This is a genomic window from Litorilinea aerophila (genome assembly GCF_006569185.2).
GTDB lineage: Bacteria > Chloroflexota > Anaerolineae > Caldilineales > Caldilineaceae > Litorilinea > Litorilinea aerophila.
Genome location: NZ_VIGC02000013.1, coordinates 1 through 115,343, shown reverse-complemented (window position 1 = coordinate 115,343; position 115,343 = coordinate 1). Strand labels below are relative to the sequence as shown.

At 65.9% G+C, this 115,343-nt stretch carries 82 protein-coding genes (1 of these 82 running past the window's edge); 9 read left to right on the top strand and 73 right to left on the bottom strand.

All coding sequences use genetic code 11. The features are described from left to right. A protein-coding gene (clpB, locus tag FKZ61_RS11945) for an ATP-dependent chaperone ClpB (protein WP_141610351.1) crosses the window boundary here: on the bottom strand, nucleotides 1-304 show its start. 2,291 nt of this gene lie to the left of the window's left edge; only the first 304 of its 2,595 coding nucleotides appear in the window; its start codon is at nucleotides 302-304; the stop codon falls past the left edge of the window. A 759-nt stretch (nucleotides 305-1,063) separates the two neighbouring features. Here clpB and FKZ61_RS11940 point away from each other — a divergent pair. Further along, entirely contained in the window at nucleotides 1,064-6,169 is a 5,106-nt protein-coding gene (locus FKZ61_RS11940; protein ID WP_141610350.1) for a S8 family serine peptidase, read from the top strand. Nucleotides 6,170-6,407: 238 nt separating this feature from the next. Here the strand turns inward: FKZ61_RS11940 and FKZ61_RS11935 are convergent, their stop codons facing one another. The 3 genes from FKZ61_RS11935 to dnaK form a co-directional block, all read right to left on the bottom strand. Continuing rightward, the gene (locus FKZ61_RS11935) at nucleotides 6,408-7,376 is read right to left on the bottom strand and encodes a DnaJ C-terminal domain-containing protein (protein WP_141610349.1); all 969 of its coding nucleotides are present in this window, start codon (nucleotides 7,374-7,376) and stop codon (nucleotides 6,408-6,410) included. 123 nt (nucleotides 7,377-7,499) lie between these two features. Further along, complete coding sequence (gene grpE, locus FKZ61_RS11930; RefSeq protein ID WP_170199621.1) at nucleotides 7,500-8,156, bottom strand: nucleotide exchange factor GrpE; 657 nt, start codon at nucleotides 8,154-8,156, stop codon at nucleotides 7,500-7,502. Nucleotides 8,157-8,364: 208 nt separating this feature from the next. After that, on the bottom strand, nucleotides 8,365-10,263 hold the full coding sequence (gene dnaK / locus FKZ61_RS11925; RefSeq protein ID WP_141610347.1) for a molecular chaperone DnaK: 1,899 nt from the start codon (nucleotides 10,261-10,263) through the stop codon (nucleotides 8,365-8,367). A gap of 685 nt (nucleotides 10,264-10,948) precedes the next feature. Here dnaK and FKZ61_RS11920 point away from each other — a divergent pair. Beyond that, nucleotides 10,949-12,961, top strand: a complete 2,013-nt coding sequence (locus FKZ61_RS11920; protein ID WP_170199619.1) for an NYN domain-containing protein — start codon at nucleotides 10,949-10,951, stop codon at nucleotides 12,959-12,961. A 25-nt stretch (nucleotides 12,962-12,986) separates the two neighbouring features. Here FKZ61_RS11920 and FKZ61_RS11915 read toward each other — a convergent pair whose 3' ends face one another. Continuing rightward, nucleotides 12,987-15,587 (bottom strand): ABC transporter permease, encoded by a 2,601-nt coding sequence (locus FKZ61_RS11915; protein ID WP_141610345.1) that lies wholly within the window; start codon nucleotides 15,585-15,587, stop codon nucleotides 12,987-12,989. Beyond that, nucleotides 15,584-16,384, bottom strand: a complete 801-nt coding sequence (locus FKZ61_RS11910; protein ID WP_141610344.1) for an ABC transporter ATP-binding protein — start codon at nucleotides 16,382-16,384, stop codon at nucleotides 15,584-15,586. The genes FKZ61_RS11915 and FKZ61_RS11910 overlap by 4 nt, the downstream gene beginning before the upstream one ends. A gap of 399 nt (nucleotides 16,385-16,783) precedes the next feature. Between FKZ61_RS11910 and FKZ61_RS11905 the strand changes: the two genes are divergently transcribed. Further along, on the top strand, nucleotides 16,784-17,857 hold the full coding sequence (locus FKZ61_RS11905) for a zinc-dependent alcohol dehydrogenase (RefSeq protein WP_229964224.1): 1,074 nt from the start codon (nucleotides 16,784-16,786) through the stop codon (nucleotides 17,855-17,857). A gap of 158 nt (nucleotides 17,858-18,015) precedes the next feature. Here the strand turns inward: FKZ61_RS11905 and FKZ61_RS11900 are convergent, their stop codons facing one another. The 26 genes from FKZ61_RS11900 to FKZ61_RS11775 form a co-directional block, all read right to left on the bottom strand. Continuing rightward, nucleotides 18,016-19,071 carry an NAD(P)H-dependent glycerol-3-phosphate dehydrogenase gene (locus tag FKZ61_RS11900; protein ID WP_141610343.1) on the bottom strand — a complete coding sequence of 352 codons (1,056 nt, stop codon included), beginning with the start codon at nucleotides 19,069-19,071 and terminating at the stop codon, nucleotides 18,016-18,018. A 32-nt stretch (nucleotides 19,072-19,103) separates the two neighbouring features. Next, nucleotides 19,104-20,063 (bottom strand): COX15/CtaA family protein, encoded by a 960-nt coding sequence (locus FKZ61_RS11895; protein ID WP_141610342.1) that lies wholly within the window; start codon nucleotides 20,061-20,063, stop codon nucleotides 19,104-19,106. Nucleotides 20,064-20,202: 139 nt separating this feature from the next. Further along, on the bottom strand, nucleotides 20,203-20,679 hold the full coding sequence (locus FKZ61_RS11890; protein WP_141610341.1) for a low molecular weight protein arginine phosphatase: 477 nt from the start codon (nucleotides 20,677-20,679) through the stop codon (nucleotides 20,203-20,205). Between the two features lie 61 nt (nucleotides 20,680-20,740). Then, nucleotides 20,741-23,929, bottom strand: a complete 3,189-nt coding sequence (locus FKZ61_RS11885; RefSeq protein WP_141610340.1) for an NHL repeat-containing protein — start codon at nucleotides 23,927-23,929, stop codon at nucleotides 20,741-20,743. A 414-nt stretch (nucleotides 23,930-24,343) separates the two neighbouring features. Then, a complete protein-coding gene (locus FKZ61_RS11880) occupies nucleotides 24,344-26,035 on the bottom strand; it encodes a tyrosine-protein kinase family protein (RefSeq protein WP_141610339.1) in 1,692 nt (563 codons plus the stop codon). Between the two features lie 8 nt (nucleotides 26,036-26,043). Continuing rightward, nucleotides 26,044-28,440 (bottom strand): DPP IV N-terminal domain-containing protein, encoded by a 2,397-nt coding sequence (locus tag FKZ61_RS11875; RefSeq protein WP_141610338.1) that lies wholly within the window; start codon nucleotides 28,438-28,440, stop codon nucleotides 26,044-26,046. Further along, nucleotides 28,433-28,996, bottom strand: coding sequence for a D-glycero-beta-D-manno-heptose 1,7-bisphosphate 7-phosphatase (gmhB, locus tag FKZ61_RS11870; protein ID WP_141610337.1), 564 nt, complete (start codon nucleotides 28,994-28,996; stop codon nucleotides 28,433-28,435). The genes FKZ61_RS11875 and gmhB overlap by 8 nt, the downstream gene beginning before the upstream one ends. Then, nucleotides 28,993-29,715, bottom strand: coding sequence for a D-sedoheptulose-7-phosphate isomerase (locus FKZ61_RS11865; protein WP_141610336.1), 723 nt, complete (start codon nucleotides 29,713-29,715; stop codon nucleotides 28,993-28,995). Before FKZ61_RS11865 ends, gmhB begins: the two co-directional genes overlap by 4 nt. Before the next feature lie 29 nt (nucleotides 29,716-29,744). Beyond that, a complete protein-coding gene (locus tag FKZ61_RS11860) occupies nucleotides 29,745-30,722 on the bottom strand; it encodes a GHMP family kinase ATP-binding protein (protein ID WP_141610335.1) in 978 nt (325 codons plus the stop codon). After that, entirely contained in the window at nucleotides 30,719-31,468 is a 750-nt protein-coding gene (locus FKZ61_RS11855; protein WP_141610334.1) for a nucleotidyltransferase family protein, read from the bottom strand. The genes FKZ61_RS11860 and FKZ61_RS11855 overlap by 4 nt, the downstream gene beginning before the upstream one ends. Before the next feature lie 94 nt (nucleotides 31,469-31,562). Then, nucleotides 31,563-33,068: a sugar transferase gene (locus FKZ61_RS11850; protein ID WP_229964223.1), complete on the bottom strand. Its 1,506-nt coding sequence runs from the start codon at nucleotides 33,066-33,068 to the stop codon at nucleotides 31,563-31,565. Between the two features lie 325 nt (nucleotides 33,069-33,393). Next, on the bottom strand, nucleotides 33,394-34,893 hold the full coding sequence (locus tag FKZ61_RS11845; RefSeq protein ID WP_141610333.1) for a glycosyltransferase family 39 protein: 1,500 nt from the start codon (nucleotides 34,891-34,893) through the stop codon (nucleotides 33,394-33,396). A 334-nt stretch (nucleotides 34,894-35,227) separates the two neighbouring features. Continuing rightward, nucleotides 35,228-36,529, bottom strand: coding sequence for a glycosyltransferase (locus FKZ61_RS11840; RefSeq protein ID WP_141610332.1), 1,302 nt, complete (start codon nucleotides 36,527-36,529; stop codon nucleotides 35,228-35,230). Between the two features lie 57 nt (nucleotides 36,530-36,586). Further along, on the bottom strand, nucleotides 36,587-37,093 hold the full coding sequence (locus FKZ61_RS11835; protein WP_141610331.1) for a CHRD domain-containing protein: 507 nt from the start codon (nucleotides 37,091-37,093) through the stop codon (nucleotides 36,587-36,589). A 528-nt stretch (nucleotides 37,094-37,621) separates the two neighbouring features. Then, on the bottom strand, nucleotides 37,622-38,923 hold the full coding sequence (locus FKZ61_RS11830; protein ID WP_141610330.1) for a glycosyltransferase family 4 protein: 1,302 nt from the start codon (nucleotides 38,921-38,923) through the stop codon (nucleotides 37,622-37,624). 381 nt (nucleotides 38,924-39,304) lie between these two features. Then, entirely contained in the window at nucleotides 39,305-40,312 is a 1,008-nt protein-coding gene (locus tag FKZ61_RS11825) for a DUF7507 domain-containing protein (protein ID WP_141610329.1), read from the bottom strand. Between the two features lie 115 nt (nucleotides 40,313-40,427). Then, nucleotides 40,428-41,222 (bottom strand): sulfotransferase, encoded by a 795-nt coding sequence (locus tag FKZ61_RS11820; protein ID WP_170199617.1) that lies wholly within the window; start codon nucleotides 41,220-41,222, stop codon nucleotides 40,428-40,430. A gap of 87 nt (nucleotides 41,223-41,309) precedes the next feature. Further along, nucleotides 41,310-42,359: an acyltransferase family protein gene (locus FKZ61_RS11815; RefSeq protein WP_141610327.1), complete on the bottom strand. Its 1,050-nt coding sequence runs from the start codon at nucleotides 42,357-42,359 to the stop codon at nucleotides 41,310-41,312. A 14-nt stretch (nucleotides 42,360-42,373) separates the two neighbouring features. Then, entirely contained in the window at nucleotides 42,374-44,620 is a 2,247-nt protein-coding gene (locus FKZ61_RS11810; protein WP_141610326.1) for a LamG-like jellyroll fold domain-containing protein, read from the bottom strand. A gap of 104 nt (nucleotides 44,621-44,724) precedes the next feature. After that, nucleotides 44,725-46,203, bottom strand: a complete 1,479-nt coding sequence (locus FKZ61_RS11805) for a hypothetical protein (protein ID WP_141610325.1) — start codon at nucleotides 46,201-46,203, stop codon at nucleotides 44,725-44,727. Between the two features lie 13 nt (nucleotides 46,204-46,216). After that, nucleotides 46,217-47,245, bottom strand: a complete 1,029-nt coding sequence (gene nadE / locus FKZ61_RS11800) for an NAD(+) synthase (RefSeq protein ID WP_141610324.1) — start codon at nucleotides 47,243-47,245, stop codon at nucleotides 46,217-46,219. Nucleotides 47,246-47,267: 22 nt separating this feature from the next. Then, nucleotides 47,268-49,295 (bottom strand): asparagine synthase (glutamine-hydrolyzing), encoded by a 2,028-nt coding sequence (asnB, locus tag FKZ61_RS11795; protein WP_141610323.1) that lies wholly within the window; start codon nucleotides 49,293-49,295, stop codon nucleotides 47,268-47,270. Further along, on the bottom strand, nucleotides 49,295-50,827 hold the full coding sequence (locus tag FKZ61_RS11790; RefSeq protein WP_141610322.1) for a class I adenylate-forming enzyme family protein: 1,533 nt from the start codon (nucleotides 50,825-50,827) through the stop codon (nucleotides 49,295-49,297). Before FKZ61_RS11790 ends, asnB begins: the two co-directional genes overlap by 1 nt. A 9-nt stretch (nucleotides 50,828-50,836) precedes the next feature. Next, nucleotides 50,837-51,100, bottom strand: a complete 264-nt coding sequence (locus tag FKZ61_RS11785) for an acyl carrier protein (RefSeq protein WP_141610321.1) — start codon at nucleotides 51,098-51,100, stop codon at nucleotides 50,837-50,839. Between the two features lie 64 nt (nucleotides 51,101-51,164). After that, a complete protein-coding gene (locus tag FKZ61_RS11780) occupies nucleotides 51,165-52,094 on the bottom strand; it encodes a glycosyltransferase family 2 protein (protein ID WP_170199615.1) in 930 nt (309 codons plus the stop codon). Nucleotides 52,095-52,112: 18 nt separating this feature from the next. Then, nucleotides 52,113-53,321 carry a glycosyltransferase gene (locus FKZ61_RS11775; RefSeq protein ID WP_141610319.1) on the bottom strand — a complete coding sequence of 403 codons (1,209 nt, stop codon included), beginning with the start codon at nucleotides 53,319-53,321 and terminating at the stop codon, nucleotides 52,113-52,115. A gap of 279 nt (nucleotides 53,322-53,600) precedes the next feature. Here FKZ61_RS11775 and FKZ61_RS11770 point away from each other — a divergent pair, with 279 nt between their 5' ends. Then, nucleotides 53,601-56,132, top strand: a complete 2,532-nt coding sequence (locus FKZ61_RS11770; protein WP_141610318.1) for a DUF7402 domain-containing protein — start codon at nucleotides 53,601-53,603, stop codon at nucleotides 56,130-56,132. 102 nt (nucleotides 56,133-56,234) lie between these two features. On the opposite strand, the gene FKZ61_RS11765 is transcribed toward FKZ61_RS11770, so the two are convergent. The 35 genes from FKZ61_RS11765 to FKZ61_RS11595 form a co-directional block, all read right to left on the bottom strand. Further along, complete coding sequence (locus FKZ61_RS11765) at nucleotides 56,235-57,701, bottom strand: O-antigen ligase family protein (protein ID WP_141610317.1); 1,467 nt, start codon at nucleotides 57,699-57,701, stop codon at nucleotides 56,235-56,237. A 10-nt stretch (nucleotides 57,702-57,711) separates the two neighbouring features. Further along, a complete protein-coding gene (locus FKZ61_RS11760) occupies nucleotides 57,712-58,635 on the bottom strand; it encodes a glycosyltransferase family 2 protein (protein WP_141610316.1) in 924 nt (307 codons plus the stop codon). A gap of 52 nt (nucleotides 58,636-58,687) precedes the next feature. Beyond that, nucleotides 58,688-59,710, bottom strand: a complete 1,023-nt coding sequence (locus tag FKZ61_RS11755) for an NAD-dependent epimerase/dehydratase family protein (RefSeq protein ID WP_141610315.1) — start codon at nucleotides 59,708-59,710, stop codon at nucleotides 58,688-58,690. 306 nt (nucleotides 59,711-60,016) lie between these two features. After that, nucleotides 60,017-61,129 (bottom strand): acyltransferase family protein, encoded by a 1,113-nt coding sequence (locus FKZ61_RS11750; RefSeq protein WP_141610314.1) that lies wholly within the window; start codon nucleotides 61,127-61,129, stop codon nucleotides 60,017-60,019. 49 nt (nucleotides 61,130-61,178) lie between these two features. Further along, nucleotides 61,179-62,456: an NAD(P)/FAD-dependent oxidoreductase gene (locus FKZ61_RS11745; protein ID WP_141610313.1), complete on the bottom strand. Its 1,278-nt coding sequence runs from the start codon at nucleotides 62,454-62,456 to the stop codon at nucleotides 61,179-61,181. A gap of 92 nt (nucleotides 62,457-62,548) precedes the next feature. After that, nucleotides 62,549-63,814: an NAD(P)/FAD-dependent oxidoreductase gene (locus tag FKZ61_RS11740; protein ID WP_141610312.1), complete on the bottom strand. Its 1,266-nt coding sequence runs from the start codon at nucleotides 63,812-63,814 to the stop codon at nucleotides 62,549-62,551. A gap of 66 nt (nucleotides 63,815-63,880) precedes the next feature. Continuing rightward, on the bottom strand, nucleotides 63,881-64,990 hold the full coding sequence (locus FKZ61_RS11735; RefSeq protein ID WP_141610311.1) for an acyltransferase family protein: 1,110 nt from the start codon (nucleotides 64,988-64,990) through the stop codon (nucleotides 63,881-63,883). 266 nt (nucleotides 64,991-65,256) lie between these two features. Then, the gene (locus FKZ61_RS11730; RefSeq protein ID WP_141610310.1) at nucleotides 65,257-65,508 is read right to left on the bottom strand and encodes an acyl carrier protein; all 252 of its coding nucleotides are present in this window, start codon (nucleotides 65,506-65,508) and stop codon (nucleotides 65,257-65,259) included. Between the two features lie 127 nt (nucleotides 65,509-65,635). Then, the gene (locus FKZ61_RS11725; RefSeq protein WP_141610309.1) at nucleotides 65,636-67,216 is read right to left on the bottom strand and encodes an amino acid adenylation domain-containing protein; all 1,581 of its coding nucleotides are present in this window, start codon (nucleotides 67,214-67,216) and stop codon (nucleotides 65,636-65,638) included. A gap of 67 nt (nucleotides 67,217-67,283) precedes the next feature. Continuing rightward, nucleotides 67,284-68,429 carry an acyl-CoA dehydrogenase family protein gene (locus FKZ61_RS11720; protein WP_141610308.1) on the bottom strand — a complete coding sequence of 382 codons (1,146 nt, stop codon included), beginning with the start codon at nucleotides 68,427-68,429 and terminating at the stop codon, nucleotides 67,284-67,286. A 105-nt stretch (nucleotides 68,430-68,534) separates the two neighbouring features. Continuing rightward, nucleotides 68,535-69,458 (bottom strand): sulfite exporter TauE/SafE family protein, encoded by a 924-nt coding sequence (locus FKZ61_RS11715; RefSeq protein ID WP_141610307.1) that lies wholly within the window; start codon nucleotides 69,456-69,458, stop codon nucleotides 68,535-68,537. Nucleotides 69,459-69,535: 77 nt separating this feature from the next. Beyond that, a complete protein-coding gene (locus tag FKZ61_RS11710; RefSeq protein WP_170199612.1) occupies nucleotides 69,536-70,786 on the bottom strand; it encodes a glycosyltransferase family 4 protein in 1,251 nt (416 codons plus the stop codon). Nucleotides 70,787-70,874: 88 nt separating this feature from the next. Then, complete coding sequence (locus FKZ61_RS11705) at nucleotides 70,875-72,437, bottom strand: NAD(P)-binding domain-containing protein (RefSeq protein WP_141610305.1); 1,563 nt, start codon at nucleotides 72,435-72,437, stop codon at nucleotides 70,875-70,877. A 69-nt stretch (nucleotides 72,438-72,506) separates the two neighbouring features. After that, on the bottom strand, nucleotides 72,507-73,592 hold the full coding sequence (locus FKZ61_RS11700; protein WP_141610304.1) for a glycosyltransferase family 2 protein: 1,086 nt from the start codon (nucleotides 73,590-73,592) through the stop codon (nucleotides 72,507-72,509). A gap of 5 nt (nucleotides 73,593-73,597) precedes the next feature. Then, nucleotides 73,598-74,845 (bottom strand): glycosyltransferase family 4 protein, encoded by a 1,248-nt coding sequence (locus tag FKZ61_RS11695; RefSeq protein ID WP_141610303.1) that lies wholly within the window; start codon nucleotides 74,843-74,845, stop codon nucleotides 73,598-73,600. Nucleotides 74,846-75,012: 167 nt separating this feature from the next. Continuing rightward, complete coding sequence (locus FKZ61_RS11690) at nucleotides 75,013-76,017, bottom strand: glycosyltransferase family 4 protein (RefSeq protein ID WP_141610302.1); 1,005 nt, start codon at nucleotides 76,015-76,017, stop codon at nucleotides 75,013-75,015. Then, a complete protein-coding gene (locus FKZ61_RS11685; protein ID WP_141610301.1) occupies nucleotides 76,014-76,754 on the bottom strand; it encodes a sulfotransferase domain-containing protein in 741 nt (246 codons plus the stop codon). The genes FKZ61_RS11690 and FKZ61_RS11685 overlap by 4 nt, the downstream gene beginning before the upstream one ends. A gap of 55 nt (nucleotides 76,755-76,809) precedes the next feature. After that, nucleotides 76,810-78,720: an asparagine synthetase B family protein gene (locus FKZ61_RS11680; RefSeq protein ID WP_141610300.1), complete on the bottom strand. Its 1,911-nt coding sequence runs from the start codon at nucleotides 78,718-78,720 to the stop codon at nucleotides 76,810-76,812. A gap of 4 nt (nucleotides 78,721-78,724) precedes the next feature. After that, nucleotides 78,725-79,876 (bottom strand): glycosyltransferase family 2 protein, encoded by a 1,152-nt coding sequence (locus FKZ61_RS11675; protein ID WP_141610299.1) that lies wholly within the window; start codon nucleotides 79,874-79,876, stop codon nucleotides 78,725-78,727. Nucleotides 79,877-79,975: 99 nt separating this feature from the next. Further along, nucleotides 79,976-81,580, bottom strand: coding sequence for a glycosyltransferase family 39 protein (locus FKZ61_RS11670; protein ID WP_141610298.1), 1,605 nt, complete (start codon nucleotides 81,578-81,580; stop codon nucleotides 79,976-79,978). 7 nt (nucleotides 81,581-81,587) lie between these two features. After that, on the bottom strand, nucleotides 81,588-82,805 hold the full coding sequence (locus FKZ61_RS11665) for a hypothetical protein (protein WP_141610297.1): 1,218 nt from the start codon (nucleotides 82,803-82,805) through the stop codon (nucleotides 81,588-81,590). Nucleotides 82,806-82,986: 181 nt separating this feature from the next. Beyond that, nucleotides 82,987-84,342 carry a hypothetical protein gene (locus FKZ61_RS11660; protein ID WP_211358528.1) on the bottom strand — a complete coding sequence of 452 codons (1,356 nt, stop codon included), beginning with the start codon at nucleotides 84,340-84,342 and terminating at the stop codon, nucleotides 82,987-82,989. A 464-nt stretch (nucleotides 84,343-84,806) separates the two neighbouring features. Then, nucleotides 84,807-85,967 carry a hypothetical protein gene (locus tag FKZ61_RS11655; RefSeq protein WP_141610296.1) on the bottom strand — a complete coding sequence of 387 codons (1,161 nt, stop codon included), beginning with the start codon at nucleotides 85,965-85,967 and terminating at the stop codon, nucleotides 84,807-84,809. Next, nucleotides 85,964-87,205: a sulfotransferase family protein gene (locus tag FKZ61_RS11650; protein ID WP_141610295.1), complete on the bottom strand. Its 1,242-nt coding sequence runs from the start codon at nucleotides 87,203-87,205 to the stop codon at nucleotides 85,964-85,966. Before FKZ61_RS11650 ends, FKZ61_RS11655 begins: the two co-directional genes overlap by 4 nt. Then, the gene (locus FKZ61_RS11645) at nucleotides 87,202-88,482 is read right to left on the bottom strand and encodes an ABC transporter ATP-binding protein (RefSeq protein WP_141610294.1); all 1,281 of its coding nucleotides are present in this window, start codon (nucleotides 88,480-88,482) and stop codon (nucleotides 87,202-87,204) included. Before FKZ61_RS11645 ends, FKZ61_RS11650 begins: the two co-directional genes overlap by 4 nt. Beyond that, nucleotides 88,482-89,387, bottom strand: coding sequence for an ABC transporter permease (locus FKZ61_RS11640; protein ID WP_211358527.1), 906 nt, complete (start codon nucleotides 89,385-89,387; stop codon nucleotides 88,482-88,484). Before FKZ61_RS11640 ends, FKZ61_RS11645 begins: the two co-directional genes overlap by 1 nt. 26 nt (nucleotides 89,388-89,413) lie before the next feature. Beyond that, nucleotides 89,414-91,009, bottom strand: a complete 1,596-nt coding sequence (locus tag FKZ61_RS11635) for a sialidase family protein (RefSeq protein ID WP_141610293.1) — start codon at nucleotides 91,007-91,009, stop codon at nucleotides 89,414-89,416. Continuing rightward, nucleotides 91,006-91,707: a glycosyltransferase family 2 protein gene (locus FKZ61_RS11630; RefSeq protein ID WP_141610292.1), complete on the bottom strand. Its 702-nt coding sequence runs from the start codon at nucleotides 91,705-91,707 to the stop codon at nucleotides 91,006-91,008. The genes FKZ61_RS11635 and FKZ61_RS11630 overlap by 4 nt, the downstream gene beginning before the upstream one ends. Nucleotides 91,708-91,716: 9 nt before the next feature. Further along, nucleotides 91,717-92,106: a DMT family transporter gene (locus FKZ61_RS11625; RefSeq protein WP_141610291.1), complete on the bottom strand. Its 390-nt coding sequence runs from the start codon at nucleotides 92,104-92,106 to the stop codon at nucleotides 91,717-91,719. 281 nt (nucleotides 92,107-92,387) lie between these two features. Then, nucleotides 92,388-94,019, bottom strand: coding sequence for an O-antigen ligase family protein (locus FKZ61_RS11620; RefSeq protein WP_170199610.1), 1,632 nt, complete (start codon nucleotides 94,017-94,019; stop codon nucleotides 92,388-92,390). A gap of 61 nt (nucleotides 94,020-94,080) precedes the next feature. Continuing rightward, nucleotides 94,081-95,766 carry a B12-binding domain-containing radical SAM protein gene (locus FKZ61_RS11615; protein WP_141610289.1) on the bottom strand — a complete coding sequence of 562 codons (1,686 nt, stop codon included), beginning with the start codon at nucleotides 95,764-95,766 and terminating at the stop codon, nucleotides 94,081-94,083. A gap of 85 nt (nucleotides 95,767-95,851) precedes the next feature. After that, nucleotides 95,852-97,120 (bottom strand): glycosyltransferase family 2 protein, encoded by a 1,269-nt coding sequence (locus tag FKZ61_RS11610; RefSeq protein ID WP_141610288.1) that lies wholly within the window; start codon nucleotides 97,118-97,120, stop codon nucleotides 95,852-95,854. A gap of 102 nt (nucleotides 97,121-97,222) precedes the next feature. Then, nucleotides 97,223-97,966 (bottom strand): acyltransferase, encoded by a 744-nt coding sequence (locus FKZ61_RS24285; protein WP_141610287.1) that lies wholly within the window; start codon nucleotides 97,964-97,966, stop codon nucleotides 97,223-97,225. A 419-nt stretch (nucleotides 97,967-98,385) separates the two neighbouring features. Beyond that, the gene (gene nusG, locus FKZ61_RS11600) at nucleotides 98,386-98,919 is read right to left on the bottom strand and encodes a transcription termination/antitermination protein NusG (RefSeq protein WP_170199608.1); all 534 of its coding nucleotides are present in this window, start codon (nucleotides 98,917-98,919) and stop codon (nucleotides 98,386-98,388) included. 239 nt (nucleotides 98,920-99,158) lie between these two features. Next, on the bottom strand, nucleotides 99,159-99,554 hold the full coding sequence (locus FKZ61_RS11595) for a response regulator (RefSeq protein WP_141610286.1): 396 nt from the start codon (nucleotides 99,552-99,554) through the stop codon (nucleotides 99,159-99,161). 297 nt (nucleotides 99,555-99,851) lie between these two features. Between FKZ61_RS11595 and FKZ61_RS11590 the strand changes: the two genes are divergently transcribed. Then, a complete protein-coding gene (locus FKZ61_RS11590; RefSeq protein WP_141610285.1) occupies nucleotides 99,852-100,856 on the top strand; it encodes a c-type cytochrome in 1,005 nt (334 codons plus the stop codon). A 174-nt stretch (nucleotides 100,857-101,030) separates the two neighbouring features. Here the strand turns inward: FKZ61_RS11590 and FKZ61_RS11585 are convergent, their stop codons facing one another. The 4 genes from FKZ61_RS11585 to FKZ61_RS11570 form a co-directional block, all read right to left on the bottom strand. Further along, a complete protein-coding gene (locus FKZ61_RS11585) occupies nucleotides 101,031-101,969 on the bottom strand; it encodes a CPBP family intramembrane glutamic endopeptidase (RefSeq protein ID WP_141610284.1) in 939 nt (312 codons plus the stop codon). 37 nt (nucleotides 101,970-102,006) lie between these two features. After that, nucleotides 102,007-103,104 carry an AmmeMemoRadiSam system radical SAM enzyme gene (amrS, locus tag FKZ61_RS11580; protein ID WP_407659902.1) on the bottom strand — a complete coding sequence of 366 codons (1,098 nt, stop codon included), beginning with the start codon at nucleotides 103,102-103,104 and terminating at the stop codon, nucleotides 102,007-102,009. Beyond that, on the bottom strand, nucleotides 103,104-103,964 hold the full coding sequence (gene amrB, locus FKZ61_RS11575) for an AmmeMemoRadiSam system protein B (RefSeq protein ID WP_141610283.1): 861 nt from the start codon (nucleotides 103,962-103,964) through the stop codon (nucleotides 103,104-103,106). Before amrB ends, amrS begins: the two co-directional genes overlap by 1 nt. 780 nt (nucleotides 103,965-104,744) lie before the next feature. After that, on the bottom strand, nucleotides 104,745-105,644 hold the full coding sequence (locus FKZ61_RS11570; protein WP_229964222.1) for a YitT family protein: 900 nt from the start codon (nucleotides 105,642-105,644) through the stop codon (nucleotides 104,745-104,747). 335 nt (nucleotides 105,645-105,979) lie between these two features. Between FKZ61_RS11570 and FKZ61_RS11565 the strand changes: the two genes are divergently transcribed. From FKZ61_RS11565 to FKZ61_RS11555, 3 genes are read left to right on the top strand one after another with little or no spacing between them, the layout of a single operon-like run. Then, entirely contained in the window at nucleotides 105,980-106,369 is a 390-nt protein-coding gene (locus FKZ61_RS11565; RefSeq protein ID WP_141610281.1) for an ArsR/SmtB family transcription factor, read from the top strand. Beyond that, nucleotides 106,366-108,462, top strand: coding sequence for a heavy metal translocating P-type ATPase (locus tag FKZ61_RS11560; protein ID WP_141610280.1), 2,097 nt, complete (start codon nucleotides 106,366-106,368; stop codon nucleotides 108,460-108,462). Before FKZ61_RS11565 ends, FKZ61_RS11560 begins: the two co-directional genes overlap by 4 nt. Further along, the gene (locus tag FKZ61_RS11555) at nucleotides 108,459-108,989 is read left to right on the top strand and encodes a hypothetical protein (protein ID WP_141610279.1); all 531 of its coding nucleotides are present in this window, start codon (nucleotides 108,459-108,461) and stop codon (nucleotides 108,987-108,989) included. The genes FKZ61_RS11560 and FKZ61_RS11555 overlap by 4 nt, the downstream gene beginning before the upstream one ends. 26 nt (nucleotides 108,990-109,015) lie before the next feature. On the opposite strand, the gene FKZ61_RS11550 is transcribed toward FKZ61_RS11555, so the two are convergent. Then, nucleotides 109,016-110,146, bottom strand: a complete 1,131-nt coding sequence (locus tag FKZ61_RS11550; RefSeq protein ID WP_141610278.1) for a TIGR04053 family radical SAM/SPASM domain-containing protein — start codon at nucleotides 110,144-110,146, stop codon at nucleotides 109,016-109,018. Nucleotides 110,147-110,622: 476 nt separating this feature from the next. Here FKZ61_RS11550 and FKZ61_RS11545 point away from each other — a divergent pair, with 476 nt between their 5' ends. Next, nucleotides 110,623-114,231 carry a proline dehydrogenase family protein gene (locus tag FKZ61_RS11545; protein ID WP_141610277.1) on the top strand — a complete coding sequence of 1,203 codons (3,609 nt, stop codon included), beginning with the start codon at nucleotides 110,623-110,625 and terminating at the stop codon, nucleotides 114,229-114,231. Between the two features lie 7 nt (nucleotides 114,232-114,238). Here FKZ61_RS11545 and cobJ read toward each other — a convergent pair whose 3' ends face one another. Continuing rightward, nucleotides 114,239-115,084, bottom strand: coding sequence for a precorrin-3B C(17)-methyltransferase (gene cobJ / locus FKZ61_RS11540; protein WP_141610276.1), 846 nt, complete (start codon nucleotides 115,082-115,084; stop codon nucleotides 114,239-114,241). Nucleotides 115,085-115,343 lie beyond the last annotated feature (259 nt).

Genomic DNA, 115,343 nt, shown 5'->3' with positions numbered 1-115,343 from the left:
TCATGTTGTCGGCGATCTGCTCGGCCTCCCGCAGGATGGCAGCCGTCTCCCGCCCCATGCCCACCTGGACGCTGGCGCCGGTGGCGCGGGGTTTGGCGTTGAGGGCCTGCTCTACGCTCTGCTGGAGCAGGGCCGGATCCACTCCGATGCGGTTGATCACCGCGGGGACGACGCCCCCTTCCTGGCGGAGCAATGCCAGCAGCAGATGCTCCGGATCGAGGGTGGGATGGTTGTATTGTTCGGCCAGGCTCTGGGCCTCTACGATGGCCGCCTGGGCCTTCTGGGTATATTTATCAATGCGCATGGGATTCCGCCTCCTTGGAATAATTCGAAATATAAGTTCTGCCGGCCATACAAATCATACCGCTCGCCTGATCAAGAACCATCGCAGGTCCGGTTTTCAGACGTGACCTACGGTCCGGTCTGAAAACCGGACCCACGCAGTCATGCGTGCCACTTCGTAAGACAATCGGTATCAGATCGCTGGCACAGCTGTCAGTATCGTAATCTCTCCCCCATTGTAGCGAATCCAAATTAGAAGCATGCATGCACTGCGTTAGCAGTTCGTTTTAATCCTGAGTCCACTACAGGAACCACGTTGGTTTTGAGCCACAGATTTCACAGCCACCCACGGCGGGCCGGAGACCCGCCCTACATATCCGCCGCGTCCAATCCGCGTGGATGGCGCCCCCTGGCGTAGGTGCGGTCTCCGGCCGCACGGTGGTGCACGGAAAGGCGCCCGTTCCCGTAGGGGCGGGCCGCCGTGCCCGCCCGTTGTCGCCACATCCCGGCGGGTGAAGGGGTGGCGATGGATGCGCAGTTACGAGCTGCACCACTGAATCTGTGTGGAATCTGGGAATTGAATCAAACCCTCTTGCCCCCTGTGCGCTTTTGCACATCCGGCCTGTGCCCTGGGCTGCTTCTGAAATCGGCTGGCATTGCTACGCTGGTGCCAGGCAGAAATATTCACCCAACTGCTCCAATTCCCGCCCCCTGGATCCTGCTGCCAGGGCCCGGCAACGGGTCCGCGCATGAAGCCATTTCATATCACAAGGAGGTTCCCATGAGACGAAGGTTTCTTGCCCTACTTCTGCTGATTTCCCTGTTGGCGCAGACCTTCCTGCCACTGGCCCCCGTCCAGGCGGCCCGGAAGGCTGCGCCAGGGCGGTTGGTGATGCCGGCTTCGGCCCAGGCCGCACAGGCCGTCCAGGCCCTGTACATCTACCGTCAGGACGCGTCCACGGCCCAGGCCATCGGCGAGACCCTGGCCGGCAGTGGCGCCAACGTGGAAGTCATGCAGCTGGAGTCTGGCACCCCATTCGAAGGGGAGCACAAGATTTTCCTGCCCATGATCTCCCAATCGGGCGCTTCTTCCTCGGCCGCTTCCAGGCCAGTGGGCACCCGCAGCCAGAGCGCCCTGGGCGACTACGACCTCATCATCCTGGCCGATGACCTGGCCCGGGATGGCCAGTGGGCCGTCTCCGACGAGCTCACCCAGCAGATCCTGGACAGCGGCCGGCCCATCCTGGGCATGGGTCTGGGCGGCGCCCTCTTCTTCGACCGGGCCAACGGTCAGATCGGTCTGAGCAAGGCCATCCAGACCAATGGCCATACGGTCGAGCGCAGCGACGGCAACGCCAGCCTCCCCCTCTACACCGGCTACCATCCCATCCCCCTGGACCAGGCGCCCTATGCCCTCTACACCGGTGAGGTTCCGGTGGTTGCCGTGGATCTGGGTGCGCGGACCGCCGGCCTGGTGCGCTACGCGGCCCTGGCCGGCATGGCGAACCTGATCCCCATCATCCAGGAAGGGGATGGGTGGGCCCTGTGGGGCTTCCGCAGCGGCCCCGGCCAGATGACGGAAACCGGCCGTCAGCTCCTGGCCAACCTGGTCTGGCTCCTCACAGGCAAACAGGTGGAAATCCCCCTGGCCGTGGGCACCCTTACCCCGGAACCGGGCGTGGAGCAGGCCCTGGCCGACGCGCTGGCACAAGGTGACCAGTACGCCCTGGCCCAGCTCTACCACCTGCCCACGCCGGAAGAACGGGATCAACTGGCTTCCCTGGGTGTGGAGCTGTTGGAGTACCTGGGCAACACCACCTACACCGCGCGGGTCTCCAGCCAGGCCAACCTCAACGACCCGACCCTCCTGGAACTGGTCCGCTTCCTGGGACTTCACAAGCCGGAATACAAGACCGATCCGGACCTGGAGGCACCTGAGGCCCAGGAGACCTATCAGGAAGCCCTGGTCACCTTCTTCCCGGACGTATCCAAGGAGACCATCGAGAGCGTCCTCACCGCCATCGTGGGCAGCAACAACTATCGCCAGGGCGCCACGCCCCAGCAGTGGCTGGTCCCCAACACGTCGGAAAACCTGGCTGCCCTGGCCCAGGAACCCGCCGTGGCCGCCATCAGCACCGGCTTCACCCCGCCGGAGGATCTGAACGACGAGGGCACCGCCCAGACCAACTCCACCATGGTCCAGCAGGCGGTCGTGCCGGCCGCCGGGTCGGGTAACCCCATCCTGTATCTGGGGCTCACCGGCCAGGGCGTGACCATCGGCCACATGGAACGCAAGCCGGCCACGGCCCATCTAGACCTGAGCGGCCGGGTGGTTATCGGCGCCTACGCCCACAGCGACACCAGCGACCACGCCACCCACACCGCGGGCATCGTCATGGGCAACGGCAACCAGAGCGAGACCAACGGCGGCACGCCCTTCCAGTGGCGGGGCCACGCGCCCAAAGCTCGCCTGGTCAACGAGAGCTACGGCCGGAACATCGGCAGCGGTGTGGCCTATGCCGACTACTTCTCGGACCAGATCCTGAACTACGACGCCGTGGCCTCCACCCACAGCTACGTCATGACCTACGGCGTCTACGACGGCGTGGCCGCGGGCATCGACAGCATCGTCCGGGGCGACGCGGTGGACAGCGACGGCAACACGGTGCCCCCTCGCCTGGCCATCTTCGCCGTGGCCAACCAGGGCACCGGTGCCCAGTACGACAACGAGGAAGGGTTCTACAGCATCTACGCGCCGGCCAAGAACAGCCTGGGCGTGGGCTCCGTCAACACCGACACCGACCTGGTCAGCAGCTTCAGCAGCCGGGGGCCCACCTTCGACGGCCGCATCAAGCCCGATGTCGTGGCACCGGGCTGCCACAACGACGCCTTCGAGGGCATCGTCTCCACATCCACCAACCTGGGCTATGTGGGCAAGTGTGGCACCAGCATGGCCGCCCCTGCCGTGGCCGGCGTGGTGGCGCTGATGTTCGAGCAGATCCGCTACACCTTCGGCCCCACCTTCATGCCCCTGCCCAGCACCATCAAGGCCCTGTTGGTCAACACCGCCACCGACCTGAGCGGGACCACCCCCTTCAACGATCCAGACTGCGACTGCCCCTATACCTACGGCGAAGGGCCGGACTGGGCCACAGGCTACGGTCTGGTCAACGCCCAGGCCGCAGTCCAGGCCATCCGGGCCAAGGCCTTCATCGAGGACCAGGTCTCCCCGGCCAACACCCAGGACGAGTACACCATCCAGGTGACGGCCGGCCAGTCCGAGCTGCGCTTCACCCTGGCCTGGGACGACGAGCCCGGCAGCACCCTCACCGCCGAGACCAGCCCCAAGCTGGTCAACAACCTGGACCTGGTGCTGGTGGCGCCCGACAACACCCTCCATCGCCCCTGGGTGCTGGACCCGCTGCCCATCACCAACTCGCCGGGCAACGGCGCCCTGGATCCCATCGACGCCGACGACCTGGAAGACGCAGTCCGGGGTGTCAACAACCGGGACAACGTGGAACAGGTGGTGGTGGAGAACCCCATGGCCGGCACCTGGACCATCCGGGTGACCGCCTCCTCCCTGCCCAACGGCAACCCCCAGAAGTACAGCCTGGTCGGCGACTTCCGCCAGCTGAACATCGTCTCTCCCCAAACGGGCGACGTGGCCGAAGCCGGTGACCCGGCCAATCCCAATATCTTCCTGGTGGTGCTGGAAGCCACCCAGCCCTACGCGGCGGATCCGGCCAGCTCCCTGGCCGACGCCTCCGCAGGCGACTTCCAGGTGGAGATCGACGGCCACAGCGCCACCATCATCAGCGGCATGCCCGTGGGCGACCAGTTCTGGCTGAACGTGCGGCCCCAGGCCGGCATCTACGCCGCCGGCAACAAATATGACCTGACGGTCCGCTGGCTGGGCCACGGCCAGGACAGCGAGACCAAGGCGGTGCTCTTCACCAGCCGAGAGGTGACCGACCGGGCCATCGTCCTGGACCATTCGGGCAGCATGTCCGAGTATGACAAGATGGCCGCCGCCCAGAACGCGGCCCGCCTCTTCGTGGACCAATCCCTGGTGGGTGACCGGGTGGCCGTGGTCGGCTTCAGCACCAACGCCGCCACCACCTACCCCATCACCGAGGTCAGCGCCGACCCCACCACACCCGAGCTGAACGCAGCCAAGGCAGCCATCAACGCCTTCGTGCCCACCAACATGACCGCCATCGGCAAGGGCCTGCTGGAAGGCCAGAACCAGGTGACCGCCCCGCCGGCGGACTTCAGCGAGGCTGATGTCATCGTCCTCCTCTCGGACGGCCTGGAGAACGTGACACCCTACTACGACACCCCCGCAGTCAAGGGCGTCATCGAGCCCTCCGACACCATCGTCCACACCGTGGCCGTGGGGCCGGCCAGCGCCGGACACCATGAGCTGCTGGCAGAGATCGCCGACGACAACGGCGGTGAATCCTACTCGGTGACCGAGGACGGCATGACCGCAGCCGACCTGGGGGCAGCCGCGGTCGCCAGCATCAGCACCGGCATCGACGCCTGGCCCACTACCCTGGACAACCGTCTGGGCGACGTCTACAAACAGATCGCCGAGGAGATCCTGGGCGAGAACCGCCTCTTCCAGGCCACGGGCATGGCCGATCCCCAGGCCGGTGTCTCCCGCTGGCAGGTGGAGGTGCCCGAGGGGCTGGAGCGGCTGACCGTGGCCGTGAACTGGTCCATCGCCGGCCATCAGCTCCGGCTGGTGCTCGTTGACCCCAGCGGCAAGGAGTATCGCTTCGACCCCAAGAGCAACCCCTTCTGCCGCAGCGACGCCACCCACGAGACCTGCATCATCGAGCATCCGGAGCCGGGCAGCTGGCTGATCGTGGTGGAGTACTACGAGACGGGTCCGGAAAACGAGTTCGTGGTGTGGGCCTCGGCCAGGACATCGGTGCAGTTCCAGCTCCTGGTGGGCACCCCCCAGCGGGAGCGGGTCATGGGACGGCCGGTACACATCATCGGCTTCCTGAGCTCCGGTGAGAAGCCCCTGCCCGGCCAGGGCGTGGCGGTCAAGGTCTTCCCGGTCCATCAGTACGGCCAGGCAGTGATGCTGGACCTCTACGACGACGGCCAGCATGGCGACGGCGAGGCGGATGACGGCATCTACGCCAACTACTTCACCGACGGCCACGAAGCCGGCGCCTACGCCGTGCGCGGGGTGGCCAAGGGTGAAGCCGGCGGCGCCCCCTTCGAGCTCTACGAGAACACCAGCTTCAACCTGAGCCCCCGGGCCCTCTACGTCTACCGCAGCCAGGCTGGAGAGCAGGTGGGCATGGCGTATCGCACCCTGCTGCAGGAGAACGGCATCGGCGTGGATCTGGTCCATGTGAACCAGGTGCCGGCCAGCGACATCCAGAACTACAACCTGGTCATCGTCGGCCCGGACACCGGCTACCTGGATCAGTGGGGAACGGACGATGCCTTCGACACCATTGTCCGCAACGAACGGCCGGTGCTGGGGCTGGGTGAGGGGGGCTACGCCTTCTTCGGTCGGCTGAAGCTGGCCATCGGCTGGCCCAACGGCGTCCACAGCAACGGCACCTCCATCCTGGTCGACCAGTACAGCGACCCCATCTGGGACTACTCCTTCGAGTTCAACCTGCAGGATATCAAGACCCTGCAGCTCTACCAGGAGGAGAGCAACCGGGTGGATATCCTGCTGAACCGGGAGCAGACGTCGGTGCAGGCCTACGGCCTCAACGACTTCGACCAGCGCTACGGCAACGTGGTGATGGAGAGCAGCTGGTGGATGTTGTGGGGCTTCGACGACGGGCCCAAGACCATGACCGAGGACGGTCGCCGGCTCTTCGTCAACGCGGCCTACAAGACCATGGACTGACCGCCGGTCAGGAGATGGCAAGGTAAAAAAGAGCGCCGCCCTGTGGGGCGGCGCTCTTCACATTCTCCCGATCTGGTCGATGCTGTTGGACCCTGGCTCCAGGAAAGCCTGGGCAGGCCCGGGGCCCCCATTTGGTGGGGCCGCCATGGGGGGAGGCCCGTTACGTCCCTCCATCTGGACCTGTCCCGGACGGACACAGCGGCCCGCCCCTACAGGAACCCCATTCGGTAGGAGCCGGTCAGCGGCGCAACTTGCGCAGCTCCTCGAACAGGCTGCGCTCCTTCTCGCTCAGGTTGGTGGGCAGGGTCACCTCCACCACCGCGTAGAGGTCGCCCCGCTTGTCGGGCTGGCGCAGGTTGGGCATGCCCAGCCCCCGCAGCCGGAACGTCTTGCCGTTCTGGGTGCCGGGGGGGATGGTCAGCACCACGGGCCGCTCCAGGGTCGGGACCTGAACCTCGCCGCCCAGGACGGCGGTGTAGAGGTCCACAGGGACCCGCACCCGCAGGTCATCCCCTTCCCGGGTGAAGCGTTCATGGGGCAGGACGTTGATCTTCAGGTAGATGTCGCCCTGGCTGCCCCGGGCCCGGACCCGGGAACCGGTCTTCACCCCCCGGGGGATGTTCACCTCCAGGCGGGTCCCATCCTCGCTCTGGAGGGTTCGGGTGGTGCCGTGGAAGGCCTCTTCCAGGGTGATGTCCACGGGCACTTCCGTGCGGGGCGGCGCGGCGGTCCGCTCGTGGACGCCGAAGTCCACGCCGGGGCGCCCCCGGCTCTGGCGGAAGGAACCGCCTGGGCGGCCGCCCATGCCCCCCATGCCGCTGCCGAAGAGGGCATCGAAGAAGCTGGAGAAGCCGCCCATGCCGCCGAACATCTGCTCGAACTCTTCCGGCGTGACCGTGCGGGTGGTGTAGCTGCCGCGAGGGCCGCCGCCCGTCCAGGCGCTCCAGTCGAAGTCCTCGGGGCGGCCGCCGGCCCGCTCGTACTGCTCCCACTGGGCACCGAAGCGGTCGTACTTCTTGCGCTTCTCCGGGTCCGACAGCACCGTGTAGGCCTCGTTGATTTCCTTGAACTTCTGCTCGGCCTCTTTGTTGCCCGGGTTTTTATCCGGGTGGTACTTCTGGGCCAGTTGGCGAAAGGCCTTTTTGATCTCTTTATCGGTTGCATTCCTGGGAACGCCCAGGATCTGGTAGTAGTCTTTATAATCCATAGTCACCTCGCTTCCGCGCCCACCAGGGATCGGTCAGGTTTTTGGCTGTCTCCAGGATCAAGATTAACATGGAGCCCGCCGTTTGACAACGGCTTTCAACAACCGGTTGCACTGCCGTGTTGTCTAGCGGCTCACCAGCACCCGAGCCGGGCGCAGGAGCTGGCCGTTCTCCTGGTAGCCTGCCTGGATCACCCGGGCCACATGGCCAGCCGGCACATTCGGGTCATCCACCTCCCCCACAGCCTCGTGGATGTGGGGGTCAAAGGGCTGCCCCTCGGCCTGGATCCGCTCCACGCCGTAGCGTTTCAAGGTTTCCAAAAATGCCTGGCGAACGGCTTCAATATTGCGAATAAATTCTTTGCCTGTGCCCTCGGCATGTTCCGGTGCATGGGCCAGGGCCAGGTCCAGGTGGTCGGCCAGGGGCAGCATGTCCCGCAAGATGCGCTGGCGCGCCTCTCGGGTCTCTGCGGCGGAGCGCTGCTCCAGCCGTTTGCGCAGGTTATCCAGCTCGGCCTGGAGGCGCAGGTAGCGCTCTTGCCAGTTCTCGCCGCTGCTTTCAGCCGCCTTGTCGGCCTGTTCGGTGGCCTGCTGGAGGGCCGCTTTGGTCCAGGCCAGCTCAGCCTCCAGGGATTTCAGGTCGGCACTCTGGCGCTGCAGGGCCTCGTTCTTGATCTCCAGCTCCCGGCGCAGCTCGGCCAGTTCCCTGGCCTGTTGCTCGAAACGGGCCTGTAGTTCCTGATAGGCCTGGGCCAGTGCCCGGTAATCCTCCAGGGTTGGCACGGTTTCACCTCCTCGATATCCCCTCGCCATGGGGCCTGTCAGGCCACTTCGGCGGGCCGGCAGGCGGCGAAAGGGATCTTCATACCTGAATGGCATCGTATGTCCCCCTCTTCAAGGAAACGGGCGGAGCTGCAGCTCCGCCCGTTCTTTCGTTCATTCCCCATTCTTCATCTGGGGTGGCCGTGTTGGCGTGGGGGTCGACGTGGGTTTAGACCTGGCGGTATTCGCCTTCCACCACGTCATCCTCGCCGCCGGCTTCCCCTTCAGCACCGCCTTCGGGCCCGGCGCCATTCCCCGCCTGCTGCTGGTACATCTGCTGGCTCAGGGCGTGGCTGGCCTGCTGGAGCTGCTCGGTCAGGCTGCGGATCCGGTTCAGATCGTCGCTCTCCATGGCCGCCTTCAGATCCTCGATGGTCTGCTCGATGCGGCCCCGATCGGTGGCGGGCACCTTGTCGCCCAGCTCCCGCAACGTCTTCTCGGTGACGTAGATCAGGTTGTCCGCGTTGTTGCGGGCTTCCACCAGCTCCCGCTGCCGCCGGTCCTCGGCCTCGTGGGCCTTGGCCTCCTGGACCAGGCGCTCCACCTCTTCCTTGGACAGGTTGGTGGAGGCCGTGATCTTCACGCTCTGCTCCTTGCCGGTGGCCTTGTCCCGGGCGGTCACGTTGAGGATGCCGTTGGCATCGATGTCAAAGGTGACCTCGATCTGCGGCACGCCTCGTGGCGCCGGCGGGATGCCATCCAGGCGGAAGTGGCCCAGCGTCTTGTTGTCCCGGGCCATGGGCCGCTCACCCTGCAGGATGTGGATGTCCACCGCGGTCTGGTTGTCCGCCGCCGTGCTGAAGATCTCGGTCTTCTTGGTCGGGATGGTGGTGTTGCGCGGGATGAGCACCGTCATCACGCCACCCAACGTCTCCAGACCCAGGCTCAGCGGCGTCACGTCCAGCAGGAGCAGGTCGCTGACCTCACCGGCCAGCACACCGGCCTGCAGGGCCGCGCCGATGGCCACCACTTCATCCGGGTTGACGCCCTTGTGGGGCTCCTTGCCGGTCAACTGGCGCACCAGCTCCTGGATCATGGGCATGCGGGTGGAGCCACCCACCAGCACCACTTCGTCCAGGTCCTGGGCCTTGATCCCCGCGTCCTTCAGGGCGTTGAAGAACGGCTGCTTGCAGCGCTCCACCAGGTCGGCGGTGAGCTGTTCGAACTTGCTGCGGGTCAGGGTCATGGCCAGGTGCTTGGGCCCGCTGCTGTCCGCCGTGATGAAGGGCAGGTTGATCTCCGTCTGGGAGGTCGAAGAGAGCTCGATCTTGGCCTTTTCGGCCGCCTCCCGCAGGCGCTGCAGGGCCTGGCGATCCTTGCTCAGGTCGATGCCGTGTTCCTTCTTGAACTCGCTCACCAGCCACTCGACGATGCGCTCGTCCCAGTCATCACCGCCCAGGTGGGTGTCGCCGTTGGTGGCCTTCACCTCGATCACGCCGTCGCCCACTTCCAGGACCGAGACGTCGAAGGTACCGCCACCCAGGTCAAAGACCAGGATGGTCTCGTCGTTCTTCTTGTCCAGGCCGTAGGCGATGGCCGCCGCGGTGGGCTCGTTGATGATGCGCAGCACTTCCAGCCCGGCGATCTGGCCTGCGTCCTTGGTGGCCTGGCGCTGGCTGTCGTTGAAGTACGCCGGCACGGTGATCACGGCCTGTTTGACCTCTTCGCCCAGGTAGGCTTCCGCGTCCCGCTTGAGCTTGCTCAAGATCATGGCGCTGATTTCCTGGGGCGTGTAGGTCTTGTTCTTGACGGGAATCATGACCCGGGCGTCATGGTGGGGCCCCTCCACAATGGTGTAGGGGACCATCTCCATGGTCCGCTTCACTTCCGGCTCATCGAAGCGGCGCCCCATCAGCCGTTTCACCGAGTAGATGGTGTTCTCCGGGTTCACCACGGCCTGGCGCTTGGCGGTGATGCCCACCAGGCGCTCACCGGTTTTGGTAAACGCCACCACCGAAGGCGTGGTTCGCGACCCTTCGGCGTTGGGAATGACCGTCGGATTACCGCCTTCCATGACGGCCATCACGCTGTTGGTCGTCCCCAGATCGATACCTAGAATCTTGCCCATGGTCGTTCTATCCTCCTCAGATAATCGTCTCATTCATTGCTGTTGTCACAGACGCCCCGGCATCCAGTTTCTGCCATCTCCGCCAGGAGTCTTCCCGGTCGGACATGCCCTCCTGTGCTGCCTGGCGCATGCGTTGTTTCACTATGGTACAGTCTAGACGAAAGATGTAAGTAAGACATATGGCAAACATTAGCGAAGTGTATGAATTTTTCCAAACGCCCCCTGTTTTGAATCCACCACCCTCTGTGCTGCCCAGTACAGTCTGGCGTAAATACCACGGCAGAAATTCCGGGTGCCCTCTGGGCGCGCTCCCTCTGGTGGATACGATCGGCTAAGCCGCGGGCCAGAGGCCCGATCGGCGAAGCCGCGGGCCGAAGGCCCCCTCGGCGAATTTTGCCGGGATTTACTCGCAGGTACCTCGCGGCCCCGCGGGCGGACCTGTCCCATTCCCCCGGGTTTGTGTTATGATTGGTGATGGTACGGCGGTCTGTCATGGGCTCGTCGTCGCCGCTGCGCCTGGCCGGGCGACGTTTCCCCAGGCCCGTGGAAACGTCCGACCAGGGGAGTCTGTTGTTGTGGAGCGTTCATCCGGCCACCTGGGGCCGGGCTCCCCCTTAGCTGGAAAATCCGGTGAAAGATGCCCTACCCAAATAAAAGAGAAAGCGAATGGTTTGAGGAGACTCTTATGAGTAACCAGATCGCGGTGTTCATTGATTTCGAGAACGTCGCTTTATGGGCTGAACAAGAATTCCTGGACTTCGAATTAACCCCCCTGATGGAATATCTCCAGAGCCGTGGGCCGGTGGTCATCAAGCGAGTCTATGGCGACTGGAGCCGCTTCTCCCACTACCGGGAAGAGCTCATGAACAACTCGGTGGACCTGGTCCAGATCTACAGCGTCCGGGCCGGCAAAAATCGGGCCGACATCCGCATGGCCCTGGACGCCATGGAGACGGCCATCACCCGCCCCCAGATCCAGACCTTCGTCATCGTCTCCGGCGACAGCGACTTCGGCCCCCTGGTGGCCAAGCTGCGGGAATACAGCCGCTACACCCTGGGCATCGGCCCCAAGGATGTGACCCACCCCCTCCTGGTCAAGGCGTGCGATGAGTTCGTCTACCTGGAGTCGGTGCTGGGCGAAATGCACGACCACGAACTGCACAGCCCCTCCAGCGCGGACAACGAGAATGCACGCAGCCTGCTGGACAAGGCCCTGCGGGTCCACGCCCAGCGGGGCGAACTGCCGGTGCTGGCCGCCAAGCTCAAGCAGACCATGCTGCTGATGGACTCCGCCTTCAACGAGGCCAACTTCGGCTACTCCCAGTTCAAATCCTGGCTGGAACACAACCAGGACCTCATCAGCCTGTACACCAAGGACATGCAGCTCTACGTGGCGCCCAGGGACTATGTGGTCTCCAACGACCAGGGCCTGCGCCCCTGGGAATCCGGCCCGTCGGGCAACGGCCAGCATGCCGGCATCAACCCCGTCATCCGCGCCGCCCAGGCCCAGAGCGCCAACAACAAGCCTTCCCTGCGCCTTCAGTACAAACAGATCTTCAACCGCCTGAAGATGACTTCCGTGGACTTCGCCACCCGCCGGGATGTGCTGCGGGACATCTACCGGGAGCTGTCGGAACGGCCCAACGAGCGCACCACCGACGAGCTACTGGAAGAGCTCTGCATGCGCTACGAAGCCCAGGGGCTCATCCGCAGTAAGACCACCCTGCGCCAGATCTGGCAGATGGGCTTCCGCCAGCGGGCCTTCGACTACGGCGACCAGGTGGCCTCGGTCCACGTGCCCGTGCGCCTGGCCGACGGCATCGACAGCGAGGCCGACTTCGTCAAACGGGCCGAGTCCGGCTTCGTCTTTGCCGTGATCAACGCCGGCCTGGAGATCGATAAACACGAACTGGCCGCCATCCTGCTCAACGACCGGGACCAGGTGGACTACATCCAGAGCCTGCTGGACGACCTGCAGGAGCGGGGGCTGATCGTCTACAAGGACAAGCGCTACACCCTGCCCGGCCACAGCGCCATCCCCTTCGCCGACGAACCGGCCCTGCAGCTCCTCCGTTACGACATCGAGCACGTGCAGTTGCCGGATAACCTCCCCCGCACCCAGGAGAAGGCCCGCTCCCTGGCCAAGACGGCCATGCTCCAGCGCTCCCAGGATTTCGCCGCTTCGGCCCGTAGCTACCTCTTCGCCTGCCGCCTCCAGTGGGACGCGGTGGAGGCCAACGAACCCGGCGCCAGCGTGGAGGATCTGCGCTGGTACATGGCCTCCTACGCCTCGGTCAAAGCCGGCGAGCTCTCCCAGATCCACCGGGACTACGCCAACTCCCGGCCCTACTACCTGGCCTTCTTCTACCTGGTCCAGGAGGACGACCCCCTGTGGAGCCGCATGCGGGGGCTGATCAACCCCATGCTCTCCTACTACTGGGTGAACGCCTGGCGGGAACTGGGCCTGACCGCGGCCAACCCCAGCCTGAGCACCACCACCCCGGCCGAAATCGCCGTCAGCGCGGCCACCCACGAAAACCAGGAGCTGTGCAAGCTCTGGTTCACCATGACCCAGAACCTGGCCGAGGTGAATCCCGGCCTGCTGCGCCGGGTGGCCAACCAGATCCGCCTCAACCGCTCCGACTCGCCGGTGCACATGCAGGTGGCGGACGCCATTGAGCAGATGTTGATGGTGTAGGCAGAATAGGAACAGTACGCTCAGGCTACTCGGAACGCAGCGCCTCCGCCGGCCGGGCCTGCCCCATCCGCCAGGCAGGGTAGAGCCCGGCCAGGAGCGCGGCCACCAGGGCCACCCCCAAAGCCCGAACCAGCTCCCAGGGCTGCACTTGCATGGCCAGGGTCCAGCCAAAGGAGCGCACGTTGATGATGTAGATGAGAATGGCCGCCAGCAAGAGGCCGGTGGGCAGGGCCAGCAGCCCGGCGCTGGCCCCCAGAAGACCCGTCTCCAACAGGGAGAGACGCCAGAGCTGGCGTCGGGTCATGCCCGTGGCCCGCAGCACCCCGATCTCCCGGCTGCGCTCCAGCTGCAGGCTCATCAGGGTGCTCAGGATGCCGATGAAGGCCACCAGGGTGGCCAGGAGCTGCAGCGCCACGGTGATGGAGAAGGTGCGGTCGAAGATCTCCAGCGCGTTCTCCCTCGTCCCCCGGTTGGAGCGGACCAGCAGGGCCGTCCCCTCCGCGGCCAGGGCACCCCGCAACTCCGCCACCTTGGCGTCCACATCCACCCCGGGCGCCACGAACAGGGCCACGGCGGAAAAATAGGGGTCATCCCACCACTGCCGGTAGACCCCATCGGCCATGAAGACCACCAGGTTGACGTCGAAATCCACCGTCACCCCCACGATGGGAAAGCCCCGGCGCCCCCGGTCGGTCTGGAGGGTGATGACATCGCCCACGCCCAGCCCCAGCCGGTGAAACAGGGGCTCGTTCACCAGCACGCCCCCCGCCTCCACCGCCTGCCACGTCTCCTGCCAATCCCCCACTGCCTCCCGATAGCGGCGGCCTGCCCCGGCCAGATCCCGGCTCAGGGCCACCACCCGCACCGGTACGCCAGCCTGGACCACGGCCTGGGGCGAGGGGTCCAAAAAGGCCGCCACGTCTACCCCCCGGGAAGTGGCCACCCCGGCGATGCCCGGAAACTCGGCTAACCGCGTCACAACATGGGCGTCCAGGGTCGTGGAGACCCGATTGGCCCGCAGGGACGGGGGCGACACGAAGATGTCCGCCTGGAGCACGTCCTCCAGCCAGAGCTCCACCGTGGTGCGGAAGCTCCCGATCATGACGCCCACGCCGATGATGACGCTGACGGCCACCATCAGAGCCGCCACGGCCACCGCGGTGCGGCTCAGGGAGCGGAGGATGGAGCGGGGCGCCATGCGGGTGATGACCCCGGCCCACGGCTCCACCAGCCGCCGGAGGCCGCCCAGCAGCCCCCACAGGAAGGCGGGGGTGAGCAGGGCGCAGCCGAGGATGACGGCAAAGAGGCCGACAAAGGCCACCACCAGGTTGCCATCGGGCCAGAGCAGCCCCGCCCCCAGCCCCAACAGCAGCAGTGCGGCCAGGGTCGCCCAGGGCAGGGTGCGACGGGCCCGCTCCTCCACCTGGCTGCGCTGAAAGGCGCCGGCCGGCGGCACCCCGGTGGCCTCCCAGGCGGGCAACATGGCTCCCACCAGCGCCGCCACCATGCCCATCACCCCGCCCTTGACCAGGGTAAAAGTCGGGATGTCCACCTCCTGCACCGAGACCACGAAGAAGAGGTCGTTGATGGTGCGGGTGACCAGCTGGACCGCGCCCCGCCCCAGGGCCACTCCCAGAACCAGGCCCGCGGCCGTGCCGGCCAGCCCCAACAGGGCCGCCTCCACCAGGATGAGCAGGTAGATCTCCCGCCGGGTCATCCCCAGGGAGCGCAACGTCCCCAGGACCGGCCGACGCTGGACCACGCTGAAGGCCACGGTGTTGTAGATGAGGAACATCCCCACCACCAGGGCCAGCAGGCTGAGCGCGGTCAGGTTCAGGCGGAAGGCCGCGGTCATCTCGCCCACGGTGCCCTCCCGGGCCGCGCTGGGTTCAACGTACGCGCCTGGCGGCAGCGCCTCCCCGATGCGTCGCAACAGCGCCTCCCCCGCGGCGCCCTCGGGCACCAGCAGGTCGATGCGGTCCAGGCGGCCGACCCGGCCCAGCACCTCCTGGGCGGTGGCGATGTCGGCGATGAGCACCGTCTCCAGCGCGCGGCGGCTCAGGTCGTCCGACGGGGCCAGAAGGCCGGCAACGGTCAGGCGGACCTGGCGGGTGCCCACCTGGGCTGTGAGCGCGTCGCCGGGCTGGAGGCCATACCGTTCGGCCACGGCCTGGCTGAGCAGGACCGTGTTGGGCGTGGCCATCAGGGCGGCCAGGAAATCCGGTGGCCCGCCTGTATCCTCTGCCGGGTTGAGATAGCTGCGGAAAGGGGGCTCGGCAAAGGGATCCACGCCCAGCAGGCGCATGGGCTGTCCGTCCAGCTCCGGCACCACCACGTACTCCTCCACCACGGGCGCGCTGGCCCGCACCCCCAGCTCCCGGCGCAGGCGCACGTAGAGGGCTTCGTCCAGGCCGCCAGGCCCACCCAGGATCTGGTGGGTGGCCCGGCCGGTCACCGTCTCGGTGCCCAGGTTGAAGGCCCGCTGGGCAGAGCCGTTGGCCAGGTCGATGGCCACGATCATGGCCACGCCAATGGCCACGCCCACCACGAAGAAGAGGCTCTGCAAAGGGCGTCGCAGGACATGGCGTCGGGCCAGGCGCAGGATGGCCCGGAGGGCATCCGTCATGGCGCGCCTCCGTCGGCGGGCAGGCGGCCCTGCCAGTTGCCATCGCTGCGCAGCTTGCCGTGGACCAGATGCAGCACCCGGTCGGCCCGGCGGGCCACCTCGGCCGCGTGGGTCGCCATGAAGAGGGTCTTGCCCGCGTCCCGGGTCAACTCCAGCAGGAGCGCCAGCACCACCTCGCCTGTCTCGTCATCCAGGTTGCCGGTGGGCTCGTCGGCCAGGATGAGGAGAGGATCATGGACCAGGGCCCGGGCGATGGCCACTCGCTGCTGCTCGCCGCCGCTGAGGCGGTCCGGGTAAGTGTTCAAGCGGTCGCCCAGGCCCACCCGCTCCAACAAGGCCGTGGCCCGGGAGCGGGCCTGGGCCCGGTTGCCGCCCAGCTCCAGGGGCAGCATCACGTTTTCCAGCACGGTGAGGGTGGGGATGAGGTTGAAAAACTGGAAGACGATGCCGATATGGCGGCGGCGGAAGCGGGTACGTGCCTCCTCATCCAGGGCGGTGATGGTCACCGGCCCTTCGGGCGCCTGGATGGTCACCTGGCCGGCTGAGGGGGCGTCGATACCGGCGATCAGGTTGAGGAGGGTGCTCTTGCCGCTGCCCGACTTGCCCAACAGGCAGACGAACTCGCCGGCGTAGAACTCCCGGCTGATGGCGTCCAGCACAGTGCGGCTCTGTCGCCCTTCCCGATACTCCTTGCTCAGGCCTTCCAGCCGGATGAGGACCGGCGGTGCCGGGGCGATGCCTGGCGCCTCCTTGTCCACCGTTGCCAGGCCCTGGGCCTCTTTCCTGCCTCTGTCCATGGTCTCCTCGCCGCGTTCTTGAGAAACTCTTCACAAACCGTCTGTGTCATGATAGCCGGTAGGGCGGGGCCAATCTGTCGGCGACCCGACAATCGGGGTGGGATGGGGCTGGGCCTTGGGCCGATGATTGAAATCATCGGCTGGCACACCCCAAGTGCGTTCCCCCCGTCATCAACAGGCAAATCATTGCATTTTGTGCTATCCTCTATTGATGACGGGTATTGGTGACGGGTATTGGTGACGGGCAAATACCCCAACCCATCAGCGTATCATCCAGGCGCCTGTGTGCTGATTCGAGTTACTCTCTCCTGCGTTTCTTTGTGCCTTTGCGCCTTTGCGTTCAAAAACGCCCTTTTTGCAGGGGAGTCATCCTGACCATTCAAACTTTCGAGGAAGACCATGAACACATCCCAGCTGATGACCGCTGTTCGACTCTACGGCCCCCGGGACCTGCGGGTGGATCGGGTACCCCACCCCGGCCCGCCCGGCCCCGAGCAGGTGCTCCTGCGGGTGACCGCGGTGGGTATCTGTGGCAGTGACCTCCACACCTACCAGGATGCCCGCATCGGCGACACCCGGCTGGAAGCGCCCCTGACCCTGGGCCACGAATTCGCTGGCGTGGTGGAGGCGGTCGGCCCCGGCGAAGCCCTGGACGGCGAATTCCAACCCCTGCAGCCGGGCACCCGGGTGGCGGTGGATCCGGCCCAGCCCTGTGGCCGCTGCGAACTATGCGAACAGGGCCACCCCAACCTCTGCCGCCGCCTTCATTTCTGCGGCCTCTACCCGGACCCGGGCAGCCTCTCCCAGTGGATGCATGTGCCGGCCCACACCTGTTTCCCCGTGCCGGATTCCATCGACGACGCCTGCGCCGCGCTGCTGGAACCCCTGGGCGTGGCCATCCATGCCACGGACCTGGCCAAGATCCGGGTGGCCGACAGCGTCGCCATCCTGGGCGCCGGCCCCATCGGCCTCTGCATCCTCCAGACGGTGCGGGCTTCGGGTGCGGAGCCCATCTTCGTGGTGGATCAGTTCCCCTGGCGGCTGGCTGTGGCCGAGGAGCTGGGGGGCATCCCCATCAACTTCCGGGAGCAAGATCCGGTGGAGGCGGTAATGGCGGCTACCAATGGCCGGGGCGTGGACGTAGCCATCGAGGCGGCCTGGGCCGACCACTCCATCCAGCAGGCGGCCCAGATGGCCCGGCTGGGCGGCCGCCTGGTGCTGGTGGGCATCCCGGGCGATGATCGCTTCGCGCTGCAGCACTCGGTGGCCCGGCGCAAAGGGCTCACCATCCGCCTTTCCCGGCGCATGAAGCACGTCTACCCCCGGGCCATTCGCCTGGTCCAAAGCGGCAAGGTTAACCTGCAGTGCCTCATCAGCCACCGCTTCCCGCTGGAGCAGACGCCCCAGGCCTTCGCCCTGAACGACGCCTACAGGGACAACGTGGTCAAGGTGGTGATTGAGGTGGGGAGGTAAGCAACACCAATTGTCTGGCGAAGTGGCGCTCATGATTCCGCAGGACTGGTTTCCATACCGGACAAGCGGTCACGTATGGAAACCAGCCCTGCGATGCCTCGTGATTAGACAATTCGGTATGAGAGGGGAATCGGTATGAGAGGGGAAACCGTCTGACTTCAGCTCCCCGCGAAGAACTCGTCCCAGGGGATGTCCACGGGCGCGTCGTTGCAGACGATCTGGATCATGGTCCGCAGAAGGGGGATGCGGGCCGGATCCAGCCGCCCTTGCTGCACCAGGGTCTCCACCGTGGGGCCGATGGCCAGGGCCAGCTCGGCGCCCTCGATGGTCTCGTCGGCCATGTAACGCCGTTTGGCGTCGCTGTAGGGGAGGCCCAGCCCCAGCCAACGCCCCATGCGGCCGTTGCGCCCGCCCATGCTGGTCACGTAGAGGTCGCCTGCCGCGGGCAGGGAATAGACGCTGGCCGGCTGTCCGCCTGCCCACTCCACCAGGTAGGCGATCTCCCACAGCCCCTGGGCAAAGAGGGCCGCTGAGAGGTTGTGCATCACCGCCTGGTTGTCGGCCTGGCCCTCCTTCTCCAACAGCCCGCCCACGATGCCCACGGCCAGGGCGTAGACATTCTTCAAAGCCACGCACACCTCCACCCCTACAAAGTCCGGATTGGTCCAGACGTGGTAGTAGGGCGTGCGCAGCAGGCCCGCCAGCCGCTCCAGCAGGGCCGGGTCGCTGCCGGTGAGGACCACGCAGGTGTGGCGACGGACGGCCAGCTCCCCGGCGATGGAAGGGCCGCCGATGGCCGCCAGTTGCAGCCGGGGTTGGACATCGGGCGGAAAACCATCCCGCAGGACGTGGGGCAGGATGCGCAGCCGCTCCCCGTCCCCTTCCAGCCCCTTGGTGAGGAAGAGCAGGGGCGTCTCCGGGGAGAGGCGGGGCGCGAGCATGTAGGTGGCCCAGTCCACCCCCAACGAATTCACCCCCAGCACCACCAGATCCGCGCCGGCCAGGGCCTCGTCCAGACGGTCGTAGGTGTACGGCTGCACCGCGTCGGCCAGCCGCACCCGTAGCCGCGGGTGGACGTGGCTCTCGTGGAGCTCTTCGATGATGTCGCCGTCCAGGTGGGTCCCCACCAGACGAATCTCGTGGCCGTTATCGGCCAGGGGTGTGGTGAAGGCACTGCCCATCAGGCCAGCGCCCAACACAACGATCCGCGCCATCTTTCCTCCGTTCGAGAATTCCACCCAGGGTTTCAGCGGTTGGCGGACAGCTCCACCGCCGGCCGGCCTGCGGGCCTCTCCTGCCCCGGCACCGCCACCGGCGCGCCGAAGACTGCCGCGGCCAGCAGGATGAACGTGATCCAGATCAGGTCGGCCAGCAGCAGGTGGAAAAGCTGCAGCCAGATGGGCGCCCGCAAGTAGACGTTGAGGATCCCGGCCAGGAGCTGGGCCAGATAGAGGGCCAGCAACAGGCTCGCGTAGCTCCCCACCGGAACCATGGGCTGGCTGCGGTGGGCGGCCCAGGCCGCCAGGGCCACCAGCGCCCCCACGGTCAGGGCCAACAGGGGATGGTAAATGCGCAACTCGATGAGGCCGGCGACGATGGGCGACTCCAGGGGGGAGATCCCCGCGTGGAGGGTGAGGGTGTCGCCCAGCGCGGTGACGCCCCCGCTGGCGCCCAACACCAGCAGCCCCAGACCTGCCAGGCCGAAGGACCAGGTCAACAGGCCCCGACCTCGCCACCGAAGTGGCCCGCCGCCCGAAGCCCACCAGACGGTGAGGGTCAGGACGGCCAGGAGCAGGAAGGTGTTGGTCAAGTGGCCGGCCATCCAGTAGGCCCGGGCTATCGAGACGTTGGTGGCCACGTACTGGAAGAGCACCAGGCCGGCGCCGATCAGGGCCTCGGTGATCATGAAGAACATGGAGAGCCCGGCCCCCAGGCGCACAGGATGTCCCTTGGGGTAGAGGCGCAGGGCCCAGATCAGCATGGCCACCACGCTCAACAGGGCCAGGCCGCTGGTGAGCCGGTGGGAGAACTCCACCAGGGTCTGAATTTGGGGGTCCTGGGGGATGATCTCGCCGTTGCAAAGGGGCCAGTGGCTGCCGCAGCCGGCGCCCGAACCCGAGGCGCGCACATAGGCGCCCCAGATGATCACACCCAGGTTGGCAATCAACACTGCCCAGGTAAAGCGGGCAAAACGTTTCCGGTCCATGGTCGATCCTTGTGAAAAATGGTACAGCCGCCGTGGGCCTATTCTACCACAGGTCGCCCTTGAGAGGACAAGCCAACACGGGCGCAGCAAGCAGCGCCCCTACCCGCATTCCCTCAATTTCGCCCCATCGGCTCAGGGTTCATTCCCGGGCCCGGCGGCGGAGGAGGGGCATACCCTGGCGCAGGATCTTGTCCAGCTCCCGGGCGGTGTTGCGGTACTCTTCCAGGGGACCGGTCACTGGATCCAGGATGTCGAAGCGGCGGCCGATCAGCTCGCTCATGAGCATCAAGCGGGGCGCACACTCGGGGAACTCGGTGAGTAGCGCCTCCTGGTGGCCCGCGGTCATGGCCAGGATGAGGCGGAAGGCCTGGAGCAGGGAGGGGGTGAGGCTGCGGGAGCGGTGGTGGCTCAGATCCACCCCCCACTCCCGCATGACCGCGACGGTGTTGGGCATGGCCGGCTGGCCGTCCACCGCCCACGTCCCGGCCGAGGCAATGAGCCAGTCCCCCGTCTCGCCCGCGGCAGCCACCTGAAGGCGCAACAACGCCTCAGCCATGGGCGAACGGCAACGGTTGGCCGTGCAGACGAAGAGGACGGAATAGGAGGGCGTGGACATAATCTACAGTTTAACCGGTGGGCGCGCCTGCCAGCAAATTGGGGACAAAGGTCGCCTGTGATCAATTACGTACGGTCACAGGCAGATACACTCGGTTGTGCAAAAATAGCCATGCTTCACCTCCATTGGCCTGATTGTATGTACCTACGATCAACCGCTCCTGGAACACGGCGATACTGTTGTTCCAGTACGTACCCTGATTATTGCTATCTCCCAATCCTCCCTCTCCAACACGCTCCCAGCTGACGCCGTCACTGCTACGCCATACTTCCATGCCGGTTTCGAGGTTGTAAGGGAAGGTGTACAGGTACCCGTCATGTACAACAAAACCAGAGAAGTTAATATTGTTGGCGTTACCGAAACCATTTCCGGTGATCATTTCCCAGTCTGCAGGCTCATCGCAACCGGACGTTTGAGAACATCGCCAGATCTGACCGCCCGGATAGGAATTGGTGGCAAAATCGTAGCGACCTGTACCTGCATACAGATAATCCTGAAAGACCGCCAGAGCGGCAATATCGTAGGTGCCAGTGTACGCAAAGCCATTCGTAATGACTGGGGCCCAGTTCAGGCCGTCCACACTGCGCCAGAGATCCGCCCCGTCACGTCCCGGCCCAATACGGCTGCGAGTACCTGCGTAGAGTGCGCCGTTGAATTCTTGCAATGTCATCACAGCGGCGTTGTTTGTATCGCCAAAGCCGTCGGCCGCCACTTGCTGCCAGTCACCTGGGTTCCCTGTGCTGGAGCGCCAGATCTCTGCACCGTGGGTATTGGTGAAGCTTCGCGTGCTGGCATAGATCTGCCCGTCGAAGACAGTCAGATGAATGATCTCGCCATTGAACGGATTGTCAAAACCTTGATTGACGACCTGCGACCAACTGACGCCATTGCTGCTACGCCAGATTTCGCCGCCGTTCGTGTAGGGCGGACTGCTGGTCCGATTCCAAACGCCTGCGTATAGCTGGCCGTTGAATTCCACCAGATGGCTGACGCCGACATTAGTGCTGTCACCGAAGCCATTGGTCATGACCGGAGACCAAGCGCCGGAGGTGTCCATGCGCCAGAGTTGGGCGCCATTGCCGCCAAAGTTATAAGTTCCGGCATAAAGGTGGTTACCAAAGGGAGCCATGCCACCGATTCCCTCATTGGCACGTTCCCCAAACCCGTTGAGATTCACCTGTTTCCACCCCGGCACGCCCGGCGCGAACTTCTGGATGCGGTGGTTGTTGTGGATTTCGGAGGTATACACGCTGTTGTCCGGGCCGACGGCGATGCCCATCAAAGTAGTGAACTGCCCAGACTTCCTGCCACCAGTACCGATAGTGGTGAGATACGCATTGGCATTGGCAAAATTATCGAACACCTGTACACGGTTGTTTCCAGTGTCGGCCACATATAATCGACCTTGACTATCTATCGCAAGATGGTGCGGACCATATCCTGCGAAATAACCAAAGTCACTACCCATTCCGCCACCGCCGAGGGTGCGTACATACTGCCGGTTGCTGTCAAAGACCTGAATACGGTCATTGCCCTCATCGGCCACGTAGATATAGCCGTCTTTGTCTACGGCCACGTCATAAGGCCTATTGAAGTGAGCGTTGTCCGAACCAGCCTGACCCGTCACACCTAAGGTAGCGACGTAGGCAAGCTGGCTGTTGTAAATTTGCACCCGGTGATTGTCAGTGTCGGCAATGTATAAGTTGCCGTTGAAGTCAAACCCAAGCCCACCTGGGGCGTTAAATTGATTGTTGCCGCTACCATGGCTCCCAAAACCACCAACGTAACTGCCATCTGGGTTGAAAATCTGCAGACGGTGGTTGGCGCCGGGCATGTAGCGGGCGGTTCCCCAGCTTTCTACTGTGTAAATGCGTCCATCGGGGCCGACGGCCACATCATTCAAATGGCCAAAGTGGGCATTGTCGTTGCCCGGCTGGCCGGCCTCGCCCACCGTCCACTGGGGCGCGCCCGCCGCGCTCAGCTTCACCAAACGGTGGCCGTAGCTCTCCACTACATAGATGCTGCCGTCCGGCCCCACGGCCACGCCTTCCGAATAGTAGAAGCGGTCGTTGGATTCCACATAGGAGTCCCCAGTCGTGCCGTAGGTGCGCTGGTAGACGCGGCTGTTGTTGAACTGCTGCACCCGTTTGTTGCCGTAGTCGGCCACGTAGATGTTGCCCCCGGCGTCCACGGCCACGTCGGTGGGGTACTTGAACTGGTGATTCCCCGTGCCGTAACTACCGCCGATGGTGGCCACATAGGCCAGACTGTTGCGGTCGAATACCTGCACCCGGTGGTTCTCGGTATCGGCCACATAGATAAAACCGGCATCCGCCGCCACACCTTGCGGCCGCTGGAATCGGTTGTTGCCGGAGCCGGAGGAGCCGGTGACGCCCAGCGTCCCTGCATAGGTCGGCGCGCTGGGGTTGGCAATGTTGAAGATCTGCACCCGGTGGTTGTTCGCGTCGGCCACATAGAGGCGATCATTGTAGACGGCAATCCCTCGGGGCCGGCACAGTTGCGTGATACCTGTTCCACAAGTCCCGCCGCCGATGGTGGCCAGGTAGTTGCCGCTACTGTCGAAGACCTGTACCCGATTGTTGCCGTAGCCGCTATCCCAGTAGCCGCTATCGCTGATGTAGATGTTGCCGCTGTTGTCCAGGGCAATGCTGATGGGGTTCTCGAAACGGTCATTGCTCGAGCCAGGGTCCCAGGCATCTCCCAACTCGGCCACCCTGTTGCCGCTGCTGTCGTACTTCACCACGTGTGAGGCTTCAGCAGCCACCACCCAGACATTGCCGCTGCCATCCTCGGCCACATCTGTGACGCGGGCGAGGGGCGTGCCGGTATGGTCTATAATGCCTGCTTTGCCGATCTGGGCGATGAAGTTGCCGTTGGCGTCGAACTTGACGGCACGGTGGGCCAGCAAATCCCCAATCCACACGGCATTGCCGATCGTGCCAATGCCCTCCACCCAGTAGAAGTGGTCATTGGTCTCGATAAACGGTTCGCGGGTCACCCCAAACGTCTGCACGTGCCGGAATGACATCCCCGGTTGACCGAGGGGAATGGCGGCGCTGCCCACATCAGGATGTTCCTTCGCCGCGGCTGAAAGGGGGGGCAAGCTCTCTCCCGCTGGCCCAGGAAAGAAGGGGCCAGCCGGTGGAAATGGCTGTGCATTCACCCTGCTAACCAGAATGATGTGTAAGCAAAGAAACAAGGCCAAGGTGATAAGCAATTTCCACTTCATGTTGTCCCTCTCATTGGCATGAAGACGGCAAATGGTGGAAATATTTGGAATGCGCTGACCGCCAGCTGGAGATTTGTGGCAAGAAAATCGGTGGTACCATCCCTGCAGGGAAGCTTCCGTGGGTTTCTATCGGGCTCTAACAGACAAAATTTCATGCGGAGTCTATCACGGGAGAAAACGCCACGCCAACTGCACCCGGGGGGTGGCCGCCCTTCGCAGGCCCGGGTGGCGGGGCCGCCGCCCGGGGCCGAGAGGCCCGTCCACGGCGCGGTCGAGCTGGTTTTCTCTCTGGAGAGGGGCGGGGATGCCAATCAAAAACGCCCGATGGCCGGGCCATCGGGCGTCTGCAGGGGACGGCGCGCAAGAAGTTCTACGCCGAACGATTTTCAATTTTCGTAAAAAATCAGCAGGGACCTACTTGGTGTTCCCAGGCCGGGGCTGGGAGGGCAGGCCCGGGCCGGGCTGGACGAGGCCAGGGGCGTCGTCGGACGCGGGCTGGTTGCGGCGCAGGCGGCTCAAGAGGCTGCCGCCCCCGCCAGACGTGGCTGCCTGGGGGTTGATGCCATAGCCGTATTCCGGGTGGCTGTAGTAGCTGGCCTTGACCGAGGCGCCGTTGAGCACCGCGCCGATGATGCGGGCGTGGACGTTCTGCAGGCTCTCCAGGGCCCGCTGCGCCCGGGCCCGGCGGGTTCGCCCGGCCCGCAGGACCACCAGGACACCGTCCGCCAGGGTGGCCAGGATGGTGGCGTCCACCACCACGGTGGCCGGCGGGCTGTCCAGCAGGATCACATCGGCCTCCTGCCGCAGTTGGGCCAGCAGCTCCTTCATGCGCCGGGAGCCCAACAGCTCGGCCGGGTTGGGCGGCAGAGGGCCGGATGTAAGCAGCCGCAGGGTAGGGACGCCGGTGGGCTGGAGCAGCCGCTCGACCTCCACCTGTCCTCCGGCCGACACGGCCAGCAGGCCGTTGGTCAGGCCCACCTTGTTGGGCAACTTGAAGAGGCGATGCTGGACCGGCCGGTGCAGGTCGGCGTCCACCAGGATCACTCGCTGGCCCAGGTGGGCCAGGGCCAGGGCCAGGTTGGCGGTGGTCACCGATTTCCCCTCCTGGGGCGCCGGGCTGGTCAACAGGAGCACCTGGAGCTCCTGATCCACGTTGCAGAATTGGAGGTTGGTACGCAGTCCCCGGTAGGCTTCGGTGGCGGCTGAGGGCAGCCCTTTGGCCATCACCAGGGGGTCGGGGCCCCTGGCCGTGGGCACCGCGGCGATGAGGGGCAGTTGCAGCCGCCGCCGCACATCCTCCTCATCCCGCACCGAGTCGTCCAGCAGCTCCAGCACATAGGCGCCGCTGGCGGCCAGCACCGCGCCCACCATGGCCGCAGCCAGGACGTTGAGCAGGATGTTGGAGGGCAGGGGCCGGGTGGGCAGGGAGGCCGGCTCCAGGATGGTGATCTTGTTGACAGCGCCCCGCTGGGAGTTGGCCAGCAGGGAGGCGTAGTTGGCCCGCAGGGTGCTCAGTTTGGTCTGGAGGGCCGCGATCTGGGCTTCGGTGTTGGCGATGTCCCGGGCGCTGAAGAGGCCGGCCAGCTCCTCCCGCTTGCGGTCGATCTCCGCCTCTGTCTCCTCGATGCCGGCTTCGATCTGGTCCAGCTGCTGGTTGATGAAGTTCTCCCGATCCTGCTCCTCCCGGCCGGCGGGGCTCTGGCGGATCAGCTGGCGAACCAGCTCGTTGGCCACCACATAGGCCAGTTGGGGATCCTGATCGATGACCGTAATCTCTATCACCTGGGAGTCGGGCGCCACAGAGACGGTGTACTCGGGCAGCTTGCTGAGCTGCAGCGCGGCCATGGTCGCCTCCCGCAGGGGCGCCCGGCGAGCCATGTCCGCGTAGGTCTGGGCCAGGGTCTGGGAGAGGCCCAGCTGGCTGTTGTTGGGGTTGGGATCCTGGAGGCCGGTGCCCACCATGATGGTGGTGCGGGCCTCGTAGGTGGGCGGCTGCTGGCGCAGGTAGAGGAAGCTGGCCGTGCCCGCGGCCAGGGCCGCCAACAGGATCAGCCACCACCAACGCAGCAAGGGCCGGATATATTCGCGCAGATCAAGGGTATCCATAGATATCGTCACCGAACCCAGACGGGGTCCCAGTCATTATAGGGGCTGTTGCTCAAATTGCGCACATTGGAACCGTCCGCGTCCATGATCCAGATCTGTTTGCGCTGGGTCTCCCGGTTGGAATAGAACGCGATCTGGCTGCCGTCGGGCGACCAGGTGGGATGCTTGTCCCACTCCCAATCGTTGAAGGTCAGGCGGACGATGTTCTGCCCCTGGGGATCCACGGTGTAGATTTCGTCGCCGCCCGAGTTGTTGCTGACGAACGCGATGAGGTCCCCCCGGGGCGACCAGGCCGGGTCGTAGGTCAGAACGTCGAAGTAGACGCTCTGGTAGTTGGTCAACTGCTGCTTGGTGCCATACTCCAGGGAGAGCACCTTGATCTGAAGTTCGCCCCGGTTGTCCGCCTCCACGATGGCCTTCTGGCGGCCATCGGGCGAGTAGGGCAAGATCAGCTCCTGGGCCAGCCGGTGAAGCTGGCGGTCGGTGACCATGGCCAGGACAGAGCCGGTGGCCGGATCCATGACCCAGGTGGTGGGCTCCCCACCGCCGGCCCGGTCGGACAGGAAGAGGATCTTGCCGGAGAACTGGGCCAGATCTGCCGCGGTGACCACCCGGGTGGGCGTGGCCGTGGGTGTGGGGGTGAGCGCGTCCAGCCCCACGGTGAGGGGGATGGGGGTGGGGGTAGGCGGCGGCACCCGGGTGATGACCACCAGGTTGAAGGGGGTCGGCGTGGGCGTCCCCGTGGTGATGGCATCCGCGTTGCGCTGCTGGATCTGGGCGACCGCGGTCTCCTGGTTGGCCGGCGTCTCGGTGGCGTAGATGTAGATGGCCGGCACCGCGTTGTAGGGCAAGGGCGTGGCCGTGGGGTCCCCACGCTGGGCGGCCGCCGTGGCCATGATCACCCGGGCGGCCGCCGTGGCCACGTTCTCTGCCGGGGGCGACGGGTAGTAGATAAAGGGCGTCACATAGTTGGTGGGCACCGGCGTGAAGGTACCCGTGGTCAGGGCCACAGCGGTGGCGTAGGCCGCGATCTCGGTGGCGGTGGCTGCGTTGGCGGGCTGGGGCGTATCCACCAGCACCGGCGGCAGGTTGAGCTGATAGGCGATGGCCTGGACCGTGGCCAGGTTGGCCGGGGTGGGCGTGGGCGTGACGATCTGGTACGGGATGGGCGTGGGCGTGCCAAAGAGGGACGCCTCGGCGGTGGCCGTCTGGGCGGCGGCCACCGCGGTCAACGCGTTGCCCGGCGCCGGCGTCAGGGTGGCCACCACCACCGGCCGGGTGGGCAGGGGGGGCGTGGCCGTGGGCGGCGGACCCACGTTGAGCAGCAGCAGAGGCGCCTCTCGCCCCGATTCCGGCCCCAGGCCGCTGTCCCAGGCGAAGAGGGACTCCCCGGCCGGGATGGACGAGATGATGCGCAGGGTCAGGGTGGTGGCGCCGTCCAGCAGTTGCTGGGTCAGCCAGGCCCGGATGTTTCCGTCCAGGTTCCAGACGTTGCTGCGCCCCTCGGCCAGGTCCGCCTGGGTAAGCTGGGGGAAAAGGGTGATGGACGCCGGCGCGGCGTAAAACTGCAGGAAGGTGGACGTGGTCAGTTCCGGCACGTCGGCCTCGGCGATGAGCTGGACCAGCCAGGTGCCCGGCACGTCGGGCGAAAAGCGGTCGGCCCGCAGCCCTGTGAGCCGAAGCTGGGCGTCCACAATGGCGGCGCCCCGGGGAACCCGGCTCAGGTCAAAGCGGACGCCCGCGATGTAGCTCTGGCCGCCATACTGCCCCACGTACAGGAAGGAGTCCCCCAGGTGGTTGGGACGTTCGCCCTGGGTGGACCACCAGCCAGCGTCCCCCGGCTGGGGCGAGATGGCGAAGATTTCACCGCCGGGCACCGGGGTGGGCGTGACGAAGCGGTCGAAGGAGACCGCGGTGTTGGCCTGGGCCGGGGCCGCCGTGGGGGAAGCCCGGGGCGGGGTCGGCGTGGGCGTGGGCAGCAGGGAGACCGTGGGCACGGAGGTGGGCACCTCTTCCACCAGAGGGGTGGTGAAGGTGGCGCCGGTGAGGGCCATCAGGTGGTAGGCCTGGACGGCCAGCACGACCAGCAAAACGGAGACCACCGCGGCCGCCAGCCGGGTGGGGGAGAGGAGCCGACCGACGCGCTTCATCCACCGGGGCCTGGATGGCTCCGCTTTTAGCGCCGACTCTGGGGTGACGGGCCGAAAATGGGGGCAGGCCCCATGGCCAGCGCGCAGACAAAAGGTCTCCTGGTGCTCCAGGTCCGGAGCGAAGGGACGGTTGCGCGCGTAGCAACGATGGATGGCGGTGGGGATCAGGGCCACCGCATTGGGGTCTTCCCGCAGACCCAGGTGCGGGCAGGTCGATGCTTGGGAAGCTGCGGGGGAGAACAGTTCTTCATTCAATGGCAACGCTCTCTTTATCAAACAGCCAGGCAACGGCGGCGGCCAGATCGGGCACGATGGGGACATCTTGCAGGGCAGGGGGCAACAGGGAGGGGAGGTTCGGCCCCTGCCGGCCCGATTGCACCAGCACAGATGCACAGTATACCGCATACGCCGCCTGGGCGTCCGTAATCGAATCCCCGATGAACACACATTGGGCCAGGTCCAGCTGAAAATGGGCTGCGGCCTGGCGCAGGAGGCCCGGTTTAGGTTTGCGACAGTCGCAGCCGTCGTCCGGATGGTGGGGGCAGACGAAAAAGGCATCGATGCGTCCGCCCGCAGCGGCCACCTCGGCCTGCATCCGCCGGTGGATGGCCGCGACCGTGGCCGTGCTCACCAGGCCCCGGGCAATGGCGGACTGGTTGGTGAGCACGGCGATGGGGCAGCCCAGTTTGGCCAGGCGGGCCAGGGCAGGCATCACCCCGGGCAGCCACTGAAATTCGTCCCAACCCTTCACGTAGTCCGGGCGCTCCCGGTTGAGGACGCCATCCCGGTCCAAAAACACGCCGGCGATCATGGCTGCCGGGCACTGTCTCCGGGCTCGACGGGCAGGTCCGCCAAAGCAGGCCGGACCACCGCCGGGCTGTGGCCGTTGCGGCTGGGCCTGGGAGCCACGGCTTCCGGCAGGCCCGATGTCAGCACGGGCGACACGAAGGCACGGGCCGCGCTGTCCCGCTGGGCCAGCCGGCGTAAGGCTTTGGTCGCCATGTGCTCCAGCATCATGTGAATGTCTTCGATCTGCTCCACACAGTCGTTGGGCACCACAATGGACATGTCCACCAGCCGGGCCAGCTTGCCGCCGTTGTAGCCCGTCCAGCCGATGGTGAAAGCGCCGGAGGTCCGGGCCAGTTCCACAGCCTTGAGGACGTTGGGCGAATTGCCGCTGGTGGAGATGGCCACCACCACGTCGCCCGGCTGAAGGAAGTTGGCCAGCTGTTCGGCGAAGACATCCTCGTAGGCCAGGTCGTTGGCCAGGGCCGAGAAGAGGGCCATATTGTCGGTCAGGGCCATGATCCGAAAGCGGGGGGTGCCGGCAGCCGCGGTATTCTTGGAAAGGTCACACGCCATATGGGTGGCAGTACTGGCACTACCGCCATTGCCCATGACGAAGATCTGGCGTCCCTCCAGGCGGGCCTGGTGCAACACCTGCACCATCTCGTGGATGGTCTCCCAGGGGAGCAGATCCAGGGTGAGGGCAATCTCGGTGGCGTACTGCTGGTATTGATACTGGTCCATGGTGGCAATTCCTTCCAGAACTGGAAAATTCAGCGGCGGATGTTAAAAATGACCTTCGACCCATCCCGCTCCAGGTGGAACGGCAGCTCGGGCAGGCAGCGCAGGGCAGCCCGGACATCGTCCTGGCGGGCCCGGGGGCAATAGAGCAGCAGGTAACCGCCCCCGCCCGCGCCGGTGATCTTCCCCCCCAGGGCGCCGGCCCGCCGGGCCGTCTGGTAGAGGTCGTCGATCTCGCCGTTGCTAATCTTGCTGGCCAACTGCTTTTTCAAAGTCCACCCCTGGTCCATGAGGTGGCCCAACTCGTCGAACTCGCCGGCCCGCAGCGCGTCCCGGGCCTGCAGGGCCAGCCCCTTCATAGCCCGCAACACCGCCAGCCGGTCTCCCATCTGCGCCACCTGTTCCGTGAGCACGCTGGAGGCCCGCCGGGTCATGCCGGTGAAGAAGAGCATCAGGTTCTGGTTCAGACGCCGAAGCTGCTCCGGCTCCAGCCCCAGGGGCTCCACGTGGACGGTGCCGTCTTCACAGAAGCGGATGAAGCGCTGGCCGCCGTAGGCAGCGATGTACTGATCCTGGACGCCGATGGGATGGCCCAGGACGTCGATCTCCACCTGGCAGGCCTGCCGGGCCAGGGTCTCCTGATCCTGGGGCGTGCCCAGATAGTGGTACATGGCGTTCAACAGCCCCACGGTGACGGTGCTGGATGACCCCAGGCCGGAGCCCTGGGAGGGGATGTCCCCCATGGTGGCGATCTCCACCCGCCTGGTGATGCCCGTCAGGCGCAGGCACTCCCGCACCAGTTCGTGTTGGAGCTCGTCTACCCGATCCACCAGTTCGGTGCGGGTGTAGCCCACCCGGATCTTGTCGTCGTAGCGCTCTTTTAGGATAACGTAGATGTATTTGTCGATGGCGGAGCTGAGTACCCAGCCCCCTTCCCGCAGAAAAAACTCCCGAAAGTCGGTTCCTCCGCCCAGGAAGCTGATACGTAACGGCGTCTGGGTGATGATCATGGCAGCAGAGCTGCTCCTTCCCGGGTCAGGGCGTCCTGCACGGCGGGGAAGGCCTCCTGGGCCCGCCTGTAGCCGGCAGGGGTGCCAATGTCGATGAGCACTTCGTCGGGACGAATGGGCTGGCCGTAGACAGGCCGCCCGGCCGCCAGCAGGGCCGGCAGGAGGTCGTGGCCGAAGTCGTAGACCGTCTCCGCCGGGATCCAGTCCAGGATGGACGGTTCGCAGACCAGGATGCCGCCGTTGGCCAGGTCGGTGAAGATCTGGTCCGGCGGGGGCTTCTCCACGAAGCGGGTCACCCGGCCCTGGGGATCGGTCTCCACCAGGCCACATTCGCCGGGGTTGGGCACCCGGTAGAGGGCCAGGGTCAGCTCGGCCCGCCCCCGGTGCCCGTCCAGCAGGCGGGTGAGGTCCAGGTTGGTGAAGACGTCGCCGTAGACCACCACGAAGGTGGTGTCCAGGAAGGACGCCAGGCGACGGGCCGCGCCCGCGGTGCCCCACAGGGTGTCCTCGTAGGAGTAGGTCAGGTGAACGCCGTGGCCTTCCCCCTGGCCGAAGTAGCCGGTGATGGCCTCCGGGCAGTGGTGGAGGTTCATGGCGATCTCCCGGATGCCATGGTGGCGCAGCCATGCCACCGTGTGGGCCAACAGGGGCCGGCCACCGACCGGCAACATGGGCTTGGGCTGGCGGGCAGTCAACGGGCCGAGCCGGGTGCCCTTGCCGGCGGCCAGGATCAACGCTTTGGTCATAGCATGGCCATCTTCTGGATAACCGGCCCCAAGGCCGGGCCGTAAACTTTCACGCTCCGGACTGACTCCGGACTTCGGACTCCGGACTTCCCACTCAATACGCCCCACGCCCCTGAAGCACCACCGGAATGGTCTGGACGAAGAGGATCTGCAGGTCCAGCCAGATGCTGTAGTTCCGGATGTACTGCATGTCCAGGCGCACCCGCTCCTCGTAGGAGAGGTCCGAACGGCCGGAGACCTGCCAGAGGCCGGTCAGGCCGGGTTTGACGGTGAGCAGGTTCAGCTTCAGGCGGCCGTACTCGTCGGCCTCCTCCGGGCTGATCATGCGAGGGCCCACCAGGCTCATCTGGCCCAGCAAGACGTTGATCAGCTGGGGCAGCTCGTCCAGGCTGGTGCGGCGCAGCCAGCGGCCCATCCGGGTGACCCGGGGGTCATACTTGAGCTTGTGGGTGGCCTGGAGCTCGGCCTGGAGCTGGGGATAGCGGGCCAGGATCTCGTCGCCGTTGACGGCCATGGTCCGAAACTTGAAGGCGTCGAATTCCTTGCCGCCCACTCCCAGGACCCGCCGGCGGTAGAAGACTGGCCCCGGCGAGTCCAGCTTGATGAGCACGGCCACCACCGCAAAGAGGGGGACCAATACCGGCAAGCTGAAGAAGATCAGGGTGTAGTCCAGGGCCGCCTTCAGGAAACTCTCCAGGGGATCCAGGCGCAGCCGGTTCAGGCTCATCAAGGGGACGTCCCCCTTGCGGGTGACCCGCATGCCGGTGGTGAGGATCTCGTAGAGGCCCGACGAGAGCCGGATCTCCACCTGGGGCATGGCGGTGACACAGCGGAAGACCTCGGTGAGCTGGTCCCGAGAAAGGGCGGTGCTGGCCACCACGATTTCCCCCACGTGGTGGTTCTGGATGAGCCGGGGCAGGGCATTCATGTTGCCCAGCACGGGCAGGCCGTCCAGGGCAGAAAGCCGCATGCTCCCCTCGTCGTCGCCGTCAGTGCTGACGAAGCCCAGGACCGCCAGCCCCGTGTTGACGCTTTCCCGCAGCTTGGCGGCCAGGGCCATGGCCTCCTGATTGGTGCCCACGATGAGGGTCGGCGTCAGGAAGCGACTCCGGCGCCACTGGGCGTAGGCCAGCCGGCGCAGGAGGAAGCGGTTGCCGCAGATCAGGCCGGTGGACAGCAGCCAGGACATGAGGAGCCAGGCCCGGGAGATGCGGAAGCTGGGATCCACGAAGCTGGCCAGGATGACGATCATCATGCCGCTGGTGGTGGCGTTGAAGGCCTGGGCATACTCCGCCGTGCCGCCCAACAGGTAGTGAAAGTCGTACAGGCGCAGCAACGAGAACAGGGGCAGCCACAAAGGAATCAAGATCAGGACCAGGCGGATGTAGTGCTGGGGAACCGGTGTCACCTCGGGTGAGACGGTGATGCCCACCTGAAAGCGGAGCCAGTAGGCCAGGGCAAAGGCCAACAGCAACATGGCTCCGTCCCCCACCAGGAGGGCCAGACGATAGAGGCGCCGGTAGTGGCTGGACTGGTTCTCCAAAAGCCAGGGGGCCTGATGAATCGCGTCAAGTCGAGCGGTTTCAGTCTGCAATGTCATAGTAGAGAGCTTCCCTCAACATAAACGACGGCTTTCTCGCGCCCGCCGTGGTCTGACAGCCTGGGAGACCGTCTCCCTGCCTGCGGACAGGCGACACCCGGCCGTCGGATCGGCTACTTCATCCGGCGGCGTCAACTGGATGTACCATGGGGGGGTGTCACCTGCGACGCCAGGAGGGCGGGACCTGTCAGAACGGCTCTATCCCACCTCCATCGGGGGTACAACGGTCATGGCCTGACAGTCAAATGAATGGAGCGTTCTGTCAGGAACTCAGCCAGCCAGATACTGGCATGGATACATTAGCACATTTTGACCGGCTTGGGGCTTACAAATAGCTGTCAAAGGTCGAAACAGAGGAAGAAACAGAAGAAGTGGAGACAGCCGAAGGGGAAACAGGCCCGGCTGTGGCAGCGTTTGTCAGCCACCCCCGCCGGGCAGCCAGCTCCACCAGGGTCAGGGCCGCAAAGAGGAGCAGGACGCTGTCCACCGGCAGGCGATAGCGGATCAAAGTCCAGGTGAGCAAGTGGACGCCGGTGTAGACCCCGATGAAAAGGCCCAGGAGCAGCACCGCCGGGCCTTGCCGGGGATCATCCCGCCGGATGAGCCGTCCCACGGCCAGGGCCAGGCCCACCAACATGAAGGGCAGGAGCAGGCCAAAGGAAGCCACCCGGGAGAGGTTGCTGATGGTGCTGGATTCAGCCGAGGGCCAGAATTTGAAGTATTCCCGCGCCCGGCTGAGGGAGAGCAACCCATAGCGCCAGGGGTCGGCCAGCACAAAGCCGATGCCCCGCCGCAATAGCGCCTGATCCAGCTCCGCCTCGTTCAGGGAAGCCAGCTCCCGGGGCAGCAAATCCACGTAGGAGGGGCCATCCGCCGGCAGGATGCCCTGGAACCGGGTGCCGTAGACAGGATGGTTGCCCCAGTAGAAGGCGTAGCCCGCGTTGGTGTTCAGCGGGACAAAGGTGCCAAAGGCACGTGCGTTGCGGATGGTCCAGGGAGCGATGGCCGCCACCACCACAGCCGTGGCCAGCACGAAGCCCACCAGCAGCCCCGGCGCCGCTGCCCACGCCCGCCGTCTCCAGCCGCCCGAGCCGGCCAGGCCTCGCCAGGCCAGCCACAGGTAGAGGAAGGGGACGAAGAGCAGGAAGACCTGGCGCAACAGCCCGGCCACGGCCACGGCTGCGCCCAGCTCCAGCCAGAGCCATGCGTTCGCGCCGGGCCGCGGGGCATCCGACCCGGCGGCCAGCCGGTCGCCCAGGCGCAGGGCCGCGTCCAGAGCCCAGAGGATGGCCACCATGTAAAAGGACTCGGTTACCAGGGCGCCAGCGTAGTAGAAAAAGTAGATGTAGCCGGCACTGAGGGCGGCCGCGATCAGGCCAGCCGCCTGCCCGAAGACCCGGCGCCCGATCCGCCAGGCCAGCCAGCTCTGCAACAGGCCGGTCAGCACCGCCTGGATCAGGCGTGCGGCCAGGGGGTGGGCGCCGAAGAGGGCGTAGACCCCGGCAATGTAGAGGGTGTAGAGGAAGCTCCAGTGGGCCGTAGGCTCCCCGGCCTTGGTGGCCGGCCAGTGGTCCTGGGCAAAGGTGAAGCCGTGGCCGCCCAACACCCGGCGGGCCAGCCCATCGTAGGAGACCTCATCGAAGACGCCGGGAAGGACGTTGACCGTATCCCCCTGGTAGAGGGCCGAAGCCACCCGCAACAGGACCGCCACCAGCGCGATCATGGCCAGAAGCCGCCCCACGCTGATCTGGCGTCCCAGTATGGACAGCCGGCCTGCCGCTTCGGCTGTCCGGGTTGCTACGGCCTGTCTCTTCCCTGCCTGCATTGCTGACTCTCCTGCCAAAAAGAATGCACATCACCATCGATTCGTCGCCTTTTCGCCGCTGCCCGGGCCGGCGCCATCGGGCGGGCACGGCGGCCCGCCCCTACGACAACCGACGGCCCTTTCGCGGCCGGCGACACCGGGCCGGGCAAGCCCCGCCCCTACGGAAATGGCCACCCCGTCGTAGGCGCAGCTCGTAGCTGCGCCTACGTTTCTGTCCCTCCATCCGCCCGGGGGCAATCGGCACCATCGGGCGGGCACGGGGGTCCGCCCCTACGGCAACCGACGGCCTTTCGCGGCCGGCGACACCGGGCCGGGCAAGCCCCGCCCCTACCGTCTACGAGATCGGGCGGCTGGGAGCTGCCCCTACGGCAAACTGGCGGCCTTCCGGTCGTGGCGAAATTGGCCTGGGCTGGGCCATGCTCTCCTGGTAGATAACCTCCAGCCGGGAGACGGCCGCTGTCCAAGAGTGGCAACGCTCCACATAGGCCCGGCCGTTCTGGCCAAGCTGCCGACGTCGGGCCGGGTCCTCCAGCAACTGGACGACTGCCTGGGCCAGGCCATCGGCATCCGGAGCTACGGCCACTTCCGCGGCCAGGTCCACCTGCAGCGCGGCTACCGCCTGGGGCGTGGTCACCACCGGCGTGGCACAGGCCATGGCCTCCAGCACCTTGTTTTGGATGCCCGCGCTGTAGAGGACGGGCGCCACGGCCAGGGTCGCCTGCTGGAGATAGGGGCGGAGATCGGGCACCCAGCCGGTCACCGTCACCCGAGGATCCCCCGTGGCCAACGCCCGCACCGCGGCCGTGGGCTGGGCCCCCACAATCTGCACCTGCACATGGGGATGCCGGGCCCAGACCCGGGGCATGATCTCTTGCACCAGGAAAAGGGCGGCAGTGACGTTGGCGTGGTAGCTCATCTTGCCGCTAAAGACCACCTTGGCCGGCGCCCGCTGATCCGGCAGGCCAGGGGTAAAATGGGCCAGGTCCACGCCGTTGGCCACAATGGCCGGGGGACGAATGATCCCCCGGGGGTTGGCCTCCCGGGCCAGGGCCGTCAGGGCCGCCTGATCCGCCGCTGAGGTGACCAGGGTGCGGTCAAAACGCTGGAGCAGGGCCCCCTCATGGCGCCGGGTACGTCCCAGCTCCAGCCGGGTCATCAGCCGCCCCTGGATGCTCCGGCTGTGGCGGGCTGCCTGCTCGAAGAGATAGGCGATGCAGTCCACGCTATCCCACACCACCGGGGGCGATCCGGGCCGGTCGGCCAGATGGGCCTGGGCCCCCAGGCCATAGGCTGCCCCACGCAGATGCTCCACGTGGATCACGTCAAAGGATTCCGCGTCCAAAAGCTGGCGGATGCGCCGGGCCAGGGCCGGCTGCCAGCAATAGGCGGCCTGCAGCGGCCTGGAACCGGGCAGGGCCCGCACCAGGTTGAGGGCCGCACGCCACCGCGGCAGGGGCTCGGCCATCACCCGGGCGCCCCACGCGTCCAGGACAGCCAGGTCCTGGCGCTCCTCTGGGCTGCTCCACAGGGTGGCTACGGTGACCGCGTGGCCGCGACGCAAAAGCCCCCGAATCAGTTGGTAGGGTCGCACCCGGATGGGATTGGGCGCGTAGGGAACCACGTAGAGAATGTGCATGGGCGTGATCAGGGTGAGAGGGGCGGGTTTGGAACCCGCCCCTCCGACAACAGGAAATTACTGGGGAATGAGCTGGCCCCGCGCCTCACCGGCCGGATTTTGGGCGGTGTGCACGTTGATGTAGACCAGACCATTGTCCAGGTACTCCATGAGATCCTTGGGCTTCAGCCCCAACTGGGCCAGCAACTGGGATGTGATGACCCCATCCACCGAGAAGACGCCGTCGGTGGTCTCACAGGTGGCGTAAACGCCCGGCTGGGGGTTGCCGCAGAGGGTCACCAGCACGCCCGCGTTCTGGGCAGCGGTAGCCGGCCCGTGGAGATGGGCGCCGGTGACCGGGCCCGAGAGATTGCGCACCTGCACCTGGAAGTGCAGTTGGCCGTCGGCGAAGATGGCAAAGACACCCCGGCCCCTGGCGTTGGAGTCCACCACGTCGTGGAGCTCGTTCTTGGTGCTCAGGGCTGCCTTGTAGACCTTCTTCCCGGCCAGGGCAGTGGCCGGCACGCTGAAGGCGGCGACCACCAGCGCAATCAGAATCGCAAAACGCCAAAATCGATGGTTCATTTTTTCCTCCCGGTTGAATAGTAAGGGTATACCCTCATTTGGAGGAACCCGGTCAGGCGCCCATGGCACCTGCCGGCGAACATCCTCGCGAGGGACCGCGCCTCTCTGTCGGCGGGGGAGCCGGGATTGTGGAGGCCCGATTCCGCCCAGGACATGACAAAACTCGACGATGCTAGAAAACTGCCTGTCCAGACTCTACCGATAGGCATCACCTCCTTTGCGCCACAGTGGTGCGCCAGGGTGCCCCAGCCAGTTCGGCGTGCCAGCGGCCACGTCCTGTTGGACGGGCGACCGGGGTTTACGTCGTCCGGGCTGGGTGTCCACTGTCTGCTAAGTTCCTCCGATAACCGCCCTCCCCACAGCCACCAGCATGGCTGCAAAGGACGGGCGCCGGTCCCAAGGGGCATCAATTCGCCCAGGAAGCATCCGCTGGTGCGGGACGCGTCTCTGGTCGGTTGACGCCGCCCTGGGCCAAACCGGTACCGTTTGGTTCCGGTGCGTCCCACAGGTTGGTACGCACCTGTGGGTTCAGGTGCGTACCACAGGTTGGGACCCCGCAGGCTCCCTCACCCGGGAACGCACCGGCTCGGCCTGGGGGGCGGGATAGATGGCCTCCCAGGCCCGGTACCGTAGACGCCAATGATAGTGGGCCAGGACCCAGTCCCGGCCGGCCTGGGCCAGCTGACGGGCGTAGTCCGGCTCCTGCAGGCAACGAACCACGGCGCGGGCGAAATCGCCCGGCTCGTCGGCGAGGACAAGCTGCTCGCCTGCCCGCAGCTGGATGCCCTCCGCGCCGACGGTGGTACTGACCACAGGCAGTCCCCAACTCCAGGCATCCAGGATCTTGACCCGCATGCCGCCGCCGGCCAACAGGGGCACGATGAAAGCTGCGGTGTCGGCCAGGTAGGGCCGGGGGTCGTCCACATAGCCGGTCAGCTCCAGGCTGCCCGGGGGTAGCCCCAGCCGGGCCAGGGCCGCCGGTGGCTGCTTGCCCATCACCGTCAAGATTGCGTTGGGCACCTGGGCCAAGACCTGAGGGAAGACCTCCCGGGCAAACCAGAGAACCCCCTGGGCGTTGGGCGGATAGTGCAACCCGCCCAGGAAGGTCACCCGCCTGGGGTCAGGCCCCCGCGGGATGGGCGGCTCCGCTTCCGGGTCCACGCAGATGGGGATCACGCTGCCATCGGCCGCGGCGACCGCCTGCTGAAGTCCAAAGCGGGCGGCCTGGCCCTGTACCGCGCGGCGGTCATCCTCGGTGACCCACACCACCCGGTCAAAACGGGCGCAGACCTCCGCCTCGTAGCGGGCCAGCTTGCGGGCCTCCAGGGCCATCAGGACCCGCTTGAGGGGGTTGCCTTCGCCGGCCGCCATGCGCCCCGGGATCAGGAAGACCGCGTTGTGCTGGTCTAACACGCGGCGGATAGAGCCAGGAGGATGGGCCTGCTCCGCGATCCCCAGGGCATAGGGCGCCATCCACAGCTGATCGGCGTGGACGGCGTCAAAGGGCCCCTCTGCCTGCACCACCCGGTCCAGGGTCTGGGCCATGGCCGGCACCCAGTCTCGGGCGATCAGGAACGGGGTTGGACCAGCCAGGCTGCGGGCCAGATGGAACAGGTCCCGTCCAGGGCTGCGCACCATGGGCACGGTGTGGACCGACCCACACAGTGCCCGAAGATGGGCCAGGGCTGCGGGGGGATCCCCGGGCCGGACAAAGGAGACCAGGGTGACCTGATGGCGCTGGGCCAGGTAGCGCAGCACATGGTAGGCCCGCACCTTGGGCCCGGCGTCCAGTGGATAGGGCAACACCTGGGTCAAAAACAGGATCTTCAACGGCTGAATCCCCTCTACAAGGGCAGTACCAGGGGGCGTCAATGCGCCCAGAGATCAGATGGTGGGTGGTACCTCGGGGGTTCCCACCCACATCGTCGGTCCGGCCAGACCCAGATGCCAGAGCATCCCTGCGCCCCCGTCACGCCAGGATGCCTGGCCGATGCTTAGTACAGTCTGGCGTCAATACCGCGGCAGAAATTCCGGGTGCCCTCTGGGCGCACTCCCTCTGGTGGAAACTATCGGCGAATTTCTGCCGGGATTGACTGGTGGGATTGACAACATGCCCTCTACGATGGGTCTATTACCTCCGTTGGGTAGTCGCCAACCCCACCAGGCTGTCATGGTGGACCCTGCGCCGGGGGAAGGCGCCGGGCCTGGAACCTATTGACCTGTGTAGTATCCCTTGTCCCGGTCGGTCACCTCGACACCGTCGCAGAAGGCGGTCACCTTGGCGGTGGTGACGAACTGGCCGGCCTGGGCCGTGGTGGTTCGCTCACAGCTGAACGAGAGGCCAACACCCAAGGAAGCCTGGGTGCAGACCGGCGTGGCGCCGACCATCTGGTCGAAGACGGCAATGTTGGTCAGCGGGGTGCCACCGTTATTGGTGACCACGTAGGTCCAGGTCACCGTACTGCCCACGGGGACCGTGGGTCCAGGGGCGCTGTCGGCGTCCTCGCCGTTGACCAGAAGCTCCAGGTCCACTGCCGCGGTGACACAGGTAGTCGGTGTGTTGGTTGGTGTAGGTGTGGGTGTCGGCGGTACTGGCGTCGGCGTATTGGTGGGCGTGGGCGTCGGCGGCACCGGCGTCGGTGTGTTGGTCGGTATAGGTGTGGGTGTCGGCGGCACCGGCGTCGGCGTGTTGGTCGGTGTTGGACTGGGAGTTTCCTGGGGCTGGCAGCTCAGGCTCGGCCCGGTGATCAGGGCGGTGTCGTAGCCTGGCCCCCCCTTGGATGCTACGGTGATGGAGCTCTGGGCGTAATTGCCGTCCACGGTGAAGTAGTAGTAGCGCACTTCGTTATCGGCGAAGCCCTGGTCGAATTTGAGGCCGGTCACGCCGGTGGTGGGATCGGTGCCCACTTCCGGCTGCCCCGCGCCCGAATTCAACGCGTCCAGGTTGGTGCCGTCCCAGGTACCGGCATCCACCACATCCAGGCAGTCCAGGTTCATCTGGAAGGTGACGTGGCTGATGGCGGGGCGGCGGCCGGAGATCACCTGGTAATACCAGGTAGACTGGCCGGTGCTGGGGTAGTCGTAGCGGACGGTGATGAAATTGATTTCATCGTTGCCCACCGTGACCGCGGTCACCGGCAGGGACTGCCAGACGAACAGAACGGCCGCCAGGGCAAAGATGGATACGCCAAGGAAGATGGTACGTAGCGATGCTTTCATGGTTGTGTTAGTTTCTCAGTTTCCTGTAAGATGCTGCGACGGACTGCACGAAACGAACAGCAGGCAGAGCCCCGGGGTGTTGGGGGTAGACAGGTGCACAGCCCGCTAAACAAACTCACTCCTCAAAGAAGCTCTCCCACTCGGTACCCTGGAACCGGGCCCGCAGCTCTGCATAGTTGGCGATGGCCTGGGAGAGGGGCTGGGTGGACTGCTTGTAGGTTTCCGGGCGCACCGGCTGCGGGGAGACGCCCAGGAATTCCTGCACCCGGGCCATCTCACCGGCATAGTCGGTATCCAGATCCTCGTAGCGGACCGTGATCTTGGGATGATCGGCAAAGAGCTCGTCGTAGCGGAGCTCCCAGGCCCGGGTGGTGACGAAATCCTCCAGGCACTCCCGATAGTCCAGGGTCACCGGCGGTTGGGTCATGGGCTCGCCGGTGACGTTGACCCAGGTATCGGTGAGCATGGCCCGCTTGCGGGAGAGGTGGGTGCGCAGGATGTTCTCCCGGCGAATGTGAATCACTCTCAGATCCTTCTGCTCCGCCAGATAGCGCCAGACTGGACGCCAGCCGTCGTGCTGGGCGTGGTAGTAGAAGATCTTGAAGCCCACCGCCGCCACCGACCGGGGAAAACGACGGTACACCTGGCTTTCCAGAAAGCGCACCGGATCTTCCCGGTGCAAGGTGCGCAGGTAGCGGCTCTGGCCATAGCCGGTGAGTCCCCAGGCGATCTCATCCGGGGTCTGGAAGATTTCGCCGAAGGCCACGATCTGGGGGTGGGCATTCAGCAGGCCGCGCAGGAAGTTGGAGCCACTGCGGGAGCGGCCCAGGATGATGAAGCGGGTGTAATCCCGGTGGCTGCCGATCAAGCCGACCTCCGTAGCCAGATTGCGCAACATTGGGTAGGACATATGCCTCCAGTGAGATACCTGCGCGATACCGCGACGTACCATCTGCCGAAACATCGTCAGGTCCTGTGCCGTGGATGGGTGATGGCCTCAGCCGAATGCAAAGCGATAGGCCCCCCGGGCCGGCGACGCCGTCATCCCTGCCATGCCCAGCAGGGGGATCGCCAGGGCCAGGACAAAGACAACCAGCGCCAGAGGAAGGGGGTGGGCAAAAAGGCCGGGCGCAAAGTGGTTGACGAGAAAGTAGGCGGCGTCGATCACCAGGAGATGGGTCAGGTAGAGCCCGTAGGAACGCTTGCCCACGGCCTCGAACTGTCGAACCCGGGGGATGGCGTTGCGCTGGATGAACGGCACCAGCCACAGGAAGGTAAACGGATAGAGATGAACCGCCAGGGGTGCGTGGATCACCCCCGCGGTGTGGAGGACATCCAACAGAAAGAACAGCACTGTGGCCGCCACCAGGGGTGCGCGCAGCCGGGCCACCCGGGGGGTGAGCTCCCGGGCCTTCAGGCTGTAGACCAGCCCCAGGGGAAAGTAGATCCCCCACAGGGCCACCGTCTCCCCCAGGATGGGCGGCACCAGCAGTCGCAGAGCGCCCGACGCCGGGAAGGTGAAGCCCAGGCTGCCGGGAAACTCCAGGTTGATCAGGAAGAGCTGGTAGAGGCCGATGGCTGCCAACAGCAGATAGCCATGGCGCCGGGCCACCCGGGCAATCAGGGGAGAGATGCCGTAGTAAAAGAGCAGCAGCGGAATGAAATGGTAGGGATAGCCCACCAGCAGGTTCTTCACGTAGCCCAGGACCGAGTAGGCATCGCCCCGACGCCAGAAGATCCAGGCGTAGAAGAGCAACGACCAGATGAGGTAGGGCCAGAGCAGGCGGCGCAAGGTCATGCCCACGCTGTGCCAGGAAAGATGGGGCGGATTCCCCCGGGCGGCGTAGGCGACAAAGGCGCCGGAGACGAAGAGAAAGGTGGGCACGGCGAACTTGCCCAGACGGTGCAGGAGCACCAGGGCCCCAAACTGCCAGCCCGCCAGCCCCTGCCCCGTCTGCTGCAGCCAGCTGAGCTGCAGGTCGATGGCATGATGCAGCACCACCAGGACCATCGCCACACCGCTCAAGGCGGCCAGTTGACGATTCATCTCGGCGCTATCTCCTATCTGGCCCGAACCACGGGCAGAAAGATCTGATGGTGATCCTGGCGGATCTCGGTGGGCTCGATCAGCCGGCCATCTGCCGGCCGCTGGCCGATGCCCAGCAGGATGACGCCGCCCCGGTCTGCCTGGGCGGAGAGCCCAGCCCCCTGCACGCTTCCGGCCCACACGGTGGAGGGCACCCACTGGATGGGGCCGTCCGCGGGCACAAATTGATTGCCATCGTTCAGGGTGCCGGTCCAGCCATGGCCGCTGTCGTCGGTCAACAGGGTGCCCGCGCCGTCGGACATGCGATAGTAGGCGGCCAGGCCGGGCTCTGTGCCCGCCAGGGGTGCATTCATCTCCTGGGCGATCTCGGCCGCGGTCCGGGCCGTGTTCCAGAGGCGCAGCTCATCCACCTGGCCGTGGAAGGTCCAGTTGCGGCTGGCGTTGTTGATGATGCCGCCCAGGTGAAGGACGGGCTGGGCGCCGGTGTTGGGCTGCTGGGTGGTGCCGCTGGCAATGCTGCCCACCTCCACCCCGTTTTTGTAGGCCCGTAAGACACCATCGCTGTGTACCAGCCCGATGTGGACCCACTCGTCGGGCGTGTAGGGCACGCCGATGACGTCCAGCATGGAGCCCGAACTGCCGTCATAGTTCCAGATCCAGAGACGGTCGTAGCCGTTCATCACGCCGATGGAGATACCCCACCAGCGGGCCCGGTCGCCGAAGACCGCGTCACACCAGGCAGGCGTGCCGATGCGACACTCGGGCCCGGGGCCCATGGGCCGCACCCAAAGGCTGACGGACTTGGTGTCCTGCCAGCCGGGCGCCATGATGGCGGAGGTCTCGGCCAACACCACGTAGTCGTTGCTGCCGTCGAACTCCAGGGCGAAACCGGCGTCGGCCTGTTCATTCACGGTAACCGTGACCTGGGCCGTGGCAAAGCCACCCCGGCCGTCGCCCACGGTGTAGGTAAAGACGTCGGTGCCGGTAAAGGCGGATACCGGGGCATAGGAGAGGTTCACGCCGTGGTTGGTCACCGCGCCGTTGGCCCCCTGGCCCACGGCGACGATGGTGAGGGCATCGCCGTCCCCGTCACTGTCGTTGGCCAGCACGTCCACGGTCACCGGCACATCCACCGAGGTGCTCGCGGCGTCGTCCGCGGCCACGGGGTCGGTGTTGGGTGCAGGCGTGGGCGGTTCGGTGGGCGTGGCAGTGGCCGTCGGCTCGGGCGTCGCGGTCGGTGTCTCGGTTGGTGTCTCGGTGGCCGTTGGAGTGGCCGTTGCCGTTGGCGTCGCAGTCGCCGTCGGGGTAGCCGTCGCCGCCGGGGTGGCGGTGGATGTTGCCGTGGCTACCTGGGTGGGCGTCGAGGTCGCCGTGGCGGCGGGGGGCGTCGCCGTTGGCGCGGGCGTGCTGCCCATGGCGCCCGAGCTGACCCAGTTGGGATCGCCCATGCCGCCCTGAAGGGTGCCGGCCCAGCCGTGGCCGCTGTCGTCGCTCAGCACAGTGCCGCTGCCGTTGCTCATCTGGTAGTAGGCGGCCAGGGCTGACCACTGGGGATGGAGGCTGGTCACCGGCTGGTTGGTCCACGCGGCCACGGTGGCGGCGTCCAGCGCCACCTGCCAGAGGCGTACTTCGTCCAGCTCGCCGGCGAAGTAGGTGGCACTGCCGCGGCGGCCGGAGCCCCCCAGGTAGAGGGTGCCGTCCGCGGTGGCGTTGGGCATGAACGTGGCGCCGCTGGGGACACTGCCCACCAGGGTGCCGTTTTTGTAGGCAGTGAGCATGCCATCGGCATGGACCAGGGTGACCTGCAGCCACTCGCCCGGCGTGAAGGGGATGGCGATGCGGTCCACGCCGTCGCTGTCATAGTTCCAGACCCAGATGTAGTCGCCGCCGCCGTAGTTGGCCCGGTTGATGCCAAAGGAGCGGGGGAAGTCGTTGCCCACAATGAGCTCGCCCACTTCGGGCAGGGTCGCCGGGCCATTGGCGGCTGTGGGCCGCAGCCAGACGCTGATGCTCTTGGCCTGGGTCCAGTTGGCGCCGACCAGGCTTCCCACCCGGCCCAACACCACGTAATCATCCACGCCGTCCAGGGCCAGCGCGTAGCCGGCGCCGTCCTGGGCCACCACAGCCTGGGGCCCCTTGTCCACGGTCCAGAGCAACAACAGCGCCAGACCGCAGAGGATCAACGTGAGGAGAGAACGTCGGGAGGTGATGGCGTGCCGACCTGATGGGGACAGCCATGTAAACGGCGTCAATGGAGACAATGGGAACCTTCCTCAAAAGTGTATGATGAATACTTGTGCCACGCCCATCAGTATACCGTGGAAAACAAGCGAAAGTTCTTGCATTTTCCTGTCAATTCAGCCAATCACCTGCCCCTGTGGCGACGCAGGCTGATCCAGCCTGTGCCGACGAGCAAGAGGGCCAGGCCGGCGCCCACGGTCAGGTAGAGGGCCAACCGGTAGCGTTCCCGGCTCCCGGGCCAGGGCGGCACCGGGGTAAGGGTGGCGATGGTCGTGGCGATCGCAGGGGGGGTGGCGGTGGACGTGGGTGTGGGCAGGGCCGGGGCTGCCCCGGGAGAGGCCTCGGCCGGGGGGCTTTCGGGGGTGCACGCCGACCCGCCGGCGCAGCCGGCAGGGGATGGGGTCGGGCCGGGTGCGGCGTTCCCCGGGACGGCCGGCGCCCCGGGGCCCTGGGGGATGGACGTCACCCGCAGCGGGCTCACGGAGCGGGGGGTGGCCATGGGCAGGCCGGCAGGCGTGGCTGCGGCCGGCGCCAGAAACCAGGCCGTCGCCGTGGTGTCGGTCTTGAAGAAGTCCATGAGCAGACGGGCCACCTTCTGGTTCCCGCTGGGGGATGGATGGGTGCAGTCCTGGGCCAGGTCGGCCTGGGTCCACGTCAAGCCATCGGCCCGGGGATTCTCCCCGTCCGCCCAGAGGTACGGCCCCCAGGAGAGGTAGGGCGCCTGCACTGCGCCCTGGGCCGGGTCGAAGTTGAGGGTGGGATCGCCCGCGATCTGTTTCTCGATCAGCCACTTGACGGCGAAGCCGGTCTCAAAGGCCACTGGCTCCGGACTCAGGCCCCGCTCGTAGGTGTAGGAGCGGGTGCGGCTGGAGAGGTAGGCGATGCGCAGGTTGGGAAAGTGCAGGGTCAGGTTGCGCGCGATGGCCGCCAGGGCCCGTTCCAGCTCCTGGGCTTTGGCCGGGAACTCACCGCCCCGGGTGAGGGTCTGCTTGATCCAGGCCACCTGCACCTGCTGGTTGGTGAGGCCGGCCCGGGCCACCCGCTGTTCCAGCTCCTGCCAGGTGGCCGCGTAGGGATCGGTCCAGAAATCGGCCGTACGGCCGCCCTGGGCGCCGTTGACCGGCACCAGCGCCCGATTCACGGCCGGATCCCGGTGGGCCATGGCCATCCAGGTGTTGAACTCGGACGAGGTGTTGGACATCCCCACGGAGATGAGGCCGATCTTCCCGGCGGGGTCGGGCTGTCCGTCGGCGTTGCGGGGCACGATCTGGGCAGCCACGGCCAGGCCAGCCGCCTCGTGGGCCGGCGGGCGTTGATTGACGCCGCCCGGATAGAGGCCGCCCTGGAAGCCGGTGGCCACGGGGGTCTCGACGCCGATCCGGCGCACATATTCGTCCGGGCCCAGCTCGGTCAACGGCCGGCTGACAGAGAGGAACGGCCCGGTACACTCGCCCTGGGCATACACCGCCCCAGGGGACGGGATCAGCACGCCGGCAAGCAGCCCTCCCACCAGGAGCAGCCGCCAAAGCCAGCGCCCCTGGATCAGGCTGTCCTGGAGTGGGGCAAAAGCATGGAACAACGAATGGGCCGATAGACGGGCCACGCTGGCTCACCCCCTACCCGTTTTCCACACCCAGGGGCGGCGTGCGCAGATACTCGGTGGTACGCTGCTTGCGGGTCAGGTCGTCGAAGACCCGCTGCACCTGCTCCTCGGTCAGCTCCATCTCCCGGGCCACGGTGGCCACCGGCACCTGATGCTCCAGGGCATACCAGAGCAGGTCCATCAGCTCGAAGGGAAGCCGGAAGAAGAACTCCTCCTGGGTGCTGCCGGCGCTGTAGGTGTCCGACGTGGGCGGCCGTTCCCGGATTTCGGCCGGGATCTCCAGGTACTCGGCCAGCTGGTAAACCTGGGTCTTATAGAGGTGGCCGATGGGCTTCACATCCATGGCGCCGTCGCCATACTTCACGAAGAAGCCCTGGCCGTGCTCGTTCTTTTGGGGCGTCCCGATGACCGCGTAGTCCCGCAGTTCCGCGTGGTAGTAGAGCAGGGCCGCCCGGGCCCGCTGCTTGAAGTTGGACGCGGCCACGATCTGGCGGAACTCGGCCGGGCGCAGCCGTTTGGTCTGTTCGGTGCCGTCGGGCGCCACGATGGTGGCGTGGAAGACGTTGAGGGTGTCCTTTTCCAGCAGGCCGGCCGGCAGGCCGATCTTGAGCTTGTAGGTGCTGTCGTAGTCGGGGAAGATGGCCTGCACCGCCTCATCCCGCCGGCGATAGCAGCCGAAGCCGATGAGCGCGCCGGTGACATCCTCCACGACGGGTTTGACGCCAAACTGGCGGCAAACCTGATGGGCCAGCCGTGCGCTGTCCGGGCTGGACTCCATCTCCGGCAGGAGCAGGGCCACCACCCGCTCTGGCCCCAGGGCCCGGACGGCCAGGGCCAGCACCACCGCGGAGTCCACGCCGCCGCTGACGCCCAGCACGCCCCCCCGGCGCCGGAGCACCTGGAAGATGTCCCGGCGCAGGTGTTCCGTGATCCGTTCCACCTCCCGGGCAGGGTCCAGCTTCAGGATGTCCCGGTGAAAGGCGACGGCCGGGCGGCCGGGGTGGGTCGCGGTCTGATTCGATGACGTTCGGTCAAGTGACATGGTCAATGGGTTTTCCTTGTGTTTAAGCCGTATGTTTCAACGAAGTGACGGCCCATGCGCCCCGGGCCACCACCTTGACATCGTCCTGGTCGGCCAGGGGTGCCGGCGGGCGGAAGTGGGCGATGAACTGGTGGTGCACCAGTTGGGTGGAGAGGATGCCGGCCAGGGCCATGTCGTCGGTCTCGCCCAGGTGCCCCAGGCGGGCCAGCTTCCGGGTCAGGTGGGTCACCGCGTCCGGGTTGAAGCAGCCGGCCTCTGCCAGGCGGGCCGGCGAGAGCAGCTCGGCCACCCACTCCAGGGGCCTGCCCTCCGGGAAGAAGCTGCGGTGGATGGGCGCCCGATAGGGTCGCTTGGCCCGCTGCCAGATCTCCGCCGGCAGCAGGTCCTGCACGGCCCGCTTGAGCAGGTACTTCTCGTTGAGCCCCCGTAGCTTCAGGCGCGGGGGCAGGCTATTGCAGAATTCCACCACCCGATAGTCCAGGAAGGGGAAGCGCCCCTCCACCGAATGGGCCATGGCCACCCGGTCCCCCTGGGAAGAGAGCAGGTACTCACCCAGGAAAATGGTGATTTCCAGGTACTGGGCCTGGGCCAGCGGGCTCCAACGGTCAAACCCCGGGGGCAGGGTCACGCCATCCAGGGGTGCCTGGCCGTTGGCGCCGGCAGGGTGCTGGAGGGCCGGGGCGAAGAAGCGATGGCTGCGCCGGGTGTTCTCCCAGCGGATCAGATGGGAGTAGTCGGGGCGTTGCACCTCGGTCAGGTGTCGCCCGAAGAACTGGGTCAGGTAGGCGCCCCGATTCTGGCGCAGGCTTTCGATGTAGGGGTAGATCCGCTGCAGCAACAGCGGTCGCCAGGGCGAATCCGGCTCCCGGGCCCAAAAGCGCCGGATCTTGGCCTCCTTGAAGATGTTGTAACCGGCCAGAAATTCATCCGCCCCCTCGCCGGTGAGCACCACCTTGAAGTCGTGGTCGTGCACCAGCCGGGAGAGGAGGAAGAGGGGTGCGGGCGACGTGCGCAGGATGGGCGTCTCCACGTGCCAGATGACATCGGGGAAGACCTGGCCGATCTCTTCATGGGAGCAGGTGATGTGGTGGTGGACTGTGCCCAGGTGGCGGGCCATGGCCTGCTGGAAGGGGGTCTCGTCGTAAGCCTGATCGGTGAAGCCGATGGAGAAAGTCTCCAGGCGGCGGGGCGTGTAGTGCTGGATCAGGGCCGTGATGGCCGACGAGTCCAGGCCGCCGCTCAGGTAGGCGCCCACCGGCACGTCCGCGCGCAGGCGAATGCGGGTGGCATCCACCAGGAGCTCCCGCAACTGGTGGGCGGCCTCCTGGGGCGTCAGCGGGGTCTCGCTGCCCGCATCGGGAAAAGAGGGCTGCCAGTAGCGGGCCAGCGTCAGGTGCCCTTCGGCGTCCACCGTCAGGTGGTGGCCCGGCGGCAGGGTCTGGATGCCCTGGAAGGCCGTGCGGGGCGAGAGGGGGCTCCAGCAGGTGAAGATCTGGCCCAGGGTGACCGGGTCCAGCTCGGCCTGGACCCGGGGGTCGGCCAGCAGGGCTTTGATCTCGGAGGCGAAGAAAAGTGCCCCGGCCTGCCGGGTGTAGTACACGGGGCGGATCCCCAGCCGATCCCGGGCCATGAAGAGACGCCGGGCCCGTTCATCCCAGATGGCAAAGGCAAACTGGCCGTTGAGGTGGTGGACGCACTCCGGCCCGTAGGTTTCGTAGAGATGGAGGATCACCTCGGTGTCGGTGTCGGTGGCAAAGCGGTGGCCCTGGCGCTCCAGCAAGGGCCGGAGCTCCACATAGTTGAAGATCTCGCCGTTGAAGACGATCCAGAGGGTGCCGTCCTCGTTGCCGATGGGCTGCTGGCCGCCGCCCAGGTCGATGATGCTCAGGCGCGCGCTGCCCAGCCCCACCCCGTGGCGCTGGTCCTGGAAGGTGTAGATGCCGAACTGGTCCGGCCCCCGGTGGCGGATGGCCCCCAGCATCCGGCGCAGGCGAGCCGGGTCGATGGGGTGCTGTTGGGTCAGGTTGAGGGTCCCCACGATGCCACACATCAGGCCAGCCCCGTCTTTTTGATCTTGCCGCTGCTGGTCTTGGGCAGCTCGTCACAGAACTCCACATATTTGGGCATCATGTAATCCTCCAGGTGTGCGCGGCAGTGGCGCAACACATCCCGCTCCGTCAATCGGCCGTTGCCCGGGGTCTCCCGGCAGACCACGAAGGCCTTGATGGCCTGGCCCAGCACCGGGTCCTCCACGCCGATCACCGCGGCTTCCACCACGCCGGGCAATTTGTAGAGGACGTTCTCGATCTCCTTGGGCGCCACCTTCTCCCCACGGCTCTTGATGATGTCATCCTTGCGGCCCACGAAGTAGAAGTAGCCCTCCTCGTCCATGCGGAAGAGGTCGCCGCTGTAGCAGACCCGCTCGCCGGGCAGGGGGCCAGGCCGGTAGCGGGCCGCGGTGGCTTCCGGGTTCTCCCAGTAGCCCCGCATGACGTGGCCGCCCCGAATGACCAGTTCGCCCACCTGGTTGGGCCCCAGCCGGTTGCCCTCTTCATCCTCGATCCAGACCTCGGTGCCGGGGATGGGGATCCCCACCGAGTCCGGCCGGATGTCCAGCTGCTCGGGCGGCAGGTAGAGGGTGCGCTTGGTCTCGGTCAGCCCGTACATGGAGTAGAGGGTGGCCCAGGGGAACTTCTCCCGGATGGCGGCGATGTGGCTCACCGGCAGCGCGGCCGCGGTGTTGGTGATGTAGCGCAGGGAACGCAGGTCGTAGGGGCTCAGGTCCATCTGCAGGAGCATGGCGAAGAGGGTCGGCACGCCGGGCAGACCGGTCACCGCCTCGGCCTCCATCTGCTTCAGCACCTGGGCCGGGTAGGCGAAGGAGCGCTCCAGGACAAGACGGCCGCCGAACTTGAAGGTCATGAGCAACTGGTAGAGCCCGTAGTCGAAGGAGAGGGGCAGCACGTTGATGACCACGTCCTCCTCCACGTTCTGCAGGTAGGTGATGATGGAGGACGCGGCGAAGACCACGTTGCTGTGGGCGGACATGACGCCCTTGGGGTCCCCCGTGCTGCCCGAGGTGTAGATCAGGCAGGCCAGATCCTGGTCGATGCAGCGCCGCGGGGGACGGGTGGCCGGGTAGTCGGCCTGGATGGCGTCGAAGGCCAGCATGCCCGGCCCGGCGGATTCGCCGCCGGTGAGGACAGTGACCCCCAGGGAGGGCACCTCCGCCATGAGGGCGGCAGCCAGCGGCGCCTGGTTGGCGCCGGTGATGAGGGCCGCGGCCCGGCAGTTGTGGAGCATATAGCGCAGCTTGTCTTCTTTGGTGGAGGCATTGATCACCACGAAGACGGCGTTGGCCTTGAGCGCGGCAAAGATGCCCACCACCAGCTCCACGCTGTTGGGCAGGAAGAGGACCACCCGGTCCCCCCGCCGGACGCCGTGGTCCAGCAGGCCGTGGGCCAGCCGGTTGGCCATGGCGTCGATCTGGGCGTAGGTCAGGCGCTGACCCTCACAGACCAGGGCCACTTTGTCGGGCAGGCGTGCGGCGCTCTGCTCCAGAAAATCATGGACCAGTTGCATAGGGGTTCCTCAGGCCAGCTTGCGCTGGATGTAGGCAGCCAGATTGTTCACGGTGTCGAAGTTGTCGGGCACGATCTCATCGTCCTCCACCGCGATGCCGAAGGTCTCTTCCACGAAGAGCACCAGCTCGACCACGCCGGTGGAGTCCACGATGCCTTCATCAAGGAACGAAGTATCGTCGCCGATGTCGAAGCCGTTGCCGCTGAAGAGCAGGTTTTCGGCCACGTAGCGACGGATCTGGGCTTTGACATCGGTCAGGGCTTGTACGGACATGGGACACCTTTCTCACTTGATTCAACTCTTGATTCGGCAATCGGTACTATGCAGGGCCAATTCCCTACAGCCTGGGCAGGGCGGCGATGAGCCGCAGGTAGTTGCCGGCCAGGGCCAGGTTCCGCTTGCGGGCCAGGGAGTGCTGCAGGGCGGTGAAGGGCACCAGGATCAGCCGGGCCAGGGCGGCCAGGAACAGGATGGCCTTGTAGAGCCCGGTGGCCCAGCGCCCGCCGTGCTTGCGGAAGTAGATGATCTTGGCCTGGTAGAGGCGCAGGAACATCTCCGCGGCCACCTGCTGGGTACTCTGGCCGCCGTAGTGGACCACTGCCGCCGTTGGCACCCAGTAGATGGCCCAGCCGGCCGCCCGGATACGCCGGCAGAAGTCCACTTCCTCGGAATAGATGAAATAGTCGGGATCCAGCCACCCCACCTGATCCAGCACCGAACGCCGGACCAGCAGCGCCGCGCCCTGCACCACGTCCACCTGCCGGGGCCGGTCCACGGGCCAACGCCCCATGGGGTAGCGGGCGTAGGGGTAGAGGCGGTCCAGGTGCAGCAGACGCCAGCATTCCCGGGCCAGGGTGGGCGCCGGCGAGCAGGATTCCTGCAGGGTGCCGTCGCCGTTGAGCAGCCGCGCGCCCGCGGCGCCGGCCTCCGGGTGGTCGTCCATGAAGGCCAGCAGGGTGCCCAAAGCGCCGGGCTGGAGCTCCGTGTCCGGGTTCAGCAGGAGCACATAGTCGCCCTGACACAGGGCCAGGGCCTGGTTGTTGGCCCGGGCAAAGCCCACGTTCTCCTCGTTGACCAGGAGCCGCACCCAGGGATAGTGTTCCTGGACCATGACGGCGCTGCCGTCGCGGGAGACGTTGTCCACCACGAAGGTTTCCACCTGGACGGCGGCCCCGGCCAGCGCGTCCTGCTCCCGGGCGATGGAATCCAGGCAGGCGGCCAGCAGGTCTCGGGTATTCCAGCTAACGATGACGATGGATAGTTTCACATTCATCCTCTGACAGGCTTATCGGTGGCTCTCCCGCCCCCCACCCTGCGCCGCCTGCTCCACCAGGGAGAGGAAACGGGGCAGCACCACCGCTGTGTCGTAGGTGGCGCGCACATGGCGGTAGGCGTGGGCGGCCAGCGTCCGCCCCTGGTCCGGCTGGCGCAACAGGGCGATCACCTGCTCCGCAAAGGCCTGGGGCGTGTCCGCCAGCAGCAGCTCCCGGCCATGGGCCACGGCCAGCCCCTCCGCGCCCTTGCGGGTGGAGACCACCGGGGTCTGGAGGGCCATGGCCTCCAGGATCTTGAGCCGGGTTCCGCCGCCGGCCCGGATGGGCACCACGCTCACCGCGGCCCGGGCGATGCGGGTACGCACGTCATCCACCATGCCCGTGCGGACCACGCCCGGCGTGGCCGGCAGGGGCCGGTCGCCGTGGTCGCCGGTGATGACCAGCCGTGCGTCCGGCACCGCCTGGCGAATGCGGGGCAGGATCTCCCCCACGAACCAGACCATGGCGTCGTAGTTGGGCTCAAAGGTCAACGAGCCGGTGAAGATCAGGGTGTGCGGCTCCCGATGGCGCAGGCCGTCGGACGCAGCTTCTCCGTAGTCGGCCAGGTCGATGCAGTTGGGCACCACTTCGATGGGCAGCGCCGCGGTGAGGGTCTGGGCCAGCAGCCGCTGCTCCTCGGCAGAGGCCACCGTGCAGAGCCGGAAGCGCCGGCAAAGGCCGTTCAAGTAGCGGCGGTACTTGGCCCAGGTCAGCCGGGCTCGCAGGCGTCGGCGCCATCCTTCGGCCCGGGCCATGTGCTCGTACATCACCCCCACCTCCACCTCCTCCAGCAGGGCCGGTACCGGGCCGAAGCTGTCCCGGTAGGCGGCCATGTCGATCTGGGAGGCGATCACCAGGTCGTAGTCCCCGGTGGCCAGCTCCTGCCGGATGGCCTGGTCCATGGCCGGCGAGAAGGTGTCGAGCACCGAGCGGGGCCGGGGGCTCAACAGCCCCAGGCGGGCTCGCCAGCGCCGGGGGTCGAAGGGCCGATAGGGCACCTGGTGAATGGCCTGGAGCCGCTCCTGCCAGAGAGGCGGCGGTGGAGAAACCGGCCCCTCACAGAAGGAGAGCAGGGTCACCTGGTGGCACCGGGTCAGGCCCTGGAGCAGGTTGAAAATGCGCAGCTTGGACCCGTTGCTAGGCGGAAATGGATACCACCGAGATAAAAAGAGAATCCGCATGAATGCCTGTTACTCTCCTACTGTTGACTTCCCTGCAAAAAGGGCATTTTTAAACGCAAAGGCACAAAGATGCAAAGGCGCAAAGAGAGGGCACCCGGAATTTCTGCCCTGGTATTGACGCCAGACTGTCATGGCGGGCGGCGGGACGGCAACGGTACGCCGATCACGCAAGTGACGTATACTGTTCGCGACGTTTGCGCCGGTTGTCGGTCTTAATTCTGTGGTACGGTTTGGCAGTGTTCACGAACTCTGGCTGAAACTCGAAAAGGATAAGTCTTGATGCACATACGAAAACGACCCGTCGTCGCCACATTGCTTACCTGGTCGCTGCTGAGCCTCCTGCTGGCCGGCCAGCGGACCGGTTTCACGCCGGCCCGGGTGCTGGCCCAGGGCCATGAAGGCTCCCAGATCTACCTCCCCCTGGTTCGGGGAGGCAACACCCCTAACGCTACTCCCACGCCCCCACCTAACCCAACCATTCCTCCCCCCACGGCCACACCCGTTTCCACGCCGTCCGCTTCACCCACCCCTACCCCGACGCCACCGCCCAACGGCGAGGTCCAAGACCCCATTGTCTTTGTCTCCCGCCAGATCCCAGAGCGTGGCAGCATCTACTGGGACGAAGCCCGGGGGATGCCAGGGGTGGGGGCCTTCAGCCGCTTCCAGGTGGCCGCCCCTGGCAAACTCCTGGTCCTGGAACCCGACGGTAGCCTGCGCACGCTGGTGGATGGCGCCAACCCGACGGCGGCCAGCCTGTACCTCATCGACGTCAACGCGCCGGATGTCTCCTACGACGGCCGGCAGATCGTCTTCGCCGGCCTGCCTGCTGGCAACTATGACCCCAACTCCACCCGAGATCAAAACGCCTGGCGCATCTACGTGATCAACGCCGACGGCTCCGGCCTGCGTCCGGTCACCACATCCGACCTGGACTACAGCCAGCTGGACATGTCCCGGCTGGGCCAGGCCCAGAACGCCTTCCGCGCCCAGGGCTACGACGACACCGACCCGGCCTGGCTGCCCGATGGCCGCATCGTCTTTGCGTCCACCCGCTGGCCCAGCTTTGGCCAGTACAGCGGCGTGCGCACCACCAACCTCTACGTGGTCAACGCCGACGGCTCCGGCCTGCACCGGATCACGGCCGAACGTAACGGCGCCGACCGCCCCCTGGTGGATCCCCTCACCGGGAAGATCGTCTATGCCCGCTGGTGGCGCAACCACCGCTCTGCCACCGACAGCCTGGCCACCATCACCGGCCCGGATGGCTACATCCAACACAACGGCCTCACCACCAATCCGGCCGATACCTCGGGCCGGCCAGCCCATCTGACCCGCAACTCCTGGCAACTGGCCACCATCAACCCCGACGGCACGGAGCTGGCCATGTGGGCCGGCCACTATCGGGACGGGGACATCATCCACGCCTACGGGGGCGCCTTCACGGCCGACGGCGAACTCATCGCCAACTACTTCCCCATGGTCAACATGACCGAGGCGGCCGGCTTCGGCGGCCTGCGCCGCTACCGGCGGGGCCCCGGCCTCTACGAGCCCCTGATCGGCGTCACCTACCTCTCCCTGGACTACGTCCACCCCAGCAACCCGACCTCCTACGGGATCTTCAACGGCACCTACGCCAGCGAACCGGCCGTGTTGCCGGACGGACGCATCGTCTTCTCCTGGGCGCAGGACATTCGCCAGGACTACGGCCTCTACGTCATGGATGCCGACGGCCGCAACCCCCGCCTCCTGTACGACAACCCCGGCACCACCGAACTGCGGGCCCGCATCCTGCGGCCACGTCCCCTGCCGCCCATCATCCCGGACCGGGTGTCGGACGTCCCAGGGCCGCTGCCGCCCCCGGCCGAGGGCCCCTACGATCAGGACGGCACCTTCATCTTCGACGCGCTGAACGTCTACTTCAACGCACCGGTGGACGTGCCCATCGTCAACGCGCCTGCGGTCGGCTCGGCCGCCACCATCCGCTTCTTCCTGGACCACCAGCGCACCAGCACCGGCTCCTTCCCCAACCTGGACTGGCCCATCCTGCTCCAGGAGCTGCCGGTCAACCCGGACGGCTCGGTGCGGAACCCCAACGCGCCGGCCAACGTGCCCCTCTTCGAGCAACTCCGCAGCGCCGACGGCAAAGTCCCCTTGACCTTCGGCCCGGCTCCCGGTGGGGGCGGCGGGGGACCGCTCCAGATTCCCACCGCAGTGGGTGGTCCCCTGCGCATCGACGGCGCCGCCCACGTGGCCGGCATGAACTTCGGCCGCAACGGGGATGTACAGCGCTGTGTGGGCTGCCACGCCGGCCACTCCATGATCCCGGTGCCCGCCAGCGACGAAGAAGCCCGCTGGACCAACCTGGCCCCCGGCGCCGAGATCCGGGTCTCCTCCACCCGCTCTGCGGCGGAAAACAGCGGCCTGGTGGACCGCCGGGTCATGAACGACAGCATCCGGCGCTACTGGTCCAGCGCGCCCGGCCAGTGGCAGGGCCAGTGGGTGGAGCTGGTCTTCCCGGTGCCGGTCACCGTGCGCACGGTGCGGCTCTACAATCCCCGCCAGGAAGCAGATAGCAACCTGGTGGTCCACCAGGCCACCGTGCGCCTCTACAGCGATGCGGCCGCCACCCAGGAGGTGGCCAGCCAGACCACCGGCGAGCTCTCGGTCCAGGGCACCGATGTGCCCTTCCAGGACGTGCGGGCCCGGGTGGTTCGGGTGGAAATCGACCAGGTCAGCGGCCGCTTCCTGGGTGACCGGGTGGCCAGCCTGGCCGAGATCGAAGTCATTGCCCGGGGCGAGGCAGGCCCCTAGTACAGTCTGGCGTAAATACCACGGCAGAAATTCGGGCGGCACTACCTCTGGTAGAAACTATCGGCGAATTTCTGCCGGGATTTACTAGGAAACCGACCCGGTTCAACCGCCGAATTCCCGGACGCTCTGGGGTGTGGCCAACGCCGCGCGCCAGGGCGTCCGGGCGTCCTCCACCGGAGAAGTCGTCTGCTCCTGGTGGGCCGTCATCCGGTCCAGGGCCAGCAGGCCGCCCAGGAAGAGCCAGCCCAACACGCTGGAGCGCATCCCCACCAGCCCCACGTTGTAGACGTAAGGCAGGATCCAATCCCCCAGGAAGCCGGCCACCACCATAGCCGCCCACCCGCCGAGGGCCCCTTCCACGTAGGCCCGGGCAAAGGGGCTGAGGGCCCGTCGCCGCAGCCGCCAGGCCACCTTGAAGATCTCCCAGAAAAACCACAGGTAGCAGATCAATCCCAGGACGCCCGTCTGGGCCACCAGATCCACGTACTGGTTGTGGGAGTTGAAGTTGACATAGTAGCCGCGGATGGGGAACAGAGGCGTGTAGCGGCTGTAGTTGGCCGGCCCCACCCCTGTGATGGGGTTCACCTCGATGATGTTCCAGAGGATCACCCACGCATCCACCCGGGTGGAATAGCTGTACTCATCCCCGGCGATGAGTCCGCTGAGCAGCACAGGCGTGACCAACAGGCCTAACAAGGCCATGATGATGGCCAGCCGCCAGGAGCGCAGGGCCAGGATCACGGCCATGGCCACCAGGGGCGGGATCCAGCCAGATTTCCAGTCGAAGGTCTGGACCAGGGCCGCGTACAGGGCCATGGCCAGCAGGAGGAACAAAAGCCCCCGCACCGCCGGCCGCAGGGACCGGTTCAGCAGCGCCTGGCTGAAGAGCAAGGCCACGATCCAGGTCCAGTACAGGCAGCTGGTGGATCCCCAGGGGTAAAAGGCCCCCAGCCGCCGGATGGGCCGGGGCGACACCCGGGCCACCAGGTAGATGCTGCCCAGGCCGATGAAGAGCCACACCATCCAGCGCAGCCACTTTTCTTCCCCAAAGAGGTGGGCCACCATGAGAAAGGCCGCAGCCGAGAGCACAAAGACGCCCACCGCGGCCAGCTGGGCGCTCAGGGGCGCGGGCGGGAGGGGAAACCACGGCAACTGGCCGACCAGGAGGGAGAGGAGCCCGCTGCCGATGAGCAACAGCAAGGGCCACAGGGGGCGCATCTGGCCCACCTCGCCAAACTGCCTGGAGGCGACCAGATAGAGCAGCCAGAAGATGGTCAGGCCGCTCAGGCTGATCACCGTCGGGTTGAAGTTATTGCTGCCGATGCCCACCAACAGGCCGATGAAAATCAGGGAGAGGGGGCCCAGCTGGGGTCGCCGCAACAGGACCAGGCCGCCCATCACCAGCATGGGCAGGGCCACCACCACCGCGGCCTGGCGCAAGGAGAGGCGACCCGCCAGCGCCACGCTGAGGGCCAGCACCACGGTGATGAGGAGAGGCCGCTGCCAGAGCCAGGGTCGCTCGCCCAGCCAGCGGCCGGGCGCCTGGAAGAGGGTGCCCATACCCGTCATGGTTGCACGCTCATGCTGGCCGCATCCCCCAGCGCCGGCGCAGGAAGTCGAACGCGCCCCGCCAGAGGGCCGTACGGTGCTCCTGTTGCACCCGTCGCCACTTGGGACGCAGACTCCAACTGAGCAGGGTCCGGACCAACTGGAACCAGACGATCAGCCAGGCCCGCAGCGGCGCCCGATGTTTGGCCATCATCAACAGGCGGTTGCGGGTGTTGTAGTAGGTCACTGAGGGACTGGGCCGGTAGTCCCGCTGGACGCCCTTGTGCCAGAGACGGGCCTGGGGGACGTGGACCACCTGCCAGCCGGCCCGTCGAGCCCGCAGACACCATTCGGTCTCCTCCCAGTAGTAGAAAAAGCGCTCGTCCAGCATGCCCACCTGTTCGATGACGGCACGACGGACCAGAATGGCGCAGCCCGAGATCCAGTCCACCGGCCGGGGCTCACGGAACTGCCCCGCATCGGGCTGGTTCTGGCCCAGGTGCCGGGCCTGCCAGTCCCGCCCCAGGGCGCCGCCGGCCGACTGGATGACCGTGGGCTCGTCGTGGTGGAGGACCAGGGGCCCCACGATGCCGATGGTGTCATCGTCGGTGTCGTCGCCCTCGGCCACGGCCATGAGCTGGCGCAGACAGTCCGGCGCCAGGATCGTGTCCTCGTTGAGGACGAAGACCCAGTCCGCGCCCTGGGCCAGCGCGGCGGCGATCCCCACGTTGTTGTTGCCGGCGTATCCCCGGTTTTCAGCCAGGGCCAGCACCTGCACCGACGGAAATTGGGCGCGGATGGCTTCCACCGAGCCGTCGGTGGAAGCATTGTCCAGCACCAGCGCGGTGTGGTTGGGATAGTCGTTGGCCTGCAGGGATGCCAGGCAGGCCAGGGTGTCTTCCCGCCGGTTGGTGTTGAGGATCACGCTCACCACGTGGGGCATGCGCCCAGCCATGCTGCCTCCTTTTTCCTCAATCGCCGTCCAGAATCCCCGTCCAGAAACCCCCTCAAGCGCCGTTGACCGCCGAGGGGGACGGGATAGCCCATGCCTTGGGGAAGTTCTTGGTCACCTCGATCCCCTCGAACTCCTGGCTGGCCCGGGCGCCGTGCTGCCGGACCCAGGCCGCCATGCGGCCGATGCCTTCCTCCAGGCTGTACTGGGGAGCCACGCCGAAGATGCGCTCCACCTTGTCGTGGGACGAGTAGGCCGCCACCACTTCGTTGCGCGCGGGGACATAGACGATGTCCGGCGGGACGCCCATGGCCTCGGCCACCGCGTGGGCCAGCTGGTTGATGGTGTAGGGCCGGTCCGCGCCGATGTTGAAGACCTGGTTGTAGGCGGCGGGCACTTCGATGGAACGGGCGATGATGGGCGCCACGTCGCCGATGTAGGTGAAGGCCCGCTCCTGGCTGCCATCCCCAAAGACGGTCATGGGTTTGCCCTGGAGGATCTGGTTCATGAAGATGCCCACCACGTTGCGGTATTTGTCGCCGATGTTCTGACGTTCGCCGTAGACGTTGTGGGGCCGGAAGATGATGTAGTTGAGATCGAACATCTCCTTGCAGATCGCCAATTCCTGCTCCACGGCCAGCTTGGCGATGCCGTAGGGATCCTCGGGATGGGCCGGGGTCTCCTCGGTCATGGGCAGCTCGGGGCTGGTCCCATAGACGGCGATGGAGGAGGTGAAGACAAAGCACTTCACGTCGGTGTTGATGGCGGCGTTGATGAGGTTGATGCTGCCCATCAGGTTGTTGGTGTAGTTGAAGCGCTTGATGAAGTGGCTGAGCCCTTCGGCCGCGTAGGCAGCCAGGTGAAAGACGTAGTCGAAACGCTCCTGGGCAAAGAGCTCTTCCACCAGCTGGACGTCGGTGATGGAACCCTGGATGAAGCGCACGCCGGGGACCAGATTGTCCACGAAGCCGCCGCTCAGGTCGTCCAACACGACCACGTCGTAGCCGGCGTTGACCAGGGCTTCGGCCACATGAGAGCCAATGAAGCCGGCACCACCGGTGACCAGTACTTTTGCCATAGCTTTCTTTCCTCTCCCCTGAGGGTGGACGATAGGGTGGTAGACGGTAGACGGTAGTCGGTAGTCGGGGGGGATGTCTGACGCCTATCGTTCTCCCAAGTCTCGTTTACGCAGTTGCCTTCCAGTGTATCACGAGGTTACACGGGTGGAGCTGTCAATAGTTTGACAATTCATCCGCCGGGCTGAAGCGGGGTTTCGGTGACAGCCTGGCGTGATCGGCCAGTGGCGGAGTGCGGAATGGGTGGTGCGTAGAGAGTCTCACCCACTACGCACCACCCACGCCCTGCTCTCCGCTGCCTCTGGCTGTTATCCAAAGAGGTAGGCGTAGAAGCGCCGGGCGGGGGAACGGTTGACCAGGGCCATCAGCGCCAGGGGAACGGCGAGCCCCAGGGCCAGCAGGAGGGGCTGCAGCAAGATTTGATGCGCCAACAGCCAGGGAACTGCATGGTAGATGACCTTCATCGCCACCAGCAGCACCAGGGAGTGGACCAGATAGATGCCATAGGAGCGGGTTCCCCAGTCGGCCAGCTGCCTGGCTGCGGGCAGGTTAACCCGTTCGAAAGCCAGGAAGGTCAGGATGGCCAGCGCCGAATAGAGATCATCGAAGAAGGTCCGCTCCTGGCCCAGCCAGCCCTGGCTAGAGGCCCGCAGGATCCACTCCCACTCCAGGATGCCCAGGGGCACGGTGACGACCAGCAGCCCCAACAGCCACCACTTCCAGCGGGCCAGCCAGACCCGAAAGTCGCCCACGTGAAAGCCCACCACCACCCCCACCGTAAACCAGAAGAGGTGTCCGGGGAAGAACCAGGCCGGAAACCAGCGCTCCAACTGGATGGCCCAGGGCCAGTCCATCCCCAGAAGGACGGGATAGCGGAGGGCCAGGGGAACGAGCTGGATCGCCAGGGAGGCCAGCAGCAGCGGCCGCCAATGGGACCGGGCCAGGGGCACCATCAGCAGGGCGAGCAGGTAGAGCTGGATCACCAGCGGTACGTAGTAGAACGCCTGGGCCGCTCCCCCCACCAGCAACAGCCGAAGGTACTGCCAGGGGGTGAAGATCTGGTCTTCGAGGACGGCGTTGGCCCCGAAGTAGATCAGCGACCACAGCAGGTAGGGGATCGCCAGGTTGACGATGCGCTGCCGCACCACCGACGGGCTGACGTTGGAACGGGTCCGGCCTGTGGCCACGGCGATGAAGTAGCCAGAGACGAACAGAAAGGCCGGAATGCTGAACATGAGCAGCTGCTCGAAAAACCGCAGCCCCCAGTAGGAGAGCCCCCCCATCTGGGAGAAGTCCGGCACCGCCACCGGCCGGTAGCGGTCGGTCCACCAGAACATGGCCACGTAGCCCCAGCCGATGGTGTGATTGAGCACCACGCCCACAATGGCAAGACCGTTGAGAAGAAGAAGGCGTCGAATCATGGTTGCGTCACCATCCCGGCGGGCGAAGCGGAACTCTCGTTCCGGGTTGTCAGTCGATGGGGATGGCGGTCAGCCTGTCCTTGAAGAGATGATTCTCGGATTTCTCCACCTTTTCTACGTAATCCCGCATGGCCTGCAGGACCGGCACCTCCTTGCGGTCGAAGACCACACCCTGGAGGAGCTCCAACACCTGGAAGCGATAGTCCTTGGACTGGATGAAGTGGGTGAAGAGGGGCAGCAGCTTGTAGTAGAGCCGGATAAACTCGTACCAGATCTCCACCCCGTTCCGCAGCTTCTCTTCGTAGGGCATGAGCGCCTTCTGGCTGAAGTCGCCTGTGGCGTAGGCCTCGGCAATCTGGGCGGCGGCGAAGCGGGCGCTGTAGAGGGCCACGCTCACCCCAGACGAGAAGATGGGATCCACGAAGCGGGCGGCGTCGCCCACCAGCATGAAGCCATCCCCCACGAAGCGCTCCATGCTGTAGCTGTAATCCCCTTCCGTCTTGAAATCATTGCAGCGGACCGCGTTGCGCATGGCGTGGGCCAGGTCCGGATTGAGGTTGACGTGGTGGTGGAAGTATTCAGCCACGTCGGTGCGGGCGTTCTTGAAGATCTCCTTCTCCGCCACCACCCCTACGGAAGTGATCTCCTCGGTGATGGGGATCTGCCACACCCAGCCCCGCTCCACGGGCAGGAAATAGATGTGGATGTAGTCGGCGTCCTCGCCTTCGCCCCGGTCCAGGTTCTTAAACCAGGCGTGGACTGCATACTGGTTGAAGATGGGGTCCTTCTTCTTCAGCCGCAGCTGGCGCCCCAGGACGGTCTCCCGGCCGCTGGCATCCACCACCATGCGGGCCGGCACATCCACCTCCGCGCCCCCCACCTGCACCCGGACGCCGTTGGCAAAGCCGTTCTCGTCGAAGAGCACCTGCTTGACCCGGACGCCCTGGTAGACCTTGGAGCCCAGGCTTTCCGCATGCTTCAACATCAGCAGGTCGAATTTGGCCCGGTCCACATGGTAGGTGTACTCCTGGTCGATTCCTTCCTGGGGAAATTCCTGAAACTCGATGGCAAAGGAGCGGCCCCCTGGTGCATGCCAGGATGCGCCATACTTGCGCACGAAACCTTCCCGCTCCATGGTTTCCAGAAAACCGATCTCGCGAAAGACCCGGGTGGTCGATGTCACCAGGGATTCCCCCACGTGGGGTCGGGGGTGGTTGGCGCCCTCGAAGATCATGTTGCCGATACCCGCCATGGACAGGTAACTGCCCAGGGTAGAGCCGGCCGGCCCCCCGCCGATGATGATGACATCATTGCTTGCAAAGTTCATAGATAGTGTGACCTCCATCACCTTTCACGTAATCATCGAATACAAATTCACTTCTCATCCAGGCTGCCAGCATGCCGCCCGCCGTTCCCCGCTCAGTCGATGGGGATGGGGCTCAGCTGCCCCCGCAGGAGATGGTTCTCGGATGCCTCCACCTTGGCGATGTACTCCCGCATGGCCTGCAGTACCTGCGCCTCTTTGCGATCGAAGACCAGCCCCTGCAACAGGCGTTCGATCTCCCGCCGATATTGGGGCGACTGGACGAAGTGGGTGAACAGGGGCAGGAGCTTGTAGTAGAGCCGGATGAACTCATACCAGATCTCCACCCCTGCCCGCAGCTTCTCTTCGTAGGGCAGGAAAACATGTTCCCCGAAGTCGCCCAGGGCAAAGGCATGGGCAATCCGTTCCGCAGCAAACTTGGCGCTGAACAGGGCCACGCTCACCCCAGACGAGAAGATGGGGTCCACAAAGCGGGCCGCGTCGCCCACCAGGAGGTAGCCATCCCCCACAAAGCGGCGCATGCTGTAGCTGTAATCCCCCTCGGCGTTGAACTCGGTGACCCGAACCGCATGGCGCATGGCATGGGCCAGATCGGGATTCATGTGGGCGTGGCGCAAAAAGTATCCCTCGATATCCTCGCGCGATCCTTTGAAGATGTCCTTTTCCGCCACCACGCCGATGGATGTGATCTCGTCGTTGATGGGGATCTGCCACACCCAGCCCCGTTCCACAGGCAGGAAGTAGATGTGGATGTAGTCGGCCTCCTCGCCTTCGCCCCGGTCCAGGTTTTTAAACCAGGCGTGGACCGCGTACTGGTTGAAGATGGGATCCTTTTGTTTCAGGCGAAGCTGGCGACCCAGCAGGGTGTTGCGCCCGCTGGCGTCCACCACCACCCGAGCCGGCACCTCCACCTCGCTGTTGCCCACCTGGACACAGACCCCCCGGGCCTGGCCCGCCTCGTCCAGCAACACCCGGCGCACATGGGTGCCCTGATAGACCCGGGAGCCCAGTTTTTCCGCGTGTTTCAGCAAGAGCAGGTCGAACTGGGCCCGGTCCACATGGTAGGTGTAGTCCTGATCGATGCCCTCCTCCGGCACCGCATTAAAACGCAGGGACAGGGAGCGCCCGCCGGGCGCATGCCACGCTGCGCCAAACTTGCGCACAAAGCCAGCCTCCTCCATGGTCTGCAGGAAGCCTAACTCTTTGAAAATCGCCACCGTGGACGTCACCAGGGACTCGCCCACGTGGGCACGGGGGAAATTGGCCCCTTCAAAGATGATGTTGTCGATTCCGGCCCGGGACAAGTAGCAGCCCAGGGCTGCCCCGGCGGGTCCTCCGCCAATGATGATGACATCTGCCATGGATGACTCCTGAAAAAGGATAGGAAGAGATTCCAGGTTTCCCGATGCGGTATCCTCTAGAATCAATTAGCCGAATAACCAACGGTAATAACGACGCAACGGAGAACGATTGACCAGGGCCATCAACAGGAGGGGAACTCCCAGGCTGGCCACCACGAGCACGGGCTGCAGGATCTCCTGATGGGCCAGCAGACCGGGCACAAAACGGTAGATCAGGCGGGCGGTGACCTCCATCACCGGCGAGTGGAGCAGGTAGATGCCGAAGGACTTGGCCCCCAGCTCCGACACGAAGCCGGCAAAGGGGACGTTAAAGTCGCTGAAAGCCAGAAAGGCCAGGATCACCAATCCGCCGTAGGCTGTGTCCAGGAAGGTTTCCCGGTGGGCCAACCATCCCTGGCCGGCATAGGTCTGCATGGACTCCCATTCCACCATGCCGACGACAAACAAGAGCAACAGCCCACCCAGCCACCACCATTTCCAGCGGGCGGCGAACTGTTTGAGCGCTGCCAGGTGAAAGCCAGCCACCAGCCCCGCCACAAACCAGAAGATGCGTACCGGGAAGATCCACTTGGGCACCACATCCACATAGGGCTGCAGGGCACCGGCGGACACATGCAACAGCGCCGGGTAATAGAGCAGCTGAATGCTCAGCTGGATGACCAGGGCCCCCAGCAACAGCCACTGCCACCAGCGACGGGCCAGAAAGACCAGCAACGGCGACAAGAGGTAAAACTGACAGAGCAGCGGCACGTAGTAGTAGGCCGGGTTCACCCGGCCGGTGAGCAACGCGGCTGCATAGCCGGCCGGCGAGAGACGCCGCCCCTGGAGCCCCAGGAAGACGATCAACACCAGGGACCAGATGAGGTATGGGATCAGCAGACTGCGGATCCGGGCCCCAACAATGGACCAGCTCACCGTCGCCTGTCGTCGAGGCGTGGCAAAGGCGATGAAATAACCGGAGACGAACAAAAAGGCAGGGATGCTGAAGACAGCGAACTGCTCAACGCCCCGCAAGACGTAATAACTGAGACTCCCCATCTGGGCGGTGGGGTCCGTGGCCGCAGGCAGGTAGCGATGGGACCAGGCAAACATGGCCACGAACCCCCACCCGGCCGCATGGAACAAAATCACCCCCAGAATGGCTACGCCATTCAACTGCAACAGGCGCCCGACCATCGGGACCCCTTTCTTTTTCTAGCCGGCCCCGGGCCGGTGGCGAAGGCGGTGCGTAGTGCGTAGTACACAGGAGGGAAGGCCCGTGGCCGTTTGACCCACCATGTACCATGCACGACTACAGTCTGGCGTAAAAGTCTGGCGTAAAAGTCTGGCGTAAATACCACGGCAGAAATTCCGGGTGCCCTCTGGGCGCACGCCCTCTGATGGAACCCATTGGCGAATTTCTGCCGGGATTTACGACGCACTACGCACCATGCCAACCTGGATCAGGCGGCGTGCGCGGGGTTCTGCTCCAGGTACGCGACCAGAGAGTCCACGCTGTGGAAATTTTCGTAGACCACATCCTCGTCCGGCACCTGGATGCCAAACCGCTCGTCGATGAAGGCCACCAGCTGGAGGATGCCCAGGGAGTCCAGCACACCAGTGGACAGCAGGTCCGTTGAGCTGGACAGGTTGGGGTCCCGCCGCTTCATGATTTCATCTTGGATGAAGTCCAGGATTGCGGTTTTCTTGTCCATTGTGTCGTTCTACTCCTCATCAATAAAACAGCTGAAAGTTGAAAATTTGACTAAAACTAACGTGCCAAGAGGGTGGAGCTGTGCCTGATTTAGTTGTGGTACAAGTTGTGGCATCTGCGGACTGGGCTCACGCCTGGGCCGTGGCTGCCAGGGCCTGCAGCTCCCGCCGGTTGATCTTGCCCGTGGAAGTACGCGGGAACTCCTCCAGGATGTCGATGGCCGCGGGGACGGCATAGGCGGGCAGCCGGCTGCTCAGGTGCTCCATGAGCATGCTGACGGTCAGGCTTTCCCCAGGCGTGGGCACCACCGCAGCCTTGATCAGGTTGCTCCCCTGGCCGTCGGGGACGGGATAGACCGCGGCCTCGTGTACCGCCGGGTGGGCCAGCAGGGCCACCTCGATCTCGTCCAGCTCCACCCGGTAGCCCCGGGTCTTGATCTGACGATCCTTGCGGCCCAGATACTTGTAGTTGCCGTCGGGCTGCAACATCACCAGGTCGCCCGTGCGGTAGTAGATGGCTTCCATCTGGCCGGCGATGGTCCGGTGGTAGAAGCCCCGGGCCGTCAGGTCGGGCCGCCCCCAGTAGCCCTGCATGACCAGCGGGCTGCGGATCAGGAGCTCCCCCACCTCGCCCGGCGCCACCGGCCGGTCGTCGCCGTCCAGTACCAGGTCCTCCACGTTGGCGCAGGGGCGGCCGATGGGAATGGGCTCGTCCGAGTCCGCCGGCAGGGGAGGCACATGATAATAGGTGCAGACGTTGGTCTCGGTGGGGCCGTACAGGTTGCTGAAGCGGGCCCCGGGCAACTGGGCCATCAGATCCCGCAGGTGCTTGGTGGGGAAGGGCTCCCCCGCAAAGAGCACCCAGCGCAGGGAACTCAGGTCCCGGGCCGCCAGCCCTCCCCGCAGCAGGAGCTGGATCAGGGCGAAGGGCACCGAGTACCAGACGCTCAGCCGCTCCTGCTCCATCAATTTGGCCAGGCTGGCCGGGAACTTGGTGACCACCTCGGGAATGATGACCACGGTGCCGCCGGCGATGGCGGTGGCAAAGAAGTCAAAGGTGGACAGGTCGAAGTGCAGGGGCGCATGGTTGCTGACCCGGTCCTCGGCCCGAAGCTCGTAGGTGTGGGCCGCCCACTCGGCAAAACTCAGCCCACTGCGATGGGTGTGCATGATCCCCTTGGGGTTGCCGGTGGACCCCGAGGTGTAGAGGATGTAGGCCAGATCCTGCTCCACCAGGTTGGGGACCGGCAGGCCCCGCTCCGGCCCGCCCACCACCTGATCCCAGGGGATGGCGGCTGTGGGCAGGTCGTCGCCGGGGGCCACGCCTACGCAGCAATGCAACTCCGGCAGGGCCGCAGCCAGCCGGGCCAGATCCGGCCGTTTCCCCTCGCCGGTCACCAGGACCTGGATGCCACAGTCCTGGATCACATAGCGCAGCCGCTCCAGGGGAGCGAAAGGATCCAGGGGCACGTAGGCAGCGCCAGCCAGCATGATCCCATACAGGGCCACCGCCGATTCCAGAGATTTGTTGAAGTAGATGCCCACCCGGTCGCCCCGGGCCACGCCCTGGTCGCGCAGGGTCCATGCCAGGGCCAGGGCCCGCTGCCACAGCTCCCCATAGGAGAGGCTCTGGCCGTTGCAGCGCACCGCTTCCCGCTCTGGCGCAACCTGGGCGGCATCCCGAACGCCGTCTGTCAACAGATATCGCATGGTCACTGCTCCCTTCTCTCGACCATCTCTACACCAGGGCCTGCCGGGGACAGGCCAGCCCCACCGTTCACAGGCCCAACATACGGGCAATGATGTTGCGCTGGATGTCCGACGTCCCCGAATAGAGGGTGCCGCCCACCGCGTCCCGCAGATCCCGCTCCACTTCAAACTCGGTCATGTAGCCGTAGCCGCCGAAGGTCCGCACCGCGTCCAGGCTGGATTGGACGAAGCATTCGCTCAGGTAAAGCTTGGCCATGGCCGCCTCCATCACCGCGGGCTTGCCCATCTGCTTCAGCCAGGCCACCTGGTAGAGGAGCAGGCGGCTGGTCTCCAGGCGGATCTTCATGTCCACGATGCGGTTGGCCACGGATTGGAACTTGCCGATGGGCTGGCCGAACTGGCGCCGCTCCCGGGCATAGCGGACGGCCTCCTCCAGCTGCCGCTCCATGGCACCCAGCTGGCTGGCCAGGATGCAGCTTCGCTCCCATTCCATGGAGCCATTGAAGATCTTGGCGCCGATGCCCTCGGGGCCCAGCCGGTTCTCCTCCGGGATGAAGCAATCCTGGAAGATGAGCTCCCCCATGGGAGAGGTGCGCAGGCCCATCTTCTCCAGGTTCCGGCTCACGGTGAAGCCCGGCGTGCCCTTGTCCACCAGAAAGGCGGTGATGCCCCACATGCCCCGCTCCGGGGCCACAGTGGCGAAGACCAGGGCCATGTCGGCCACGGGCGCGTTGGTGACGAAGGTCTTGGTGCCGTTGAGCACGTAGCCGCCATCCACCCGGGTAGCCCGGGTGCGCAGGCTGTAGGCGTCGGACCCGGAGTCGGGCTCCGACATGCCATGGGCGCCGATCATCTCGCCGCTACACATGGGGCACAGGTATTTCTGCTTCTGGGCTTCTGTGCCAAAGAGCAGGATGGGCATCTGGACGCTCAGGAGCTGGGCGTTGATGGCAAAGATCAGGCCGTTGTCCCGGCAGCCGTAGCCCAGCCCTTCCATCACCAGCATGGTGGTGAGGATGTCCGCGTTGCTGCCCCCGTACTCCTCGGGCATGGGCAGCCCCTGGATGCCAAAGCGGGCGCATTTGCGCCAGTTTTCCAGCGAGAACTGGCCGGCGTGATCCCGGGCGATTAAATCGTCGTTCAATTCTTTTTGAGCAAAGTCGATGACAGCTTTCTTGTAGGCAAGCTGTTCTTCCGACCAGGCAAAATCCATAAAAATTCTCCTACGCGAGAGGGCGCCAGTTTTCACAGGTACGGCTCCCAACCGCACGATGTCACCAGTTGGGTGATGTAACCAGTTGGGTCAAGGCAAATTGGCTCAGGACAGGTAAGACGACACAAACTGAAACAGGAAGATGCTGCCATCCACGATGGCGATGACAGCAAAACCGATTTTGAGGCGACGTGGCCCAATCCACTGGCTGAGGTAGGGACCCATGCGGCCGCCGAAGACGCAGCCAAAACCTGTGAAGAGGATCAGCTCCCAGGGCAGGCCGCCCAGAAACAACTGATGGATGGTGGCCAGGAAGACAGAATTGATGGCCAGCAGCACCACCCCCAGGCCAATGCCCCGCTCGGCCCGCAGGCCATAGGCCAGCATCAGGAACGCCGCCACCACCTCCCCTTCCCCGATGGCCACCCAGCCGGTGAGCATGCCTCCCAGGAAGGCCATGGCCGCCAACGCCGGATATGCCCGCCGGGGCACATCCTCCCCGCCGCTGTAACGGTCTAACAGGATCAGGGTGATGAGGCCGATGAGGATGGAAACCGGACCAAAGAGCCCCTTGACCAGCAGGGGATTGGGGCGGATGATCAGCGAGCTGACGGTGCTGCCCAGCAGCAGGGCCGGCACCGCCACCCGCAACAGGTGAAAGGGTACCACACCCCGGCGACTCCAGCCAATGGCGCCGCTGGTCATGCCGAAGCACTGGCTGCCCAAGGCCAGCTTCAGGGCCATCACCGCTGGCAGGTGATAGACCCAGATCATCACCGGGATGAAGACCAGGCCGCCGCCTACCGCAGTGGCGTTGCCCAGCATGGCGCCGGCAAAGCCCACGAAAAACAGGGGCCAGTTGCGCTGCAACAAACCAACCGGATCGGGAAAAGCCACAAACAGAACCAGAGCCCACACGACTACGAAGAGGGGCATCCACCAGGCCCAGTAGCGCAGGGGCCGGTAGACGATGGGAGCCAGGGGCGCCAGGGCCCCGGGTTGCTCGATGGTGACATCCGATGTTTGCATATACGGTCCGACGCTCCATGAAGCGAACGAAGAAATCCGTGCTCGTCTGTGAAATCTGTGGATCCACTCCACAAAGCCTACCGGGATTCGTGGAGCGGCTGGGGAGCGCCCAGCGGCTGCAGCCGCGACTGGATGGCCATCTCCAGGTGCCCCTCCAGGGTAGACACAGCCCGGGACCAGCTCCAGTGGCGGACTACATGCTCCCGCCCGGCCTGGCCATATTCCCGGGCCTGGGCTGGATTCGACAGCAGCCGGGCCAGGGCCTCGGCAAACTCCCGCTCATCCCGCCGGACCAGCAGGCCCGTCTGATCGTGGAGGACTGTCTCCTGGGTGCCGCCCTCCCGCACGGCGATCACCGGCGTGCCGCAGGCCATGGATTCCAGGGCCACCAACCCAAAGGGCTCCCGAACGGGCGCGTAGACAGTGACCTGGGCCTGGTTGTACAGCTCCACCAGCCGCTGATCGCTGACGTTGCCCAACAGCGCCAGCTCCACATCCAGCTCAGCCGCGAGCTGGTGCAGGTAATCCCGCTCAGGCGGGTTCTGGAAGTTGCTGGCGATGGCCAGCCGGGGCCGGTCGGCAGCGGGTAGCCGGGCCAGGGAGCGGATCAGGAAGTCGAAGCCCTTGAGGGGCGTCAAGGAGCCCACCGAGAGCACCATCTTCTCCCGGGCCAGCCCCAGGGGCCGAAACTGGCGCACATCCACGCCCAGGTAGCTGACGTGGGCCTCCACCCCGTAGATGCGATCCACCGCCCGGCGGACGAAGTGGGAGTTCACCAGCACCCGGTCGGCCTGGCGCACGTTGTGGCGGTCGGCCTGCTTGAGGAGCAGGTGATAGAGCCCCGGCAGGGGATCCAGCCGGTCCAGCCGACGACGCCAGGAATTCCGAGGCTGGTTGTAGGGGCGGGCCGGCATAGGCTCGTACACTCGACGCAGGGGCTCCTGACAGAAATAGACCGTGGGGACCGTCTGCAGCCGGCTGAGCAAGGATGGGCTGACCTCGAACTGACAGGGCTGCACGAAGGCCACGTCATAGTCCCCCTGCTCCAGGGTCTGGGCCAGCCGCCGGGTCAGCTGCTGCAGCCGCAGGAGATCGGCCATGCGCATGAGCTGGTTCAGCCGGCCCCAAGGCGAACGGAACAGGGGCAGGGGTTGAAAATCCATCACCTGATGGCCGTTCACGTAGGGCCGCAGGTCGGCAAATCCATGGTCCGCGCTGCTGAGGGTGAAGACGTCCACGTGATGGCGCGGGCCCAGCCCCTTCACCAATTCCTGGAGAGCCCTTTTGGCCCCGCCGGACGGCAGGTTGTGGTAGATGGCGATTCGCATGGTACACATCCCCTCTTGACAACGTTTCTCAGGTGGTCTGGGGCAGTCTCCTGCCCCAGACCACCGCCTGCCTGGACGCCCGTATCCCTCAACCCAGGATGGGCTGGGTATCCCGGGTCGCAGAGAGCTGAGACTTGAAATAGGCCAGCGCGGGCTTCACGTATTCGTCCAGGTACCACTCGCTCTCCAGGTCGTCCTGGATGTGATGCTCCGAGACCAGCCGGCCCTGGTTGAAGCGGCGGATGACCGGGTGCAGGTAGGCCGCCTCGTGGGCTCTCTCCGGCGACGGATCCCGCTCTATGTTGAAGGGGTCGCCCATGAAGTGACCGTACTCCAGGCTGACGGTGTAGTAGTGACTGTTGGCGCCGAAGGGGCTCTGGTGAATATAGTCGGCCCGCAGGTCTTCGTAGTAGTGGGCCATGCCCGCCTCCTCGTCCGCCACGACCACATCCTGCAGGAAGCCCGGCTGCAGGAAGATGCCAGAGCCGTTGTTGATCCGGTCCAGCACTTTGTCCAACACGGCCCGGGGCGTCAGGGGCACCGACTCGCTGGGCCAGGGGGTGCCGTGGTACTTGACCTCCAGCAGGCGGCTCAGGGTGCGCACGTTGTAGCGGAAGCCGTGGATGAAGCCGGACATGGTCTTTTTGTAGTCACAGGCCTGCATGAGCGTGCCGGCGAAATACATGCCAGGCACGTTGGTCGACTCCCACTCCGCGGTCTGGGCCGGGAAGCGGTTGTGGATGGCCAGCTCCGGCCGGCAGCTCTCGTGGAAGATGGAGTTGTCGAACTGGAAGCCCGTGCACAGGATCACGTGGTCGTATTCCCGCATGGTGGTCTGGCCCTTGGCGTGGCTGTAGGCGATGTGCACGCAGTAGCGGTTGCCCTCCCGCTCCACCTTCATGACCGTGCCGTCGATCACCGTGTTCTGGGACTTGAGCTGGTAGGTGTCCAGGAAGTCGTTGTTCACGGCCCGCAGGTGGCCCACGTAGTGGGTCTGCCAGGCGAACTTCACCGAGTTGGGGCTGCACACGTGGATGGCGGCCGCTGTCTCCACCAGGTGATTGGCCGTTTCAAAGGCCGAGTTCCCCTTGCCCAGGATGAGCACCCGTTTGTTCCGGTAGAGCTCGGGATCGGTGTTGTGGGTCACGTAGTTGTCGCAGTACTCCACGCCGGGGAAGTCGGGAATGTAGGGCTTGAAGAGACCCGTGGCCACGATGAGCCGCCGTCCCAGGTAGGTGTTGCCCTGGGCGTCGGTCACGTGGAAGAGGCCATCTTCTTTGCGCACCTGGACCACCGACGTGTTGTACTGCACCCGCAGTTGATAGCGCTGGGCAAAGTCGCTCAGGTAGCGGCAGAGAACATCCGGCGTGGGGAAGTAGCGCCTGGTGTAATTCTTGAAGACCAGCTCATACTCATCGGAGAGCAGGGAATTCCAATCCCACCGCATGTTGCGCTCCGGATGATCGGTGCCGGTGAAGACTTTGTTGATGGAAATCAACATGCCATGGCGGGGAAACTTCTCGAAGAACGCGCCAGGATTCTTCTCCCGCTCCAGGATCAGGTAATCCCGGCCGCTCTTCTCCATATAATAGGCCAGCTGCAGGCCGGCCGGGCCGGCGCCGATAATCAGATAGTCATGGGCGGTGTTCATCTACGTTCACTCCTCGTGTGCAATCTCTGGACAACATGACGGACAACATGAACAACGGATCAATGCAATTTACGATAACTTGCCAAAGGGCGTCAGGGGTGGGCCGCCGCGACGGGTGACGGCTTGCTTGAAGGTCAACAGCAGGCGGCAGAGCCGCGGGTTGAACTGAAAGAAAGCGGACAGCAGCGCCGCCTGCACATCCGCCGGATTCAGCCGCCGGGCCTCTGCCAGCCAGCGGGTCACCGCCTGGCGGTCCCCCCGCCGGAGCAACGCCTGGCTGGCCATGAGGCGCAGCAGGCGGGCCTGCTCGTTCCGGGGCAGCAGGGCGAACTGGGGCCAGGCCGTAGCCTGGCTCTGGCGCTCCGGGTAACCGGCCAACTGCTCCACCAGCAGGTCGTAGAAGGCGGCCACCTGGACATCCACCGGACACTCGGCGAAGCGAGGCAGGTGAATGGCCTTCTCCCGGCAGCGGGCCAGGTAGAGGGCCCGGCGCCGGGCATCCGTGCGCACGGTGACGTTGGTCTGGTGCACCCGATAGCGACAGGTGGCCTGGTCCACGTAGCCGAAGTGGGTCACGGCGGCAAAGCGGGTCAGGAAGTCCCAGTCCGGGCCGATGACGATCTCCGGGTCGAAGCGGAGATCATGGGCCACCACCACCTGCCGCCGCAGCACCACGCAGATGGGTGGGCCGAAGACATCCGAGGCCCGGACCACCTCGGCAAAGATGTCGCCGGTAAACGGCCCCCGGCGATGGCTGGAGAGCTTCTCCAGGCGCACGCCGGCGCCGTCGCAGTAGTGGCCATCGGTGTAGACGCCGCCGTGCTCGGGGTGCCGCTGCAGATGCGCCACCGTCAGGGCCAGATGTTCCGGCAGGAAAAGGTCGTCGGCATCCAGGAAGGCCACAAATTCTCCCCGCATCTGGTCCAGGGCAAAGTTGCGGGCCGCGGCCTCGCCGCCGTTGGGCCGGTGGTAGACCCGCACCCGGGGATCTGCGAAGGATTCGGCCACCGGGCCTGTGCCATCGGCGGAGCCATCGTTGACCACGATCAGTTCCCAGTGGGGGTAGGTCTGGGCCAACACGCTTTCGATGGCCATCCCGATATAGGTTTCGGCGTTGTACGCCGGCATCATGACGCTGACCAATCCAGCTTCCATCTCTTCTATCCCATCGAATCTGATTTCTGGGCCAGCACCTGCTGGAACACCTGGAGCAACCGGTCCACCGTGCGTTCCCAGGTATGGCACACTTCAGCCTCCTGGCGGGCTGCCTGCCCCAGCCGCTGGCAGAGCTCCGGGTCGGCCAGCAAAGCGGCCATGGCCCCGGCCAGCGCATCCTCGTCACAGGGGGGTACAATCCAGCCGGTGACCCCGTGGCGAAGGGTGGGCGGATGTTTGCCGTGGCCCGAGGCGATAGTGGCCAGCCCGGCGGCCTTGTAGTCCAACACCTTCAGGCCCGAGAACTCGGGCCAGCCGCAGTAGGGCGACAGGCCGATGTCCGCCTGGGCCAGGCGCGGGGCGTAGGCTTCAGGCGCCAGCTGGCCGGTGAAGGTGACCGCCTGGCCGATCCCCAGCTGGTGGGCCAGCTGCCGGGCCTCGTCGTAGCCGGCGCCGTAGCCCACCATCAAAAGCCGGGCCTGGGGAAAGCGCCTGTGGGTCCGGGCAAAGGCCCGCAGCAGGTGCGTCACCCCATGCCAGGGGTAGAAGCCCCCCACGTAGGCCAGGGTGGCCGGATCCTGAGGCGCCCGGCGCAGGCGAAAGGAGCGCAGCTGCTCCCGGGACAAGAGCTCCACCAGGACGGTGCCGTTCTCCACCGTGGTCACCCGGGAAGGGTCCACGCCCCAGCGGCGGATGAACTGTTCCCGCCACCCCTCGCCAGAGGCCACCACGTGGGCTGCGCCGCGCATGGCCCAGCCCATCACGGCCAGGGAGAGACGACGTTGCAGGCCCGTGGGGGCCTGGCCCTTGGCCTCCAGGTCCAGCAGGTTGTCGCCGTTTTCTTCCAGGACCAGGGGAATCCCCATCCAGCGGGCGGCCAGCACGCCGCCATAGGTCATCCAGCTCTTCCGCTCGTAGAGGAGGTCACATCCGGTCAGCTCCTGGCGGCAGGCCTGGGCGAAGCGGATGCTCTCGAACAGGCCTGCATAGGGCAGGCGCAGGGTCGCCTGGAGCCGTCGCACGGCCCGCTCCAGCCAGCGCAGGGGGCCCCCATCGCTGTGGCGCACCGTCACCGGCTGGAAGGGACCCAGGCCATCGCTGTAGCCAATACGCCCTTCCAGGCGTGCCAGCAGGCGTACCTGGTGGCCCCGGCGTTGGAGCGCCTCCACCACGTGGCGGACGTGATTGGCCGGCCCGTCGAACGGGGGATGCCACACGTCCACCCCCTGCTGCATGAGATATCCGATCTTCAAAAATTGACTCCCTGGCTCAGACAGGTGGATGTCTACAGACGTCCGCCAAGGTTCTGGCGGGGAAAGCGGGTTGGGTAAATCCCGGCAGAAATTCGCCGATAGATTCTACCAGAGGTAGTGCCGCCGAATTTCTGCCGTGGTATTTACGCCAGACTGTATCAGGCCGGTTACAGGGCAACCTGGAGGGCCGCCCCCTCGATGAGCTGGCGGATGGCGACCTTGGTTCGGTCCACGTTGAAGTGGTCCCGCACCCGGGCCCGCAGGGCAAACTTCTTGAGCTGCCGCTCGGTCTCCGTCAGCTGGCTGTAGGCCAGGATCTGGCGCTTCAGCTCGGAGCTGGTGTAGAAGAGGTTCTCCTCTGGGAAGAGCTCTTCGGCACCTTCCCACCGGTGGGAGAGACAGTAGCAGCCAGCCGCCATGGCCTCCAGTGGAGTCACCTGCAACCCCTCGGAGTAGCTGTTGGAGATGAGGATGTCGATGCGGCGGTACCACTCCTCGGGCCGCTCCACGTGGCCGTAGAAGGTCACCCGGTCGCCGATGCCCAGGCGCCGCACCAACTCGTACAGTGCGGTGGAATATTCGGCAAAACCGGCCGCCTCGCCTCCCCCCACGTGGAGATGAAAGTCGTGGCCCTCCTGCAGCAACTCGTAGAACGTCAGGATCAGGTCGTAGACCCGCTTGCGGGGCCGCAGGTGGCAGAGGATGCCCAGGTCGCCAGCGAAGGGCTTGAAGGTGGGGCGGAAGCGTTCCAGGGAGACGGCTTCCGGGATCACCGTGATTTTGGCGGCCTGCTCCGGGAAACGGGCGGTAAACTCCTGCCGCTTGGCTTCGCTCACCAGGATGATGCGATCCACCGCGTCCCAGTTGATCCGGTCGGCCCACTGGTACAGCTCATAGCGGTGGAGGCGGGTCACGATGCCACAGCACTTGGGCAGGTGGGTCGCCGCGGCCAGCAGCCCGCTGGCCCATTCGAAGAAGACCACATCCTGTTGGCGCAGAAATTGCTGCAGGTCCCGCTGGAAGACCAGCCGGTTGAAGCGGCCATTCAGCACAGGCAGGGAGAGGGTCCGCCGCCGGAAGAGGGTCGTCTGGTGATGGGCCGACAGGTCGGCGTAGATCTCGTGGAGGAAGTCCCACGTCTCTTCAATGGCGATGCCAACGCGCATGGTCATCCCACCAGTACTTCGTCAAACATGGCCGCGTAGCGGGTATTGCGGTAGCGCTCCCGGAGCTCCTCAAAGTTGGCCAGCACATCCCGCAGGTTGTCCCGGGTGTTCTTCAGGGTCCGTCCCTGGACGGGTTGGGGGCGGACCCCCAGGAAGGCAAAGACCTGGTTCAAAAAAGCCGCTTCGTCCAACAGGAGATCTTCGTAGTAGAGCATCAGGGTGGGCAGGCCCAGGCGTTCCACGTACTCCTCCAGCTCCTGGTCCCACGCCTCCCGCTGGCGCAGCAGCTGGTCGAACTCCTGGAAGTCCACCTGCAGGGCCTGATCCCGGCGCTTGCTCTCGTCCAGGAGGTTCCAGGTGCCGGCCCGTTCCCACAGCCGCCGGGCGTTGAGGGTGGAGACCACGCCCTTGACGGTGTTGCGCCGGCGCAGGCAGAGGACACGACACTCTTTCTCCTGGAGCAGGCGGGCAAAGCCGTCGGGGTCCAGGATATCCACCAGCTTGGTCTTAAAGCCCCGGGCCTTGGCACGGCCCAGCAGAGGGGGCGTCCAGAACTCCCGGGCCCACGCCAGCTGCGCGGCCCCATCCTTGCCCTGCTGGCGGAGCACAGCCAGCTCTTCCCGCAGGGAGACAATGTGGGGATGGGAGTCCAACAGCGTGGCCAGATAGGTGCTGCCGGCCCGCTCGACGAAAAGATTGACAAATGGTTGGACCTGAGAACGGAAAAAGATCGGGCGGAGCATGAACCAACACCTCGTTTACTTTCACTCAAATGAACGTGCAAGGATGAACCGTGGGTTACGCCGGTAGCGGCGACGCTTCCCGCGCTGCAGGAATGGGTGCGGAACGGGCCGACGGGGCCTCCAGGAACTGGCGATGCCAGAGTTCCAGGGAGATCAACGCCCCCAACTTGACCGCATGGCGAGCACCGGCCATCTGCTCCGACACCAGCCGGCGGATGGTCTCGGGCTGGAAGTAGCCCCGGGAGAGGGTGCGCTCGTCCAGGAGAATGTCGCTGACCCAATCCCGCAACTCGGTGCGGAACCACTGGTCGTAGCGGGCATAGGGCCGCCTGGGAATGTCGGGCGAGCGACGCAACCCCAGCCGGTGGAGGTGCCAGGCGGCCAGCCGCTGGGCCCGGATGATGACGTCCCTGGCGCAGGCCCGCAGGGGCAGGTTCGTCTCGGTGTACGGAATCTGGGCCAGATTGGGATAGACGGCCACCAACACCTTCTTGAGCAGGTACCGCTCAAAGCGGAAGCCCGGCGGCAGATGCAGGGCAAAGTCCACCACGTCGTTGTCACAGTAGGGGATGCGCACCCGGGCCCGGCTGCGTACCAGCTCCACCCCATTCCAGGTCATGCGGGGCACCCGCTGGCGCAGGTCGAAGTAGATGCGCTGATCGGCCATCTGTTCGGCCTGGGAAGCGAGCATCCCGGCCGTATAATCGGCCATCACCGCATCCCCCACCTGACGCTGAAAGTCTGGGCTGAAGAGCTCCTCCTGCTCCGCCGGGGTAAAGAGCAACACCCCCCGGTCGTGGTGCATCTTGAAATGGGCCCAGGGCAGGGTCTCCCGGTCGTACTGGGCCCAGAAGGGGCGGGTCAGCGCGGTGCCCATCATGGCGTCGCCCATCACCCCTTTGTAGATGACGCCCGTGTGTTGAGACTGGGCCTCCAGGTTGGCCAGGGCGTGATAGTGGATGCAGTTGGCGCCGTTGGTCAGGCGCACGCCCTCCTCGGCCTTGTGGCGGAGGTAGTCGGGCTGCAGCTCGAAAAAGTGATGCTGCGCGCCCACCACCGCCGCGGCTTCCCGGGCAAAGCGGGCGTCGTCACAGCCGGGGATCCCCCAGGTAAAGGCGTAGAGGGGATCCACCAGCGGCCCGTCCCGCATGGCCGCCAGCAGGACCCGGGAATCCAGGCCGCCGCTGAGGAGCATGCCGGCAGCCCGTTCTCCCCGGTGTTGCCGGGCCACGGCCTGGCGCAGGAGGTGGACGAACTCCTCCACATACTCGTCCTCATTCCCGATCTCGTAGTAGGCCGGGTAGCGCAGGTCCCAGTAGGGTCGCACCGTCAGCTGGCCGTCGTGGAACCGGAGGAGGGAGGCCGCCGGCGCCAGGCGCACCGCCTTCAGCCAGGTCCGGTCGCCCAGGATGTGGTCAAAGGTCAGGGCCTGGGCGATGGCACCCTCGTCCACCGTCCGGGGCAGGTCCGGGTCGGCCAGCAGCCCATGGACGTTGGGGGCGAAGAGCAAGCGATCGCCCACCCGGGCGTAGTAGATGGGGTAGGAGCCGAAGCGGTCGGTGGCCAGGAGCAGGGTCCGACTCCGCCGGTCCCAGATGGCGATGGCGAAGGCGCCGTTCAGGAGGGCGGCAAACCCCTCCCCTTCCGCCAGGTAGAGGCGCAGGAGGAGATCGGCATCGCTTTCCACAGGCGCCGGGAATCCCTGGGCAGCCAACCGCTGCCGCAGCGCCGGCCCGTTGTAGAGCTCTCCCTCCATCCACAGGGCGACCCGACCGCCGGGATCCCAAACCGGCTGCTCAGGATCTGGCTCGTGGCCCAGGCTGACTCGCCCCAGGCCACAGCCAGGCTCTTGATGCAGCGTAACCCGGTACCAGGGGTGGTGTCGGACCGCCTGGGCCATCTCAGACAAGACGGCCCCGATCAACTCGGGGCCGCCGCTACCCACTACGCCAACAAGACCAGGCATACGGCTAAATCCTCTCCATTCTCAGGGCCCGCCACCCGTGGCGAAGGGCCAGGGCCAGCACGCCACGATTCCACAGCCAGGAGGGCTGATAGCGAAGTACCCACATGAGATAGTGGCGCTCCGTCTCAACATCGCCCCGTCGTCGGGCCTCGAAGACCTTCTGCAGGGCGGCCCGGGCCAGATCCCGGTTGCGGCGCCGGGCCAGGGGGGCCAGTTCGGGCGGCAGGTGTGTGTAGATGCTTTCCAAAAAATCCAGCGGCCTGCTGATCTTGGGTGAATCGGCCCAGGCAGCTACCCGCCGGGCCAACTCCCGGGCGTCATGCTCCAGGAGCCGGGGGTTGCTGCGCACCGCGTCGGCCATGGCCTGCTGGGCCCGGGCGAAATCCTGGGCCAGGTAGGCCTGGGCGGCGGCCCGCAGATGGGCGCTGGCGTAGGCCTCGCTCCGCCGCTCCTGCCAGGCAGGGGGCAGATCGGGCCGACTGAACACCTTGTCCAGCACGGCGAAGGTGGCCTGGGTCATCTGCTCGCCGTTCCGGGTCATCTGCCGGGTGTGAAACCGATACAGCGACACGGGCTGATCTACCCACCCCATGGGGCACCCGGCCAGGGCCAGCCGCAGCCAGTAGTCCCAGTCCTCGTAGGAGCGGAGGGACTCGTCGAAGAAGCCCACCCGTTCCTGCCACTCCCGACGCAGGAGCACGCTGCCCACATGCAAGGGATTGGCCAGCAACCAGCGGGAGGCATCTGCCGGCGGCGCCTGGTCGAAGACCTTGCCGATCTGGCAGCCGTCCTCATCGATGGGAATGGCCTGGCCGGCTACCAGTCCCAGGGCGGGGTCGGCTTCCATCCTGTCCAACAGCAGGCGTAGCTTGTCCGGCAGGAACAGGTCATCCGCGTCCAGGAAGGTGATGTAGGCGCCCTGACAGCAATGAAGACCTGTGTTGCGGGCCGCGGACAGGCCGGCGTTGTCCTGGTACAGATAACGGATCCGGGCATCGTCGAACTGCCCACAGACGGACGCCGTCTCATCCGTGGAGCCGTCGTCCACCACAATCAGCTCAAAGTCCTGGTGGCTCTGTTCCAGCACGCTCCGAATGGCGGCGCCCAGGTAGCGGGCCTGGTTGTAGGCGGGGATGATGACGCTGACGGTTGGCATAGGCTCTTTCCGTTCCCATCCATGGGCCAGGGAGACTGGCCTCCTCAGAGACCTGCCTCCATTGTACCTGCTTTTGCCGGCTTTGAAGCTGTCGAAAACCTATCGAATGGCCACAGGAGCGCCGTAGATGACGCCGTCCGGCCCATTGAAGATGACGTGGAGCCCCAGTTCGGTGCGCAGGGAGTCTTCATCCAGGGTTGCGTTGCGGGCCAGATCCCGGAAATAGACCACCACCCCGCCCTGGGCCTCCAGGGTATGGCGCACCATGGCCATCTCGGCGCTGTAACGCTCGTTGGCCTGTCGGGAAGTGGCCCGCACCGGCCTGGGTAGGGACAGGGTGCGGCGGCCGGTCCACAGGTAGAGGCCGTCGGGCACGTTGGAGAAGACCGGGGTGGTGGTCGGCAGGCTCGCCACAGCCGCCACCACAGGTGACTCGTGCCAGCGGCGGGAGGCAAAACCCAGCCCGTCGGCGTGGGCAGCCTGCACCGTGGCCCACGCCTGGACGCTGAAGAGGCCCACCACCAGCGCCCCCAGGGTCGCCACCGCCACCCGGGCGAGGGCCGGCCGCGGCCCCCTGTCGGTCAGCAAGAAGCCCCCCCGCACCAGCAGGAGGAAAGCAGCGGCCCAGGCCGGGGCCAGGATGCGCCCGTCCAGCGGGGTGTTGTAATCCACCAGGGAGATGGAAAAGGCCAGGAACAGGACATAGATCCCCAGAAAAAGCCCCAGGACCCAGACCAGCGCGCCGGCCAGGTCGTCCGTGGGGAACCGGATGGCACCCTGGAAACGCCGCCCCGGCAGATGGGCCAGCAGGATGATGGCCAGCGCCAGGGCCAGCAGCGCCACGCCGCCGGCCTTGATCCAGCCGGGCGCAGAAGCCGGCAGAAAGAGCCAGCCAGAAACAGTGTCCAATCCCTGGATCAGGTGGGCCCGGCTCAGCGGGTGAAAGGCGATTTTCCGCCCGGTGGCCTCGCCCCCGATGAGCAGGTTACGTACCAGCCAGATGGCAAGGGGCAGGCCACTCAGCAGGGCGAAGAAAACCCCGTCGGTGAGCCTGCGCAGGCGGCTGTCCTCCGAGAGCCACCACAGGGCAACCAGTCCCGTGGCCACCAGGGCCAGGCCCGCGTAGCGGGTCACCACGGCCAGGCCGATGGCCAGGGCCGCCAGGGCCAGCAGCCGCCGGGATGGATGCACCAGGTAGAGGGCCAGCAGGGCCAGGCCTCCCAGGCCCAGAAACAGGAAGAGGGCTTCACTCCAGGCCATCAGATAGAGTCCCAACAGAGCCGGCGAAGTCATCCACAGCAGCCCGGCCAGCAGGGCCGCCCGGCCGCTCCGTCGGGCCAACCCATAGGCCATTCCCCCCACCCCAAGCACGCTCAGGGCCAGCAGGGCTGCCTGGAGCCAGCGGCCGCTCAGCCACGGGTCGGTGCCCGAGAGGCCGCCCACCAGAGCCAGCGCCAGGCTGTAGAGGGGCGGGAAGTGGGTCAGCGGCACGTCAGCCGTCTGGCCGAAGGGTACCCCCAGACCACGCCCGGCCAGGAGATTCCGGGCCACGCCGATGTAGGCGGCCGAATCCGGCGAGGCGCCCAGCCCCCAGGCAGTGGCATAGAGGACAGCCCCGGCGCCGGCCAGGGCCAATACCATCAACCCCGCCAGCCAGGAAACCCGGGTCCAGCGGGGAGATGGATGGGAAGAAGGTTGTGTCATCACAGGTTTAGCGTTGGATCAGCGGGACAAAGACACGGGCGGCCGGTGTATCCGTGACAGTGGGAACCCTCGTGGGCGTGTTGGTAGCCGGGGGTGTTCCACTGGTAGGCGTGGGGGTGGGGGTGTTTCCAGGGCCTGGCCACCCCGCGATCCGGGCCATCAACACCCAAAACGCCTTGGCCAGCCGAATCTTCCCCCCAGACACCGCTCCCAAATGCCCCCCATCCACCTCCGTGGTGTAATCCTGGCAGATGGCCGGCAGGTTCAACCCATCGTCCGCATGGTTCTCACACGCCCCATTCGTGGTGCAGTATTGCACCCCATCCCGATTGTCATAACAGGGCTCCCCCGTCTCCCTGTGGGACTCAATGTCCGCCACGTCAAACAAAATCCCCCCGTTCGCCGCCGCATACGCCCGCATCTGCTCGTTGAACTCCCGCGCCGCCTCCGTCCCGATGCTCCGCGCCAGACTCGTCGTCCACAAAATGAACACCTTGTCCGGATGCTGGGCCATGTACGCCTCTAAATCGTAGATGTCGTACTTGTCCCCGTTGTTCGCAAAAAATCCGCTGGCGGGATCCGCAATGTCGCTGTCCCCCTCCACATTCAAATAGCTGAACTGGTACGACAGCACATCCTTGCTCCCAACATGCGCCGGCGCCAGATTCTGGATGAAATCCTGCGTCAGCTCACTCCACGTCCCCATCCGAAACTCAAACTCCCAGTTGCTCCGGTTGTACCGCACCGGGTCCGGCTCAAACAAGATCCGCCCAGGCACTACCCCCGCCTGCCGGTCCGCCTCCGTGTACGTCTTCCAGCTCCAGTTGCTGTCGTAGTAGTCCCGCCGACACGACGCCGGCGCACTCCCCCAACTGCTCGCCGTCAGACAGTCCAACCCTTCGTTGATGTTCTGCCCCACCGACCGGTCCGAAAAAACCATCCGCAGGTTCCGCGCCGCCGCCAGATACTCCTCGGGAATCAGCTCAAACTCCGCCACCGACCGGTGATCCACCACGATCAGCGCATCCGCACCCACCACCCCAGGCACCGGCGTCCCGTCTTCCGCCACTCCCACCCGGGGCAAAAGTGGATGGAGACGTTCTCGTGTCCGTGGCTCCCCGGTCAAAACGCTGGCCTCCATGCTGGAACCCATGCCCAACAGGGCCATCACCGACAGGGCGATCAGGGGTGTCAAATATCGCTGCAAAACTCTCTTGGAATTCAACAAGGCTTCCTTTACAATCTCTGTGGCTCTACCCAGCCACGCCTACGACATTCCCATCTTCTGCTACTGTATCGACTACTGTATCGACGTTCGCTACGTTCAGCGAGCTGGAAACCCGCCTTACGCCACCGCCCTACGCCGCCATACCGGCTGATCCGTGGGCCAGTATTCGCTCCCGCTCCTAATTCTGGCGCAACACCCACGGCAGAAAGAGCCGTTCTGAGAAGGGAGCCGGAATAGTGGGATTGGGAATAGTGGGATTCGGGCTCGGCGTGACCGAGGCGGTCGGCTGCGGCGTGCCGGTAGCCGTGGGCGTGTCCGTCGGCGTTTCGGTGGCCGTGGGTGTGTCCGTCGGCGTTTCGGTCGGCGTTTCGGTGGCCGTGGGTGTATCCGTCGGCGTTTCGGTTGGCGTATCGGTGGCCGTGGGCGTAGCCGTCGGTGTTTCGGTCGGCGTAGTGGTGTCCGTGGGCGTGGGGGTATTCCCAGGGCCCGGCCACCCCGCGATCCGGGCCATCAACACCCAAAACGCCTTGGCCAGCCGAATCTTCCCCCCAGACACCGCTCCCAAATGCCCCCCATCCACCTCCGTGGTGTAATCCTGGCAGATGGCCGGCAGGTTCAACCCATCGTCCGCATGGTTCTCACACGCCCCATTCGTGGTGCAGTATTGCACCCCATCCCGATTGTCATAACAGGGCTCCCCCGTCTCCCTGTGGGACTCAATGTCCGCCACGTCAAACAAAATCCCCCCGTTCGCCGCCGCATACGCCCGCATCTGCTCGTTGAACTCCCGCGCCGCCTCCGTCCCGATGCTCCGCGCCAGACTCGTCGTCCACAAAATGAACACCTTGTCCGGATGCTGGGCCATGTACGCCTCTAAATCGTAGATGTCGTACTTGTCCCCGTTGTTCGCAAAAAATCCGCTGGCGGGATCCGCAATGTCGCTGTCCCCCTCCACATTCAAATAGCTGAACTGGTACGACAGCACATCCTTGCTCCCAACATGCGCCGGCGCCAGATTCTGGATGAAATCCTGCGTCAGCTCACTCCACGTCCCCATCCGAAACTCAAACTCCCAGTTGCTCCGGTTGTACCGCACCGGGTCCGGCTCAAACAAGATCCGCCCAGGCACTACCCCCGCCTGCCGGTCCGCCTCCGTGTACGTCTTCCAGCTCCAGTTGCTGTCGTAGTAGTCCCGCCGACACGACGCCGGCGCACTCCCCCAACTGCTCGCCGTCAGACAGTCCAACCCCTCGTTGATGTTCTGCCCCACCGACCGGTCCGAAAAAACCATCCGCAGGTTCCGCGCCGCCGCCAGATACTCCTCAGGAATCAGCTCAAACTCCGCCACCGACCGATGATCCACCACGATCAGCGCATCCGCACCCACCACCCCAGGCACCGGCGTCCCGTCCACATCCACATCCAAATTCGCATCCACATCCGCTAATGCCTCGGTGGCCGCCGGGGCGGTCAAGGCAGCAGCCAGGACGTGGGGCAGTGGCCCGATCCAGAGGCCGGCCGTCAGCAGAAGCAAGAGGGCAGCCCCCAGAACAGCCTGTCCAAAGTGGCCATGCCCCTTCTGCCGGCGGGAGGTGGACGGCCGTGGATGTGGTGTCTGCCTTCCCTGGTGGCAGGGGTTGGCAGGGCGTTTGGGGGGGCTGCCGGCTCCGCTGGATCCCCCGTGGGGCTGCCGATTGGGGGGGCGATGGTGGTGGCGATGCATGGTCTTCCCTTTCCTGATTGCCCCTGTCGTGGACAGATACCCCCGAGCAGGGTCACGGATCTGCGGATCGTCGTCAAGTTACATGGCCGGCCGGAGTGGTATGGCTGTCCGGAAACGGCCGCGCCCGATTGTAACAGCTCGATCCGCCTTTGGGAAGGGCCCCTTGTCGCCCCTTCACCTGCCATCATGGCACGCCTGACATACGCTTCTCCATCAAATGCCGTACGCCCCCTGAAAAGCCCCAGCCCAAGGAGCAGCGCGCCGGGAAAGGTTCCTCACGGCCCCGGCCAGCCGGCCAGCCGGGCCATCAGCACCCACATGGCCTTGGCCAAACGCAGGCGCCCCACCGGGTTGAGATGGCCTGCGTTGCGTTCGTTGGTGTAGGCCTGGCAGATGGCCTCGATGCCCAGCCCCTGGTTGTCGAAACAGGGAGTGCCGTCGGGCAGGTGAGACTCGATGTCCGCCAGGTCCATCAACACCTTGCCGTGGCTGCGGGCATAGGCCCGCAACTGGCGGTTGTAGTTTTGGGATTCCTCGTACGAGAGCCGGGCCAGCCCCATGGTCCACCAGACGAAGGTAATCTCCGGGTGGGCCGCCTCCAGGGCTTCCAGATCGCCCACATCCGGAAATTCGTCGTCGGGATCCACGACAAAGAAGCGGTCATCGATGGCCGAGCCGGGATAGCCGTCCACATAGCCGACGGTGTAGCCGGCCACGTCGAAATGCTCGCCGGGCGCCAGGTTGTTGATCCGCGTCACGAAGTAGTTGACCTTGTTCCACCAGCCGGGATTGGCGCTGGGAGGCGGGCTGTGTAGCTCAAAGACCCAGTTGGAACGGTCGTATTTGCCGTCGTAGATGACTTCGCCCGGGGCCAGCCCCCGGTCACAGTGGTTGGGCCGGCGGCTGAAATTGTTCATCAGGCAGTCCAGCCCGTCGCTGATGTTCTGCCCCACCGACGCATGGCGCAGGAGGAGCCGCAGTTCCGCCGCCGCCCGGATGTACTCATCCGGAATCTGCTCGAAGAGGGCCACCGACCGGTGGTCGATGACCAGGCCCCCGGCGGCTGCTTCCACCTGGGGGATGGGCGTCTCCGTGGGCAACGCCGTGGGCGCCGGGATAGGCGTGGCGGCCGGCAACGGCGTGGCCGTGACCGTGGGCAGCAGGCTCACCGGGCCGTCGGACGCCGCCGTCACCACTGGCGTCACTTCGTCCGCTGCCGTCCCCTCATCCGCCTGGGGCACCTGGTCCGGCTGGGCCGCTTCGGCCATGGGCGACGGCAGGGCGGTGGCCGTCGCTGTCGGCGGGCGGAGGGTGGCCTCTACGCCAGACACGGCTGTGGGCGGAGGCCCGCCACAGGCCTGGAGCCAGAGCCCCAGGCAGAGGAACAGGGCCACAGGCCACCGACGCCATGGATTGTGCAGACGAGCAAACCTCATGAAGGCATCCTCTGGGGCGGTGCCGACACCCGGTAGGGGGTCAGCAACCGCTGGAGCAGGTAGGCGGCATAGCCCGGCCACTGCACCTGTCCCTGCCCCGGCACCCAATACAGGGCCATGGGGCGGGCCAGGTTTCGCACCACACCCGCGGCAATGGAGAGGGCCCGGAGGCCCCGCCCCAGCCTGTGATCGCCCAGCCACTCCGCATCACCCGGATTGCCCAGATAGATCTTGACCGCCGGCCGTTCGTCCGGATGGGCCTTCCAAAAGCGGATGCCCTCGCCGGCCAGCACGGTGAACGCGTCCTGGAAGCGGCCGGCTGCCACCTCATCGGGAAAGAGCTCGCCCAGGCGGTTGAAATGAACCTCCTGGGGGTAGCCGTAGCGGGCCAACCGGTCGCCCAGTATCGCCTCGGCCAGCCGGTTTTCCGCCGGCGTGAGGGCCCCGCGCCACAGACCGACCCGGCTGCTGTCGATGGGCTGGCTCACCTTGTCCTTCCACGGCACCTGGCGGGCATTGATGCGCCGGCCTGTGCGGGATGTATCCAGCATGCCCTCCTCGTAGGGTTCGCCCAGGAACCGGCACAGCTTCTGCAGCTCCTGCCGGGGCTCGGTGATGAGATCCTCGTAGCGCAGGGTGTAGCTGTTTGGATCGGCGACGAAAAAGGCGCTGCTGGCATCGTCCAGGCGCCGCCAGAAGAAGAGTGCCTCCAGCAGGGTCTGGGCGCCCCAGGGCACCCGGCCCAGGGAGATGGCCACGTCCCGGGGGTCCCGCACGATGCGCACGATGGGGGAGGCGGGAAAGAGCCGGCGGATCAGGTGCACCAGGGCCAGATGGTCGGGGGTCTTCTCGGCCCAGCGCACTTTCCCCTGTCTGTGCATGTACTGTTCCGTGACGCTGGCCAGCATGGCCGCCAGGGAAGGGGGCTGCCCTTGCAGAAAGTCCGCGATGGCCGCTTCTTCCAGGCCGTACTTGTCGATCAGCCGGGTGCGTCCGTCGGATGTGCTCGACGCCGCATCGGCCGCGTAGGTGCTGTGGGAAATGTCGCAGATAAAGCGGGCGGCCTCCTGGGGCCAGCGGGGATCCTCCAGGAAGGCCCGCGCGTCCACTTCCTGCAGCCGGCGGAAGAAGTGGGTCTCGGGGCCACAGCTCAGTCGGCTGTGGGCGGCCAACATGGCGGCCAGCAAGGTCGTCCCCGAACGGGGGACGCCTACCACAAAGATGGGTGGTTGGTTCATGATAGCTGGAGCTGCGTTGCCAGGGCCCGCCCCGCGCCATCGGTGGTGGCCTGGGCTTCAGGCGCCGCGCCGTTCACCTGCCAGCGGTGGGGCAGGTAGGCCGTGCCGTTCACCTGGAGCCCACCCCGCACTTTGATGTGCGCGGCGTTGTTGACCCGGTCGTAAAACGTGAAGCCATCCGGGTGAAAGAGGATGGCGTCCAGGGTATAGACGTTGGGGAAGAGGTTGAGCTGGGGCACCACGATGTCCACATGACCTTTCCCCTGGAGAGTCCCCACCGACAGCCCATCCACGTCCGTGCGGAAGCCGGTCACCTGGTGGCTGTTGAGCACGTGCATGGCGATGTTGATCACCGGGTTATGGACCGGCTCAGAGGCCTCGTAGTGGAGGCGCAGACGGACGCCGCTGCCCATGTCGAACTCCTGTTGGGGCTGCCCTGCCTCGTTCAGCACCTCCAACCGCTGGACCCGAATTTCGCCAGTCCCCCCACGCAGATCCTCGGCCGGCCCATCGTAATGCTTCAGGAGAGAGGCCCGATAGGCGTCGATGGCGGCTTCGGTGTCGCCCTCGTAGATGATGCGGCCCTTCTCGAAGGTGACGGCCCGGGTACAGACATGGCTGATGGTGTGCAGGTTGTGGGAGACCAGGACGATGGCCACGCCATTGTTCTTCATCTGCTGAATCCGCACCTGGCATTTGGTCCGAAAGGCCAGGTCGCCCACCGCCAGCACCTCGTCCACCAGCAGGACGTCTGGCTCCAGGTGGGCGGCCACCGAAAAGCCCAGGCGCACGGTCATGCCGGAGCTGTAGCTCTGGACCGGCATGTCGATGAATTCCTCGATGCCGGAAAAGGCCACAATTTCGTCGAAGCGGCGGTCGATCTCCGCCTTGGAGAGCCCCAGGACCGAGGCGTTGATGTAGATGTTCTCCCGGCCGGTCAACACCGGGTTGAAGCCGGCGCCCAGGGCAATGAGGGCCTGCATCCGCCCCCGCACGGTGATCTCCCCCAGGTCCGGCTTGATCAGGCCGTTGAGCATGCGCAAGAGGGTCGTCTTGCCCGCGCCGTTGTGGCCGATGAGCCCCAGGGTCTCCCCCCGGCGCACCTGCAGAGAGACATCCCGCACAGCCCAGAACTCGTCCTTGCGCAGTTGGTCGCGGGGATAGCTACGCCCTGTCAACTCCAGCCCCAGGTCCTGGACCCCATACCAGAGGGAACGCTTCAGGCTACGGCAGAACTTTTTGCTGACGTGGGTCACTTCCACCAACACATCGGACATCAGGCGCTCATCCTCTCTATGAGAATCGGCAGCGCCACCCGGTAGATGAGCCAGCCCCCCAACAGCAGAAACAGGGTGAGCACGCTGACCACGCTAAACGCCAGCCCGTTCTCCAGCGTGCCCTTGGTCAGGAGATCCCGGGCGCCGATGAGGAGGGGGCTCACCGGGTTCAGGACGGTGACCAGAGAGAGGGGAAAGGTGCGCAGCGGCGGGTAGACAATGGGCGTCACGAAAAAGAGCATCTGGGTCACAATGGGCAGGGAGGTGGCCACGTCGGTGTAGAGCATTCCCAAGGGCGTCAGCAACAGGCCAATGCCGATGCCCAACAACAGGAGCATCACCATGGCCAGCCCGCCGCCCAGGATGCCCCAGGTCAACTCCAGCCGGAAGATCCAGAAGATGGCCGCCAGCACCAGCAGCTTGGTCCCCAGATTGAAGAGCACCTGCCAGATGGCCGAGATGATCAGGGCCTCCCTGGGGAAGTTGATCTTGACCAACAGGGCCCTGGCCGCAGTCACGGACTTCAGGGGGGCATTCAGGCTCTCGGTGAAGAGCTGCCACAGGGTGGTACCCACCAGGACATAGACCGGGTAGGGAATGTCGGTCTCGCCAAAGTTGACCACGTTGCGGGTCTGCAACACGATGAAGATCAACGCGGTGACGATGGGCGGTACAAAGGCCCAGAAGACGCCAAAGAGGCTCTGGCGATACTGGGCCGAAATGTCCCGGATGAAGAGGCGCCAGGCCAGCTCCCGGGAGGCCCCCAGGTCCTTCCACATGGCCCGCAGGAGGGTGCCCGGCGTGCGCATCTGGGAGGCCGAGGTGTAGACCACCACCGGCAGCGCCTCCGCGCCGCCCATGCTGGCGGTGCTCATGTTGGCACCGCCCATATTGGCTCCACTCATATTAAACGTACGTATCCTTTCCGGGCTCAGCGGCCGCGGCGGCGAATGCGCTCGACCATCACGGCCAAAACGAGCAGGGCCAGGGACGGAAGCGCCCCCACCAACAAGGGAGTGGCCGGGTTACTCCGACCGACGGGCGTCGCCTGGACAGAGACCACCGGCGCCGGTGTGGCCGTGACCTCCGGCAAAGGCGTCGGGGTAGGCCAGGCTGTGGCCACCGGGGTGGGGGTGGGCATGTCAACCGCAGGCCAGGGCTGCGGCGCCAGCGCCGGCGCGCCTTCCACCGTGCACTGCATGGTGAAGATATCCAGCGACGTCTCCGGGTTGTCGTAGTTGAACCAGCTCAGGAAAAGCTGGTTGCCCAGGTTCATGGCCACCGAGATGAAGTTGCTGTCGTGGAAGCCCCCCACCGGCCGGGGATCCCGCCAGTTGACGCCAGCTTCCCAAACGCTGTGCCAGATGGTGTTGCCATCGCCCCGGCAGCCCACAAAGCGGCCACACAGGTGGCTGTACCCTTCCCGAATCCGGCGCACCAGGAAGACGTGGAGCCGCCCGGTGCTGTCTCGTACAAATTCACCGAAGCCGTTGTCGGCAATCAGCCAGAAGAAGGTGTCGATGGGGGCCGACCAGGTGGCGCCGCCGTCGTCCGAGTACTGGGTCTGGGGATAGGCCCGGAAACCGCCCTCCCACAGGGCCACCAGCCGCCCCGGCTCCAACACCGCCAGGGTGGTCCAGTCCCGCTCGTATTCATCGCCCACCCGCTCCGCCAACCGCACCGGCTCTTCCCAGGTGCTGCCGCTGTCCAGGGAACGGGCGAAGTAAACGGCCTGGCCGTTGCCGCTGCTGTCCCACTCGGTCCAGGTGGCGTAGACCTTGCCAGGGGGCTCGGTCAGCAGCCGCACGTTGCTGGCGCCCCGCTCAAAGTCCAAAAAGGTATAGACGTCCACCGGCTCGGACCAGGTGGCGCCCCCATCCACGGACCGGATGTAGGTCACCGTGCGGTTAACCTGGGGCTGGCTCCGGCCGTAGAGGATGTGCAGGGCCCGGGGTGGCTCGTAGGCGATATCCACCGAGAACTGGGTCCCCGACTGGTCATCCCCCAGGAGGAGGGGAGGCAGCCAGCCCTGGGCGGAGCCGGCCCGGTCGGCCCGGGCGGCGCTGTAGAAAAAGGTGTTGTCCGGCCCCATCCAGACCAGGTGAATGAAGCCCTGCTGGTCCATCACCCCCCGGATGCCGGCGATGCGGCGGTTGAAGTACTGCCGGGGGGAGATGAAGATGTCCACCGGCTTTGACCACCGCTCGCCATCCCAGCGGGAGTACATCAGGGCGTCCGGCACGTTGGGGATGTCGCCGGGCTCGCCGATGGTGCGCTCGGCCCAAAACAGGTGGACCACACCGGTGGGATCGGACAGAAGGAAGGGGTCCACCGAGACATAGCCGGGCGAGTTGGAGAGGTTGAAGGGCGGCCGGCAGTCCACGATATCACCGGGCGCGGCCAGGACCGGGGCGCTTCCCCACAGGCCCATCCCCAGGGCCAGGGCGATGGCCACGGCCAGCAGCCAGCCAGGTCGGCGGCATAGGCCCCCTCCTGGCAGATCCGGCTGCTCTGGCAAGTCCCTCATGATCGGGCCCTCCACAAGCCATATTTCAAAATCACGTACACGGCCCGCAATCCATCCTTCCAGTTGATCTTCTTCCCTTCTTCATAGGTGCGGCCGTAGTAGGAGACGCCCACTTCGTAGATCCGGCAGCCCAGCCGGGCCACCTTGGCCGTCACTTCCGGCTCGAAGCCAAAGCGCTCTTCCCGCAGCTCAATTTGCTCCAGGATTTCCCGCTTGAAGACCTTGTAGCAGACCTCCATGTCCGTCAGGTTCAGGTTGGTGAACATGTTGGAGAGGAGGGTCAGGAACTTGTTGCCCACCGCATGCCAGAAGTAGAGCACCCGGTGGGACTCGCCGCCCACGAAGCGGGACCCGTAGACCACATCGGCCTTGTCCTCCAGGATGGGCCGCAGGAGCTTGGGGTATTCCGCCGGGTCGTACTCTAGATCGGCATCCTGGATCAGGATCACATCCCCGGTGGCCAGGGAGAAACCGGTGTGCAACGCCGCTCCTTTGCCCCGGTTGACCGGATGGTACGCCACCCGGATGTCCGGGCAGCCTTCCAGGGTGGCCAGAAAGTCCCGGGTGCCATCGGTCGAACAGTCGTCCACGATGACCAGCTCGCGGGGGATGGGCAGCTCCACCGACATCACCTTGGCCACAATGGCTTCGATGGTCTGCCGTTCGTTGTAGCAGGGCATGACGATGCTCAACTTCATAATGATGGGCTACCCTCCGGCCGTGCTTCGGGCGATCAACAGGATCCCCAGGCAGATGACGGCGATGCCCATCCACCGCATGGTGGGGATGGCCTCGCCCAGGAAAAGCCGGGAAACCAGGGCAATGAGCACGAAGTTCAGGGCCAGGAAAGGGTAGGCAGCGCTGAGGTTGAGCCGGCTCAGCACTGCAATCCAGGTGAGGGCACCCACGCCATAAAGCATCAGGCCCAGCAGGACCAGGGGGGAACGCAGGATCAGGTTCACCACGCCGGCAAGGCCCGATAGGGGCGCCAGGGTAGACGCCTGGCCGATCCCCAATTTGATGCTGGTCTGGCCGGCCACACCGGCCGTGATGGACACCGCGATCAACCACCATGACTGCGCCAACTGTTGATTCATAACGACCACTCGTATCCGTTCCTGTCTTGCTGTTTGAAACGACCCAGTATAGTCTGTATAGTCTGGCGTAAATACCACGGCAGAAATTCCGGGTGCCCTCTGGGCGCACTCCCGCTGGTGGAAACCAGCGGCGAATTTCTGCCGGGATTTACCAGGCCACAGGGGGAAGCACGCCGCTTCGGCCCTGTGACATCAACGTCATTGTACCCGATTGTACCGGATCTCCCTCGTTCCAAACAGCCGGTGAATTCAATGGGATTAACTCCCCTCGGCAGTGTTTTTCACGGCCTGGCACGGAAGGCCGGGTTGGCCTGCAGCGCCCGCTTCAGGGCGTGAATCGCCTGATCCATGGACTGGCTTTCCGGCCCGGCGCCGATGTGGCTGTACCACCACTGACGCAACTCCAGCTTGTGGGGATCCGCGTTGCCCCCCTGCCAGATGTTGACCGCGGCTTCCTCCTGCCCCAACACCGCGTATACCTCGCCCAACATCTGCCGCACAGGCCGCTGATCCGGCGCCAGTTGAAAGGCGGCGGCCAGGTGGCGCCGGGCCAGCTCATACTGCCCCCGGGAGAGGGCAATCTGCCCCAGCCGCCGATGGGCCGTCACGTTGGTGGGGGCGATGGCCAGGGTCTTCTGATAGCGGGCCAGGGCCTCCCGCAGATCCAGACGGTCGCTCCGGCGCAGCTCATCCTGGATGGGCCACTGGGGCCAGCGGTACAGGGAAAGCTCGGCCCGGGTTTGGGCCACGACCGCCAGGTTGGCCTCCAGCAGCGCCTCGATCCCAGGCCAGGTCAACAGCAAGGCCAGAGCCGCCACCGGAATCAACGGCACCAGGGCCGCCAGATAGCCGCCCAGCCCGCCCAGTTCCGGGCGATCCAGATCCAGGCCGGCCGTCAACTTCAGGCCGGTCGCCAGGGCCGGCAGCCAGAGGGCGAAGCCCAGGGGCACGAACAGGAGTGGCGCCAGCCAGCTGCTGTAGAGCCCTGCATTGACCAGGCCAAAGGCGAAGGTGCCACCCAGGGAGACCGCCACCCAGTTGGCCCAGTGGCGGACCGTCCTGCGGGGGTGACCATAGGCCTGCCAGAGACCTGCTGCCCCGGCAGCCACCAGCCCCACAAAGCCGAACAGCCCCGGCAGGCCCTGCTCTACCGCCACCTGCAAAAACAGGTTGTAGGTCTGGTAGAGGAAGGGCACATGGAACAGGTAGACATATGAAGAGAGCACCATGGCCGTCTGCCCCAGCCCCACGCCGGTCAAGGGATAGTCCTGGAGCAGGATCAGGGCATCGTGCCAGATGACCGGACGATTCCACCCGCCGGCGATGAGCTCGGGCCGGAGGCTCAGCCCCACCCACAGGCCGGCCACCCCCAGGATCCCCGCCAACCCGGCCAGGTCCACGGCCCAGGGCCAGCGAAGCAGCCGGGCCGGGCCATGGCGCCAGCTCAGCAGGGCAGCCAGGCATAGGCCGGCTCCCAGGGCGATCCAGGCGCTGCGTTCCTGGGCCACCGCCAGCGCCGCCACCGCTGCCGCCAGGCTGAGCCCGGTCGGCCAGGCCCATCCCAGCTGTCCCCGTTGGATGAGCCACTGGAGGCCGCCCAGGCCAAGTGGCAGCAAGGTCACCAGGGCGGCGGCCACGTTTTCACCCGGGAGCAGCCCCAGGAAGAGGCTTCCCCCCGCCAGGCCGGCAGCTACCGCGGCCATCAACCCTGCCAGGGCCAGGACGCCACTGCGTCCGTGACGCACCACCAGCGGCACTGCCGAGCCCAGCCAGGCCAGGCTGAGCATGACAAACCGCATCCACGCCAGGTCGCGGTCGGCCGCCGCCCAGACGCCCACCAGCCCGCTCAGGACAAAGAGCGCGCCGCTGGTAAGATAGAGATTTCGGATCGCCGGATGCAGCCGGCCGGCCATCATCTCCTACCTGTCCCGTCCGCCCAGGCCCAATGGCTGCGCTGGCAGCCCCGCCATGGGCTTACCCCCGGGCGAACTGGAGCATCTGCCAGCCCACACTCATCGCGCTCTTGAAGCCGGCCCAACTGTTCAGCCCCTTCAGGAAGGTGAAGATGGGACCCGGCCGCATGGACCATTCCCAGGTCGCCCGCCGTTGCCAGTACTCCAACTGCTCGGCCGTCAGGTTCTCATAATCTAACACGGTGGACTGATCCATGTCCACCTCTTCCCATTTGGTGCCAGGGCGGAACCAGTTGTTCTCCACCACCTCGTAGAAGAAGGGCGTGCCCGGGTACGGTGCGGCGATGTGGAACAGGGCGATGTCCAGGGGCAGCTCCTTGGCGTAGTCGATGGTCTCCCGGATGGACTCCTCGGTCTCGCCCGGCAGGCCGATGATGAAGTAGCCCCAGTTCTTGATGCCCGCCGCCTTGGCCCAGCGCAGGGCCAGAAAGGCCTGCTCCTTTTTGTATCCCTTGCGGGCCCGCTTCAGGATCATCTCGTTGGCGCTTTCGATCCCCCAGGAGATCATCCAGCAGCCGGCCTGCCCCATGAGCCGCAACATCTCCTCATCCACGTAATCCACCCGGCTGTTGCAGGTCCAGCGGATCTTCAGCCCCCGCTCGATGATGAGGTTGCAGAGCTCCACCACGTGGTCCCGGTTGACGGTAAACAGGTCCGCATACATGTGGATGTTGTGGATGCCCAGCCGCTTCAGGTATTCCAGCTCCTCCACGATGTTTTCGGCCGAACGCACCCGCACGGTGTTCTGGTAGGTCACGTGCTTGATGCAGTACTTGCAGCCGGCCGGGCAGCCCCGGCTGGTGACGATGAAGGTGAACGGCCCCTTGATCATGGGCATGCGCTGCTTGTCCAGGGGCAGCAGCTCGTGCAGGGGGATGGGCAGGTCGTTCAGGTCCGGGATGAAGGGTCGGTCCGGGTTGATGACAATCTCATCCCCGCGACGCCAGGCCAGGCCCAGGATGGACGCGAAGGGCGACTCCTCCGCCGGGACCGGGAAGCGGTCGCTGATGACCTCTTTGCCCATCCGCCGGGTCTGGAGATGGGAGGTCTCGGCCAGCATCTTACGCACCCGGGGGTCGCTGGGAGTCTTGTCCTCCAGCCGGTCCAGGAGCTCCCGCAGGGTGATCTCCGGCTCGCCCCGCAGCACAAAATCCAGCGCGGGGAAGGGGCGCATGGTCTCCAGGGTCATGGGGGTGACGTGGGTGCCGAAGGCCATGGTTCTGGCCCCCAGGGACTTGGCCAGGAAGACGCCGTACATGTCGTTCTGGAGGGTGGGCGCGGTCACCTGGGTCAGGTAGTACTTGGGCCGCTTCTCCTCCAGCAGCTTTTTGAACTCGGGCCAGCCCATGCGCTCGGCGTTGGCGTCGATGATCTCCACCTTGTAATCCGGCGCCAGGAGGGCCGCCATCTGGGCCAGCTCCACCTGGGGCCAGATCATGTTCTCCCGGCTACGGCGGCCCACCCGGTGCTGGCTGCGGATCCAGATGCCCCCATCCTCCGTGGGGGGGTTGACCAGCAGCACGTCCACCAGCCCTTCAGGCCGACGGGATGAGGTGAGGGTCTGAACGCTGACGCCTGCATCGGGGAACAGGGAAGGCCGCAGGGGGGGAATCCGCCGCGTCCCCAGGTTGTCTCGGATATCGGGTGCCAGGTCCACGTTGGGCACTCTGGCTTCTCGCTGTGCCACAGTCTACTCCTCCCTGACCGTTTGTACGGTCTCTATGGGCAAAAGACGAAGGACAAAAGATAATTTTCCAGCCACTGGGAGAGCCCTATGGCATGGCCTCGACCTTCAAGGGGGCGCCACTCACGGCCTCGGCCACCGGTTCGGCGGGCATCTGCGCCTTGCCCAGCATGTCCTCCGCCACCAATTCGTCTCGAATGCGCAACGTGTCCAGGATCTGCATCTGGATCCAGGCAATCATGAGCTGGATGCCCACCAGGGCCAGACAGGCGCTCACCAGGTAATAGAGCCAGAGGCGGCTGACACTCCACCCCATCATGCCGAAGCTCAGGCTGGCCACCGCCAGCAGCACCCCCAGCCCAAAAGCCAGCAGCCCAATCCAGCCGAAGTGTTGATCCAGCCGGGCCCGCAGGATGGGCCGGCCGAACAACCCCTGGTGGACCGGCCGTTTATGGAAGAGGGCCACGAAGTAGTTGAAGCTGATGCCCAGGGCCAGGATGCTCACCCCGGCCACGGCCAGAACCAGGGCCGTGAAGAGGGCAAATGCCCCCAGCGGCCCCACGTAGTCGATGCCGCTGAGCCGGGCCACCACCAGCCCCAGCCCGATGGCCGCGGCCACGGCCAGGGCCAGCGCGCCGATGAGCCCCAGGGGGCGCACCGGGTTGTAGTAGAGGGCCGTCCAGACGATGGACTGGGCAAAGCGCATGCCGTCCCGCACCACGCTGAGCTTGGAACGCCCCACCCGCTCGCTGTAGGGGATGGGCACTTCCACCATGTGGAGGCGCTCATGCAGGGCCCGGGTGCTCATCACCGGGGTCAGGTTCAGGCCATCGGGCAGCGGGTAGAGCCGGGGCAGGATCTCCCGGCGGAAGATGCGCATGCCGCTGGCCGAATCGGTGATGCGCCGGGCGCTGATCAGGCTCACCAGGCGGGCGAAGATGAGGTTGCCCAGGCGGCGCACGGCTGGCATCTGGCTTTCCGCGCCCGCCATGCGGGAGCCGATGACAATGTCCGCCTCCTGGGTCGTCGCGGCCTGGCAGAGGGCGGGGTAATACTCGGGCGGGTAGGTGCCGTCGGCATCCAGGAAGCCGATCCACTCGCCCCGGGCCGCAGAGAAACCCGTCTTCAGGGCAGCGCCATAGCCCGAGTTCCGGGTGTGGCGGATGAGCCGGACACCGGGCTGCGCGGCAACCAGGGCCGCCGTCCGGTCGGTGGAACCGTCGTCCACCACGATCAGTTCCAGTTCATCAATGCCCACCTCCTGCAGTTGGGGACGCACCGCAAGCACCCGGCGCATGATGTCCTGGATTCCGTCTTCTTCATTGAGGGCGGGGATGACGACCGAGAGCATGGTCATGGGTGCGACTCCTTTCAAAAATTGCTCATCTGCCACAAATATGCGCTACCCACCCCGGTTTGGCAGGAAACCAAAGCGGTTCGCACATTGGGGAGATGAACCTCAAAAATAAATGGGCCGGCCTGGTGGCGGGGTGGACTCCGCCGAGCCGTCAATCTGCTTCAAAACCCGGGCCGGAACCCCGCCCACCACCGTGTGGGGAGGCACGTCCCGGGTGACCACGGCGCCGGCAGCCACCACCGCGCCCCGGCCGATGCGCACCCCGTCGGTCACGATGGCGCCGGCGCCAATCCAGACATCGTCTTCCACCACGATGCCCTCGGCCGTGATCCCCTGCTCCACCATGGGGCGGTCAGGGTCCGAGTAGACGTGGTTGACGGCCAGCAACTGGACCAGCGGGGCGGTGTAGACCCGGTTGCCGATGGTGATGCCGCCCTGCCCCCGCAATACGTTCATCTCGCCGATCAGGCTGTCGGCGCCGATACGGATGAAGGCGTGGGGAAGGCCGCGGAAATTGTAGACATGCAGGACAGCGCCGTGCATCACAAAGGTATTGTCGCCGATCTGGATGCCATCCGGGCAGGCGTGGAGGTAGACACCCTGGTCCAGGTAGACGTTGCGCCCCAGGCGCACCTGATCCGCAAAGCGGATCCGCACCCCCTGCTCAATGGCAGCCACCCCCTCCATCTGCAGGATGAGCCGGTAGAGCACAGCACGCACCCCGATGCCCACCACCGTGGGGATCCACCCCGCCACGGCAAAGACCAGCTGCTCCAGCCAGTAGCGCCACAGGCTGCTGGCCTGGCGGGAGATGTAGAGCCGGAGGCCCGCTATGAGAGAAGACATCTGCATGAATGAATGGGCATGTTTATCCGGATTCTCAGTAGGGCCGATGGGACACCTGGGCGTTCCATCCGGCAACGGGTGCCGGGCAGGCTCCGCCGTTCCTGCGCGCATCGTGCTACAGCAGGAGCGGGGCTGTCCGTATCACATCCCCTGAACGACATCGCCCCCCGGCCTCTCCATCGGGCCGGCGTGGACGAGTCCCAGATCCCGGCGGCGTGGGCCACCCGGGGCTCTAATTCAGGGGACTTTTTCAGGCAAAAACATTCCTGTGGCTCGCCCTGTTCAGGACGATCCGTACGTGAACCACTCCCTATCCACTTGGCGAATGGCGGTTGTAACCGGTGGTCTGTCTTAGACCGAGGGGGGTCTTACGCGGTTTGCACTCTCATCGTCTGGCTGCATCCCACATACACCCAGATTCACACCGCGGCCAACGCCGGGGGCGCCTTACCCGACACGGGCTCCAACGCGTCCACATGGACCTGGGCCCGTGTCCACTGGCCCAGGAGATTCAACAAGACCTGGACCCGCTGGCTGCCCCGCAGCCCTTTTTGAAAGATGGCCTCAAACCCCTGGAAGGGGCCCCGCCGGATCAGCACCTTCTGGCCCGGCGTAAAACGGATTTTGTGCTTGGGAACCACCTTCTCCGTGTAAGGAGAAAGGCGTTCCTGCAGGGCCGCGACGAGCACGTCGGGGACCACGGCCGGTTGGCCGTCAAAATGGACCAGGGAGCGAACCCCCACGAGCCAGCGCAGGCCGGTGGCTTGTTCCGATTGGAGATCAACCCGGACGAACAGGTAGTGGGGGAAGAAAGGCTCCGTACGCACCCCCCGATTGTACCCCCGATCCACATACAGGACCGGGAAAAACACCTCCAACCCGCGCTCTTCAAGCTGCTGGCTGACCAGGGCTTCCTTGTGGGGCTTGGTGTAGATCAGATGCCATCGTAGCATGAAGGATCTGCCGCTCTCCATTTTGCCGGCGCCGCTCATGGGCGCCCTATGGCGGCCACTTGGCTGCGACCGCTCTCCTGTACTCGCTTACGTTGCGGACATCCTCATGTTACGGGCACTCCCATGGTTTGGGCCTCACCGCAACCGCTGGTCCGCACACCGCTTACACCGTACAGATTATCAAGCGGGATCGCCCATGTCAAACGATTTTGCTTACATTTAGCTGTCAGATTGGCAGGCTATTCGCCGGTGGTAGAGCCCGCAGATAGGAGCTCGGCAACCAGGTCGAGGAGGGTGTCCAGGTCGAACGGCTTGGCCAGGACCCGGTCCACGCCCAGGTCTTGGGCAGCCTGTTCTGGCCCCACCCGATGAAAGGTGCTGGCGGACATGGCCACGATCTTGGTGGCCGGGGAGCGTTCCTGCAACGCCGCGATCAGGTCGGCGCCGTTGCCATCGGGCAACAGCATGTCCGTAATGAGGAGATCCACCCGCATCCCCTGGATCAGGGAGTGCCCTTCGGCCGCGTTCAGGGCCACGTGGACGGTGTACCCTTCCATCTCCAACACATCCCGAAGGACTTCCAGGAAGGCCAGGTTATCTTCAACCACCAAAATGTTCTTGTCTGTCAAGTCCATAGCCGTTCCCTGTCGGCGGCAGGCGTGTATCGGTTGGGCCGCGGCCTTTGCATACAAAGACGGATGGAACCAGCCCTTGATGGGGTCTGCTACAAAAGCCACTGCTTTATTTCATTTGACGATCATACGTCACAACAGACAGTCTACAGCCTGTCAAAAGGCTGTCAAAATCCCCGACGATATATTGGGAGATCCAAAAGCCCCTTGGACGTCGTTACAAAGTGTGCTATCGTTGTGCCCATCGGCCCCGGTTGCACCCAACCCACACCATCCCATCGTACAAAGGAGAATGAACCGATGTCCACAAGAGGCCCATTGGAAAGCGTACCACCTGCTTCCCCCGATACCGCCTACCGGACAGGCACCGGCCCGTCCCGTCCCCGTGACCATCTCCTGGGCATGACGCCCGTCTGGCTTGGCCTGCTGATGGTGCTCCTGTTCGCCCTGGGCGCCTGCCAGCCGGTGATGCCTGTGGCCGAAGGAGAGCCCCCCGCGGCCGAGGCAACAGCCCCAGAGCCCACTGCCGAGGCCGTGGCCCACGGCGACCCTGAAGCAGGCGCCTACCTGGTCACCATCGCCGGCGGCTGCGGCTGTCACTTCAACCGGGACCTGGGCGCCCTGGCCGGCGGCAACCGCTTCGAGGGAAGTTACGGCGTGGTCTATGCCCGCAACATCACGCCCCACGAGGGAACCGGCCTGGGCGGCTGGACCGAAACCCAGATCGCCGACGCGCTGCGGCTGGGCGTCCGCCCCGACGGCACCCAACTCTTCCCCATCATGCCCTACCGGGACTACAGCGCCCTCCCGGATCCAGAGGCGCTGGACATTGCCGCCTACCTCCTCTCGCTGGAGCCGGTGGAAAATGCCGTGCCGGCCCGGGAACTGCAGGCTGAGCCCGCGGCCTTCACCCCAGACCCGCCGCCCCCGGCCGAAAGCCCCACCGACCCTGTGGCCCGGGGTGAGATCCTGGTGAAGCTGGCCCGCTGTGGCCGCTGCCACACGCCCACCAACGAAGACGGCAGCCCCAACATGGAGATGTACCTGGCCGGCAAGCCCATCAACGAGGACGAAATTGCCGCCAACATCACCCCGGACGACGAGACCGGCATCGGCCTCTGGACGGAAGAGGAGATCGCCACCTTCCTGCGCACCGGCATGCTCTCCGATGGCAGCCAGATAGTCGGCACCATGGCCACCCAGATCGAGCGCAGCTTTAGCCACCTGACGGAAGAGGACGCCCTGGCCATCGCCGCCTACCTGAAGAGCATCCCGCCGGTGAACCACGATCCCTTCAGCCAGTAACCGGGCCTCCTTTTCAACGGCAGCGCCCGGACGCGTCGTCTATTCACATCGGGTCGTCCAAATAAGCTCGTGCGTGGTGCGTGAACAAATACACGCACCACGCACGAGCCATCACGCACCATGACGGAATCCATGGGCGGCTCTTCTACTGCGGTCTATTTACGCTGAGCCGTCTTACCCCTCCTCGTCCCCCGCGCCCCCGGTCGGTTCACGCCACAGACACCACAGGGCCACCAGGGTGAAGCCGGCCGAGCCAATCAGGCCCACCGGCAGCGGACCCAGCAGGGGGTTGGGCTCCCCCTGGGTCAGGAGAGCCGGGAAGGTTCCCACGCCGTTGATGGCCGCATGGCCGATGACCGCCGGCCAGACGCTCCGCCCCTGCACCGTCAACCAGCCCAGAAAGGTCCCCACCACAAAGGTGAACCAGATCATGGCCAGGATGCCGCTCCAGGGCGCGCCCGGGTATCCTACGCCGTAGTTGTGCCCCATGGCGATGAGGGGCGCATGCCACAGGCCCCAGATGATCCCCATGAGCACCATGGCCGGCCGCCAGCCCAGGGGGAGCAGCTTCGGCTGCAGGTAGGCCCGCCAGCCGAATTCCTCGCCAAAGGTGAAGAGGCCGTTGACCAGGGGCGCCAACAGCACAGCCTGGATGAGCTGCAGGGCCGCCAGCGCCGACAGGGAGATGGGCGGCTCCGCCCGGCCGGCCTGCGCCAGCAACTGGCGCAGCACGCCCAGGGAGGGGTCGAACTGGTGGGGAAAGAGCAGGAAGTAGAGCCCGCTGCCCAGCAGGGTCAACAGGGCCGGCAACACCCAGGCAGCCAGCCAGTAGGGCCAGGCCCGGCGCAGATGGGGCCGGAGCCCGCTCCCTTGCCAGCCCTCCCGGGTCCACAGCCGGGTCAGGACGTGGGCCAGGGCCGGCGCCGGCATGTAGACCAGCGCCACCAGCACGGTGGCCAGGTTGAGGACGCCCGGCACCAGGGCCGGGCCGCCGTTTAGCCCGCCCATGCCGTAGATGACCAGGGCGGTGGCCCAGGCCAGGCCAAAGGCCAGGAGCAGGAAGAGAACCACCCGGCGTCGATGAATGGGTCGATGGATGGCCAGCCTGGCCATGAGCACCTCCTTTGTGAAGTGTTGGGGATGGAAAGGTTTACAGGAAAAGGCGCTCCCGCCGCGGGCCCCACTGCTCCGGCCGGGCCTCAAAGTGGCCCGCCAGCCGGGTGCCGCAGAAGCGACAACAGCCCTGCTCGTCCAGGTTCCACGCGCCCAGGTGATACCAGTTCCGCTCAATCAAAAGGCGGCCACAGCCGGCACAGTAGGTAGACTGCCCCTCCCGGTCCCACACGTTGCCGGTGTACACGTGATGGAGGCCCGCGGCCAGGGCCTGCTGACGGGCCCGGCGCAAGGTCGCCGCCGGCGTGTGGGGCACGTCCATCATCTTGAAGTCCGGATGGAAGGCGGTGAAGTGCAGGGGTACATCCGGCCCCAGGTGCTCCACAAACCAGTCGCACAGGCGGGCGATCTCCGCTTCAGAGTCGTTGTGTCCCGGGATGAGCAGGGTGGTCACCTCCACCCAGACGTCGGTCTCGTGGACCAGCCAGATCAAGGTGTCCAGCACAGGCTGGAGGTGGGCGAAACAGAGCTTGTGGTAAAAGTCTTCGGTGAAGGCCTTGAGATCCACGTTGGCCGCGTCCATCACCGCGTAGAAGTCCCGGCGGGCCTCGGGAGTGATGTAGCCGGCGGTGACGGCCACGGTCTTCAGCCCCAGCTCATGGCAGGCCCGGGCCGTGTCGATGGCGAACTCGGCGAAGATCACCGGGTCGTTGTAGGTGAAGGCCACACTGCGGCAGCCGGCCTGGCGGGCCGCCTGGGCGATCCGCTCCGGGGCCGCCCAATCGCTCAGCCGGTCATCCTGGCGAGCCTTGGAGATGTCCCAGTTCTGGCAGAAGCGGCAGCCCAGGTTGCAGCCGGCCGTGCCGAAAGAAAGGACACTGGATCCCGGGTAGAAGTGGTTGAGGGGCTTCTTCTCGATGGGATCGATGCAAAAGCCAGAGGCCCGGCCATAACTGGTGAGCAGCATTCCCTCCTCGTCCGCCTGGCGCACGAAACAGAAGCCCCGCTGGCCGGGCCGCAGCCGGCAATAGCGCGGGCAAAGATCACACTGGATGCGCCCATCGGCCAGGCGATGCCACCAGCTTCCCCGCACCACGCCGGGCGCAATCATCTCTCGGGTCGAGCCATTGCCCATCATGGCATCTCCTCCTCGTCCTCCATCTGGGGGACCTGCCAGATCACCGCCGCCCCATAGCCCACCACGGCGGAAAAATCCCCGCTCACATCCCCCGAAGTGCCGTAGGCCACCACCGCCGCCCCATGGGCGCCCCGGCACAGACAGGCCCACAGCACCGCTGCAATCGCTCCCCGGCCACAGGCGAAACCAAGCCCCATCTCCTCCGCCTGGATGACGCCTGCCGGATCCAGCGCCTGGATGCGCGCCAGGATCTCTGCATCCAGTTGGCGGGCCCGCTCCTGCGGGTAAAAGTGGGAAAGGTCAGAGCTGGCCACCAGCAGGGCCGAATGCCCGGCCAGGACCTGGTTGAGCGCCTCGGCCACCCCCCGCGCTGTCGCCTCATCCTGGGCCCGCAACATGAGGGGCAACAGGTGAAACGAGCCCAGGACCCGCTGCAAAAAGGGCAGCTCGATCTCCACCGCGTGTTCCCGGTCCCGACGCACCAGGGTCAGGCCATGGCCCAACCGCTCCCGCAGGGCGGCGTCCAGCGCCACGCGCATCTCCAGGGCCAGCGGGACCAGCCCCAGGGGCGTGGCGTACGCGTCGTGGCCGCTGGTCAAGACCGCGCCGGGGTGGGGATGGTGGAAGGGAGAGAGGATGACCACCACCTCGGGCCGCAGGCCCTGCAGGCAGCGAAAGGCATGGGCGGCCACGCCACCGGAGTAGGCCAGGCCGGCATGGGGCACCACGATGCCCAGGATGACACCGGGCGGCGGATCCACCTGAGCCTGCGCCAGCAGGCCATCCACGGCTTGCTCCAACTGCTCCCGACGACCCGGATACCACAGGCCAGCGATGGGCGACGGTCGCACGTCCATGGTCCGTTCTCCCCGCCAAAAACATACGACGACTGTTCGGCGTCAATACCACGGCAGAAATTCGGCGGCACAGCCACGGCTGAAAACCCTCGGCGAACTTCTGCCGGGTTGAACGTTCCAATCCCATTGTACACCTGAACAGGCCACTTTTGAAGGGGCACTATCTTTGCGGGTATAGTTCAAGATCGTCGGTGCAGGATGTAGGGACAGGGGCCCAGAGGCGGGAGCCCCCTGGGCGCCGCCCTGTCCGGGTTGGGCGGGCGCAGCAAGCAGCGCCCCTACAGCATCCGATGGACAAACTCCGACGATTGTGAACCATACCCTATCTTTGCCTGTTATTTTCAGCCCCAGATTCCACGGATGACGCCGCATCACTATCTTTGCAGATCCGCCCCATCGATTTCACAGCCGCCCCACCTATCCGTGGCGTCCGATCTGCGCGGATGGCGGCTCCTGTCGTAGGTGCGGTCTCCGGCCGCACGGTGGTGCCCAAAAGGGCGCCCGTTCCCGTAGGGGCGGGCCGCCGTGCCCGCCCGCTGTCGCGGTCGAACCGGCCACCCACGGCGGGCCAGAGACCCGCCCTACGCACGTGTTGCACCCAATCCGGACAGGTGCAGGGACGGCAACGGCTGCGCAGCGACTGGGTCGGCATCTGAGGATGCCGGGCTGAATCTGCGTGAATCTGCGTCCTCTTTCAGGACAGGATGCGCACGCCGCGAAAGGACAACGGTTGTGAAGGGACAACCTCTTTCGCCGCAAGCAGCGGTTCCGCCCACGACATCAGCCCCGCCGACGTCGGCGCTTCAGGGGCACAAAGCCGGCCCCCAGGGCCTGGTGGGCATCGCCGATGACCAGGAAAGCCTGCTCGTCGGTTTCGGCGACAATCCGTTTGAGTTCCTGCACCTGGGGCCGGTAGACGGTGCAGAGGAGCATGTGGCGGGTCTGGCCGGTGTAGCCCCCCTGGATGGGCCACCGGCTGACGCCCCGGGCCAGCCCTTCCATCAACGCGGTGGTGAGCGCGTCCGGCCGGTCGGTGACGATCATGGCCGTGCGCACGCTGCTGGGCCCCTCCAGCGCGTAGTCCGATGCCAGGCCGTTGAGGAAGAGGGCCAGCATGGAGTAGAGGGCGATCTCCCACCCGAAGACAATGCCCATGGTCACCACGATCAGGCCATCGGTGTAGAGGTAGACCTGACTCAAGGGCACCCCTGTGCGAAGCTGGATCACCCGGCCCAGGATGCCGGTGCCGCCGGCGGTGGCACCGGCCCGGTAGATGAGCCCCCCGCCGATCCCTCCCACAATGCCGCCGTAGATGGTGGTCAGCAGCCGGTCCTGGGTGATGGGAAAGGCGGGGGCAAAATGGGGCACGTAGAGCAGAAATAAATCGGTGAAAAGGGAAAAGAGGGCCACCCCCACCAGGGTCCGCATTAAAAAGCGCCAGCGCCCCAGCTGGTAGAAGCCTAGCACCAGCAGGGGCACGTTCAACAGGCCGTAGAGCAGACCCACCGAGACGCCGGTAAAATGGTTGACCACGATGCTCAGGCCGCCGATGCCGCCGGCAGAGATGTTAAAGGGCACCTGAAAGATGGCATAGCCGGCGGCCGCCAGGGCAATGCCCACGGTTATCAGGAAAAGGTTGACGAATTCGGCCCAAATCGCGCCCAGATTGATCCGCCGCACAAAAGGCTCCTTTCTGTTCCCATCTGTTTTGTTCACGTCTGTTCGCACTCCCAATCCACGCCCCCATTCTGCCATACGGACCCCATTGCAGCGCCATCTGGCGGCCGGCCGGGCGAAATTCCGCCGGCGGGTATGTTGCCCATTTGTCGTTGCAGAAGTAGCGACAGGCGCCTGGTCCATGACGGGCGCAGCAAGCAGCGCCCCTACAGTGGCGTCCAATGGACGAATCCCGATGGCCTTGACCGATATCTATCTTTCGCCAGCGCCCGCTTCTTGTTATATATCATCACATCATGATATAATGGGTTATCCATGAATCATCAAGGAGGTGACCCATGCTGATTTACCCGACGCCCCAGGCCACCGCCCTCAAGGCCAAACTCTTCCGGGGCTTTGCCGACCCTTCCCGCCTCTCCATTCTGGAGGCCCTGCGCGCCGGCCCCCGCACCGTCTCCCAAATCGTGGAGGAGACCGGCCTCAGCCAGTCCAACGTCTCCAACCACCTGAGCTGCCTGCGGGACTGCGGCCTAGTCATCGGGCAGCCCCAGGGACGCTACGTCCACTACCAGCTGAGCGACGACCGGGTGGAGCAGTTCCTGCGCCTGGCCGAAGAGCTGCTGGCCGACGTGGCCCGGGGCGTCTACGAGTGCACCCGGTACCAGGTCGAGACGCCAGCGCCCGCAACGTCGGGCGTGACAGCGTCCGTTCAGGAGGTGGAAAAATGAAGGCCCAGCGGCTGGAAGTGCCCATCCAGGGCATGGACTGCCACGAATGTTGTCAACACGTGCAGCGGGCCCTGACCGCCCTGCCTGGCGTCCAGGAGGTGGAAGTCCTGCTGGCGGCCGAAAAGGCCGTGGTCGAGCTGGATCCGGAGCAGGTGGATCTGGCCGCCATCCGCCAGGCCGTGGCCCGGGCCGGCTATCGCGTCCCGGCGGGACCGGAGGGGGCGGGGACTTCGGCCACGGAAAAGCCGGCTGCCGGGCTGCCCCGGGCCGTGCTCTTCTACACCGGCCTGGTCTTCGGCGCCGTGCTGCTGGTGGTGGTGGCCGGCGAATGGCTGGGCCTGCTGGATGCGGTCACCGAACGGGTGCCCTTCACCCTGGGCGTGGCCCTGGTGCTGGTGGGCTGGTATCCGGTGCTGCGCAACGTGCTGCGGGCCGCCTGGCGGGGCCAGGTCATCTCCCACACCCTCATGAGCGTGGGCGTGGTGGCCGCGCTGCTGGTGGGCGAGTGGGTCACTGCCGCCATCGTGGTCTTCTTCATGCGCGTCGGCGACGGGGTGGAACGCTTCACCGCGGAGCGGGCCCGGCGGGCCGTGCGGGAGCTGACCGCCCTGGCGCCCCGGCGGGCCCGGGTGGAACGAAACGGCGCCCTCCAGGAGGTGCCCGCGGAGGAGGTCCAGGTGGGTGACGTGGTGGTCGTCCGCCCGGGGGAACAGATCCCGGTGGATGGGGAGGTGATCGACGGCCAGGCCACGGTCAACCAGGCCACCATCACCGGCGAGGCCATGCCCGTGGAGGCTGGGCCGGGGACGCCGGTCTTCGCGGCCACCCTGGTGGAGCTGGGCCGGCTGCGCATCCGCACCACCCGGGTGGGCCCGGACACTACCTTCGGCCGGGTCATCCGCCTGGTGGAGGAGGCAGAAGCCAACCGGGCCGATGTCCAACGCCTGGCAGACCGTTTTTCCGGCTATTTCCTGCCGGTGGTGGCCCTCATCGCCCTGCTCACCTGGCTCCTGCGGCGGGACCCCCTGGCCACGGCGGCGGTGCTGGTGGTGGCCTGTTCCTGCTCCTTTGCCCTGGCCACGCCCATCGCCATGCTGGCGGCCATCGGCGCCGGCGCGCGTCGGGGCATCCTCATCAAGGGAGGTAAGTACCTGGAGCTGCTGGCCCGGGCCGATGTGCTCCTCATCGACAAGACCGGTACCCTGACCCTGGGCCGCCCCCAGCTCACCGATGTCATTCCCCTGGATGGCCGCCCTGCCGCCGAGGTTTTGGCCCTGGCGGCTGCGGCAGAACGGGATTCGGAACACCCCCTGGCCGAGGCGGTGCGCCAGGCGGCCCAGGCGTGGGGCGTTCCGGCCTATCCAGCCCAGGATTTTGCCGCCATGCCCGGCCTGGGTATCCAGGCCCGGGTGAACGGCCACCAGATCCAGGTGGGCAGCCGCCGTTTCGTGGCGGCCCCGGCTGATGGCGCTGCCGCCCTGGAAACCCAGGGCAAGACCCTCCTCTACGTGGCCGAGGACGGCCGGCCCATCGGGATCCTGGCCGCGTCCGATACGCCTCGGCCCGAGGTAGCCGAGGCGATAGAGCGCCTGCGTGGGCTGGGGCTGCGGGAAATTCGGCTGTTGACCGGGGACAACCGGTTCAGCGCCGCCGCCCTGGCAGAGACGTTGGGCCTGACCTATCAGGCCGAACTTTTGCCTGAAGATAAAGTGGCCGTGGTCAAGGAGTACCAGGCCCAGGGCCACACGGTGGTCATGGTGGGCGACGGGGTCAACGACGCGCCCGCCCTGGCCCAGGCGGACGTGGGCATCGCCATGGGCGCGGCCGGCACGGACATCGCCATGGAGGCGGCCCACGTGGTCCTGATGCGGGACGACTGGCGGCTGGTCCCGGCGGTGTTTCGCCTGGCCCGCCGGGCGGTGGGGGTGGTGAAGATGAATTTCGGCTTCACCGCGCTGTACAACCTGGTGGGCTTGAGCCTGGCCGCCCTGGGCTTCCTGCCCCCCGCCCTGGCCGCGGCGGCCCAGTCCCTGCCGGACCTGGGCATCCTGGCCAACTCATCACGACTCTTGCGAGCCCGGGAGGAATCATGAACCGCACACGCCATCGATCCAACGCCGTCTTCTCTGCTCGGGCGCACCTGGCCGCCCTGCTGGTCACGGCCCTTGCGGGGCTGGTTCTCGCTGCCTGCGGCCTGGCCGGGGCATCAGAAGACGAACTGGCCCAGGCAGAAGCCGCCTGGCAGGCCGCGCCCTTGGCCAGCTACCATGTGGTAGTGGAAGTCCAGCGGCCTCAGGAGCGTCGACGCCACGAGGTGTGGGTACGGGACGGTGAAATTGTCTCCGGCACCCTGCAGTACGGCCAGGATGGCCAGGGCTGGGGGCCACCTCAGCCGGTGGAGACCGCGCAGGCGGCGCCCTTCACCGTGCCGGGCCTCTTCGCCACGGTCCGGGAGCAGATGCGCTATGCGAACCGCCTCTTCGTCCGGGTGCAGCTGTCCGATACCCCGCCCTTCCCCCGCCGCATCGTGCTGGGCCCGGTACGCCAGGATGGCATGCCCGTGGAGGGCACCGAAACCACGGTCGATGTCCGCCTGCTGGAGCCCCTGCCCCCTCCGTGAGGGAGGCATCACACCAGTAGAGGCACCTACGCCAGAGGGACATCCCCAGCGCGCGGCTGATAGGGGCAGAGGGGATCGCTCTCCAACGGGTCGCCGGTGGCTGCGTAGGCCCGGGCCCGAGAGCCGCCGCAGAGAGCCCGGAAGGGACAGATCCCACACTTGCCCTTGAGTCGGTCGGCGTCCCGCAGGGCCTGGAAAAGGGGGCTCTCCCGGTAGATGGAGGCCAGGGGGTGGCGGCGCACATTCCCAGCCGCCAGGGGGAGGAAGCCGCTGGGAAAGACCTGTCCCACATGGGAGACAAAGACAATGCCGTTGCCGTCGCGAATGCCGAAGGCGCGGCCAGCCGGAGAGGCCAGGATCGCTTCTGGAGGCAGCCGGCGGGCCATCTGCTGAACGACAATGCGCCGGTAGTGGTGGGCCTCGGTGGTCTTGATCACGAACTTTGTCTGGGGATCCCGGGCCAGCTGGCTCAGCCAGACCAGCAGCCGCTCACCTTCCGCCGGCGTCACCTCGGCCAGCCCGGCGCCTCGCCCCGTGGCGATCAGGAAGAAAAGCGCCCAGCGGGTAATGCCCACATCCTGGAGCAACTCATGGATGCGGGGGATGTCGTCCAGGGTCTGGGCGGTGACCATGGTGTTGATCTGCAGTGGGATGCCGGCCTCCACCACGGCACGGGCTCCGGCCAGGGTCCAGCGGAAAGAGCCGGCCACCCCCCGGAAGGCATCGTGCCGCTCCGCGGTGGAGCCGTCCAGGCTCAGGGCCACACTCTCCACCCGGGCTGCCTTCAGCTTCCGGATCACCTGGGGCGTCAGCTCCTGGGTGCCGGCGGGCGTCACGGAAATGGAGAGGCCCAGGCTGTGGCCGTAATCGATCAGGGGGAAGAGATCGGGGCGACGCAGGGGGTCGCCGCCGGTGATCACCAGGTGGGGTCGCCTTGGCCCGCCAAACGCCGCGATCTGGCGCAGCAGCCCTTGGGCCTCAGCCGTGGTCAGCTCCAGCGGATTGCGCCGGGGCACCGCTTCAGCCCGGCAGTGGATGCAGGCCAGGGCACAGGATTGGGTGGCCTCCCAGTAGACCAACAGGGGTGCCTGCTCATAGACAAAACGATGGCCCTGCCCGGCAAAGACCGCAGACAGGCGTGGATGACCAGATTCCATGGGATCTCCCCCTCCATTGCGTCTCTACACGTTCATTTTGATCCACAAATCACACAGATGACTCCCCTGCAAAAAGGGCATTTTTCAACGCAAAGGCGCAGAGGGCGCAAAGCCGCAAAGAAACGCAGGAGAGAATTGTTCTAATCAGCGTTTATCTGCGTGGGGCAGCGTCCTCATTTGACCTTTTTGCAGTAGAGCCAAAGATGGCACAGAGAAACAGGGCTTTCTACAGCCCTGTCCGTGTAAGCTGTGGCTCCCAATTCCCACCCTGCCAGTGTAGCCCAGAAATCCCCTGCAGCGCAGGGACCAAAGTCCCATGGCAGAGGGGGACATCCGCCCCAATGCCCGACGCGCCCATTCGTGCCCTATACCACTGAAGGGCTGGCAGACTGTGCTACAATATCAGGAGAAGCCTTGGTCGCTTCCACGGCGCGGTTGACGTGACGCGGTGGACGTGAGAGAAAGGAGCGACGACCATGTCTACCTCCAGCCAGAAGCCGCCTGTGCCGCCCACATCCATCCCCGCAGACCTGCCCCAGCGGGCCGTCTCCCTGGCCGAAGAGCTCCTCATCCAGGCCCGGGCCCAGCAGACCCACGCCGAGAAGGAGCAGGCCGAACGGCTGGCCCGCATGATGGCCGACCCCCAGGGCAAGGAGCTGACCATCGCCCTGGTGGACCAGGCCTTCCGCAGCCACCGGCCGGCCCGCATCGCCGACCAGATCAGCCACCTCCTGGAGGAGTACGGCCCACCCGGCTACATGGACTGGTGGGAGCGGACCGCGCTGACCCTGGGCGCGGTGATGGGCCACTACCTGCCCAACCTGGTGGTTCCCCCCATCATCGCCCGCCTGCGCCAGGAGACCCGTACCGTCATCCTGCCCGCAGAGGAAGGGGACCTGCGCAAATACCTGGAGAAACGGCGCCGGGACGGCGTGCGCCTCAACCTCAACCAACTGGGCGAGGCCATCCTGGGCGAAGGGGAGGCAGAACGGCGCATGCAGGCCTACCTGGCGCTCCTGGCCCGCCCGGACGTGGAATACATTTCGGTCAAAGTCTCATCCATCTTCAGCCAGATCAACCTGGTGGGCTACCGGCGGACGGTGGAGCAGATCAAGGAACGGCTGCGCCGCCTCTACCGCCAGGCCCTGGCCCACCACTATCGCCACCCGGACGGCCGGGTGACCCCCAAGTTCGTCAACCTGGACATGGAAGAGTACCGGGACCTCCACCTGACCCTGGATGCCTTCCGGGAGGCGCTGGAGGAACCCGAATTTCAGCAGCTCTCCGCCGGCATCGTCCTCCAGGCCTACATCCCCGACTCCTTTGGCCTGCAACAGGAGATGACCGCCTGGGCCATCCGGCGGGTGGACCAGGGCGGCGCGCCCATCAAGATCCGGGTGGTCAAGGGCGCCAACCTGGCCATGGAGCAGGTGGAGGCTTCCCTGCGGGGCTGGCCCCAGGCGCCCTACACCACCAAGCTGGAGACCGACGCCAATTTCAAGCGCATGGTGGAGTACGGCTGTCGGCCCGAACATGCCCGGGCGGTGCGCCTGGGCGTGGCCAGCCACAACCTCTTTGACGTGGCCTACGCCCTCACCCTGCGGGCCGAGCGGGGCGTGGAGGAGTTCGTGGAGTTTGAAATGTTGGAGGGAATGGCCAACCACCAGGCCCGGGCCGTGCGGGATGCCGCCGGCGGCCTGCTCCTCTACGCGCCGGTGGTCAAGGCGGAAGACTTCCACAGCGCCATCGCCTACCTGGTCCGCCGCCTGGATGAAAACACCGCGCCCGAGAATTTCCTCCACGACCTCTTCGCCATGGAGCCGGGCAGCCCGGCCTGGATCCGGCAGCGGGATCAATTCCTGGCCGCCTGCCAGGCGGTGGAGACGGTCAAAACCAGCCCCAACCGCACCCAGAATCGCCTGACCGAGACGGCAGCCTCCCCGACCGCGGACGCCCCGGGCCGGCCCCCGGGCTTCTTCAACGAGCCCGACACCGACTGGTCCCTCCCCCCAAACCAGGCCTGGATCGAGTCTGTGGCCCGACGCTGGCAGGAACGGGAGCCCGAATCCATCCCCCTCCAGATCGGCGGGGAGTTCGTCCACACCGGCGAAACGGCCGTGGGCGTGGACCCCTCTCGCCCGAACCGGGTCGCCTACCGCCATGCCCTGGCCGACGCCGGGCTGGTGGACCAGGCCCTGGCCGTTGCGGTGGAAGCCCAGCGAACCTGGGCCCGGCGCCCCGTGGCCGAACGCAAGGAGCTGCTGCTGGCCGCAGCCCAGGAGCTGGGCCGGCGCCGGGGTGACCTCATCGGCGCCATGATGCTGGACGGGGCCAAGGTCCCCGCCGAGGCCGACCCCGAGGTCTCTGAAGCCATGGACTTTGCCCGCTACTACGCCCATGCCCTGGACCTGGGCGAGGCGGTGGCCGACTGTGCCATGGATCCCCTGGGCGTGGTGGTGGTGACGCCTCCCTGGAACTTCCCCCTGGCCATCCCCGCCAGCGGCGTGCTGGCCGCGCTCATGGCCGGCAACAGCGTGATCCTGAAGCCCGCCCCCGAAGCTGTGCTGGTGGGCTGGCAGCTCGTCCAGGCCCTGTGGGCCGCGGGCATCCCCCAGGAGGCGCTCCAGTTTCTGCCCTGCCCCGACAACGAGGTGGGGCAGAAGCTGGTGACCGATCCCCGCACCGCGGCCGTGATCCTTACCGGCAGCATCGAGACCGCGCGCCTCTTCCAGCGCTGGCGGCCCGACCTGCGCCTCTTCGCCGAAACCAGCGGCAAAAACGCCCTCATCGTCACCGCCATGGCCGACCGGGATCAGGCCATCAAGGACCTGGTGCGTTCGGCCTTCGGCCACAACGGCCAGAAATGCTCCGCGGCCAGCCTGGCCATCCTGGAGACAGAGGTCTACGACGACCCGGTCTTTCGACGCCAGCTCCGGGATGCCGCGGCCAGCCTGGCGGTGGGTCCCGTCTGGGATCTGGCCAGCGTCATCACCCCCCTCACCCAGCCGCCCAGCCAGAAGCTGTATCGGGCCCTGACCACCCTGGACCCGGGCGAGGAGTGGCTGTTGGAGCCTCGCCCTGTCCCCCTGGCCGGGGAAGAGGTCCGCGAGCCCCAGGGCCACCGCCTGTGGACGCCCGGCATCAAGCTGGGGGTGCAGCCCGGCTCCTTCTTCCACCAGACCGAGTGCTTCGGCCCTGTGCTGGGACTGATGCGCGCGGACGACCTGGACCACGCCATCGAGCTGGCCAATGGTGTGGCCTTTGGCCTCACCGGCGGCATCCACACCCTGGACGACCGGGAGATCGAGCGCTGGAAGGAGCAGATCCAGGTGGGCAACGCCTACGTCAACCGCCACATCACCGGCGCCATCGTGCGGCGGCAGCCCTTTGGCGGCTGGAAGGCCTCCAACGTGGGGCCCGGCGCCAAGACAGGCGGCCCCAACTATGTGCTGCAGTTTGGGACCTGGCGGCAGGTCACCTTGCCCCGGCAACAGGCCGAGCCCGCCGAGGGGGTGGCCACGTTGCTGGAGCGCCTGGTCAACCAACTGGGCGAACCCCACGCCGCCACCCTGCGGGCCGCGGCCGGGAGCTACGCCTGGGCGTGGGATGAACACTTCCGCCGCGCCCACGATCCCAGCCAGCTCCTGGGCGAGCTGAACCTCTTCCGCTATCGCCCCCTGCGGGGCGTGTTGGTGCGGGCGGAAGCCGGGGTCGAGCCGGCCGCCCTGGCGCAGGCGGTGCTGGCCGCGGCGACTGTGGGCGCACGGCTCACCCTCAGCCTGGGGCCGGACCTGGAAGCCTGGCACTGGCTGCATGGGGTGGCCGGCATTCAGGTGGTGGTGGAAGAGGAAGCCGGCCTCATCGCCCGGCTGGGGGCCGCGGCCCCGCCCTACGACCGCTGCCGGGCCCTGGGGCCCCTTTCCCCGGCGCTGCGCCAGGCCCTCAACGAAGCGGGCGTCAGCGTGGTGGAGGGCCCCGTGCTGGCCAACGGCCGCCTGGAGCTGCGCCACTACCTGCGGGAACAGGCCGTCGCCCAGACGGTCCACCGCTACGGCAACGTGATGGAGAAGTACCGCCGGACCTGAAGCGCCGTCACCGGCTGCCTGGATCGCCAGGGAGGTTCCCAACGGCCGTCAGGTCCCTGTAGCCGCGGGGCGTGGCCAGATGGCCGGCCAGCAGGTAGCTCTGGCTGTTGCCCACCAGCACCAGGGTGAACATATCCACCTGGGCCACGTCGACCTGGCCCAGGGTGGTGACCTGAATCGCCTCATCCGGACGGGTCACTTGCCGGGCGATGGCCACCGGCGTATGGGGAGAACGATACTGGCGCAGGCAATCCACAGCCCAGCGTAGCTGCCAATCTCGGCCCCGGCTGCGGGGGTTGTAGAAGCCGATGACGAAATCGCCCCAGGCAGCCGCCTGGATGCGCCGCTGGATCACCGGCCAGGGGGTCAACAGGTCGCTGAGGCTGATGGTGCAGAAGTCGTGGCTGAGGGGTGCGCCCAGCCGTGCGGCGGCGGCCTGAATGGCGCTCACGCCGGGCAAGACCTCGACCCGGGGACCATCCCCCTGCCAGTCTCGGGCCCGCAACACGTCGTAGACCGGCCCGGCCATGGCGTAGATGCCCACGTCCCCACTGCTGACCAGGGCCACCCGGGCCCCTGCGGCCGCCCGGTTGACGGCCTCCTCTGCGCGTGCCAGCTCCTGGCCGATGGGGCTGGCCACCACCGTCTGCCAGGGCTGGAGCTGCGGCCGGATCTGTTCGATGTAGCCCCGATAGCCTATGATGACCTGGGCCCGCCGCACAGCTTCCCGGGCAGCCAGGGTCATCTGGTCGTGGGCCCCGGGTCCCAGGCTGACCAGGAAGAGGACTCCTTCAGCACGGCTTTCCTCACGGCTTTCCTCACAGCCTTCATTACAATGTGGGGTCGGTTGCATGGCCTCTCACCATCTTTGTTTCAATCCACAGATTTGCAGAACGAAAGCGGGCGGGCACGGCGGCCCGCCCCTACGGGACATGGCCGCTCTTTCGTAGGCGGTAGGGCGAATCATGATTCGCCCCTACATACAGCGCAGCCGTCGGTACCCGTTCACGTGCCTGTGTGTGGCACCATCGGGCGGCTGGGAGCCGCCCCTACCACAAACCGGCGCCCTCTCTTGTAGGCGCAGCTCGTAGCTGCGCACCCGTCGCCGTTCC

Bases quoted from the DNA above. Each gene is read 5' to 3' on its own strand.
- FKZ61_RS11705 (WP_141610305.1), bottom strand. From the start codon at position 72,437: ATGAACACCGCCCATGACTATCTGATTATCGGCGCCGGCCCGGCCGGC.
- FKZ61_RS11845 (WP_141610333.1), bottom strand. From the start codon at position 34,893: ATGCAGGCAGGGAAGAGACAGGCCGTAGCAACCCGGACAGCCGAAGCG.
- FKZ61_RS11935 (WP_141610349.1), bottom strand. From the start codon at position 7,376: ATGGATTATAAAGACTACTACCAGATCCTGGGCGTTCCCAGGAATGCA.
- FKZ61_RS11725 (WP_141610309.1), bottom strand. From the start codon at position 67,216: ATGCGATATCTGTTGACAGACGGCGTTCGGGATGCCGCCCAGGTTGCG.
- FKZ61_RS11565 (WP_141610281.1), top strand. From the start codon at position 105,980: ATGCTGATTTACCCGACGCCCCAGGCCACCGCCCTCAAGGCCAAACTC.
- FKZ61_RS11680 (WP_141610300.1), bottom strand. From the start codon at position 78,720: ATGCCTGGTCTTGTTGGCGTAGTGGGTAGCGGCGGCCCCGAGTTGATC.
- FKZ61_RS11825 (WP_141610329.1), bottom strand. From the start codon at position 40,312: ATGAAAGCATCGCTACGTACCATCTTCCTTGGCGTATCCATCTTTGCC.
- FKZ61_RS11850 (WP_229964223.1), bottom strand. From the start codon at position 33,068: ATGACATTGCAGACTGAAACCGCTCGACTTGACGCGATTCATCAGGCC.
- FKZ61_RS11685 (WP_141610301.1), bottom strand. From the start codon at position 76,754: ATGCTCCGCCCGATCTTTTTCCGTTCTCAGGTCCAACCATTTGTCAAT.
- FKZ61_RS11560 (WP_141610280.1), top strand. From the start codon at position 106,366: ATGAAGGCCCAGCGGCTGGAAGTGCCCATCCAGGGCATGGACTGCCAC.
- FKZ61_RS11625 (WP_141610291.1), bottom strand. From the start codon at position 92,106: ATGAATCAACAGTTGGCGCAGTCATGGTGGTTGATCGCGGTGTCCATC.
- amrS (WP_407659902.1), bottom strand. From the start codon at position 103,104: ATGGGCAATGGCTCGACCCGAGAGATGATTGCGCCCGGCGTGGTGCGG.
- FKZ61_RS11905 (WP_229964224.1), top strand. From the start codon at position 16,784: ATGAACACATCCCAGCTGATGACCGCTGTTCGACTCTACGGCCCCCGG.
- FKZ61_RS11840 (WP_141610332.1), bottom strand. From the start codon at position 36,529: ATGCACATTCTCTACGTGGTTCCCTACGCGCCCAATCCCATCCGGGTG.
- FKZ61_RS11770 (WP_141610318.1), top strand. From the start codon at position 53,601: ATGCACATACGAAAACGACCCGTCGTCGCCACATTGCTTACCTGGTCG.
- FKZ61_RS11900 (WP_141610343.1), bottom strand. From the start codon at position 19,071: ATGGCGCGGATCGTTGTGTTGGGCGCTGGCCTGATGGGCAGTGCCTTC.
- FKZ61_RS11690 (WP_141610302.1), bottom strand. From the start codon at position 76,017: ATGACCATGCGCGTTGGCATCGCCATTGAAGAGACGTGGGACTTCCTC.
- FKZ61_RS11595 (WP_141610286.1), bottom strand. From the start codon at position 99,554: ATGGACTTGACAGACAAGAACATTTTGGTGGTTGAAGATAACCTGGCC.
- nadE (WP_141610324.1), bottom strand. From the start codon at position 47,245: ATGTCACTTGACCGAACGTCATCGAATCAGACCGCGACCCACCCCGGC.
- FKZ61_RS24285 (WP_141610287.1), bottom strand. From the start codon at position 97,966: ATGTCTTCTCTCATAGCGGGCCTCCGGCTCTACATCTCCCGCCAGGCC.
- nusG (WP_170199608.1), bottom strand. From the start codon at position 98,919: ATGCTACGATGGCATCTGATCTACACCAAGCCCCACAAGGAAGCCCTG.
- FKZ61_RS11865 (WP_141610336.1), bottom strand. From the start codon at position 29,715: ATGGACCAGTATCAATACCAGCAGTACGCCACCGAGATTGCCCTCACC.
- FKZ61_RS11585 (WP_141610284.1), bottom strand. From the start codon at position 101,969: ATGGCCAGGCTGGCCATCCATCGACCCATTCATCGACGCCGGGTGGTT.
- FKZ61_RS11550 (WP_141610278.1), bottom strand. From the start codon at position 110,146: ATGGAATCTGGTCATCCACGCCTGTCTGCGGTCTTTGCCGGGCAGGGC.
- FKZ61_RS11890 (WP_141610341.1), bottom strand. From the start codon at position 20,679: ATGTCCACGCCCTCCTATTCCGTCCTCTTCGTCTGCACGGCCAACCGT.
- FKZ61_RS11920 (WP_170199619.1), top strand. From the start codon at position 10,949: ATGAGTAACCAGATCGCGGTGTTCATTGATTTCGAGAACGTCGCTTTA.
- FKZ61_RS11645 (WP_141610294.1), bottom strand. From the start codon at position 88,482: ATGTCCGATGTGTTGGTGGAAGTGACCCACGTCAGCAAAAAGTTCTGC.
- FKZ61_RS11730 (WP_141610310.1), bottom strand. From the start codon at position 65,508: ATGGACAAGAAAACCGCAATCCTGGACTTCATCCAAGATGAAATCATG.
- FKZ61_RS11755 (WP_141610315.1), bottom strand. From the start codon at position 59,710: ATGGCAAAAGTACTGGTCACCGGTGGTGCCGGCTTCATTGGCTCTCAT.
- FKZ61_RS11885 (WP_141610340.1), bottom strand. From the start codon at position 23,929: ATGAAGTGGAAATTGCTTATCACCTTGGCCTTGTTTCTTTGCTTACAC.
- dnaK (WP_141610347.1), bottom strand. From the start codon at position 10,263: ATGGGCAAGATTCTAGGTATCGATCTGGGGACGACCAACAGCGTGATG.
- FKZ61_RS11670 (WP_141610298.1), bottom strand. From the start codon at position 81,580: ATGACACAACCTTCTTCCCATCCATCTCCCCGCTGGACCCGGGTTTCC.
- FKZ61_RS11815 (WP_141610327.1), bottom strand. From the start codon at position 42,359: ATGAATCGTCAACTGGCCGCCTTGAGCGGTGTGGCGATGGTCCTGGTG.
- FKZ61_RS11855 (WP_141610334.1), bottom strand. From the start codon at position 31,468: ATGACCAAAGCGTTGATCCTGGCCGCCGGCAAGGGCACCCGGCTCGGC.
- FKZ61_RS11710 (WP_170199612.1), bottom strand. From the start codon at position 70,786: ATGCGAATCGCCATCTACCACAACCTGCCGTCCGGCGGGGCCAAAAGG.
- asnB (WP_141610323.1), bottom strand. From the start codon at position 49,295: ATGTGTGGCATCGTGGGGACCCTCAACCTGACCCAACAGCACCCCATC.
- FKZ61_RS11700 (WP_141610304.1), bottom strand. From the start codon at position 73,592: ATGGAAGCTGGATTGGTCAGCGTCATGATGCCGGCGTACAACGCCGAA.
- FKZ61_RS11765 (WP_141610317.1), bottom strand. From the start codon at position 57,701: ATGACGGGTATGGGCACCCTCTTCCAGGCGCCCGGCCGCTGGCTGGGC.
- cobJ (WP_141610276.1), bottom strand. From the start codon at position 115,084: ATGCAACCGACCCCACATTGTAATGAAGGCTGTGAGGAAAGCCGTGAG.
- FKZ61_RS11835 (WP_141610331.1), bottom strand. From the start codon at position 37,093: ATGAACCATCGATTTTGGCGTTTTGCGATTCTGATTGCGCTGGTGGTC.
- FKZ61_RS11610 (WP_141610288.1), bottom strand. From the start codon at position 97,120: ATGACCATGCTCTCGGTCGTCATCCCCGCCCTCAATGAAGAAGACGGA.
- FKZ61_RS11785 (WP_141610321.1), bottom strand. From the start codon at position 51,100: ATGTCCGTACAAGCCCTGACCGATGTCAAAGCCCAGATCCGTCGCTAC.
- amrB (WP_141610283.1), bottom strand. From the start codon at position 103,964: ATGGACGTGCGACCGTCGCCCATCGCTGGCCTGTGGTATCCGGGTCGT.
- FKZ61_RS11860 (WP_141610335.1), bottom strand. From the start codon at position 30,722: ATGATCATCACCCAGACGCCGTTACGTATCAGCTTCCTGGGCGGAGGA.
- FKZ61_RS11650 (WP_141610295.1), bottom strand. From the start codon at position 87,205: ATGAACCAACCACCCATCTTTGTGGTAGGCGTCCCCCGTTCGGGGACG.
- FKZ61_RS11715 (WP_141610307.1), bottom strand. From the start codon at position 69,458: ATGCAAACATCGGATGTCACCATCGAGCAACCCGGGGCCCTGGCGCCC.
- FKZ61_RS11545 (WP_141610277.1), top strand. From the start codon at position 110,623: ATGTCTACCTCCAGCCAGAAGCCGCCTGTGCCGCCCACATCCATCCCC.
- FKZ61_RS11675 (WP_141610299.1), bottom strand. From the start codon at position 79,876: ATGCCAACCGTCAGCGTCATCATCCCCGCCTACAACCAGGCCCGCTAC.
- FKZ61_RS11760 (WP_141610316.1), bottom strand. From the start codon at position 58,635: ATGGCTGGGCGCATGCCCCACGTGGTGAGCGTGATCCTCAACACCAAC.
- FKZ61_RS11910 (WP_141610344.1), bottom strand. From the start codon at position 16,384: ATGGACAGAGGCAGGAAAGAGGCCCAGGGCCTGGCAACGGTGGACAAG.
- FKZ61_RS11720 (WP_141610308.1), bottom strand. From the start codon at position 68,429: ATGGATTTTGCCTGGTCGGAAGAACAGCTTGCCTACAAGAAAGCTGTC.
- FKZ61_RS11915 (WP_141610345.1), bottom strand. From the start codon at position 15,587: ATGACGGATGCCCTCCGGGCCATCCTGCGCCTGGCCCGACGCCATGTC.
- FKZ61_RS11880 (WP_141610339.1), bottom strand. From the start codon at position 26,035: ATGGATACCCTTGATCTGCGCGAATATATCCGGCCCTTGCTGCGTTGG.
- FKZ61_RS11745 (WP_141610313.1), bottom strand. From the start codon at position 62,456: ATGAACTTTGCAAGCAATGATGTCATCATCATCGGCGGGGGGCCGGCC.
- FKZ61_RS11735 (WP_141610311.1), bottom strand. From the start codon at position 64,990: ATGGTCGGGCGCCTGTTGCAGTTGAATGGCGTAGCCATTCTGGGGGTG.
- FKZ61_RS11635 (WP_141610293.1), bottom strand. From the start codon at position 91,009: ATGAGGGACTTGCCAGAGCAGCCGGATCTGCCAGGAGGGGGCCTATGC.
- FKZ61_RS11820 (WP_170199617.1), bottom strand. From the start codon at position 41,222: ATGTCCTACCCAATGTTGCGCAATCTGGCTACGGAGGTCGGCTTGATC.
- FKZ61_RS11750 (WP_141610314.1), bottom strand. From the start codon at position 61,129: ATGATTCGACGCCTTCTTCTTCTCAACGGTCTTGCCATTGTGGGCGTG.
- FKZ61_RS11895 (WP_141610342.1), bottom strand. From the start codon at position 20,063: ATGGACCGGAAACGTTTTGCCCGCTTTACCTGGGCAGTGTTGATTGCC.
- FKZ61_RS11775 (WP_141610319.1), bottom strand. From the start codon at position 53,321: ATGCGGATTCTCTTTTTATCTCGGTGGTATCCATTTCCGCCTAGCAAC.
- FKZ61_RS11655 (WP_141610296.1), bottom strand. From the start codon at position 85,967: ATGAGGTTTGCTCGTCTGCACAATCCATGGCGTCGGTGGCCTGTGGCC.
- FKZ61_RS11630 (WP_141610292.1), bottom strand. From the start codon at position 91,707: ATGAAGTTGAGCATCGTCATGCCCTGCTACAACGAACGGCAGACCATC.
- FKZ61_RS11740 (WP_141610312.1), bottom strand. From the start codon at position 63,814: ATGGCAGATGTCATCATCATTGGCGGAGGACCCGCCGGGGCAGCCCTG.
- FKZ61_RS11555 (WP_141610279.1), top strand. From the start codon at position 108,459: ATGAACCGCACACGCCATCGATCCAACGCCGTCTTCTCTGCTCGGGCG.
- FKZ61_RS11590 (WP_141610285.1), top strand. From the start codon at position 99,852: ATGTCCACAAGAGGCCCATTGGAAAGCGTACCACCTGCTTCCCCCGAT.
- gmhB (WP_141610337.1), bottom strand. From the start codon at position 28,996: ATGATCGCCGGCGTGTTTTTGGACCGGGATGGCGTCCTCAACCGGGAG.
- FKZ61_RS11790 (WP_141610322.1), bottom strand. From the start codon at position 50,827: ATGCAACTGGTCCATGATTTTCTGGAGCAGAGCGCCGCACGCCTGCCC.
- FKZ61_RS11620 (WP_170199610.1), bottom strand. From the start codon at position 94,019: ATGGCCGGCCGGCTGCATCCGGCGATCCGAAATCTCTATCTTACCAGC.
- FKZ61_RS11940 (WP_141610350.1), top strand. From the start codon at position 1,064: ATGAGACGAAGGTTTCTTGCCCTACTTCTGCTGATTTCCCTGTTGGCG.
- FKZ61_RS11640 (WP_211358527.1), bottom strand. From the start codon at position 89,387: ATGAGTGGAGCCAATATGGGCGGTGCCAACATGAGCACCGCCAGCATG.